Origin of the sequence: Arthrobacter sp. UYEF36, assembly GCF_040547025.1 — a bacterium.
Taxonomy (GTDB): domain Bacteria; phylum Actinomycetota; class Actinomycetes; order Actinomycetales; family Micrococcaceae; genus Arthrobacter.
On sequence record NZ_JBEPOX010000006.1, the window covers coordinates 113,977 to 226,018 of the forward strand.

Here is a 112,042-nt window from a genome sequence, read left to right on the forward strand (position 1 = left end):
CGCACGTTCCGACAAGGGTTGCTCCCGAGGTTCCGCCGGCCGCTGTGCCGGCCGCCCCGGCCCCTGGCGAACAGACGAGCACTGCCCCGGAGGCCGCCGGATCCTACGCCTACCCCGACGATGATTGGGGCCCGCCTCGCGACGAAGACGCCCCGCCGCTGGACGAGGAACCACCCATGGACTGGGACCCGTCGGCCCCGGTTGCGGCCCCACCGGTAACGCGTGCCGCCCAGCCGTCCGCCCCAGCCGCGCGCAAGAGGACCGCCCCGCCGGCACGTACCGGCGCTGCTGGCACAACGCCCCAAGCCGGCACTCCGGCTCCTCAGGCGCCGGACACCGCCGACGACCCGTGGGCCCGCGCCGTCGAACGGACCCCCGGCATCTGGACAATCGGCACGGACTCCAACGTCGGAAGTTACGCGCCGGAGAAGTCCGTGGCTCCCGAGCCCGCGCCGGAGCCGGAGCCGCCGCACTACGAACCAGCGGCAGCCCAGGTCCCGCACTACGCCGCAGCCGTGTCGGCCTCCGCTGCGTACGAGCCTGTCGCCTCCTCGCCGAACGGATGGGGAGACTCCGCGGAGTTGGTGCCGGCCGGCGCCGCCTCTGCCCCAGCCGCGGCACGCGCCATGACAATGGCGCCGCCCGCAGCACCCGCAGCCTCGCCGACGTCGGCCGCGGCCCCCGCTTCCCTGGATGCGCTGTCCTCGACGGGCCGGCAAAGCCTCTATCAGCGGCTGTCCAACAGCCCGGAAGCCGAAGCCGGACGCGCCAAAGCCCCGGCCCGGGCCGCGGCCGCCACGACCACCTATGTCCAGGACGTCCCCAGCGCGGATGACGAAACAATCGAGGAATCGGGCGTCTTCGGACGCGCCGCCGTCGAACGCATCCTGGGCGGCAAACTTGTGGAAGAGCGGTCCCTGGACGGAAGCCCGCTGCCGCCGCGCTTCTAGCCGCTCCGACGGGCCCGCAGCCCGTCGCCACCCCAAACGAACGAGGACATTGTGTACGAAGGTGCAGTTCAAGAGCTGATCGACGAGCTCGGACGCCTTCCCGGCGTCGGGCCCAAGTCCGCCCAGCGGTTGGCCTTCCACATCCTTGAAGCCGACCCGCAGGACATGAAACGGCTCGTGGATGCCATCACCACCGTCAAGGAACGGGTGAAATTCTGCACGGTGTGCGGCAACGTCACCGAGCAGGAGCTGTGCAACATCTGCCGCGACCCGCGACGGGACCCTTCGATCATCTGCGTCGTCGAGGAATCCAAAGACGTGCTCGCGGTGGAGCGCACCCGCTCCTTCCGGGGCCGCTATCACGTGCTGGGCGGGGCGATTAATCCCATTGCGGGCATCGGCCCCGAGCAGCTCAGGATCCGGGAACTCCTCACCCGGCTCAACGACGGCGCCATCCAGGAAATCATCATCGCCACCGACCCCAACCTGGAAGGCGAGGCCACCGCCACCTACCTGGCCCGCATGCTCAAGTCGATTGGCATCGCCGTCACCCGGCTGGCATCAGGCCTGCCCGTGGGCGGCGACCTCGAATATGCCGACGAGGTCACGCTCGGCCGGGCCTTCGAGGGCCGGCGGAACGCCCTGAGCTAACAGCTGCGTCGGAGCGCCTCCGGCGGCTGGACTGCCGCCGTCGCGCTGCACTCCCACGTGGACATGCCCAGCTTCCGCGCCCACGGATGGACATATGGCCAATGTGCCCATCCCCCAGCCCCGGCGGAGGGCATGTCCCCAAGGGCGGGGGCACATGCACACTCCTGGCCCGCAGCGGGGGCATGTCCAGTGGAACGGGAGCCCGGCTGTCTGGCATCCGGTCACAATTCAGCAACCCAGGCCTCCCGGCGATAAACTGGGTAAAGAAGTTACGCCGTCGCGCCGTTTGGTTGCTTGGCCCAGACCCCGATAATCCAGTGAGGGTGCGCGCATGAGTTTGCCCACTACCGAAGTCCACCCCGGACCGCAGCCGCAGGAGCTGCCCGCCTCTGCCGCCACGACGAAACACCTTGTGGTGAAGAAGTTCGGCGGTTCCTCCGTGGCGGATGCCGAGGGCATTAAGCGCGTGGCCCGGCGCATCGTGGATGCCCAGAACGCCGGCGACGAAGTGGTCGTGGTTGTCTCCGCCATGGGCGACACAACCGATGAGCTCCTCGACCTCGCCGCACAGGTCACCGATTCCGCGCCGGCCCGGGAAATGGACATGCTCCTCTCCGCCGGGGAACGCATCTCGATGGCCCTGCTGGCCATGGCCATCAACAAGTTCGGCGCCTCGGCCCAGTCCTTTACCGGCTCCCAGGCCGGTATGATCACCGACGGGATCCACGGCAAGGCCCGGATCATCGACGTCGACCCGCACCGCATCCGGACCGCCCTGGACAAGGGCCACATCGCGATCGTCGCGGGCTTCCAGGGCATGAGCCGCACCACCAACGAAATCACCACGCTCGGCCGCGGCGGTTCCGACACGACGGCAGTGGCGCTGGCCGCCGCCCTCGACGCGGACGTGTGCGAGATCTTCACGGACGTCGACGGGATCTACACAGCCGATCCGCGCGTCGTACCGTCCGCCCGCAAGATCGACCGAATCTCCAGCGAGGAAATGCTTGAGCTGGCGGCGTCCGGCGCCAAGATCCTGCACCTGCGCTGCGTCGAGTACGCTCGCCGTTTCGGCGTGCCGCTGCATGTCCGTTCGTCATTTAGCCAGAACGAAGGCACCTGGGTCATGCCCGGCGCCGACGATAAAATCACAACCCAAGAGGGAGTTGCCTTGGAGCAGCCAATCATCTCCGGTGTTGCACACGACCGTTCCGAGGCCAAGGTCACGGTTGTCGGGGTTCCCGACATCCCCGGCAAAGCTGCGGCGATCTTCCAGGTCATCGCCGATTCGCACTCGAACATCGACATGATCGTCCAGAACGTTTCCACCCACGGCACAGGCCGGACCGACATCTCGTTCACGCTGCCGATCGTCGAGGGCGCCGACGCCCTGGCCGCCCTGCACGCCGCACAGGACCGGATCGGCTTCGAAACCATCGAGTACAACGAAAAGATCGGCAAGCTGTCGCTGATCGGCGCCGGCATGCGCTCCCACCCGGGCGTCTCGGCACGGTTCTTCGCCGCGCTCTCCGAGGCCGGGATCAACATCAACATGATCTCCACCTCAGAAATCCGGATTTCGGTCGTCACACACGCGGATCTGCTGGACGACGCCGTGCGCGCCATCCACAAAGCCTTCGACCTGGACAGCGAAGATGAGGCCACGGTGTACGGCGGTACCGGCCGCTGAGCCACCCCGGCCGAGCATTGGCCCGCGGGCATTAACTAACGAAGGGAGCGGCATCGGCCGCTCCCTTCGTTATGCCCTCGCAGGGCGCTGCTCAGACTTCCTCTTTCGGGAGGTCTTCCTTTCGGACAGCGTAGTGATGTCCCTGCGCGTCGGTCTCCACTTCGAAACCGGCGAGCTCCATCTCAGAGGCTGACTCGTAGTCGTCGTGCTTGTGCATGACCGGCGCGGAAGTATCCCCCCGCGAGGCAGGCCCGAAAAGGAAGCGTGCCCATAACGACGGGTGCAGGTGCTGCCTGAGGGCGACCTTCTTCAGTGGAAGTGCCACAGTTCCCACCCCCTCTCCAGCGTCCGGGCCGCGGGGAGCGGCCATGGCTAAGTGCTGGTGCCAGTGACCTTATTTTACGCCCGGCGCCCGGGAAAGGCATGCGTTCAGCGCCCGGAAAATCCTCGGAGTAATGCGGCCCGACGTGACGGCCGGTAGCGGAGCCAGGCGGCGGCTTTTACCGCAGCGACTTGTCATCGGGGTTGCGGGGGACGACATAGGTGCTGCCGTCGGGGCGGTGGAGGGTCTCCCACTGCTGGGTTTCGGCTTCGCGCTGGGCCAGCAGTTCCCGGTTCCGCTCCGTCATCTCGTGTCCAATGTCGCTGCGGTTGGCCGGCCCGAAAATCATCCGGAGCCTGCCCGTTGCGCGCATGAACCTCTGCGAGGCGTTTTCGGCATTTTCCTTTGCCATCACTATCCACTCCTAAGAACGAGACGTTCCACCAGTGTACGCTAATGATTAGCACACTAACTATCTATGGAGGGCACCCGTGACAGATGTGACCGCAGGAACCCAGGACGACCTTCTGCTGGAGCACCAGCTCTGCTTCGCGCTCACGGTGGCCTCCCGCAGTGTCGTCGGCGCGTACAAGCCGGTGCTGGACAAGCTCGGACTGACCCACCCCCAGTACCTTGTGATGCTGTGCCTTTGGGAATCCAGTCCCCGCTCCGTTCGCGACATCAGCGGGGCCCTCGCCCAGGAGCCGGCAACGATTTCTCCGCTACTGCGCCGCCTGGAAGCGGCCGGGTTCATCACGCGCCAGCGCGTGCCAGGCGACGAGCGCACCCTTGCCGTGGGCCTGACCCCGCAGGGCGCCGCGCTGCGGCAGCAGGCCACCGCCGTGCCCGGCACCATGATGGACCGGCTGGGCCTGACCCGTGAGCAGGTCACCCAGCTGCACACCTCCATGATGGACCTGATTGCGGCCACAAAGACCGACTCCTTCGGCCCGCCCCGGCGGTAGACTGGGCAAAACACAGGAGGTCTGCTGATGCGCAAGCAACTGAGCCACGCGGCGCTCGTTCTGATGGCGGTGGCCGGATTGGCCGCCTGCACGCCGGGCGGCGGAACCCCCTCGCCGTCGGCCACGGCCCCCGGGACGACGGGCGGGACCAGCCCCTCCGCGACGGTCACCCCCTCGCCGGACGCCGAAACAAAGACCCCTGCCCCTTCGCCGTCAGCCGCGCCCGTGACCTCTGGCCCCGGGCAGGGCAACGCCGAACTCGCGATTATGGTCAAGCCATCCGAGACTGGCACACCCGCGAACTTCACACTCGTCTGCCTGGACGGCGTCCCGGCCGCCGAGAGCCAGCATCCCGATGCTGCCGCGGCCTGCCTCGCCGTGAAGAACAATGCCGCGCTGCTCAGCCCCGCGCCCCGGCCAACGGACCAGGCCTGCACCATGCAGTACGGCGGCCCGCAGGAGGCCACGGTCACCGGGGTCGTGGACGGCCTGCCGGTTGAAACGACTTTCACCCTGCGCGACGGCTGCGAGATCGCCGCCTGGAACGCCGCCAGGGACGTCCTTGGCTCCACCGGCGGGGCTGTCTAAGCTGCACGCTCTCCCCCAGGAAGCCTGGCTGCCGCTCCAGGCCGTGCACCAGTCGCGCGTGCGGCGCTACGCGGATCCCTACCTCGCCCGCCGGTCCGCCGGCAGGAAGCACCCGGTTGAGGACTTCCTCTTCACCTACTACACCCAAAAGCCGGGCCAGCTGCTGCGCTGGCACCCGGGCGCCGGCGTCGTACTCTCCGGTTCGGCCGCGGCAGAGCGCGCCGGCTGGAAGTACTACCGCACGCCCGACGACGGCGAACTCGAAGCCGCCGGGCTGCCGGCGGGCAGCACAGCCATCACGGTCGACGTCGAGGCGTTTGTCCGGGACCGGCGGGACGCGCTGCACTTCGCCGGGACCATCCTGGCCGGGACGGCGGCACGGCCGGCGCAGTTCGGCTGCTTCGGGCTGCACGAGTGGGCCATGGTCTACCGGCAGGACAAATTCGAGCTCCGGCACGAGTACCTCCAGCTGCGGCTCGGCTCCGAACGGACCGACGAGGTGGTGGAGGAGAACCGGATCCGCTGCTCGCACTTTGATGCCTTCCGCTTCTACACTCCGGACGCCGTGCCGCTGAACAGCCTGGCGCCGAGCCGGGAGAACCAGCGGAGCATGGAACAGCCCGGGTGCCTGCACGCCAACATGGACCTGTACAAGTGGGCCTACAAACTCTCCCCGCTGCTGCCCAGCGAGCTGGTGATGGACTGCTTCGAACTCTCCTGGCGGATCCGGGCCATGGATATGCAGGCGTCACCCTATGACTTGCTGGAGTGGGGCTATCCCGCGATCCTGATCGAAACCGCCGAAGGCAAAGCCGAGTACGTCGAATACCAGCGGGCTTTTTCCGCCGAATCGCAGGAACTGCGGCACCGGCTGCTGCAGGAGCTCACGCCCCTGCTCGAGTCGGTGGCCAACCCTGCCCCCGAAAGCTTGGAAGGACAGCAATGACTGCCACCCGCCACGAGATCGACCTCACCATCCGCCTGACCGAGGCCCCCGGCGCACCCGAACACGTATTCCGCCTCGAGGCAAGCGGCGATACCCTCACGGAGGGGTGCACGCTGCCGGATTCCGCCGCCGCCCTCGCGGCGGTCACGCAGCACGGGGAGGACATTTTCTTCCCCAAGCCCGGCCCGCCGAAGATGTGCACCCAGCAGTACGGCGGACCCCAGGTGGCCGTGGTGACGGGCTGGTTCCTGGGCCTCGAGGTCAACAGCGAGTTCAGCCGCACCGACGGCTGCGAAATCGCCCGCTGGCGCGCGATGGCGCCGCTGCTGGGCGGGGTTGCGGGCTCGACCGGCGCGATCTGAGTTGCCGCCGCTGACCGTCGGTCCGGCGGCGGCCCACCGGCGGCCTGAACGGCAACGGCAGCTTAAAGGCCAGTGGCCGGCGGTGGAAACCGCCGGCCACTGGCCTTTGCTGTCAGGGTGGGACGCCGCCTAGATGGCGTTGTTCGGGCGGTCCAGCTCCTGGTTCAGGAACTTGGACTGCTCGGCTGAGCCCTCCGACGTCGGCGCCACCGCAGTCTCGCCGGCACCGGTCACGACGACGCTGACAAACGTCGGCTCGCTGGTTCCGGCGAAGGTGACCCGCCCGATGTAGGAGCCGGGCTCAAGGCCGGTCCAGTTCAGCGTGACCTTGCCGGCCTCCCCGTTGGGAAGCACCAGCGGGTTGGGCGTGAGCGTTGCATTGTTCTCATTGGCGCCGAGGACAGCCGCGTCCACCAATGCCTTGCGTGCCAGGCCATCCGGGCTGGAGTACAGGTTCGCGTAGATCGTGTACGAGCCGGCAGCCGGGTTCGGAATCGACAGCGTCTCACTGGCCGACGCCGTGGCAACCTGCTCGACACCCCTGGGGGTAACGACCCACATGTCGAAGTCCGAGGCCGGGTCGGAGGAGATGACCGAGAACTTGGCCAGCGGGACACCGGCAGGGACCTGCACGGTCTTGACGAAGGTCGAGGCGTCGGCGCGGCCTGTAAACGGCCCCGGGATCAGCTCCACTGCGGAGGAATCCGCCTTTGACAGCCCATCCAGCGTCATGGAGGTCGGCTTGTCCGTGCCGGAGACAACGTTGATGTCACCGGATCCGGTGCCGGACTCCGAGGTGAAGGAGATGTCCTTGGCAGCCACGACAGACTGCGGACGGACCGAGATGGGCGAGGTGACGGTCTTGCCTGCACCCTCCCAGCTCAGGGAGCCCATGGCGAACTGGCCCAGGGCGGCGCCCTTGTTCTCGAAGCTCACCGTGAACGTCTTCTTTTCGCCGGCGGCCTTGAAGTTCAGGGCGGCCGGAGCCACGCTGACCTTGATTCCGGGCACATTGGCTTTGACCTTGTAGACGCCCGGGGTCAGGGCGGTCAGCGTGCGGGTCACGGTGATTTTTCCGGTGAGGTTGCCCAACGAGAAGGACGGCACGTTCATGTCCCGCGGCAGCGTGCTGGACGGCAGTCCCAGGTTGACGCCCGTGCCCTGGATGAACTTCAGGTAGTCATCAAGGTTCGCGTCGTAGGCCAGACCCGGATCGACCATGCGTGCCGGGTCCACCTGGCCTGCGCCGGTGGCGTGGACATCGGTGTTCTTGGAGCCGTCGGCCTTGACTACATCGCCCGCTGTGGTCATCATGGCGGACTTGACCGTGGCCGGGGACCAGTTCGGGTTCTTGCCCAGGAGCAGGGCGCCGAAACCGGCAACGTGCGGCGCGGCCATGGAGGTGCCGGACATGAATCCGAATTCGTCGCCACCCGTGCCGATGGGTGAGACACCGGCCAGGACTGCGACGCCGGGAGCGGCGACATCAGGCTTCAGCAGATCGGAGGCGGTCGCCAGCAGCGGCCCGCGGGAGGAGAACCCGGCAATCTGCGGCTGGGCTTCCAGCGGCAGCCCGGTGGTGTCCTTGCTCACCAGAGAAACGGTGCTGGTCGGGTCGGCGGTGACCTTGGCCTTGATCGCCTCGGTGGCCGGCGGGTTCACGTGGACGGTCGGGACGGCATGCTTGTCCGTGTCCAGCGAGGAACTGCTGAGGTTCACGAGGATCATGCCGACGCCGCCGCCGCGGGCGACTTCAGCGCTCTTGGCGACGCGGTCGAAGACGCCGCGGTCACAAACGACGACCTTGCCGGAAACCTTGGCGGGCTCCAGCGTGTCCGGGCCACAGAGTGCCGCGTTCGGGGTGCCCGCCGTGATGGCCGCGTTGGCAGCGAGCACGACGCCGGCGTCCTTGACCTCTTTGTTCATGATGCTGGCGCCGCGGAACTTGGTGCCGTCGGCGAATTCAATCGTGCCCTGAAGCTCCTGGGAGAAGCTGCTGGCCGCAACCGTGGTGACCCAGGGGCCGCCGTGGTTGACGGTGCTGGCCGTCGGACCGGAGTTTCCGGCCGACGCGGCCACGAAGATTCCTGCGGCGGAAGCGTTCAGGAAGGCCACCGAAACGGGGTCGATCACGGAGGTCGCGGAGCCGGAGATGGAGTAGTTCAGCACATCCACCCCGTCCTCCATGGCCTGCTCGACGGCGGCAACGGACGAGGAGCTGTAGCAGCCGCCGGTGTTCGGGTCGGTATCTTCCCAGCAGACCTTGTACACGGAAAGCTTGGCAGCCGGCGCGATGCCGCTGGTCAGGCCGAAGCTGCGTCCGTCGACGAACGTCTCGACGTTGGCGTTGCCCACCGCGGTGCTGCCCGTGTGGGTGCCGTGGCTGTCGACGTCAACCGGGGACAGCAGCTCCTGCGGAGCACGGTCGGCCGGGGAAACGTACTTGAGGAAATCCTCGGCGAAGTAGTGCGCGCTGAGGACCTTGGAGTTGCAGGCCGAACCGTCGAAGTCCTGGCCCGTCTGGCACTCGCCAACGAAGGTGTCGCCGTCGGACTTGAGCATCGCAATCTTGCCGTCCGCCGTCTTGTACGGCACGCCGACGACGGGATCGCCGACGAGGGGCTTGACCTCTTCGCCCTTGAAGAAGGCGCTGTCCGGGGTGTAGCCGGTGTCGATGACACCGACGACGACGCCCTTGCCGGCGCCGTCCTGGCCGCCGAATTTGGTGTTCCACGTGCCGTTTTCGCCGCTGAGCTTCAGGAAATCGGTGCTGGAGTAATCCGGGGCGTTTTCCGTGTCAGGGGAAACCACCAGGACGCTGGGATCCTTGGCGAGCTTGACGGCCTGGTCGGTGGTGAGCGCGGCGCTGAAGCCATTGACCGCGGCGGAGAACTGGCGCTGGATCTGGATGCCCTGCTGCCCGGCGACCTCGGCCTGCTTCTTCTCCAGGTGGGCCCGGTACTTCTTGACCTCGGCTTTCCCTGCCTCGAGTTTCTTGCCTGCAGCCGGCTTGGTGGCCGCAAAACCTGGCGTGCTGCCTTCGTAGCTCGCTGCGGGTTTTTCAGCCAACTGGACGATGTAGCGCCCGTCCGGGTAGCTGCTGGGATCCAGGTTCTTCTGTGCAACTTGCGCAACGGTGGATCCCGGTGCCGCGGTAGCGGGCGCGATCGCGACTGTTGACAAGAGAACCGGCAAGCCCAGGGTCAGTGCCACGGCCCTCCGGAGTCCCCCGCTTCGAAGGAAGCTCTTTCCTGGTGATTTCACGTGTGGTTGAACCTTTCATAAGGAACGGTCCCGACGTTGCTGCCGGGTCAAAGGACTGGCAGGACAGAAAGAGCTGAGACTCTCACGGCCCCGACGGATACCAGCCGATTCATACAGTACAGACTGAGAGCCAGATATGACATAGGCCACAAAGAGGAAATCAAAATTTGTCAAACAAATCGACAATACCCAGCGGGACGGCGGCGCCGGACGGGCGCGGACGGCCCGGTCGGGCGGGCGGATCTGGCGCGAATCAGGGCGCCCCGGCCTGCTACTCGCGGGGAGTTCTGACCACTTCACTGATCCAGGCGCGGGTTTTTTCATCCAGGGGCCCGGCCACATTGCTTTCCCGGGCCTTGCGGTCCGCCTTGATCTTCTGCAGGACCATCCGGCCCAGGCCGGCGAAAACAGCAGCAGCAACCACGGGTAGGACCAGGGACTTCGATTTCTCAGACATGCGCACATCCTACTGACGGCGCACCGGGGTGACCATAGACCGGCGCAGGCCACGCCGGGCCACCGGGCCCCACCGGGCAGGTCCACAGCCGGCGTCCCCGGCCGCCGGGCGGGCCTCGTTCACACTCCCCGCCCCGAATGCGGCCGCACGCCCCGCGGCCGGTAGAATGGGGATGCAAGCTCGCGGAGCGCCCTTTCATGTTGTCCTCACCACACAGCGGATCGGCGTGAGACGGCACCACTCCGCTGCGCCCTTACCCAATGCTCACGCACAGGAGTTGCCGGATGCCCCGGATCGTTGTCGACGTCATGCCCAAGCCCGAGATTCTCGACCCGCAGGGGAAGGCCATCGTGGGTGCACTCCCCCGCCTGGGCTTCACCGCTTTTAGTTCTGTCCGTCAGGGCAAGCGCTTTGAACTCACGGTCGATGGCGAGGTGACGGAGGAGATCCTGGCCCAGGCCCGGAACGCCGCCGAGACCCTGCTGTCCAACCCGGTCATCGAGGACGTCGTCAACGTCGAGGTCGTCGAGGCCTGAGATGACTGAACTTCCCCTGATCGGCGAGGCCGTCGCCGTCGCTGCTGAACCCGGGCTCGCGGGTGCAAAGATCGGCGTCGTCACTTTCCCCGGCACCCTGGACGACCGCGACGCCGTCCGCGCGGTCCGCCTGGCCGGCGCTACCCCGGTGCCCCTCTGGCACGCAGACACCACCCTCGGTGACGTCGACGCCGTCGTGATTCCCGGCGGGTTCTCCTACGGCGATTACCTGCGGGCCGGCGCCATTTCACGGTTCGCGCCGCTGATGGCCAAGATCATCGACGCCGCCAACTCGGACGCCAGGCTGCCCGTTCTGGGCATCTGCAACGGCTTCCAGATCCTCACCGAATCGCACCTGCTGCCCGGCTCGATGATCAAGAACGACGGCCTGCTGTTCATGTGCCGCGACCAGATCCTGCGCGTGGAGAACAACACCACCGCCTGGACCCGGGACTACGCCGCCGGCCAGGAAATCACGGTGCCGCTGAAGAACCAGGACGGCCAGTACATCGCGGACGAGAAGACCCTCGATGCCCTGGAGGCCGAGGGCCGGGTCGTGTTCCGCTACGTCGGCTTCAACCCGAACGGCTCCCGCCGCGACATCGCCGGCATCTCCAACGCCGCAGGCAACGTGGTGGGCCTCATGCCGCACCCGGAGCACGCCGTGGAGACCGGTTTCGGCCCCGAAAACGGCTCCGGCACCGAGGGCCTCGGCTTCTTCACCTCTGTACTGAACAAGATCGTGGGAGACAACAAATGACGGAGACGTCGACTGGCCGGACGGCCGGCACCGCCACCGGGACCAAGAAGTTCAACATCGACACCGTCGAGAACGCGGCCAAGACCCCGGACACCGAACTCCCCTGGGCCGAGCTGGGCCTGAAGCAGAACGAGTTCGACGAGGTCGTCAAGGTCCTGGGCCGCCGCCCGACCGGCGCCGAGCTGGCCATGTACTCCGTAATGTGGAGCGAGCACTGCTCCTACAAATCCTCGAAGAACCACCTGCGCCAGTTCGGCGACAAGGTCACCGACGAGATGAAGAAGGACATGCTGGTGGGCATCGGCGAAAACGCCGGTGTCACGAACCTGGGCGACGGCTGGGCCGTGACGTTCAAGATTGAGTCCCACAACTCGCCGTCGTTCGTGGAGCCGTACCAGGGTGCCGCGACCGGCATCGGCGGCATTGTCCGCGACATCATCTCCATGGGCGCCCGCCCGGTGGCTGTGATGGATCCGCTGCGTTTCGGCGCCATTGACCACCCGGACACGGCCCGCGTTATGCACGGCGCCGTGGCCGGCATCGGCGGCTACGGGAACTCCCTGGGCCTGCCGAACATCGGCGGCGAAATGGTCTTCGACTCGGTGTACCAGGGCAACCCGCTGGTCAACGCCCTCGCCGTCGGCGTCATGCGGCACGAGGACATCCGTCTCGCCAACGCGTCCGGCAAGGGCAACAAGGTGGTGCTCTTCGGCGCCCGCACCGGCGGCGACGGCATCGGCGGCGCCTCCGTGCTGGCCTCGGAGTCCTTCGATGACACCAAGCCGTCCAAGCGCCCCGCGGTCCAGGTCGGCGACCCCTTCGCCGAGAAGGTTCTGATCGAATGCTGCCTCGAGCTGTTCAAGGGTTCCCTGGTTGAGGGCATCCAGGACCTCGGCGCTGCCGGCATTTCCTGCGCGACGTCCGAGCTTGCCTCCAACGGCGACGGCGGAATGGAAGTGGAACTGACCTCGGTCCTGCTCCGCGACCCGACCCTGACCCCGGGCGAAATCCTGATGTCCGAGTCGCAGGAACGCATGATGGCCGTGGTCACCCCGGAGAACGTCGCTGCGTTCGAAGCGGTCATGGACAAGTGGGCCGTGGAGTACTCCTGGCTGGGCGAGGTGACGGATACCGGCCGCCTTATCATCACGTGGGAAGGCGTGGTCATCGTCGACGTCGACCCGCGCACCGTGGCCCACGACGGTCCGGTCTACGACCGCCCCTATGCCCGCCCCGAGTGGCAGGACGCCGTGCAGGCCGATGCCTTCACTGGGTCCGTGCAGGATGCCGGCCGCCCGTCCGCCCCCGCGGAACTGGCCGCCGCCATCACCGAACTCGTCGCCTCACCGAATATGTGCGACAAGTCCTGGATCACCAACCAGTACGACCGCTACGTCGGCGGCAACACCGCCATGGCGTTCCCGGACGACGCCGGCGTGGTCCGGGTGGACGAGGAAACCGGCCTGGGCGTTGCCCTGGCCACCGACGCCAACGGCCGCTACACCTACCTCGATCCGTACCACGGCGCGCAGTTGGCGCTGGCCGAGGCGTACCGCAACGTGGCCACCTCCGGTGCCGTGCCGATGGCGGTCAGCGACTGCCTGAACTTCGGCTCCCCCGAGGACCCCGACGTGATGTGGCAGCTGGCCGAAGCCATCCGCGGCCTGTCGGACGCCTGCATGGTGCTGGGCATCCCGGTCACGGGCGGCAACGTCTCGCTGTACAACCAGACCGGTTCTGTCCCGATCCACCCGTCCCCCGTGGTGGCGGTGCTCGGCAAGTTCGACGACGTCGCCCGCCGCACACCGTCGGGCTGGAAGGAAGACGGCCAGGCCATCTACCTGCTCGGCACGACGGCAGCGGAACTGGACGGCTCGGAATGGTCCAACATGCGCGGACACCTCGGCGGGCTTCCGCCCAAGGTTGACCTCGCCGCGGAACGCGCCCTGGGCGAAATCCTGATCAACGCCTCCCGCGACGGCATGGTGGACTCGGCGCACGATCTCTCCGAAGGCGGCCTCGCTGCGGCCCTGGTGGAGTCCTCGCTGCGCTACGGCGTGGGTGCCCGGATCGCACTCCAGGACGTCCTGGACCGCGACGGCGTGGACCTGTTCACGGCGCTGTTCTCCGAGACGCAGGGCCGCGCGGTCGTAGCCGTGCCCCGCTCCGAGGAGATCCGGTTCAAGGACATGTGCACCGCCCGCAGCTTCCCGCACCTCCGGATCGGCGTCGTGGACGCTGAGGGCGGCACGCTGGAGATCACCGGCGTCGAGACCATGAACCTCAAGTCGCTCCGCGAAGCCCACGAGGCGACCCTGCCGAAGTACTTCGGCTGACCTCACCCCCAAAGCAACGCGGGGTCACTTACCGCCCATAAATCCCCTCGGGATGGGCGCTAGGTGACCCCGCGTTGGTTGTTGGTGGGTTAGTCGTCGCTGCGGAGTTCTCGCTGGCGGGCGCTGAGTAGTTCCAGTTCCGGGCGGGCCGCGACGAAGCGTTCGACGGCGGCAAGCACCTCGACGAGGTGCGCCCGGTCCGCCGCGACCAGCCCGACGCCGATAACGGTGCGGCGGTGCTGCTCTTGCAGTCCGGCTTCGGTCACGGAGACCTCGAAGCGGCGCTTGAGCTCGGCGAGCACCGGGCGCACGACGGAGCGCTTCTCCTTCAGGCTGTGGACGTCGCCGAGGAGGACGTCGAATTCAATCCAGCCAATCCACATGCATTAATCCTAGCGAGTGCAGGTTAGATGGTGAGTTCGCCCATCCGGTCCCAGCCCTCGCCGTCGAACTGGCGGCTGATGATCTGCGGCGTCTCCCGCAGGGCCTGGGGCATGTCCGCCATGGCCTGCTTGAAGTGTGCGCTGTTGACGTGGTCTCCGGCGGCGTCGTCCTTGAAGGCCTCGACCAGGACGAATTCGTTGGGGTCCTCCACGCTGCGGGACCAGTCGAACCAGAGGTTGCCCGGTTCCCGGCGGGTGGCCTGGGTGAAATCCTCCACGAGTCCTAGCCAGCGGTCGGACCAGTCAGGCTTGACCTTGAATTTAACGACAATGAAGATCACGGGGATTTCCTTTCGGTGGGGCGGGACGGTGTTCCATTCTTGCAACAGGACAACGCGGGGTCACATCCGGCCCATCGCGGGGGCTTTGACGGACCGTAAGTGACCCCGCGTTGCAGTTGAGGGAGGGGGTCTGCAGGCGCTGATCGCCTCGCGGGCCAGTTCCTGCTGCCGCGGGGTGCCGACGCGTTCCGCCCACTGCCCGGCGAGCCGGAACTCCACCATCGCCTCGGCGCAGCGCCCGGCCTCGTGCAGCGTCCAGCCCAGGTTGCTGTGCAGGGTCACGATCCACTGTTTGGTCCGCTCGTCGCGCACGGTGGACGCGTATTCCAGGGCGCTGCGGGTCCAGGTCCCGGCGTGGGCTGAATCCGCGATGGCGAGCATGTGCAGTGCGTCCACAGCCAGGAATTCCTCGCCCAGATGGTCCGCGAGTTCCGCGGCCTGTTCCAAGAGCGGCACGGCCATCTCCGCGTGGCCGCCGGAGGTCAGCACCCGGCCGCGTTCCAGCAGCACGCGGACGGCCACGGTGGGCTCATCGCCGTCGACCGCGTCCAGCAGCGCGTCGGCTTCCTCGAACCGGCCCTGCAGGCCGATGGCACGGCCCAGCTGGGTGGCGAGCTCCGCGCGCTCGCCGGCGTCAAAGGACGGGTCGGCCGCTGCTGTCCGGAAGCGGGCTTCGGAGGCCTGCGGATCCTCAAAATTCCATAGTTCATCAAGGGTGGTTTGGTGCAGCATTGCCTGCTCCTGATCAGCTCTCACCTGCGGCCAGTTGACGTGCACTGTCAATGTATCGGGAAGTGATGAGTCTTTGGGCGGCCCTGGCCACGAACCCGCCGGCTGCGTAGAACCAGTTGGAGTGCCTGCTGAAGGCGGTGATGGTGAAGGTCACGGCGCCGGCGGCATCGATGCCGACTTCAAACGCCTCCTCGCCGCGTTCCGGATGACCCGGGAGTGTGCCGTAGCCGAACCCTGCCGACTGCGGCGTGTTTCCGGGGGCCGGGCGGCGGACCCACACGACCTCGCACGGCGCCTTGATCCTGAAGGGTCCGATGCCGAATCCGCTGACAATCCGGGCGCCGGACTCGACCGACCAGGTTTCGGTCCGGACCCGCAGCCCGGACCGGCGCTGGATCTGCCAGTCGAGGATCCCGTCGGCAACACGGCGGTAGGTGTCGTACCCCTCGCCCAGGTGGACGCGGGTCTGGGACCGGTCGAAGCCCTCCGGCGAACGGCCTTCGCTGGTGAAGCCGATGCCGGGATAGTTCAATTCGCCCGGGGCGATCCGGGCGTTCATGCCCGGCCGCCGGACAGCCGCGCCCAGCCCAGCTGCCCCTGCTGGCGGCGGCTCAGTGAGGCCACCACAAGGTCGTAGGAATCCTCCACCATGTCCCGCACCGTCGCATCGGGCAGGGCCCCGTCCAGGCGCACACCGTTCCAGTGCGTCTTGTTCATGTGCCACGCTCCGGTGATCTCCGGGTGCGCGGCGCGCAGCTGTTCGGCCAGGGCGGGCTCGCACTTCAGGCTGACGGATAAGTCGGCCGCCGCCAGGGCGGAGAGGGCGAACATCTTTGCGCCGCCGCGGGCACCGCCTGACACCGCGGCCCGGACCTTGAAGACCGACGTCTCCGGGCCAAACGGGAAGTCCTCGAAGGCGCCGGGAAAGCCCAGGCAGATTCCCCGGAGTGCAGCTGCATCCATGCCCTGAGCCTACTGGCCGGCCCGGACATTGTGCAGGCACTGGTGCAGCGACCCGGCGCAGGGGCCCTCCTGCTCCAGGCGACCGGTCAGAGGCCGAAGCGCCTTGCGTCCTGCGCCGGGCAGGCGTTCATGATGACGTCGAGCCCGGCGGCTTTCGCCCGCGCCGCGGCTGCTTCGTCGATGACGCCCAGCTGCAGCCAGACGGCCTTGGCGCCGACGGCGATCGCCTGATCCACCACGGCCCCCACCTTGTGGGAATTCACAAAGCAGTCGACGACGTCGACCGGCTGCTTCTCGGCGGGGATGTCGGCGAGGGCGGCGTAGCCGGTTTCCCCGTGCACGGGATCGGCGGGCAGGTTCACCGGGATGATCTCCATCCCGAGCCGGTCCCGGATGAACAGGGACGTGTCATAGGCGGCACGCCACTGATTCTTGGACAGCCCGACAATGGCCCACCGCCCCTTGGTGCGCATGAGCTTCTCGAGGACTGCCGGATCGTTGACGTGGGCCATAAGCACAGCCTATCCGCCACGGTGCCGGCGGGGCGGCAAGGACCCCGCACGCCCGCTGCGAACAATCGACCGGCGCACCGGCCGCGGGCAGGGCCGCGCCGAATATTACGCAGGAAAACCAGCCCCATTTGGGAAAAAGCGCCGATTCCGTTTTAGTTGGAAACGACCATCCCGAGCGGCCGAGAGACCTGGATCGATGAAGCCGCAGCAACCCTGGTCGCCGTTATCCGTCCCTGGATGCCGGCGATAGCAAGGTATGGAGCCAAGGGAACCACCGGACTGACCACCCGGTACGAAGGCTCATTCCGTAGGGTGCTACTGCCAGGACCGATGGAGTATCCCTATGACTGCTGTCCTGTCCTCCTCCGCGCTTGAGACGTCCCTGGACGCCCCCGCCGGAGCCGCCACCCGCACCCCGGCCCTGCCGGTTGCCTTCCGTTCGCTGCGGCGGACCTTCGGAACCGGCCACGAGGCCCACACCGTCCTGCGCGACGTTGATTTCGAGATCCGCGCCGGGGAGGTCCTGGCCATCCTCGGCACCTCCGGCTGCGGCAAGTCCACGCTGCTCCGGGCAGCCGCCGGACTCGACTCCCCCACCGCCGGCAGCGTCGATATCGACGGCACACCCGTCCAGGGCATTGATTCCCGCTGCGCCTTTGCCTTCCAGGAACCGCGCCTTCTGCCGTGGCACACCCTGCAGGCCAATATCGCGATCGGTCTGCCCACCGGCATCAGCGCCCGGGACGGCAAGGCGAAGGTGGCACGGCTGCTCGAACTCGTGGGTCTCACGGATTTCGCCAAGCACCGCCCCCGGGAAGTTTCCGGCGGCATGGCCCAGCGCGCTTCACTGGCCCGGGCCCTCGCCCGCAACCCCGGCGTCCTGCTCCTCGATGAACCGTTCGGCGCGCTCGACGCGCTCACCCGGATCAAGATGCAGGACCTGCTGCTGGACATCCACCGTGCCGAGCCCACCACGGTGCTGCTGGTGACCCACGACGTCGACGAAGCCCTTCAGCTTGCCGACCGCATCATCGTGCTGGGCAAGGTAACCACCGCCGCTGAAACCTCCGCGGCGCCGGGCGCGACGATCGTCCGCACCGTGGCTGTCCCCGGCGAGCGCCCCCGGGACCGCGGTTCCGTGGAACTCGCACGGCTGCGGGCCTCGCTCCTGGAGACTCTCGGCGTCGACGGCCACTAGCCGCCGCGCCGCCCGGGTCGCCCTCGAAGTTCCCCGCCGGGAACGCCGCAGCCGCCGCTTGCGTGCGCCCGCCTGCACCACCCCCGTCACGCCTGTTCGCCTTTCGCTTCATTTCCCTTCATCCCTCAGAGGAGCCCCATGTCATTCGCCCGCAAAGCCACCCGCCGGTCCGTCATCGGTGCCGCCGCCGTCTCCGCCGCACTTGTCCTCACGGGCTGCGTCGCAGGAGAAGGTTCCGGCGGGGCCCCCGCGGCGAACGCCGCCGCCGAGAGCGGGACGCTCAACATCGACTTCGCCACCTACAACCCGCTGAGCCTGGTCATCAAGGAGAAGGGCTGGCTTGAGGCCTCCCTCAAGGACCAGGGCGTCACCGTCAACTGGGTCCAGTCCGCCGGGTCCAACAAGGCCAACGAGGCCCTGCGTTCGGGCGCGATCGACGTCGGATCCACCGCCGGATCCGCCGCGCTGCTGGCCCGCGCCAACGGTTCCCCGATCAAGACGATCGACATCTACTCCCAGCCGGAATGGGCGGCCCTGGTGGCGAAGGAGTCCTCGGGCATCACCACCGTGGCTGACCTCAAGGGCAAGTCCGTGGCCGCGACCAAGGGCACGGACCCGTACTTCTTCCTGCTGCAGTCACTCTCCGAAGCCGGGATCTCCGCCAAGGACGTCACGGTGCAGAACCTGCAGCACGCGGACGGCCGTGCCGCGCTGGAAAACGGCTCGGTGGATGCCTGGTCCGGGCTGGACCCGATCATGGCCGGCGCGGAGCAGAAGGGCGCCAAACTCTTCTACCGGAACCTCTCGTTCAACACCTACGGCTTCCTGAACGCCACGGAATCGTTCCTGGAGGCCAGGCCGCAGCAGGCGCAGGCCGTCGTCAACGCCTACGAGAAGGCACGCGCCTGGGCCGCCGCCAACCCGGACGAGACGGCCCGGATCCTCGCCGAGGTCGCCGGCCTGGACCTCGCCGTCGCGAAGACCGTGGTGCTGGAGCGCAGCAACCTGGACGTGGACCCGGCACCGGGCGAGGCCCAGCGCACTGTGCTGGCGAAGATCGGCCCCACGTTCGTGGAGACCGGCGATGTCGCCAGCCAGCAGCAGATCGACGACGCCGTCGCCTCCCTTCTTGATGACTCGCTGGTGAAGAAGGCGGACGCGTCCGCCATCAAGGATTCCTGATGACACAGCTCAGTGATCCGGCCGTCACCGGCACCAATGTTGCGGACGGGCGCGCTGCAGCCGTCCCCGCAACTCCAGCAGACGCCGCCCAGCCGGGCCCGCCCCTCGCGGGTGCGGGCGGCTCCCCGGCGAACGGATGGTCCCCCGCCGGGATCCTGGCCAACGGCTGGGCGCGTCTGCTCCTTGGATTGATCATTCCCGCTGCGGTGCTGGCCGCCTGGCAGCTGTCCACGGCGGCCGGGGTGTTCAGCGTGGTCCAACTCCCGCCGCCGGCCATGGTGCTGGAGGCCGGACTCGACCTCCTGCAGCGCGGGCAGCTCGGCCAGCACATCGCGATCTCCACCCAGCGTGTGCTGATTGGCTTCGCCGCCGGCGCGGCCCTGGGCCTCGTGTTCGGATCCCTGGTGGGCCTGTCCAGGTTCGCGGACGCCCTGCTCGCACCGACCATCGGCGCGCTCCGCGCCGTCCCGTCGCTGGCGTGGGTGCCGCTGCTGATTTTGTGGATGAGGATCGGCGAGGACTCCAAGATCACCCTGATCCTTATCGGTGCCTTCTTCCCCGTCTTCACCACCGTGTCCCTGGCGCTGCGCCACGTGGACCGGAACCTCGTGGAAGCGGCCCGCGCCTTTGGACTCAAGGGTGTGAAACTGCTGACCACCGTCCAGCTTCCGGCCGTGGTTCCGGCCGTGTTCTCCGGCCTCCGGCTGGCCCTGGCCCAGGCCTGGCTGTTCCTCGTCGCCGCCGAACTGATCGCCTCCTCGATGGGGCTCGGGTTCCTGCTCACGGATTCGCAGAACAACGGCCGCACGGACCGGCTGCTGCTGGCAATCGTGCTGCTCGCCGTCATCGGAAAAATCACCGACGCCCTGCTGGGCCTTGCAGAGAAATGGGCGGTGAAACGATGGGCGTAAGCACACAAACAGCCCCGGCCAGTCACCCTGTGACGGAGGAAGAGCGCCTCTCCTTCTGGGAGCAAGCGGCCCTCCGGCTCGACTGGGAGGACGTGCCCGGGCAGGACCAGCCGTGGCACACCACCCACCGCCGGGTACCGGCCGACGTCGGCGCCGGCACCGGGCCGGATATCACCTGGTTCGAGGGCGGCAGGCTCAACGTCGCCTACAACTGCGTCGACCGCCATGTAGCGGCGGGACGCGGGGACAAGGTGGCCCTGCACTTCGAGGGCGAGCCCGGCGACCGCCGCACCATCACCTACGCCGAGCTGCAACGCGAGGTTTCGCGGGCCGCCAACGCCCTGCTGGACCTCGGCATCAGCAAGGGCGACCGGGTGGTCATCTACCTCCCGGTCATCCCGGAAACCGTGATCATCACACTGGCCGTGGCCCGCATCGGCGCCATCCACTCGCTCGTCTTCGGCGGTTTCTCCGCGGAGGCGCTCAAGTTCCGGGTGGAGGACACGGGCGCCAAGCTGCTCGTCACAACCGACGGGCAATTCCGCCGCGGCGTCGCCGTGCCGGTCAAGGACAACGCGGACGCGGCCGTCGCCGGGGACAACGCCATAGAGCACGTCCTGGTGGTCAACCGCACCACCGCACCGGACCTCCTGGACACCGTCCCGATGACCGGAGGCCGCGACGTGTGGTGGCACGACGCCGTCGGGCAGGCCTCCGCGGACCACACGCCGGAAGCGTTCGACGCCGAAACGCCGCTGTTCATCATGTACACCTCCGGCACCACCGGAAAGCCCAAGGGCCTGGTCCACACCTCGGGCGGCTACCTCACGCAGGCGTCCTGGAGCTTCGAGCACCTCTTCAGCAACCCGGATCCGGCCCTCCGCGACGACGATGTCCACTGGTGCACGGCCGACCTCGCCTGGGTCACGGCCCACACCTACGAGCTGTACGGCCCGCTCTCCAACGGCGCCACGCAGGTCATCTTCGAGGGCACCCCCAACACCCCGCACCCGGGCCGGCACTTCGAAATCATCGAACGCTACGGCGTCACGCAGTACTACACCGCGCCCACCCTGGTCCGCTCGCTGATGGGCTGGTTCCCGGACGGCGTTCCAGCCAGCTACGACCTCTCCTCCATCCGGCTGCTCGGCACGGTCGGCGAAGCCGTCAACCCCGAGGCGTGGCGCTGGTTCCGGGAGAACGTCGGGGCCGGCACAGCCCCCGTGGTGGACACCTGGTGGCAGTCCGAAACCGGCGCCACCATCCTCTCCCCCGCCCCGACCGACACCGCGTTCAAACCCGGCTGCGCGGCCCGGCCGCTGCCCGGCGTCAGCACCCGGATCGTGGACGGCGCCGGCAACACCGTACCGCCGGGCGCCCAGGGCTTCATCGTGGTGGACGCCCCCGGCCCCGCCATCGCCCGGACCGTATGGGGCAACCCGCAGCGCTACTTCGACTCGTACTGGCGCCAGTATGCCGCGCAGGGCTGGTTCCTCGCCGGTGACGGCGCCAAGTACGACGACGACGGCGACATCTGGATCCTCGGGCGGGTGGATGACACCCTCAACGTCTCCGGACACCTGCTCTCCACGATCGAGATCGAATCGGCCCTCGTCTCGCACCCGGACGTGGTGGAGGCCGGCGTCTGCCCGGTCGCGGACCCGAAGACCGGCCACGCCATCGTCGCGTTCGTCGTCCTTCGGGAATCGGCGGTAATCCCCTCCCGCCGCTTAGCGTTCACGGACTCCCCCGAGCTCGCAAGCTCGCCCGGGGACCCCGGTCCGATCACTTCACTCGCGCGTTCCTCGCTCGCGCGATGCGCGGCTACGGGGGAGATTTCCGCCGATTTGAAGGCCTGGGTCGGAGACAAGATCGGGCCGATCGCCAAGCCGCGCGACGTCGTCGTCGTTCCCGATGTGCCGAAGACCCGCAGCGGCAAGATCATGCGCCGGCTGCTGACCCAGCTGTTCGAAGGAACCACGCTGGGCGACACGACCTCGCTGCAGAACGAACCGTCGATCGCCGGCATCCAGACCGTCCTGCGTGAACGCAATGACAAAACCGAAATACCCCAGAAGTAAGGAACTCCCATGACTGACATCAGCAACGTCGCCCGTCTTTCCGATCCACTCAAGTTCGCCTACTGGGTTCCGAATGTCTCCGGCGGCCTCGTGGTTTCCACGATCGAACAGCGCACCGGCTGGGACTTCGACTACAACAAGAAGCTGGCCCGGATCGCGGAGAACTCCGGCTTCGAGTACGCCCTGACCCAGACCCGCTACGCCGCCTCCTACGGCGCGGACAAGCAGCACGAGGCCACCTCGTTCAGCCTCGCGCTGCTGGCCGCCACCGAGCGGCTCAAGGTGATCTCCGCCGTCCATCCGGGCATGTGGCACCCCGGTGTGCTGGCGAAATTCATCATCACCGCGGACCACATCTCCAACGGCCGCGCCGCTGTCAACGTCGTCTCAGGCTGGCTTAAGGCGGAGTTCGAGAACTTCGGCCTCGAATGGCTCGAGCATGACGAACGCTACGTCCGCACCGAGGAATTCATCAAGGTCCTCCGCGGGCTGTGGACCGAGCAGGACTACAGCCAGTCCGGCAAGTACTACAACATCACCGACTTCACCCTCAACCCGGCACCGGTGGACGTGCCGGGCCGGGCGCACCCGGAGATCTTCTTCGGCGGCAACTCCACCGCCGCGCAGGCCACCGCCGGCCGGGTGGCGGACTGGTACTTCTCCAACGGCAAGGACCTGGAAGGCTTCAAGGAGAACATCGCCGGCGTCGTCGCTTCCGCAGGGGAAAGCGGGCGCGGCACCGAGGGATCCCTCGCCGCCCCGAAGTTTGGCCTGAACGGCTTCGTGATCTCCCGGGATTCCGAGAAGGAAGCCCGCGACACCCTCCGCGAGATCGTCGCGAAGGCGCACAAGCCCGCCGTCGAGGGTTTCCGCGCCGCGGTCCAGGAAGCCGGGGCGTCCACGCAGGACGGCAAGGGCATGTGGGCCGACTCGAGCTTCGAGGACCTGGTCCAGTACAACGACGGTTTCAAGACCCAGCTGATCGGCACCCCGGAGCAGATCGCCGAGCGGATCGTGGAGTACAAGAAGATCGGCGTGAACCTGTTCCTCACCGGCTACCTGCACTTCCAGGAGGAGGTCGCGGCCTTCGGTGCGGACATCCTGCCGATCGTCCGTGAACTCGAGGCCGACCTCGCCCGGAAGCACGGCACGGAACTGGACCTGTCCGCCACCCCGGCTGCTCCGGCCGGCACTGCCAGCGAGCTGGTGAGCGCGTAATGGCCGACCGCAAGTTCGGTTTCCGCACCCGCGCCCTGCACGCCGGAGGAACGCCCGACGCCGAGCACGGCGCCCGGGCCGTGCCGATCTACCAGACCACGTCCTTCGTGTTCAAGGACACCCAGGACGCCGCCAACCTTTTCGCGCTGCAGAAGTACGGCAACATCTACTCCCGGATCGGCAACCCCACGGTCGCCGCGTTCGAGGAGCGCATCGCGTCCCTGGAGGGCGGCATCGGCGCGGTGGCCACGTCCTCGGGCATGGCCGCGGAGTTCATCACCTTCGCCGCGCTCACCCAGTCCGGCGACCATATCGTTGCGGCATCCCAGCTCTACGGCGGCACGGTGACCCAGCTGGACGTCACGCTGCGCCGCTTCGGGGTGGACACCACGTTCGTCCCCGGCACCGACCCGGCGGACTACGCCGCCGCGGTCCGCGAGAACACCAAGGCGATTTTCGTCGAGGTGGTGGCCAACCCGTCGTCGGAAGTCCAGGACCTCGAGGGGCTGGCAAAGGTCGCGCGCGACGCCGGCATCCCGCTCGTCGTCGACGCCACCTTGAGCACGCCGTACCTCGTGCGGCCGATCGAACACGGGGCGGACATCGTCATCCATTCCGCCACCAAGTTCCTGGGCGGGCACGGCACCACCCTTGGCGGTGTGATTGTCGAGAGCGGCCGCTTCAACTGGGGCAACGGGAAGTTCCCGACCATGACCGAACCGGTGGCTTCCTATGGCAACGTCTCCTGGTGGGGGAACTTCGGCGAGTACGGCTTCCTGACCAAGCTCCGCTGCGAGCAGCTGCGCGACATCGGACCCGCACTGTCCCCGATGTCTGCGTTCCAGCTCCTGCAGGGCGTGGAGACCCTCCCGCAGCGCCTCGACGAACACCTCAAGAACGCCCAGGCCGTGGCGGAATGGCTCGAAGCGGACGAGCGTGTGGCCTACGTGAACTTCTCCGGCCTGCCCTCGCACCCGCACTTCGAGCGGGCCAAAAAGTACCTGCCGCTGGGACCGGGTTCGGTGTTCTCCTTCGGGGTGAAGGGCGGCCGGACCGCCGGCCAGAAGTTCATCGAGTCCCTGCAACTGGCCTCGCACCTGGCCAACGTCGGCGACGCACGGACCCTCGTGATCCACCCGGGCTCCACCACCCACCAGCAGCTCAGCCCGGAGCAGCTCGAGTCCGCCGGCATCCCCGAGGATCTGGTCCGGATTTCAATCGGGCTGGAAGACATCGAGGACATCCTCTGGGACCTGGACCAGGCCCTGGACCTGGCGTCGAAGGACGCCGCCTCTGATGCCTGCGCGATCGGAGCAAACTGATGACTGTTGAAGAGCGTACCTGGGCCGGACCGTCCGCGCCGGAGCGGCTGAACCTGCTGCGGCAGGCCACATCGATCGCAATCGTGGGCGCCTCGGACAAGCCGTCCCGGGCCAGCTACTTCGTGGCGACCTACCTGCAGTCCTCCACGCGCTACAAGGTGTACTTCGTGAACCCGGTGGTCAAGGAGATCCTGGGCGAGCCGACGTACGCCTCGCTCGCGGACCTGCCGGAGAGCCCGGACATTGTGGATGTGTTCCGCAAGCACGATGACCTGCCCGGCGTCCTGGACGAGGCCATCGCCGCTGGCGCCAAGACGCTCTGGCTGCAGCTTGGCTCGTGGCATGAGGATGTGGCGAAGGAAGCGGAAGCTGCCGGCCTCGACGTCGTAATGGACCGCTGCGTGAAGATTGAGCATGCCCGGTTCCACGGCGGCCTCCACCTGGCCGGCTTCGACACCGGGGTCATTTCCTCCAAGCGGCAGGTCCTGGCCTAGCCGGTCCAGCGCGTTCGGCTACCGAACTCGGGGCAAACATGCGGGCTCGCCGTAACGAAACGGCGGGCCCGCACGTTACCCGCGACCCCGGCGGGCCGCCACAAGACTAGGGCTGGCCGGGAAGCGACGGGGTGGGCAGCGGGGCCGCGGAAAGGCCCCGCTTCTCGCTTGGGTCCGGGAGCCGTGGGGTCCCGGGCGTGACCGGACGCTGGGGCGGCGTCGGAAGGACTCCGCCACGACCTACAGCAGGCGGAGTGGCGGCCGCGCCGGGCTTCGCTGGAACCGCAGCAGCGGAGGTGGGCGGCTCCGGAGCCTCAGGCCGTGGCGGAGTGGTGGCGCCCGTTGCGTTCGACGGCACGGGCGCTGCCGGAAGGTCCGCCGGCGACGGGCCGGCAGGCTTCGGGGCCGTATCGGGCGTCTGGCCGGAAGGCTGGAAAATGGTGCCCACGGTATGGCTGATGTTCTCGCGGAAGACCTCGCTGGAGGCAGCCACGGCGCCGGCACCAAGAGTCATCGCACCCAGGACAGCGCCGCCGACGATTGCGAGCCTGCGCTTCCGGCCGCGGCGCCCGGCCAGGCTCGCAACGCCCGCCGGAAGGGAGTCGTCGCTGCCGGCGGCCAAGAGCGCCGCGAGGTCGGCGCGGGGTGCTGGGGCGCGGTCCGGGACAAGGGCGCCGAGCTGTTCCAGCGAGCGGCGGAGTTCGGTGGAAGACTCGAGGCCGGCATCACGGAGCATTGCCTGGATGGGGCCCTCCTGCTGGGGTTCGCGTGTGCCGGTCATGATGCTGCGTGGTCCTTTTCGGTGACGAGTTCGCGCAGGGCGCTGAGCCCGCGTCGTTGAAGCTGTTTGATGGCGCCCGGCGTCTTGTTCATGATGCGGGCCACTTGTTCGATGGACAGGTCCGCGACGATCCGCAGGACCAGTACCTCCCGTTGCTCCTCGTTGAGCTGGGAGAGCGAGCCTGCAATGCCGCCCAGCGAGCTGAGCACCTCGTCCTCGGCGGAAGGGACGTACCGCGCGTCGTCCCGGGGGTCGTACTCGGCCAGGTACGGGGTGCGTTCGGCCCGCCGGTGGTGGTCCACCAGCCGGGCGTGGGCAACCGAGAAAATGAAGGTCCGCAGGCCGGCGTGGCCGCCGGTGACCGTGGCCAGTTTCGGCAGGACATCGACGAAGACGTCGTGGGTGAGCGCCTCCGCGTCGTTCACCCCGCGGGCCCGGAAGTAGCCGAGCACCGCGGGTGAAATGACCGTGTAGACCGCGCTAAAACCTGATGGGTCGCCAGCCTGTGCTGCTGACAATTCATCATCGCTTAGCTGCTCTGCCAAGAGGTTGTCCTTCCGGTTGCTGCTGGGGTGCGGCGCTGGCAATTCTAGCGGCCGCACCCCGGGGCGCCTCCAGGAAGGCGTTTGCTGCTTACTTGTTGAGCTTAGGCAGCTCATCCGACGGGAGGGTCGGAATGGCCGGAACGGCGGGGATTGCCGGAACAGCCGGCACACCCTTGGAACCCGGGACAGCCGGAACAGCGACGGTCACGTCGGCGTGGGCCTTGGCCTCTGCAGCGCCCTTGGCGTTGGCGGCAGCCTCGGCGGTGGCACCGTCCTTGCCAGCTGACGCGGATCCGTCAGTGTCCGCAACGCTGACGTCCGCTTCGGCGGAGCCGTCGACGGACGGGGACGCCGGGACGGCGGGCGCGGCGGGGACGGCCGGCTCGGCGGGAAGTTCAGGTGCCGCCGGAACCGCGGGGACTGCCGGGACGGCGGGCGCAGCGGGGGTCACTTCAGCCTGCCGGGTGTTCGAAACCTGGGCCGCGTTGGCCAGGCCGATGCCGGAGAATCCTCCGACGGCGAGAATCGCGGCGCCGACAGCAATCTTGGTGGTCTTGCTAACACTCTTCATAAGAAACGTACATCCTTTGTTTTTGTGTGCGGGCCGGCTGCGGCCAGGTGGGGCAGTCAACAGCCCCGCCTTCAGTGGAAGGCCGGCCAGCGCCCGATGGGGGCGGACGCCGGCCTGCACTTGCAGTGGAAGGCCGGCCGGAGTCCTGGTGGGGGGTCCATGCTCCGGCGGCGCTTACAAAGGGGTAATCGCCGGGATGCCCCAAAAGGTTACGCACCGGGCGGTAGTTTCTGTTTTTCTTTTCGGACCGGCACTGCGGTGGACCCAAACGGCTTTAACGACGGCGGCGGGCCACCTTTTCAGGTGACCCGCCGCCGTCGTGCGTCAGCTTCTGGAACGTCAGTCGTTGATCAGGTCGTTGATCACGATGGTCTGGTCGCGGTCCGGTCCGACGCCGATCGCCGAGAAGCGCGTGCCGGAGAGCTTCTCCAGGGCCAGCACGTAGTTCTTGGCGTTCTCCGGGAGGTCCTCCAGGGTGCGGGCGCCGGTGATGTCCTCGGTCCAGCCTTCGAAGAACTCGAAGATCGGCTTGGCGTGGTGGAACTCGGTCTGCGTCATCGGCATTTCATCGTGCCGGACGCCGTCGACGTCGTAGGCCACACAGACCGGGATCTGCTCGATGCCGGTGAGCACGTCCAGCTTGGTGACGAAGTAGTCCGTGAAACCGTTGACGCGGGAGGCATGGCGCGCCAGTACGGCGTCGTACCAGCCGCAGCGGCGCGGCCGGCCGGTGTTGACGCCGAACTCGCCGCCCGTCTTCTGCAGGTACACGCCCATGTCGTCGAACAGTTCGGTGGGGAACGGACCTGCGCCCACCCGGGTGGTGTACGCCTTGATGATGCCGATGGAGCGCGAGATGCGGGTGGGGCCGATGCCCGAGCCCACGGAGGCGCCGCCGGCCGTCGGGTTCGAGGAGGTCACGAAGGGGTACGTGCCGTGGTCGACGTCCAGGAAGGTGGCCTGGCCGCCCTCCATGAGGACCACCTTGCCCTCGTCCAGGGCGGTGTTCAGGACGTAGGTGCTGTCGATGACCAGCGGGCGGAGGCGCTCGGCGAAGGACAGGAAGTAGTCCACGATCTCGTCAACCTCGATGTCGCGGCGGTTGTAGACCTTGACCAGGAGTTCGTTCTTCTGGCGCAGCGACCCTTCGACCTTCTGCCGCAGAATCGAGGCGTCGAAGACGTCCTGCACGCGGATGCCGAGGCGGGCCACCTTGTCCATGTAGGCCGGGCCGATGCCGCGGCCGGTGGTGCCGATGGCGCGGGAGCCAAGGAACCGCTCGGTGACTTTGTCCAGGACCTGGTGGTAAGGCGCCACGAGGTGGGCGTTGGCGGAGACGCGCAGCTTGGAGGTGTCGGCGCCGCGGGCTTCGAGGCCATCGATTTCCTGGAACAGCGCCTCAAGGTTCACCACGCAGCCGTTGCCGATGATCGGAACCGCGTTCGGGCTCAGGATGCCGGCCGGAAGGAGCTTGAGCTCATACTTCTCACCGCCTACGACGACGGTGTGCCCGGCGTTGTTGCCGCCGTTGGGCTTGACGACGTAGTCGACTCGGCCACCAAGCAGGTCAGTGGCCTTACCTTTGCCTTCGTCGCCCCATTGGGCTCCGACGATCACGATTGCTGGCATGGGATCCTCCCCCATTCGTTCGGGCCAAAGTCCGTATGACTCACCGGGGTGGTCACCGGAGCTCAGCGCCGTTCATGAGAATGCCCCGAATCTACCGCTGTGCTTTGTCCATCAACGCCAGAGTCCGGGGCTCTTACCACCCAAGTTTAGCCGATGACGGTCGCGGCAGCTCATTTGACCATCCAATGGACTTCCCGCCGGGCGCGGCTTGCGGGCCGGCGTCCAGCCAGCGGAACTTCGGCGCACGGGCTTGCGCAAGCCCGCCCGGTGGAATTAAGTGAGAGTTGACCATCCCGAGCGGCCGAGGGACCTGGACAGTTGACGCCGCAGCAACCCTGCCCGGACACAGCAATGTGACGGCAACGGTGCTACCGCCAGGACCGATGGAAAGGAAGCGCCCCATGCGCCAGAACACCGACCATATCCGGGCCACCCATGCCGGCTCGCTGCCCCGCACCCCCGAGCTCATCGCCGCGAACGAGGCCAAGGAAGCAGACGGCATCACCCCCGAGTTCCTGGATCTGCTGGAAACCTCCGTGGGGGACATCGTCCAGCGCCAGAAGGACCTCGGCATCGATATCCCCAACGACGGCGAATACGGGCACACGATGTCCAGCTCGGTGGACTACGGCGCGTGGTGGAACTATTCCTTCAGCCGGCTCGGCGGCCTCGAGCCGACGGAGGTGGACCGCTGGGCTGACGCCGCGGTGCACCGCTCCACACCGGGAAACATCGTGCTGACCTCCTTCCCGGACCGGCGCGACCGGCAGAAGTTCGACGAGGCCTACAACGATCCGTCCTCCGGAATCCTGGCGCACCGCAAGAGTGTCACGCAGCCGAAGATTGCCGGCCCGCTGCACTACACCGGGCAGGCCCTCGTGGGCTCGGACATCGCCAACCTCAACACCGGCCTGACCGCCGCCGGGCTGACCGAAGGCTTCGTTGCCTCCCTCTCCCCCGGTTCCTGCGCCCGCGTCGCCAACGAGTACTACAAGACCGACGAGGAACTCCTCTACGCCTGCGCGGACGCCATGCGGGAGGAGTACAAAGCCATCATCGACGCCGGGCTCACGGTCCAGCTCGACGATCCGTCGCTGGCCGAAAGCTGGGACCAGATCAACCTTGAACCGAGCCTGTCGGACTATCTCAAATTCATCCAGCTCAGGGTTGAAGCCACAAACTGGGCCCTGCGGGACCTTCCCCAGGAGCAGATCCGGCTGCACGTCTGCTGGGGTTCCTGGCACGGCCCGCACACCACGGATATCCCTTTCGCGGACATCATCGGCTCCGTGCTGCAGATCAATGCGGGCGGCTACTCCTTCGAGGCCGCCAACGTCCGCCACGAGCACGAATGGCGCGTCTGGGAGGACACCAAGCTCCCCGACGGAAAAGTCATCATCCCCGGCGTCGTCTCCCATGCCACCAACGTCGTGGAGCACCCCGATCTGGTGGCGGACCGGATCGTACGCTTCGCCACATTGGTGGGCCGGGAAAATGTGATCGCCTCCACAGACTGCGGCCTTGGCGGCCGCGTGCACCCGCAAATCGCCTTCGCCAAGCTGGAATCCCTGGGGGAAGGCGCCCGCCGCGCCACCACCCGGCTCTGGTAACCAGGCGTCCGGAAGAAACGTCATTTCGCAGGGCTTGATAGACTAATAAAGATCGACCAGGAATCGGTCAACACCACATTTTCAAACCACACCGTACTTGGCGTGCCCGGTGCTCGGCGTGCCCGCGTACGGTCTGGCAGCTTCACCAATCCCGCAGGAGACTCAGCAATATATGACAGCCTTGGCCACTGAAAATTCCCGCGAACAGCTTCTGAGCCGCCGCTACGAACCTAGCGTCGCGGCTGTCAACGAGCTGTGCGACACGCTGCAGGCAACCAAAGCTGGCACCAATGTCCCCTATGTGGACCCCATGCACGACGTGGACGAGTGCCGCATCATCAGCCTCTTCTCCAACATCGGGACCGAGGATGAGTCTGGCTTCATCACCGCCGGGGACGAGGAGGCGGCCACCCGCCTGCTCGGCGTCCAGTGGAAGCTCGGCCTGCGCCCTGAGTACGTCATGCCCTGGAACGTCCACCCCTGGTACGTCCCGGGCGAGCCTAACGGCAAGTTCACGCCGGACCAGATTTCCGCAGGTTTGAAGCCGCTGCTGAAGTTCCTCGCCGTCGTGCCCCGCGCCTCAGTGATTGTGGCTCACGGCACGGAGGCCAACCGCCTCGCGAACCTGCTCCTCAAAACCGAAGTGCCCATGATCTGGCGCCGCGGCCTCAAGACGTACAAGGTCCGCTCGCTCAGCGGCCGCGCCTTCGCCGGCACCCCGGCGCGCCAGGAGCAGTACCTCGAAGAGATGGGCACCGTCTACGCGGACGCCATGGCCCGCACCGGTCTGGCCAAGACCAGCTAACTTCTGAAACGAACGACGGCGGGCGGCACCTACTGGTGGACGCCCGCCGTCGTACTTTAACTACCAACGCGGGGTCACCTAAGGCCCATCCCAGGGTGTGGAATGGGCCGTAGGTGACCCCGCGTTGTGGTTAGCGCTTCTCGGCTTCGATGGCTGCCTTGGCGGCGGCGTCCGAGTCCTTGAGGAACTTCTCGATCCGCTCCGGTTCCTCGGCCTCGCCGATCGCCGCGGACGCCCGGCCCAGCGAATACAGGGCCCGCAGGAAGCCGCGGTTCGGTTCGTGTTCCCACGGGATGGGCCCGACGCCGCGCCAGCCGTTGCGGCGCAGCGAATCCAGGCCGCGGTGGTAGCCGACACGGGAGTAGGCATAGGAATCGATGGTCCGGCCCTCTTTCCAGGCTTCCTCGGCCAGCACGGCCCAGAGCAGCGAGGAGGTCGGGTGCTTTTCCACCAGGTCCAGGGCTTCCTGGCCCCCATCCAGCGCTGCATAGACATCGGTCTCGGCAGGCAGGAGTGTGGGCTCGGGACCCATCAGGTTCTTGCGGAACTCGTCCGACATGCCTAGAACGTCTTGCCGGTGGAGCCGAGCTGCTGGGCAGCCTCGACCACGCGGGCCGCGAGGCCGGCCTCGGCGGAGGCGCCCCAGACGCGCGGGTCGTACAGCTTCTTGTTGCCGACCTCGCCGTCGATCTTCAGCACGCCGTCGTAGTTGCGGAACATGTGGTCCACCACGGGGCGCGTGTAGGCGTACTGGGTGTCGGTGTCGATGTTCATCTTGATGACACCGTAGGAGACGGCGTCGGCGATCTCCTTCTCGGAGGAGCCGGAGCCGCCGTGGAACACCAGGTCGAACGGGTTGGCCTTGCCGATCTTGGCGCCGACCTGCTCCTGGATGTCCTTGAGGATCTCCGGGCGGAGCTTGACGCCGCCGGGCTTGTAGACGCCGTGCACGTTGCCGAAGGTCAGCGCCGTGATGTAGCGGCCGTTTTCGCCGGAGCCGAGGGCGTCGATGGTGGCGAGGGCGTCCTCGACCGTGGTGTACAGCTTGTCGTTGATGGCGTTCTCGACGCCGTCCTCCTCGCCGCCGACAGTGCCGATCTCGACCTCGAGGATCATCTTGGCGGCGGCGGTGCGCTCCAGCAGCTCACGGGCGATGCGCAGGTTTTCCTGCAGGGTCTCGGCGGAGCCGTCCCACATGTGGGAGTTGAAGAGCGGGTTGCGGCCGGCCTTCACCTCGGCTTCGGAGGCTGCCAGCAGCGGCAGGACAAAGCCGTCCAGCTTGTCCTTGGGGCAGTGGTCCGTGTGCAGGGCGATGTTGACGCCGTAGTTCTTGGCGACTTCGCGGGCAAACGCGGCGAAGCCGAGCGAGCCGGCCACCATGTCCTTGGTGGAGGCGCCGGACCAGTAGGCGGCGCCTCCGGTGGAGACCTGGACGATACCGTCGGACTCGGCCTCGGCGAAGCCGCGGAGGGCCGCGTTCAGGGTCTGGGAGGACGTGACGTTAACGGCGGGGAACGCGAAGCCACCCGTCTTAGCGCGGTCGATCATCTCGGAGTAGATCTCTGGGGTTGCAATGGGCATGCTGACTCCTAAAGTGAATTTCGTCGGCGGGCTGGGTTCACTCTGGAGTGAACCTCGTCGGCTAGGAACCATCCTAGCCATTCCTGCGCCCGGGCAGTGTCTCCGGTCACTCGCGCCTGTAATACTCGCCCGCGGGTGATCCCGTTCGCGGGGATAACAGCTCGCGCGGCCGCTCCCTCCCCTACCCCGGGAGCTGGTTGAACACGTGCCGGCGGATCCAGGCGTGCATCGCGATGGCTGCGGCCGAGGCGGCGTTGATCGAGCGTGTGGAACCGAACTGCTCGATCGACAAAGTGTCCACGGCCGCTTCGTGGACCTCGGGGGAAAGTCCCGGGCCCTCCTGGCCGAACACCAGCACGCAGTCCCTGGGCAGTTCGTAGGTTTCCAGCGGGACGGAGTCCGGGAAGATGTCGATGCCGATGATCGCCAGGCCCTCCCCCTGCGCCCACTCCACGAACTCGGCGACGGTCGGGTGATGGCGGATGTGCTGGTACCGGTCGGTGACCATGGCCCCGCGGCGGTTCCACCGGCGTCGACCGATGATGTGGACTTCCTTGGCCAGGAACGCGTTGGCGCTGCGCACGACCGTGCCGATGTTCATGTCGTGCTGCCAGTTTTCGATCGCGATATGGAAGTTGTGCCGCTTGGAGTCCAGGTCCGCGATGATCGCCTCGTGCTTCCAGTAGCGGTACTTGTCCACCACGTTGCGGCGGTCCCCGTCCGCCAGCAGGTCCGGGTCCCAGTGATCACCCTCCGGCAGTTCCCCTACCCAGGGGCCGACGCCGACCTCCGCTTTGGCCTCCGCCTCGGCCACAGTGCCGGACAGGGTTTCGCTGGGTATCTCTGGTTCAGTCACGACTCAACATTAGACTGGGACTGGCATCGGCACATTATCGGCGGAGGACAGCATGGCGGAGCAGCAGGCAGACCACAGGGAAGACTCGGACCACGTGCTTTCATCGAAATCCGTGTACCGCAGCGGCCAGGAGATCGAGTGCTGGCTGACCGACATGGACGGTGTCCTGGTCCACGAAAACCAGCCCATCCCGGGCGCCGCTGAACTCATCCAGCGCTGGGTGGACACGTCCAAGCGCTTCCTCGTCCTGACCAACAACTCGATCTTCACGCCCCGGGACCTCGCCGCCAGGCTGAAGAGCTCGGGCCTGGAAATCCCGGAAGAGAACATCTGGACCTCCGCCCTGGCCACCGCCCAGTTCCTCAAGGACCAGGTGCGCGGCTCGGATTCCGGCAACCGCGCCTACACGATCGGCGAAGCGGGCCTGACGACGGCGCTGCACGAGGCCGGCTTTATCCTCACCGACCAGGATCCCGACTTCGTGGTGCTCGGCGAGACCCGCACCTACTCCTTTGAAGCCATCACCATGGCCATCCGGCTGATCCTGGGCGGGGCGAGGTTCATCGCCACCAACCCGGACGCGACCGGGCCCTCGAAGGACGGCCCCATGCCGGCCACCGGCGCGATCGCGGCGCTCATCACGAAGGCCACCGGCCGGGAACCCTACATTGTGGGCAAGCCGAACCCGATGATGTTCCGCTCAGCCATGAACCAGATCGACGCGCATTCAGAAACCACGGCCATGATCGGTGACCGGATGGACACCGACATCATCGCGGGGATGGAAGCGGGGCTGCACACGGTGCTGGTGCTCAGCGGTATCACCCACAAGGATGACATCGCCGCCTACCCCTTCCGGCCCAACCAGATCCTGAACTCGGTGGCCGACCTGAAGAACCAGATCTAGGACCCCGCACTAGACGACGGTTTTCTTGCCTCCGCCGGAGGGCAGCGGGATGAACTGGTCCTGCAGCTCCTCAATGAGGGGCCGGTAAACGAACGAATTCCAGCCCGGGCTGGCGTGCGCCGGCCGCGCGCCGTCGGTCCGCAGTGAATCTGCAACCATGTTGGCCTTGAAGGTCAACGACCACGTGTCACGGGCTGTCTCGTAGTCGACCGTCCTGTCCCGCGGGTTGCCGATAAAGGCCATCCGCGTCCCGCCGAGATTTCCCGCGAAGCGGGTGGCGTCGAAGTGGTAGATGTAGGCGGACTCGGACTGGATCAGCACGCTGGAGGGCGCAATCGGCGAGAGCTGTTCCAGGGTCTGGTCCACCACCTGTCCCCAACTGCGCTCGTCCTTGTGCAGCATTCGCTCACCCAGTTCGTAGCCGCCGCGCAACACCGAGGGGAACCGGAATCCGCTCTCGTAGAGGAACACGACCCCCTCAAACCAGCTTTGGTCCAGCACGTCGTACTTGCTGCACGGGCTGGAGTCCAGCAGGATGAACGCCACCTCAATCCCGTGCAGTTCCCGGAGCCGGGCGGCGACCTGGGTGGCCACCATGCCGCCGAAGCTGTGGCCGTAGAAGTAGAACGTGGTCAGCTGATGCGCCCGCGCGTGCTCGACCACGGCGATCACGATTTCGTCGATGTCGATGCCCACATTGGAGTATCCGACGGCGGCGAGCTGGCCTCGCTTGTTCAGCGCACCGCGCAGCGTATTCAGGATCCACAGGGCTTCCTCCCAGCTGGTCTTATAGCCTGGAAAGAGGAACCAGCTGGCGTTGGGAAAGTATCTCTCCGCCGTCTCGTCCGGCACCGTGAGGACTCTATGCACGCGGCGCTCGGCCTGCACACGCCGGGTGAACAGCATGTCCGCCGCCAGCACGGAGGCGGCGCCCGTACCGATCAGAAAGCCCCGCCGGGATAACCGCTTGAGCTCAGCGGCGTGCCGAAGCACACGGGCGTCGGCATGGCCGGCCCCGCCCACATCCTCAACTTCAGGCTCACGCGGCACATCTCTACCGTAGCCACCGAAGAACACGGATAAAAACGACGCCGAATAACAGCTCAGTTACAGCCTGGCCGGGTGGCGCCGCCTAGACCGGTTCCGGTTCCCGGCCCGCTTCGGGGCGGCTGATTTCCAGGCCGACGTCGCGCCCGACGGTTTCCAGGCCGACTTCGCGGCGGCTGATTTCAAGGCCGATTTCGTTATAGGTCGCGAGCAGCTGCGAGCGGGCCATGTCCGCCGGGTTGTCCAGCAGACCAAACACGGAGTCGCTCGCGGCGAGCAGCTCGGCGTCGGAGAAGACGTTCAGCGGGCGGGTCCCGGAGGTGTCAATGGACGCGGTAAAGTCCGCCGAGAGATCGAGCGACGGCAGCGCGGCGACGGCGGTTTCCAGATACGGGTTCAGCTCGAGGGACACGCCGGCTGAGCTCGGCAGGGCGCCGGCGGTGTCGACGAGCGCTGCGGCGCCGTCGATAGCGTTGAGGTCGTTGCGGAGGCCGGCCAGCGCCGAGGATTCCACGAACGCGGCATTGCCGAGATTCACCCGGATGTGGGACGTGATGCCCATCCGGCGGGCGCGCTGGATCAGCTGCATCAGAGTGGGGCGGGAGTGCTGCGTGAGGCTCCCCCGGACATCGATCCGGAGGACATCAGAGGCGATGTCCAGCTTGGCTTGGGCGTTCAACGAGGTGTCCATAGGTACTCCAAAAAAGGGTGTCTATGGCCGACGGCTCAACCTCGTTCAGCGTATAGGCCGCAGGGGGTGCGCACAAGTCATATGGCCCTACCGGTTAGCACGTGACACTGCCTGTTTAGCCGGCTTCTCGCTGGCCGGGTTCCTCGAAGTGGGTCCGGGACGCGGTGCCCCCCACGGACTGGACCAGGGAGGTGGCGATGTCACGCAGCTTGACGTTCCCGTTGCTGGACGCGTCGGTGAGGATCCTGACTGCTGCCTCCTGGCTGCAGCGGTTCTGCGCCATGACAATCCCGATCGCCATGTCGATCACGGTGCGGGACTCGAGGGTGGCCCGCAGGTTGGTGGCGCTGTCAGTGTGCAGGGAGAAGCGGACGGCGAGCCGGAGCGCCTGTGAGATCTGACGGGTGTAGCCGCGGGCCCGGGCGGCAACGTCGCCGTCGAACTTGTGCGGCGCGTCCGAATACAGGTTCAATGCCGCCTGGGCCTCGCCCTGCAGGTGGAACGGCACGGAAAGCACCGAGCGAAGGCCGTGCGACGCGACGGCGTTGGCATAGTCCGGCCCCCAGCGGTCCTCATCGAAGAGGTCCGGAACGTAGACTTCGCGTTCTTCCTGCGCCGCCGTCAGGCACGGGCCCTGCGAGAGCCGGTACTGGATTTCGTCCACTTCGCGGGCGGAATCGCTGCTCCAGCCGATGGTCGCGGCCTTGCGGTCGCGCAGCAGGGTGATGCCGCACAGGGCATCGTCGCCCGCGCCGGCTACCTGATGGGCGGAGAAACGAGCGAGTTCGTTGAGGAAGTCCTCAAAATCGGCGCTGTCCAGAATGAGGTTCTGGATCTGGTCAACGGTGCTGAGGGGTTCAGATTCGAGGATTTCTTCGGGCAGGAGCATGGCGCTTGGTCTCCGGAGGGGTGTGGTGGGTATTCCCAAATGATAATTCACGGCCTATGCACCGTCCACACGCGTCCGCTGAAGGAGGAACTCCTAGCTGAGGCCGAGTTCGTCCTTGCCGAAAGCGAAGAGGTAGGGAACACCGGCCTCTGCCTCGATCTTTTCCTTGGCACCGGTGTCGCGGTCCACGATCACGGCGACGGCGACCACGTTGCCGCCGGCCCTGCGGACACCCTCGACGGCGGTCAGCGCGGAGCCTCCGGTCGTGGAGGTGTCCTCCAGCACCAGCACCTTGCGGCCCTCGACGGCGGGGCCTTCCACCTGGCGGCCCATGCCGTAGGACTTCTGCGCCTTGCGGACCACGAACGCGTCCACGGGGCGTCCGGCGTCGACGGCGGCGTGCATAACAGCGGTGCCCACCGGGTCGGCACCCATGGTGAGTCCGCCGGCGCACTCAAAGTCGATGCCGGCGTCGTCCAGCAGTGAGAGCATGACCTGGCCGACGAGCTTGGCGGCCTCGTGATGCAGCGTGATCCGACGCAGGTCGATGTAGTAGTCGGCCTCGGCGCCGCTGGAGAGGATGACCTTGCCGCGCACGACGGCCAGCTCCTTGATCAGTTCAAGCAGGCGGGCACGGGCGGCAGCGGTGTCAGCTGCAGGGGCACTGTTGGCAGTCATGGGACCCAGTTTAGTGGCTGGCCGGCGCCGGATCCCCCTCCGGGCCGTTGATGCCGGGCAGCCTTCCGAAGGCCCCCGGTCCGGCGCCGGGTCTTTGTCCTCTAGGAACCCTTGCCGGGCAGGAGTGCGATGGAACCATGACGGCAGGAACGGAACCTTCGACCCGCTGGCCCGCGATTCCCAAAGACGTCGGCAACTTCCGGGTCCGGCCGAACCTCGTGGATTATGACGCAGCCTATGCCGCCTTCACCTGGGACGAAGCCCGGCATCAACTCTCCGGGCTGCCCGGTGGCCGCGGCGTCAATATCGCCTATGAGGCAGTGGACCGGCACGCCGCCGGGGGGCATGCCGGTCGCGAGGCGCTGCGGTTCGTGCGGGCCGACGGCAGCAGCCACTCCCTGACCTTTGCCGAACTCGCGGAACAAACCAGCCGCTTCGCCGGAGTGCTGCGCAGCCTGGGCGTCGGGCGCGGCGAGCGCGTCTTCTCGCTCACCGGGCGCGGACCGGCGCTGTACATTGCGGTGCTGGGCACGCTGAAGAATGCCAGCGTCTTCTGCCCGCTGTTCTCCGCCTTCGGCCCGGAACCGGTCCGCCAGCGGCTGCAGCTCGGATCCGGCCGGGCCCTGGTCACCACCCGGGCTCTCTACCGGAAGAAAATCGCCCACCTCCGCGACTCGCTCCCGGAACTCCAGCACGTCCTACTGACCGACGCCGACGGCCGCCCGGAGCCAGGCACGCTGGACCTCGCCGCGCTGATGCGCGCAGCCCCGGCCGACGGCGGGATCGCCGCGACGCAGGCCGAGGACATGGCCCTGCTGCACTTCACGTCCGGAACCACCGGGACCCCAAAGGGCGCCATCCACGTGCACGACGCCGTCACCGCGCACCACGCGACCGGCACCGCCGCCCTGGACCTGCACCCGGAGGACGTGTACTGGTGCACGGCCGACCCCGGCTGGGTCACCGGAACCTCGTACGGCGTGATCGCGCCGTTGACCCACGGCGTGACGACCATCGTGGACGAAGAGGAAATGGACGTGGACCGCTGGTACCGGATCCTCGCCGAACAGCACGTCACCGTCTGGTACACCGCCCCCACGGCGCTGCGGATGCTGATGAAGGCCGGGGCGGACCGCGCCCGGGGCCATGACCTGTCCGCGCTGCGCTTCGTCGCCAGCGTCGGGGAACCGCTCAACCCCGAGGTCGTCGTCTGGGGCCAGGAGGCCTTCGGCCAGCCCGTGCATGACAACTGGTGGCAGACCGAAACCGGGGGCATCATGATTTCCAACTTCGCCGCCACGGAGATCCGCCCCGGCTCGATGGGCCGGCCGCTGCCCGGCGTCGAGGCGGGCATCGTGGCCCGGGATGCCCAGGACAAGCCGGTCGTCCTCAACGGCGAGGCGGTCCTCGTGACGGCACCGGACGCCGTCGGTGAACTGGCACTGCGGCCGGGCTGGCCGTCGATGTTCCGCGGCTACCTGCATGAGGAGGAACGCTACCGCCGCTGCTTCGTAGGCGGCTGGTACCTCACCGGCGACCTCGCCAAGCGCGACGCCGACGGCTACTACTGGTTCGTCGGACGCGGCGACGACGTCATCAAGTCCTCCGGGCACCTGATCGGCCCGTTCGAGGTGGAGAGCTCGCTGATGGAACATGAGGCTGTGGCCGAAGCCGGGGTGATCGGGGTTCCCGACCCGGTCGCCGGCGAGGTGGTCAAGGCGTTCGTGGAACTGCGGCCCGGCTGGGAGCCCTCCGAGGAACTGCAGCTGGAGATCATCGGCTTCGCCCGCAAACGGCTCGGCCCGGCGGTGGCACCCCGGCTGCTGGACTTCACCACGGCCCTGCCCCGGACCCGCAGCGGCAAGATCCTCCGGCGCCTGCTCAAGGCCCGCGAACTGGGACTCCCGGAGGGCGACACCTCCACAATCGAGACCCCGGCCGGTGCGCCGGAACCGGACGGACACCAGCCGGACGGACACCAGCCGGAGCCACGGCCATGACCGGGCCCCTGGATCCGCCGCCCGGAAGCCGCCTGGACCCCGCGCACGGGCGGCACCTGCTGCTGCAGATGCTCCGCGTCCGCCGGCTTGAGGAGAAATGCGTCGAGCTGTACAGCGCCGCCAAGATCCGCGGCTTCCTGCACGTCTACATCGGCGAGGAATCCGTCGCGGTTGGGGTGCTGGAATCCCTGGCCCCGGAGGACGCCGTCGTCGCCACCTACCGGGAGCACGGCCACGCCCTCCTGCGCGGTGTCCCCGCGGGGGCGATCCTCGCCGAGATGTACGGCTACGTGGAGGGCTGCTGCCGCGGCCGCGGCGGGTCCATGCATTTGTTCGACGCCGCCACCCGTTTCTTCGGCGGGAACGCGATCGTCGCCGGGGGGCTGCCGCTGGCCGTCGGGCTGGCCCTCGCGGACAAGATGGCCGGGCGCTCCCGCGTGACCGTGTGCTTCTTCGGCGAAGGCGCTGTCGCGGAGGGGGAATTCCACGAAAGCCTCAATCTCGCCGCGCTGTGGCAGCTGCCCGTGCTGTTCTGCTGCGAGAACAACCTCTACGCCATGGGCACTGCGCTGGGCCGCTCGGAATCACAGACGGACATCGCGCTCAAGGCTGCCGCCTACGAGATCGCGGCGTGGGCGGTGGACGGCATGGACGTCCTGGCCGTCGAGGAAACGGCCCGGCGCGCCGTGGACGCCGTCCGTTCCGGCGGCGGACCGCACTTCCTGGAGCTGCGCACCTACCGTTTCCGGGCGCACTCGATGTTCGACCCGGAACGCTACCGCGACAAAGCCGAAGTCGCCCGCTGGCTCGAACGTGACCCCATCAGCCTGCTGCGCGCCACGATGGAGGCCGCAGGCCAGCTCTCCACGCAGGACTGGGAACAGCTCGAGGCGGACGCCGACGCGGAGGTCGCCGCCGCCGTCGAATTTGCCGAAGCCGGAACGCCCGAACCGGTGCAGGACCTCACCCGCTTCGTGTACAGCGAGCGTGGCGCCGGACCGACCACCGGCGAAGGGCTTGAGCCATGAAATCCAGCTACCGCGAGGCACTCCGGGCCGGCATCCGCGACGCCATGCTCCGCGACGAGCGGGTTTTCCTGATGGGTGAGGACGTCGGGGCGTACGGCGGATCCTTCGCGGTCAGCCTGGGCCTGCTGGAGGAATTCGGGCCCGGGCGGATCCGCGATACGCCGCTCTCGGAGTCCGGCTTTGTCGGAGCGGGAATCGGGGCGGCGCTCGGCGGAATGCGCCCGATCGTGGAAATCATGACCGTCAATTTCAGCCTGCTCGCGCTGGACCAGATCGTGAACAATGCCGCCTCACTGCTGCACATGTCCGGCGGACAGTTCAACGTCCCCATCGTGATCCGGATGACCACGGGCGCAGGCCGCCAGCTGGGGGCACAGCATTCGCACAGCCTGGAGGGCTGGTACGCGCACATCCCCGGGCTGCGCATCCTCGCCCCCGCCACGCTCGCCGACGCCCGCGGCATGCTGTGGACCGCGCTGGAGGATCCCGACCCGGTACTGATCTTCGAGCACGGCTCGCTCTACAACGTGACCGGGGAGCTCGACGACGACGCCGGCCCGGTGGACATCGATACCGCCGCGGTCCGGCGCGCCGGGGACGACTTGTCGCTGATCACCTATGGCGGAACCCTTCCGGCAGTGCTCGACGCCGCCGGACAGCTCGCGGACGAGGGCATCGACGCGGAGGTGCTGGACCTGCGCACGCTGCGGCCGCTCGACGAGGCCGCCATCCTCGCCTCGGTGCGCAGGACCCACCGGGCGGTGGTGGTGGATGAGGGGTGGCGCAGCGGAAGCATCTCCGCCGAGATCAGCGCCCGGATCACCGAGCACGCGTTCTACGACCTGGATGCCCCGGTGGGCCGGGTCTGCAGCGCCGAAGTGCCGATCCCCTACTCCAAGCACCTGGAGATGGCCGCACTGCCGTCCGTCGAGCGGATTGTGGCCGCAGCCAAGGAGGCGGTCGCGGCCAGTGGGTGACTTCCTGATGCCGTCCCTCGGGGCTGACATGGAGCACGGCAAGATCGTCGAGTGGCTGGTCAAGCCCGGTGACTACGTGCGCCGCGGGGACTTGGTGGCGGTGGTGGACACCGACAAGACGGTCATGGATGTGGAGTCCTTCCAGGAGGGGGTCGTCGCCGAACTGCTCGTGGACCTCGGCGAAACCGTACCGGTGGGCACCCCGCTGGCCAGGATCACACAGACCCCGGCCGAGGTGGGGGCTCCGCGTCAGGAGGCGCCGGCGCCTCCGGTCCGGGCCGCGGCCGCGACGGCCCCGGAAACTCCACCGATCGCGCCCCCGATCGCTCCTCCGGTGCGGCACCTGGCACACCGGCTGGGCGTCGACACGGCCGGGATCCACGGCACCGGCAAGGGCGGCGCCATCACCCGGGCCGATGTGGAGCACGCCGTGGCGGCCATGCCGTCCGGGGCACGGGTCCGTTCCGCGCCGCGGGCCAGGCGTCTCGCCGCCGAACTCGGCGTCGAGCTTTCCACCGTCACCGGCACCGGACCGGAGGGTGCCGTGACCGTGGCGGACGTTCAGCACGCCGCGGCCAGCCACCCGGCGGCCGCTCCTCGGGTGGCCGTGCGGGGGGTCGGGGCGCCGGAGGCCGTGCCGGCGGAAGTCGCGCCGGAAGCTCCCGCGAAGGACACCGCCGAAGAGCGGGTCCCCGGGCCCCCGGCCGCAGGGGCAGCGGTTTCCGGGAAGCCTGCTGAGGCCCGCGAGCGCGTGGCCAGCCTGCGCCGCGCCATCGGGGCCCTGATGTCGCGCTCGAAGAAGACCATCCCGCACTACTACCTGAGTACCACCCTGGACCTGCGCGCCGCCGTCGACTGGATGCAGTCCGTCAATGCCCAGCGGCCGGTCGCGTCCCGGCTGGTCCCCTCCGCGCTGCTGCTCAAGGCCGCGGCGCTCGCGGCCAGGGACGTCCCGGAGGTGAACGGGTTCTACGACGACGACGGCGGTTTCCGGCCCAGCGCGTCCGTGCACCTCGGTGTTGCCGTCGCCCTGCGCCAGGGCGGCCTGGTGGCCCCGGCCATCCACGATGCTGACACCCTGCCGGTCGATGTGCTGATGGAGCAGCTGAGGGACCTCGTCAGCCGCGCCCGGGCCGGACGGCTGCAGCGCGCCGAAATGGCGGACCCCACCATCACCGTGACGAACCTGGGGGACCTCGGGGTGGAGAGTGTCTTCGGCGTTATCTATCCCCCGCAGGTCGCGATGGTTGGCTTCGGCCGGGTCCTGGAACAACCGTGGGCCCAAAACGGGATGCTCGGCGTCCGGCCAGCTGTCATAGCCACTCTCTCCGCCGACCACCGGGTCAGCGACGGGCTGCGCGGGGGCCGCTACCTGGCGCGGATCGACGAGCTGCTGCAGACACCGGAGGAACTGTGAAACGGGAGGAATCATGAACGAACAGGACGCCCGGGCGGCGGTGCAGGCGGCTATCGGCAAGGTGGCGCCGGACGTGGATCTGGCCGAGGTGGACGAGGACGCCCGGCTCCGGCAGGACCTCGAGCTTGATTCGCTGGATTTCCTCCGGCTGGTCGAAACGATCGACACGGCCACCGGCGTCGACATCCCGGAGCGGGACTACCCGGCGGTGGCCACGGTGAAGGGACTGATCGGCTACCTCCAGGCCCACGGCTAGGCTGGCGTTCCACCCGCCGGAACGCCCCGCACCGGCCGCGTAGTCGAGCTCGCAGACCGTTCAGCGCCGGGGCAATGATTTCCCCGTCGGAGACCGGCGTAGGCCGCTACCGGCGCTGCGGGGCGCGCCGGGCGAACCCGGGGGCGTGTTCGGGCCGCGGCCCGAAAGCCACGAACCGCGGAACCACCTTGCCGACGGCCGGGAGGTGCCTCGCCACGAATAGCAGCACGGCCGGCGCCCCTGCCCGCGTTCCGGTCATGATCGGCTCGAACAGCAGACGGTGCATCACCCGCTGCACAGTCTGCACGACGACGGTGGGTGTCCGCCGCCGTCGTTCAACTTTCGCCAGGTCCCCGCGGGAGACCCGGCCCCGGAGCAGCGCCGGGGCCAGGCAGTCCGCGGCGGCCACGGCGTCCTGGATAGCCAGGTTGATCCCGACCCCGCCGGCCGGTGACATTGCATGGGCGGCGTCTCCAATGCAGAGCAGCCCGTTGATATGCCAGTGGCGCAGCCGGTCAAGGCGCACGTCCAGCCAGTGCAGATCCTCCAGCGAGGCAATCGCGTCCACGCGGTCGGAGAGATCCGGGCGGAGCCCCGCGATCCGGCGTCGGAAGCCCTCAACGCCCTCGGCGCGGATCCGGGCGTCGGTGCCCTTCGGCGCGAGGTATCCCATCTGGAAGTAGTCGGTGCGGTTGAGCGCCAGCAGTGCCTCGCCGCGGCCGAAGGCAGGGACGATTCCCGCGATCTCGCCGCGCTCGGAGACGAGCCGCGGCAGGCGGAACCACCAGGTGTCGAACGGCACGGGATACTCCTTCGGGGCCAGGCCTGCCGCGGCGCGCAGCGCGGAATGGCGCCCGTCCGTCGCCACCACCACGTCCGCCCCGAGATCGCCCGTGGCCCCGTCCGCGGTCCGATAGCGGACGCCCGTGACCCGGCCGCCGTTTCGGACCAGCGAGGTGGCCTTGTGGCCCATCCGCAGGCTGAAGGACGGTTCCTGCGCGGCGGCGTCGGCCAGGAAGTTCAGGAAGTCCCATTGCGGCATCATGGCCACGTAGTTGTAAGGCGGCGGCAGCGCATCGAAGTTGCCCATGGTCACGGGCGGACCTCCGGGCACCGGGAAGGCGACGTTGCTCAGCCGGCTTTGCGGGAGCCGGCGGAACTCCTCGCCCAGGCCCAGCTCATCGATGAGCCGGATGGTGGACGCATGGACGGTGTCGCCGCGGAAGTCCCGGAAGAAATCGTTGTGCTTCTCCAGCACCGTGACCTGCACCCCGGCCCGCGCCAGCAGCAGTCCCAGCATCATCCCCGCCGGCCCGCCGCCGACCACCACACATCCGGTCTTCTCCATGGCCATACGCTACGCCTGCGCGGGGTGCCGCGGGAGGGGTCTTCGGGGCGGTTGCAGGCGGTTCCCCGTGAGCGCGAGGGGTATTCGCGCAGCGCCAGGTATTTTGCGCAGCGCCACCGGAGCTTTACAGCGCCAGGCCGGAGGGGCACAGTTGAGCGCGGTTGACACTGCTGGCTAGGCTTTATGTCATGCGTGAACTCCAGGCGAAGATCATCGAAGAAATGGGCGTGCAGCCCCGGATTGACCCCGCCGGGGAGGTGCGCAAACGCGTCACGTTCCTCAAGGACTACCTCACGGCGACCCACACCAAGGGATTCGTCCTCGGCATCTCCGGCGGGCTGGACTCCTCCCTCGCCGGCCGGCTGGCCCAGCTTGCCGTCGAAGAGCTCACGGCCGAAGGCGTGGAGGCCAACTTCGTCGCCGTCCGCCTCCCCTATGGCGTGCAGCACGACGAGTACGACGCCCAGGCCGCTCTGGACTTCATCCAGGCCACGACTGAGTGGACGTTCAACATCTCGGCGGCCGTGGATGGCTTTGAGGACGAATTCGAGAAGACCGTGGGCAACGGGATCTCGGATTTCCACAAGGGCAACACCAAGGCCCGCACCCGCATGATCGCGCAGTACGCCCTCGCCGGCGAGCACAACTACCTGGTCATCGGAACGGACCACGGCGCGGAATCGGTCACCGGTTTCTTCACCAAGTACGGTGACGGCGGCGCGGACATCCTGCCGCTGTTCGGACTGAACAAGCGCCAGAACCGCGCCCTGCTCGCCGAGCTGGGCGCCCCGGCCCGGATCTGGGAGAAGGTGCCCACGGCCGACCTCCTCGACGGCCAGCCCGGCCGCACCGACGAGGACGAACTGGGCCTGGGCTACGACACGATCGACGACTACCTCGAGGGCCGCGACATCCCCGTGGCCGCAGCCGAGCTGATCGAACAGAAATATCTCCGGACCCGGCACAAACGCACCGTTCCGGTCACCATCTTCGACACCTGGTGGAAGTAACGCAGCGCCGAGGTGACAGTTAGCGCCCATGTGCCGCGGGAACATGGGCGTTAACTGTCACCTCGCGAGGCGGGCCATGCTGCTTTAGCGCCCCTGCAGCAGCGTGGAGATCCGGTGGGCCTCATCCATCAGGAGTCGGCCGAGCATCTCTTGCCGTTCGCCTTTGAAGCGCGGCTCGATACCCGTCAGCGACAGTGCCCAGGCCGGGCGCCCGCGCTGGTCGAAGACGGCCGCCCCCATCCCCCAGCTGCCTTCCAGCACGAGCCCCGGATTCACCGAGTAGCCGGCCTGCCGCGTCGCGGCCAGGTTGGCGCGGACCAGCGGCTCGGTGTGGGCTGCCGCGAAGCTGCCCGCGTGCGTGGGCCAGTCCGCCAGCAGTTCCTCCTGCTCGGCCTCGGGCAGGAACGCCATGATGGCGGTCCCGGCGGAAGCGACCCCGAGCGGGAAGCGGACGCCCTCGTGCAGCACGAAGGACCGCACCGGGAAGCTGCCCTCCTCCCGGAGCAGGCACACCGTTTCGGCGCCGCGCCGGATGGAGAAGAACGCGCTTTCACCGGTCGCCTCGGCGAGCCGGCGGAGGCTGGGCCGGGCGATGTCCTCCAGCGGAAACCGCGCCGAGGCCACCGAACCCATCAGCAGGATCTCCGGACCCAGCACCCAGTTCCCGCTGACCGGGTCCTGGTCCAGCAGACCCTCGGAGGCCAACGAGGAAAGCAGCCGGTGCACGGTGGGGCGGGTGAGCCCGGATTCCCTGACAAGTTCCACGAGCGGGGAGCCCTCCGGCTTCCGTCCGACAATGCGCAGCAGCGACGCGACACGGCTGACAACCTGCGCGCCCTGGACCGGTGGTGACGTCACATTTCCTCCAACCTCGACTTCGATCTAGCCAAACCATCCACATTGTGGATAGTCCCCAGCCTACCGTCCACACTGTAATAACGGCACCTTTGGCGCCAAGATATCCCATTGACAGGCCCCATTTTGGCCCCGTAGTCTCCATCAGCAGAGGAACAGTCCACAAAGTGGATTGCGTCAAGAGCTCAATGAGGAGATGCGATGTCAAAGCTGAAATCCGGAGCGGCCGCCGCGCTGCAGGACGTACTGCGGGACGGCATGACGCTCGCCGTCGGAGGCTTTGGCCTCAGCGGCATCCCGGCAGACCTGATCGAGGCGGTGCGCGATTCGGGCGTCAAGAACCTCACCGTGGTGTCCAACAACATGGGCGTGGACGGCAAGGGCCTCGGCGTGCTGATTGAAGCCGGCCAGGTCCGCAAGGTCATCGCCTCCTACGTGGGCGAGAACAAGCTCTTCGCCGAGCAGTACCTCGCCGGCAAGCTGGAGGTGGAGTTCACCCCGCAGGGCACCCTGGCCGAGCGCCTCCGCGCCGGCGGCGCCGGCATCCCGGCCTTCTACACCAAAACCGGCGTCGGCACCCTCGTCGCTGAAGGCAAACCGCTCGCGGAGTTCGACGGCGAGACATTCGTCCTGGAACGCGCCATCAAGGCCGACGTCGCCCTGGTGCACGCCCACACCGCCGACACCGACGGCAACCTGATCTACCGCTACACCGCGCAGAACTTCAACCCCGTCGTCGCCGCTGCCGGCGCCGTGACCGTCGCGGAGGCCGAGGTGATCGTGGAGCCCGGTCAGCTGGACCCCAACCACATCATCACCCCCGGCGTTTTCGTCCAGCGCCTGGTCCAGGCCAGCGACCGGGTCAAGGACATCGAACAGCGCACGGTCCGCCCCCGCCCCCGCGCCGAAGCCACCGTCGCCACCGAAACCGCCGACGCCGCATCCGTTCCGGCCTGAGCGCCGCCCCTACTTCCGTCAGGAGAATCATCATGGCTTGGACCCGGAATGAAATGGCTGCCATCGCGGCCGAAGAACTCAACGACGGCGATTACGTCAACCTCGGCATCGGCATCCCCACGCTGGTCGCCAACAACCTGCGCGAGGGCGTCCGCGTCGTGCTGCAGAGCGAGAACGGCCTGCTCGGCATGGGACCCTTCCCCTACGAGGGCGAGGAGGACGCGGACCTCATCAACGCAGGCAAGCAGACCGTCACGGTCCTGCCCGGCGGCAGCATCTTCGACTCCGCCGCCTCCTTCGGCATGATCCGCGGCGGGCATGTCAAGGTCGCCATCCTCGGCGCCATGCAGGTCTCCGGCGACGGCGACCTGGCCAACTGGACCATCCCCGGCAAGATGGTGAAGGGCATGGGCGGCGCCATGGACCTCGTCGCCGGCACCCCGCGCGTTGTGGTCCTCACCGAGCACAACGCCAAGGACGGCACCGCCAAGATCGTGAAGGAATGCACCCTGCCCCTCACCGGGCTGAGCTGCGTGGACCGCATCATCAGCGACCTCGCGGTGTTTGACCTCGTGAAGCATGAACAAGATACAGGCGGCGGCCGGCAGCTCACGCTGACCCGGCTCGCCCCGGGCGTCACCGTGGAGGAACTCCGCGGGAAAACCGAAGCCCACTTCGACATCGCCCCATCCCTCGACGCAACCCCCACCCTTGAAGGAGCCACAGCATGAGCCTGCGCGAACAGTTCGGCAAAGACGTCCTGCTGACCGGCTGGGGCCACAGCCGCTTCGGCAAACTCACGGACGAGACCCTGGAGTCCCTGATCGTCCAGGTCGCCACGGAGGCAATCGGCAACGCAGGGATCGAACCGGGCCAGATCGACGAAATCTACCTCGGCCAGTTCAACTCCGGCATGATGGCGCTGGCGTTCCCGTCCTCGCTGGCCCTGCAGGTCTCGGAGCAGCTGGCCAACGTCCCGTCCACCCGGGTCGAGAACGCCTGCGCCTCCGGGTCGGCTGCGTTCCAGCAGGGCACCAAGTCGCTGCTGGCCGGAACCGCCAGGACCGTCCTGGTGATCGGCGCCGAAAAGATGACGCACGCCGGGGCCGACGTGGTCGGGGCGGCACTGCTCGGCGCCGACTACGACATGGCCGGCAAGGCCTCCAGCACCGGCTTCACCGGGCTCTTTGCTGAGGTCGCCAAGCACTACGAGAAGCGGTACGGCCCGGTGTCGGACGTGCTGGGCACCATCGCCGCGAAGAACCACCGCAACGGCGTCGACAACCCCTACGCCCAGCTCCGCAAGGACCTCGGCGAGGAGTTCTGCCGGACTGTCTCGGACAAGAACCCGATGGTCGCCGACCCGCTGCGCCGCACCGACTGCTCGCCCGTGTCCGACGGCGCCGCCGCCGTCGTGCTGAGCGTCGCCCCCACCGGCGGGGCCACTGCCCCGGTCCGGCTCGCCGGCTTCGGCCACGCGAACGATTTCTTCCCCACTGAGCGCCGCGACCCTACGGCCTTCAACGCGACACGGGCCTCCTGGCAGCGCGCCCTGGGGATGGCCGGCGTCGGGCTCGAGGAGCTGGACTTCGCCGAGGTGCACGACTGCTTCACCATCGCCGAGCTGCTGATGTACGAGGCCATGGGACTGACCGAACCGGGGCAGGGAGCCCGTGCTGTCGAGGAAGGCTGGGTCTTCAAGGACGGCAAGCTGCCCATCAACGTCTCCGGCGGGCTCAAGGCCAAGGGCCACCCCGTGGGCGCCACCGGCGTCTCCCAGCACGTCATCGCCGCGATGCAGCTCACCGGCACCGCCGGCGGCATGCAGCTGCCCACGGCCCGCCGCGCTGCCGTGCAGAACATGGGCGGCGTTGGCATCGCCAACTACGTCAGCGTCCTCGAAGCCGTCTAGGAACACCAGCGCGGGGTCAGATGCGGTCCATCGACGCATCGGGGATGGACCGTACCTGACCCCGCGTTGGCTGTGGCGTGCGGGCCGTCGGGCGCGGTGGCCGCACAGAGGAACGGGCAGTGGTCACCGCTGTCTTTGATGCCGCGATTCCCATAGGATTTCAGCGGGCCACATGCATTTTCCGGCGACCGCCGGACCACAGGGAGGTGGCGATGCCGACAGGACCGCCCAGTGCATCGAGCAAATTCCGAGCGCCCGAGCCGGTTGGCCAGTGGGTTCACCGCACGCGGCTGACCGAGATGCTCCACTCGGACCGGAAACGGCGGCTTGCGTTGATTCACGCCCCGGCCGGTTTCGGCAAGTCGACCCTTGCCGCCCAATGGATGGAAAACCTCGCATCCCAGGGCCTCATCACCGTCTGGTTGTCCTTGGACCGGGACGACAACAACACCATCTGGTTCCTTTCCCACCTGCTCCAGGCAATCCGCAAAGCCAGGCCCGGGTTCGAGGAGGAACTGCAGCAGCTGCTGGAGGAGCGGCCCGCCGACGCCGAACAGTACGTGGTCCCCGCCCTGATCAATGCCATCGACGCGGGCGGCCAGGATATCGTCATCACCCTGGATGACTGGCACCTGGTCACGGAGCCCAGAACCAGGGCCGTCGTCGAACGGCTGCTGGATGCCGGCGGCTCACATCTGTCCTTCATCATCACCAGCCGCAACCGCTCGGGCCTGCCACTGGGCCGGCTGATGGTGCGGGACCAGCTACTCGAGGTGGACGCGGTCGCGCTGAGGTTCGATGAAACGGAATCCCAGGACTTCCTCGTCGGCATCAACCGGCTCGATCTGGACGCGGGAGACCTGGCCAGCCTCCACCGGACGACCGAGGGCTGGATCGCTGCTCTGCAACTGGTCTCCCTGTCCCTCCGGGACCACCGGGAGGCTTCAGAACTGATCGAACGGCTCTCGGGCCGGCACGCCTCCATTGGGGAATATCTGGCCGAAAACGTTCTCGACACCCTCGACCCCGAAACGCTGGATTTCCTCCTGATGACGTCGGTTCCGGAACGGCTGTGCGCGGGACTGGCGTCCGCCCTCTCGGGCGTGGAACTGGGCCAGGCCATGCTGGAGAAGATCCAGGCACAGGATCTTTTCCTGCAGCCCCTTGACGAGGACGGCACGTGGTACCGCTATCACCACCTCTTTGAGGATTACCTGCGCCGCCGCCTGGAGCGCGATTACCCGGGCCGGACCCAGGAACTGAACCTGACCGCTGCCCGCTGGTATTCGGAAAACGGATTCCCCAGCGACGCCGTGGACCATGCCCTCGCCGCCGGCGACGTTGAGCTTGCGGTGGAGATCGTGGAATTCCGCGCAATGTGGCTGGTGGAACACTCCAGCATGTCGACCCTGTTGGCTCTCGTCGGCAAGATCCCGGCTGGCCATGTGGCCGGGCAGGCCCGGCTCCAGACGGCGATAGCGTGGGCCCATACGCTGCTTCACCAGTCTTTAGCGGCGCAAAGTGCGCTGGACCGGGCCGAAGCCGTGATGCCCGCGGACGCGACCCTGACCGAACACGACCGCTTTGAACTCGGCGTTGAAGGGCTCGTTGTTCAGAGCTGCATCGACATGTACAGCGACAGAGTGAATCACGTGGATGAACTGGACGAAAAATGCTTCGCCCAGGCGGATCTGCTCCGGCCCTGGATCGTCTCAGTCGCAGCGAACGTCTCAACATTCAAGAAGATCCACGACGGCGAGTACCCTCTCGCTTTGGAACAACAGCGCTGGGCCGCGAAGTTTCATGGCCTCACTTCGGGCCCCTTCAGTGGCGTGTACGGGCAGTGCTTCGCGGGGCTTGCCGCCTACGCCCTGCTCGATCTGGACAGCGTGGACCAGCATTTCACGGCGGCGGTGGAACTCGGCCGGCGTAAAGCGGGGCGGTACTCGCATGCGGCGCGGCTGGCCGGAGCGATGATGGGCCAGCTCCTTTATGAACGCGGCGAACTCGATAAGGCCGAGAAGTTACTGGAAGAAACCCGCGAGCTGGGTTCCGAAGGCGGGGTGGTGGACTTCATGTTGTCCACGTACGCCACGCTGGCAAGAATCAAAGCACTCCGGGGGGACACTCCGCGGGCCCGGGAAATACTCGACGAAGGCGATCTGGTGGCCGACAGCCTCGGCCTGGACCGGCTCAAACTGGTCATGAATCTGGAACGCGTGCAGTTGGGAATCAGCCCCCGGCCCATCCACGCAGGACCCCACGGTGACGTACTGGGGGCGGCAGCTGCCCAGGAAGCGGCGGACGGCACGGGACCGCGGTTGGACGGGCTGGCCGAGACCAAGCACCAGATCCAGCTGGCCACGCTGCTGCGGACTGCCCTGGCTGACGCCGGGCAGGAGGGCCCGGACTCCCCCGGCAAACCGGACACGGTGGAAGGCGCCCGCCGCCTGCTCTCCCGTGCATCAGCCTATTTGGGGCCGAGGGCGGAACTTAATGCCCGTATCCTGCTGGCAGCCGCGCTGGAACAGGCGGGGAACCGCGCGGAAGCCGAAACGACGCTGTGGCCGGCCCTGGAGACGTGTTCCCGGCTGGGCCTGGTCCGGCCCGTGCTCGATGGCGGCGCGGGCTGCCTGGAGCTGGTGCGCGCGATTTCGGCCAGGCTCCGGCGCGGACCCGCCCCGGAGGGGGCCAGCCCCGAGTTACCGCGCTTCCTCAGTGTCCTCATCCGGCTGGATGCCCAGGCCAGGACCAACCGCGACGCCGCGTGGCCTGTGGAGGCGGCCGCTCCCACCACCGGCCCCGGCACCCTGTCCGTTCCGGAGCCGGGCTTGTCACAACGCGAACAAGCGATCCTGCGCCTGGTCGAGAAGGATCGGTCCAACCGCGAGATCGCCCAGGAGCTGCATCTGGGCATCGATACAGTCAAGTGGTATCTCAAGAGCCTGTTCAACACTCTCGGCGTCAGTGACCGAAGGGCCTGTGTGAGAGAGGCGCGACGCCGGCACCTGCTGCCGTCGAAGTGACCACGGGCAGTTACCCCAGGGTTTCCAGCCGGGCAAGGACGCCCTCCGGCGAAGCGGCGCTGGGGATCTCGCCCAGGTAGAAGTCCCCGGCGGGGAGTTCCACGTCCGGCTCCAGCCAGAACGCTGCAGGAATATAGGCGCCCACCGCAGCGTCGCCTTGCAGGCGAGCCTGGTCGTCGTCGAGCTGGCCCAGCGTCCAACGGTAGTTGCCGGCCAGATTGGCAATCGGGGTGTAGGCCGCCAGCGGCACGTGCACGCCGCGGGAGGCGCCAGCCGGCGTTCGGTTGTCCAGTAAGAGTCCCGCGATGGGCAGCCCCGCGAACGCCCGCAGCCAGTCGCTGACGTACATGGAGGCGTTCTCGGCATTGTCGGCGTCGAGGTCGCTGGCGTCGTCCGCGCCCGAGAAATGGTGCGTTTCCGTGAGCCAGGCCATCGGCGACGGGAAGCGCAGCACCACAGGCTGGCGGGCTGTCTTGGCGAACACGGTAACGAAGTCCAGCACCGCCTTGTTGAGGTCATCCTCAGCCAGCAACGTCTTCAGCGCGAAACCTGTCCGGGCCCGGGCCGCCATGGCGGTCTCGAGCCCGCTGTTGCCGGCGGATAAGTGGCCGTAGAGCCGGTCCAGGTCCAGGAGCGCCACGTCCGGGCGGAGCAGCCCCTGGGCCTGGGCGAAGAAAGCCGCGTAGGCGGTGGCGTTGTCCCAGGGGACGGGCCGGCCCCGAAGGATCACGGAAGCTGCGTACTCGTGGTGATCAAGCACCACGGCTTTCGGCCGCCCCGACGGAGGCGAGGCAACAACGTTGGCGAGGGTGGTGGCAGTGCTAGTGGTCATGACGACTTTCTCCAAACTTTGGCTGATAGAGGCCTTCAGCGCCGCACCGTCCGGGAGTGGGAGGATGCGGCGCTGAAGGATTCTTGAGTTGCTGCGTCCCGGACCGGGACGAGCCGCAACGGGCTAGGACTTGCGGTGGACAACTTCCCCGTGCTTAAGTTCGAGCTCGCGGATTCGGTCCTCCAGCGCGCTGATCTTGACTTCCCTGCGGTCCGGAAGCATGATCAGCGGCAGCTTGTCGATGGTCGCCTTGACCCGTTCCGGCCCGTTATTGGTGAAGTGGGTGGCAGTGAGCTCCTCCGTATCGTCGCCCCATGACCCGTAGTAGAGCAGGTCCTTCGGGGGCTCGGTTTTCACGTAGCCCTCAAGGAACTCCTTGTACGGCTTGCCGCGGGCGATCCGGGCCTGCCGTGAGTCGTGGCGCAACTGGGTGGTTGCCTCCTGGTCCACCACGAACGTCTCGGGATCCCAGACGACGCCATAGATGCTGGTAGCGACCTTCGGTGAAATACGGCCGAGTTCCAGGTCCTTGGCCACCGCTTCCGGATCCCGTTCCAGAACATCGCCGTACCCGCCGCCGGAGCCCTGGGCGATCATGTACATCTCGCCGTCCTTGGCCACGTCGAACTGCAGCCCCATATGGGAGGTGGTGTATTTACCGCCCTCGTAGGGCTGCTCGTTCATGATCCGTTCCATGGACAAATCGAATTTGCTGGAATCCTTGCGGATGACGTCGTAGATGTTGATGCCCTTGACCATGGCCAGCGGCGTCGTGCTGCAGCCGTAGCCGCCGAACATTCCGGTGACGGACGAGAACTTGGATCCCGAGGTCACGGTCATGAACCCCCACATCGGCGTTCCCTCGGCGGCAACGATCATCTCGTAGCCCATGCCGCCGCTGTTCTTGCCGAAGCCCTGGTTGTCACGGACGATCCGTTTGCTGACCAGCTGCATAAAAGGAACTTCCTCTTCCATGACTTCCTGTTCAGCAGTGTCGGCCATGGCACAGAACAACGGTGAGACGGCGTCTTCGCCGTCGCGGAATGCCTTGGCACCGCCGCCCATGCCGTTGAGGTCGGCACACAGGTTTCCGACCTGGTCGCCGTGCTGGGTCAGCCCTCCCCACAGGAAGGTGTTGATCTGGTTGAACCACGGAGCCAGGACATTGGAGAACTTCTCCGGGTTGGAGAACTGCATCTTGGCGAAGGCGGTCTGCAGGGCTGAGAATCCGCGGAACGACGCCTGCAGCGACTGCCCCATCGGCGCATCGTAACCAGCGTCGGCCCACGTGTGTTCATCCGAGATGATGTCGATGGGCGACATCGCCGACGTACAGCGGGGCAGGTCAGGCCACCAGAACGCCAGGATCGCCTGCATCATCATCGATTTGACCGAGCACAGCGGGGAGTTGATGGCCCGGTTGAGGATTTCGGGACCCGTCCCCCTCAGGTCCACCGTCATTTTGTCACCCTTGACCGTCACCTTGCAGGCGAACTTGATCAGGATGTTCTCCTTGAGCGTGGAGTCCATGAACTGGTTGAAGGACACGGTCCCGTCCGGCAGTTCACTGATGCGGCGCTTTACTTCCTGCTCCACGTCTTCAACGGTGACCCGCAGGGCCGCGACAAAGGTCTCCACGCCCACTTCGTCGATGATGCTGTCGACGCGTTCCTGGATGCGCTGGACGGCACCGATCTTGACCTTGAGGTCAGCCAGTTGCAGCTTGGGGTCGCGAACCGAGTGCTGCAGGAACGTCAGCAGGTCCCGGCGCAGATCGCCCTTCTCAACGATCTTGAACGGGGACATCCGGAGTCCGTCGTCGAACGGGGTCTCGGAGCCTGAGGGCATGCCGCCGGGCTCGCAGGCCCCGTTCTCGCCTTCGTGAATGGTCGCGGCCACCCAGGCGATGATCTTTCCCTCGCGGAAGATCGGCATGATCATGGACTGGTCCGTGTTGTGGACGTTTCCGTACCGGGCATCGTTGTGGATGAATCCATCGCCGGGGTTGATCCCCACCGTCGGCTCGTCCTTCCAGTACTTCATGATGTAGCGGATCGGGTGATGCAGGATCGCCGAGAATGCGATCACGCCGTGGCAGGACAGGTAGGTGACGTCCCCTTCGGCGGTGTAGATCGCCGTCGTCAGGTCCCCCCATTTGGCACCGGGAGCGGCACCCATGGCCTCGCACATTTCGTAGCCCTCATCCAGTGCGCCGGCAAGGCGCTTGCGGATGCGGTCCACTTTGATGGGGTCCACGCCCTTGGAGATGCACTCGTCCTCGTAGGCGGAACGCGAAGTGATCTGGTGGCTCCGCATGATGGCCGGGTCCGGGCCGAGGAAGAGGGTCGTTTCGTCCATGAATTGGTCCACCCACTGCTGCTCCTGGGCAGTCAGCGGCTGGGCTGCGTCTCCGGCTGACTCTCCGGCTGCGCCTGACGTGCTGTTTTCATTTGCTGTAAGCGTCATTGCTGTCGAGCTCCTTCAATGGGATGAGCTGGAAGGTCTGTTTGGGATCCGTGCGGCACGGGGTCAGTCTTTGAGGAACCACACGGCTCCCTGGGACGTCGGTTCCAGGCGCCATCCGGGTTCAACCAGGTACGTGGTGTTTTCCGTGGTGACGATGGCCGGGCCGTGGATGACGTGCTGGTGGTGGAGGGCCTCGGCGTCGTACACCGGGGTATCCACAGCTCCGTCGATCTTCACGAAGTGGACCTGCCGGGTCCCGACCGGGCTGGGCATGGTCCGGTCATGTCCGGAGTCGATCGAATCGAACTTGACCACGTCCCCGTCCACGTAGGAGGACACCCGCACGGTCTGTGCCCGGATGCCGGCCTCGGGAGCCTGGCTGCCGGAGCCGTAGCGCTTGCCATAGATATCCGAGAACGTCCGGATCAGGTGCAGCACATCGGCGACGCCGTTCACCCGGTTGATGTCGAAAACGACGGCCGTGGTCACCAGCTGATTGCCGTAGCGCATGTCCATTTCGAGGCTGTAACGGATGTCGGCGGCGTCGTAGCCCTGACGGATCAGGTCCTCCTTGCCCTTGGCTTCCAGCTCCTGGATGACACTGTTCAGCTCGTCATAGCTTCGATAGAGGCTGCGGTCCGTGGGGTTGTAGAGCACCACGTGGGAGCCGCGCTCGTGGATGTGGAGGGGTTTCATGTTGCCGGCGCCGCAGGCCGAAAATACCGAGGAAAACGGCGGCGCGAGGATCCTGCGGATGCCGGCGTGGTCGGCAATGCCGCAGGCGTGCAGGGGACCGTTGCCGCCATAGGCCAGCATGGTGAAGTCTTCCGGAAGGTATCCCCGGACCCGCAGTTCCTTTGCCATTCCGATCGCCATCTGCTCGTCGACCGCATTCTTGATGATCTTGGCAACCTGGATGGTATCCATGTTCAGGTCATCAGCGAGGACCTCGTCGATGGCGTAGACGGAACGCTTCTTGTTCAGCTTGATGAAGCCGTTCGCGTAGTTGTCCGGATCCAGGTATCCCAGGACCAGGTCAGCGTCCGTGACGGTAGGCCGGAGGCCGCCGCGGTCATAGCATGCGGGGCCCGGATCGGAGCCGGCGGATTCCGGCCCGATCTGGACCGCGTGGTGGATGCGGTCATAACTGGCAATCGAACCGCCACCCGCGCCCAACGTCAGCAGGTGGATCATGGGAACCGAGACCAGCCAGCGGCCGATGGTCGGCTGGAAGTCGTAGTGCTTGACGCCGCCTTCCGGGACCAGGCCGATGTCGAAGGACGTGCCGCCCATGTCCGTCGAAATCACGTTTCCCAGGCCGGTGCTGTGCGCCAGGTGCTGGGCAGCGCCCACGCCGGCGATAGGTCCGGAGTGGATGGTCTGCAGGGCGTCCGTCGAGTTGGACTGTGCCATACCGCCCGAGTTGTGGATGACAAGCATGGGCTTGTCGTAACCGGACGACCGCAGGTTGTTGGACAGCTGCCCCAGCGCGTGGAACATGATCTCGTGCAGGAACGCGTCCACGATCGTCGACGTCGCCCGGACGTACTCGCCTTTGCGGCCCGACACCTGGCTTCCCAGGAGGACGGGGATGGCCCCGAGTTCGTGGGCCGGGTACTCGTCCAGGATGATCTCCAGGATCTGCTGCTCATGGACCGGGTTCTCGGTGGAGTTGACCAGGGAGACCACGATCGCTTCCGCCCCGGCGTCCACGAGTTCGCGCACCTGGGCTCGGACATCGTCCTCCATCAGCGAAACGACCACCTTGCCGGCCGAGCTGATCCGCTCCTTGACCGACCGGATCAGGGCGCGCGGCACCAGCGGATCAGGGCGGGTGGCATCAGGCATGTTCTGCTGTTTGGAAGGGTCCAGTCCTTCGCCGTAGCCACGGCCGCGGGACAGCGGGATGGTGTCCTCGAAGCCGTGGGTGACCAGCGCCCCCACACGTGGGCCTTTGCCTTCGATCAGGGCGTTGGTGCCGAGTGTGGTGGCGTAGCGGACGGAATCGACTTCCTTCAGGACGAGGTCCCGGTCCAGTCCGGCGCGGGAGCAGGCGAGGTCGAGTGCTTCATTGAAGCCTTGGGCCAGGTTGTGGTGCGTTGTGAGCGCCTTTGCTTCAACGTACTGGTCTTCCCAGGCAAAAAAGCAGTCGGTAAATGTGCCGCCGATGTCGACGGAGATTCGTTTCATGACCAGTGGTCTCCTTTATTCCAAGTACTAGCTGAACGAATGGGGGGAATGGTTGTGGGTGTTGTATGAGCCGAGGGCCGGGGTGAAATCGGCAACCGCCTCTTCGCCGGGTCCGTAGTTGATGGCGACCTCAGGCTTGGTGCCCCGCTTGATCCATGTTTCGCGGAGCGAGTCGATGTCCCACAGCATGTCCACCGTCGGCGGGTGTCCCGGCGGGACGTACTCCGTTTCCAGCTGTGTTCCGCAACCCGGGCAGTAGAACTCGAGAATCCGGCAGAAAGTGGGGTCCGGAGCGAACGTGAATTCGTACTTCTCCGGGTCCAGGATCGACTGGTGGATTTCTGTGGGGTCCCGGTCGTAGACCAGCGTCCCCTCCTTGTAGTTGCCTCTGGCCTCGCCGAGGTCCTGGTTGCATACCTTGCAGTTCCACCGCTCGGTTTCGAGGTCGATGATCAGATATTCCGTCATTGGAATTCGCATTGCGTGTCTCACCTGTTTTCTGGCTGGTTGTGTGGGGTCACTTCTGGATGGTGTCTGTGAGCATGAGGTCACCGGAGACCGTCACGTCGAAGACCCAGCCATGCGGCACACGGGCCGTGAAGTAGGGGCCTTCGACGATTGCGGGGCCCGACGCCGATGCCCCGGCCGTTTGGCGGTCCAGTTCGAAGACGTGCACCTCATCCACCTTGTCCACGGCGGAGCGGACCTTTCGGGTGGAGGCGGCGACGGCGGGCGTCTTCGCCACGGATTCGGCCCGCCGGATCGATGCGTGCGGCAGTTCGTACCGGGCGGTCAGTGTCAGCATGGTGTTGTGTTCGCCGGTGCCCGGCTGCGGGTCCGAAGCCAGGTATGGCAACTCGGACACCAGCTGGCCGTCCGCGTCTTCCAGCACCACGTTCCATTCGAGCCGGCAGTCGTCAATTTCGTGGCCCTCCTGGAACATGTCCCGCGTTGCCCGGGCCAGCAGCGTCGCCTTGGTTGCGGCGAAGTTATCAGCGTCCATTCCCGCGACGTTCGCCTCGTAGGTCTGCGCAATGTCGGAAAAGCCGATTCCGAAGGCCGAGAAGACCGCGGCCATCTTGGGCACCAGGACCCGGCGAACACCTGCGATCCGCGCCGCGCCACAGGCGCTCATCGGTCCGGCACCTCCGAACGCAGCAACCGTGGTGGCGTCCACAGCCTCGACGTCGGCGGCAAAGGACTGCGACATGCGTTCGAAGTATGCGGCCTCCATCCGGATCAGTGCGTCGTTTAGGGTGACCCCCAAAGGTTCTGCGATGACTTCGGTGATCACTGCGCGGGAGCGTTCCGCGTCAAGACTGAAACCTCCATCGAGGTAGGTGTCCGGATCGAGCACGCCGAGAAGCAGATTGACGTCCGTGATGGTGGCCTGCTTGCCCCCAAAACCAAAACAAGCAGGACCCGGTGCGGCTCCGACGCTCTCGGGGCCGACCGTAATGACGCCGTCGCGAACGGCGATGACGGAACTGCCCCCCACGCCGCTGGAGTGGACGTTACTCATCTCGAATGAGACCGGAACTCCCTGAATGGAGCCTCTGCGATCCGTCGAGATGGTCGAATTCTTGACCGAGCCGACGTCCGTGGTGGTGCCGCCGACGTCGATCATCAGAACGTGCGCGAGTCCATACGCCTCCGAGAGCGCTTTGGTTCCTTCCAGCCCGCCGCGGGGGCCGGAAGAGTAGGTCTTCAACGCGACGGACTTGGCCACCCGTGACGAAGCTCCGTCGTTGCGGTAGATGAGGAGCGGGTTCTTGACCTTGTGGTCCCGCAGCCGGTGCTCGGTGTTGTAGAGGAACCGCTCCATGGTGGGATGCAGGAAGGAGTTGATGATTCCGGACCACACCCGGCGGGCCTGGACGGCGTCGGGCGTAAATTCCCAGGAGAACAACATGGGAACCGAGCCCAGCAGGTGGCGGGGGAACTTCCGGAGCAGAACGCCCTTGACGGCCTTCTCTTTAGTGCGGTCCGCCATGGCGATGACGAGCCGTGCGGCGCCGTCTGTCGTCAGCCGGTTGACATGCTTGACAATGTCCTGGGAGAGCTCCTCCAGGTCCTGTTCAGCGTTGATAACTGCCACCCGGGTGCCGACGAGATCTTCGAACAGCTCAGCTGCCGCCCCGCCGTTGCGGAGCTCGCCGGCCAGCGTGGTGCTGTCTGTGAGGATGCCGATCCGGGGACCCTTGCGCTCCACGAGGGCGTTAGTTCCCTGGGTGGTGGAGTACCGGATGTGACGGGTTGAGTGCAGCAGCCCGGGGAGATCCTCTTCGCCGAAGATTTCCTTGGAGGCTTTGGCCATGCCGTCGAAGAGACACTGGGAGAGGTCAAAGGGCGTCGTGAGGGTCTTCGTGAACGAAAAATTCTCACCGTCCCAGACACAAATATCGGTCAGCGTCCCACCGTTGTCGATGTTAATGAGCCGTTCCATTGATACTCCTTTGTATGTTGAGGCGCGGTGACACCAGCGGCGTATTCCTCAACTTGCGACTGTGATCCAAGCCACATTGAGGACTGGTCTCAGTGTGGCTCAGCGGCCGGAGTGGCCCGCAACCACCTGACCGGGTGGACTATTCGGGGCGTGGGCGACTACCCGGGTGGGTGGCGGAGTGGCTGATCCTGGATGAAGGCGGCCGCGCACGGCACCTGGCCTTCGGCCGGATCGACGTCCTCGACAACAATGTCGGCATCGCCAAAGTGGGCGGCGTCATGGCGCTGGCGCGTGGACGGCGGAATTTCGTTGGGGATCTGAGGCCGGCGGCAGGAGCAACGCGGGGTCAGATACGGCCGATGCCCGGGGGCATTATGGGCCGTATCTGACCCCGCGCTGTTCTCAGGCGTAGTTGTAAAAGCCGCGGCCGCTCTTGACCCCCAGCCAGCCCTTCTTGATGTATTCCTCCAGCATGGGGGCCGATTTGTTCTCAATCCCGGCCAGCGCGCAGTAGTGGTTCTCGATGTCCAGGACCGTGTCCAGGCCCACCTCGTCCATAAAGCGGAAAGGAGTGATCTCGGATTTGAAGAGGTCAGCGAACATGGCGTCCACGTCCCGCGGCTCCGCCACGCCCTCAGCCACGACCAGAAGCGATTCGCGCTTGATGGCTGCCCAGATCCTGTTGAAGATGAAGCCGGCACTCTGCTTGCGCACCCGGTGCGGGACCAGCGCGTACTTGGGCAGCTCGGCCAGGAGCAGGTCGATGATCCGCGGGTCGGTGTGGCCGCTGGACATCAGCTCCACCGAACGCACTTCCGGCGGCATGTAAAAGTGCATGTTCAGGACACGCTCCGGGCTGTTCACGCCGCCGATGAATTCGGAGGACGCGAACGAGGAAGAGTTACTGGCCAGCACGGCGTCCGGGGCTGCCAGCTGGTCAAGCTCAGCGAAGATTGCCTGCTTGAGGCCCAGCCTGTCAGGCACAGACTCGACCACGAGCCACGAATCCCGCAGGGCGTCCGCGAGATTGTCGCTCGCCGCGAGCCGGACCGCCGGACTGCCCCCGAGCTCTTCCACGGCGCGGTGGCGCTGGGTGGCGACGTACTCGAGCGCGGCTTTGGCTACCGCGAGGCTTGTGTCGTAGACACGCACTTCGGCGCCTTGGAGCGAAAGCATCAAGGCGATGCGCCGGCCCAATGTTCCGCCGCCGACGACGGTAAGGGGCCGGTCCGCGATGTTGGCGGGGAGCGTGTAACTCATGTCGATTCCTTTCAGGAGGCTGCCAGCGCCATGGCGGCCAGGTGGGTGCGGTTCGTGCTGGTGCCCTTGGCGATCAATACAAGGGCAGGGACAGCGGAAGCACAAGGACCGAATGCCGGGCGGCGCCGCCGGGAGACCCCCCGGCACTGATTCGCCCGTTGACACCCTCCTGAACAGGCGCCTCCACTGCCTCTTGAACAGGCTCTTGTTCTGCCACGGCGCGGGGGCTAGCGTGAAACGCATCAGCATCCGCCGCCGTCGAGGAGCCGTCATGGCCAGGTTCGTGCAGATCATCGAATTCCAGACCTCCCGCATCGAGGAAATCGAAGCGCTGGGCCGGCCGTCCAGGACCGAGGGAAGCACCCCACCCACCTTCCGGCGGATCCTTGCCAGCGCGGACCGCGACCGTCCCGGGACGTATCTCACCCTCGTCGAGTTCGATTCCTACGACTCGGCCATGCAGAACTCCGCGCGGCCTGAGACCTCCGAGTTCGCCGCTCGGATGGCGGCCCTCTGCGATGGGCCACCGGTGTTCCGCAACCTGGACGTGATGTGGGAGGACACCGGCAGCCCAACGGACCTTCCGTAGGGGCCCGCCATGGATTCTGCGCGTCCTGACCCGTCGGCCGGCAGTTCACCCGGAGGCCCCCTCGTGCTGGACCTCAGCGGGACGGGCACGGCCCCCCTGCGCCTGGTGGGCGGCAAGGCCCTGAACCTCGGCAGACTCCTGGCGGCCGGCTTGCCGGTGCCACGCGGGTTCTGCCTGACCACCGTCGCCTACGAACTGGCGGAACCACCCGGACTCGCTGCCCTCGCAGCCGAACTCGATGTGCCGGCATCCGGGGCAGGTACAGCGGCGCCCGGGGCAGCGGCATCCGGGGCAGCGCCGGGCACCTTAACGCCCGGCGTGGTGCCCGGGCGGGCCCGTGCACTGATCGCGGAAGCGCCGATCCCGCCCGAGGTGGATGCCGCCGTCCGCTCCGCGTACGCGGAGATGGGCGGAACCCTGCCGGTGGCCGTCCGCTCCTCCGCCACGGCGGAGGACCTGCCATTCGCCAGTTTCGCCGGCCAACAGGACTCCTACCTCGATGTCATCGGCGCCGACGCCGTGGTCGAGGCGGTCCGGCGCTGCTGGGCGTCGCTCTGGAGCGACCGGGCGGTGGCGTACCGGTCCTCCTACGGGATCAGCAACCGCGACGTGGGGCTCGCCGTCGTCGTCCAGGCCATGGTCGACGCCGCCACGGCCGGGGTGCTGTTCACCGCAAACCCCGTCACCGGGACCCGGACCGAGACGGTCATCAATGCCAGCACCGGCTCGGGGCAGGCCGTGGTCTCGGGGTCGGTCAACCCGGACCAGTTCGTGCTGGACACGGCTTCCGGCCGCCTCAGGCTTCGAACGCCGGGAGGAACGGACCCCGGACGCGGCCCGGTCCTGAGTGAGCCCCAGCTCCGGGACCTCACGGCGCTCGGAGACCGCGTCCAGCGCCTCCTCGGGGCGCCGCAGGACATCGAATGGGCGATCGACACCGCCGGCCGCATCTGGCTCACCCAGTCACGGCCGATCACCACGCTGTATCCGCTGCCCGAGCCCGCGCCCGAAGACGCCGGCTCCGGCGCCCCGGCCCCCACCCGGGTGTACCTGTGCGGCACCCTGTTCCAGGGGCTGACCCGGCCGATCACGCCGCTGGGGCTGGCTGTCCTCGAGCTGATGCGCAACAGCAAGGGACCCTGGCGGTATGTCAACCCCGGGATGCGGATGTACGTGGACCTGACGGCAGTGGTCCGCAACAAGTCCGGCCGCGCCTACCTGCTGCGGTTGCTTCCCCTGGCGGACGGCAGATCCGGTGCCGTCCTCCCGGCACTGCTCGAAGATCCGAGGTTTGGCATTGTCGACCACCCGTTCCTGGAGACCCTGCGCAGGCCCAAGGCCGGCCGCAGCATCCCGCCACCGCCCCGACGCACCGGCAGCACCGAAAAAACAGCCACCCTCAGCCTCTTCGCGGGGCTGTTTCCTGCCATGATCCGGGCCGCTATCCGGCCCGCCGCTGAGCTGCGGCGGGCGAAAAACTACGGCCGGGAGCTCGAATCCGAGCTCCGGCTGGCCGAGCCCGCCAGCTCCGCCCAGCGGCTCGAATACACCGAACAGATCCTGGGCCGCTCGGTTGATGGACTGATACGGGCCACCCTCCCGGGCCCGTCCGTTGGCTACATCATGCTGGCCGTGGCCCGACGGCTGCTGCGCGGCATCGCCCCACCCAGGGAGCTGGAAGCTGTGCTTCGCGGCCTTCCCCACAACATCACCACGGAGATGGACCTGGAACTCTGGCAGCTCGCCGTTTCCATCGGCGAGGACCCGGTGTCGCGCGGGGAATTCCTGGCGAAACAACCCGAGGTGTTGTCCGCCGAATATCTCGCCGGCACGCTGCCGCCACAGGCCCAGGCCGGGGTGCGTGGCTTCCTCGCCCGCTACGGCCACCGCGCCGTAGCGGAAATAGACCTCGGCATGCCCCGCTGGTCCGGGCAGCCCGACCACATCCTCGGCATGATCTCCAACTACCTCCGCGTCCAGGACCCGGAGCAGGCTCCCGACCGGCAGTTCGCCCGGGCAACCGAGCATGCGGAGGACAGGATCCGCAGCCTGGTGGAGCAGGCGCGGGCGCGGAGCCCCTGGCGCGCACGGGCGCTGGCCCTCAGCCTGCGCCGCGTGCGGCAACTGGCAGGACTGCGCGAACTGCCGAAGTTCTATATCGTGGCTGTGCTCGGCGAGATGCATCGGCAGCTGCTGCAGGTCGGCGCGGACATGGCCTCGGCCGGCACAATCGCCGCCTCCGATGACGTCTTCTTCCTCCACTTCGACGAAATCCGCGTGGGCCTGCGCGGCGCGGACCTGCACGGCATCGTCGCGGGCCGCCGTCAGCTGTACGACGTTGAACTGCGACGCCGGCGCATCCCGCGACTGCTGCTGTCCGACGGCACCGACGTCGAGGCCGCAATGATGGCGACGTCTCCGGCGTCCGGGGCCATGACCGGGACACCGGCGTCGGCAGGCACCGCCACCGGACGGGTCAGGGTGATCGTGGACCCGGTGGGCGCCCACCTGGAACCCGGCGAAATCCTGGTGGCCCCCTCGACGGACCCCGGCTGGACGCCGCTGTTCCTGACGGCCGGTGCGCTGGTCATGGAAATGGGCGGAGTGATATCCCACGGAGCCGTGGTGGCCCGTGAGTACGGCATCCCGGCCGTTGTGGGCGTCCCGGACGCCACCACCCGGCTGCGGACGGGCCAGACGGTCACCGTCGACGGCGCGGCGGGCACCATCCGCGAGGAGCCTTAATCCGGTCGTGCAGCGCCGTGATCCGGGGATGCCGCGCCGCCGCCCGCGCGCTCCGGGACAGGGCAGGCTGGCCTCACAGCTGTAGCACAGCTGTGCCAGATAGAATTGGCTCATGACCACACCGGCCCACCAGCCAACGCTGCACGAGTCGTCCTTGCAGCTGGCCCGGCACCGGCCGCAACAATCCGTCGGCACCTTCGCGCTGGCCCGTAAAGCGCGGAACGTCCTGCGGCGCGTTCCGGTGTGGACCTGGCGGGTGCTGATGCATTCGGTGAAGGCCAGCGAGAACTCCCGCTTCAACGTCGACCCGATTACCGGCGTCGAATACTTCCACGACATCGATTTCGTGGGCGATGGCATCCGGGCACACCGCCTCGACGTCATCACCCCTCAACCGTCCGGCGGCACCTCAGCAGCCGGCGCCGCATCTGCCGGCGCCGGCTCGACGGGGGCGCTGCCCGTCTACGTGTACTTCCACGGCGGCGGCTGGACTTCCGGGGACAAGGCCTCGCTGACCAAGTACTGCGCCAGCCAAGCCGAGGGCGGCATGGTGGTGGTCAACGTGAACTACCGGAAGGCTCCGCGTTTCCAGATGGCCCACGTCCTGGCGGACGCCAACGCCGCGCTGGCCTGGGTCCGGCAGAACATTGCGGGCTATGGCGGCGACGGATCGCGCATCGTGCTGGGCGGCGACTCCGCCGGCGGCCAGATCGCGGCGCTCCTGACCGCAGCCAGCTTCCGGCCGGAACTGGCGCGGCACCACGGCCTGACCCCGGCCGTACCGGCGTCGGACTTCAAGGGACTGGTCCAGCATTGCAGCGTGGTGGACTTCTCCGTTTTCTTCGACAAAGGCTTCGTGCTGAGCTTGAGCTTCATCCGGATGCTGCTGCCCGGGCTCCGTTCCGGTGGCAGGAACCGCGGCATCGGCGGGGGTATGCGCGGCGGCTTCGGGAGCAGGTTCACCGGCTCCGGTCCCAGCCGGCTTGAGGCCCTCCGCGAGGGCGCAGGATTCCTCTCGCCGATCGAATGGCTGGATTCCCGCTTCCCGCCGGTCTTCGTGACCACTTCGGAACGGGACTTCTTCTATGCCGCCAACATGAACTTCATTGCCCGGCTGCACGAACACTCCGTCCCCGTGGACAGCCTCATCTACGACTGGGACAACTCCAACACCGAGCACACCTGGCAGCAGAACTTCCGCTACCCGGAATCGCAGGAGGTCTACCGCCGGCTGCATGCCTTCGTGCGCACGGTGGCCTGAGGACCGCACGGGGCTATGTTTAGTCCATGGTGTCTGCCGACAGCAACGCACAAAGCGACCAGGAACCTGAGGGATTCGGGTCGGCGCTGGTTGACGAAGCCGCCCGCCGGGATGCCGCCCTGGGCGACGTGGACTGGGCTGCCCTGCCTGACGGTGCCGTGCGGGGCACCTTCGATGCCCCCAGTGGACCGCTCGCTACCCTGTCCATGGGTACGCCAGGGAATCCTCGGGTGCTTTTGATCCCCGGTGCCACCGGATCCAAGGAAGACTTCGTGCTGATGCTGCCCGGGCTCGCCGCGGCCGGGTATTTCGTCCTGAGTTGCGACATTGCCGGCCAGTACGAATCCGCCGCGGCGGGTCCGGAAAACCTCGCGCCTCCCCGCGCGCACTACGATTACGAGCTGTTCACGAACGATCTGCTCGCCATGCTCGACGCCGACGACGGGCCTGCGCACGTCGTCGGGTATTCCTTCGCTGCGATAGTCGCCCAGGTGGCCCTCTCCCGGCGGCCGGAGAAATTCCGCAGCCTCACCTTGCTCAGCTGCCCGCCCGAGCCCGGCCAGAGCTTCCGCGGCGTCCAGCGCATCGGACGGTTCAGCGGCTGGGTCAACCCGCGGGTCGGCGCCGCGCTGATGATCTGGGGCATCCGCGTCAACGTCGTGCGTGTCCTGCCAAACCGGATTCGGTTTGTGAACTACCGGTTCCGTTTTACCCGCCGGAGTTCCGTTCGCGACATCGTCGGGCTGATGCAGCACGCGCCGGATCTGAGAGCGGTACTGTCCGAGGCGGCGCTGCCGAAGTTCGTCGCCGTCGGCGAACACGACCTCTGGCCCCTTGCGCTGCACCGGCGCTTCGCGCAGCTCATCGGCGCGCGCATCGCGGTGTACCGGGGCGGCCACAGCCCGAGTGAGACCTCGCCGCACCAGATGAGCCGCGACCTGATCGAGCTCTACAGGTCAACCTAGCGCGGGTTGTCGCGTTCCCATTGACGGCGGCGGCGCCGCCGCCGGAACGGCCACTCCTGCTTGAACTCGACACTGAAAGTGGTCCACGCCATCGACAGGCGGCGGCCGACGGAGTGCCTGTCCGCCAGCGGCCGCGCGGAGACCTGCACGCGCAGTGTGGGGTCGCCGATCACTTTCACTTCGGGCGGGATCTGGTAGGAAATGTCCAGATCATCGTGGACCAGCGGATTGCCCCGATGCACGGAGCCCTTGATCCGGTCCCAGACGTCCGACCGCAGGGCGAAATTCGAGCCAAACAGCGGAGGATGTCCCAGCAGCTTTTCCATGGCCCAGAAATATCCGGGAATGTAGACACTCGTGCCCACCCACCGGGCGAACCGGGTTTCGCCGTAGAAGTCGGCAGGACCGGATACGGCGGACAGCGGGCCCGCGTGGTTCAGAATGGCTTCAACCCGTTCGAGCCAGTCCACGGGCGGGATCGAGTCCGTGTCCAGCCTGGCAATCAGCTCGGAGCGGGCCGCGTCGAATCCGTGCGCCGTAGAGGCGGCGATACCCGGGAGTTCGACGGTGATCCGCCGGGCCCCGGCGGCGGCGCAGACCTCCGCGGTGTTGTCCGTGCTGGCGTTGTCTATGACGACGATTTCATCAGCCGGACGGGTCTGCCGGGCGAGGGCGGCGAGGCAGACGGCGAGCATGTCAGCGTCGTTCCGGGTCGGGATAACCACCGAGATTGTTGTCATATTGCCCCGACTATAGTCCGGGGACGGGACGAAATGTCCCCGTTGGACTCTTGCACCAAGGCCCCCGGCCCCGTAGGTTGGGCAACAGCGGACGAATGTCTCCGCAGCCGTTGGCCTCCGGGCCGCCGGAGATCAGCAGCATTTCAGAAGGATATGGCATGGCTACAGGCACAGTTAAATGGTTCAACGCCGAAAAGGGTTTTGGCTTCATTGCCCCGGATGACGGGTCAGCCGACGTTTTCGCCCACTACTCGGCAATCGCCAGCAGCGGCTACCGCTCGCTGGACGAGAACCAGAAGGTAGAGTTCGACGTCACCCAGGGTCCGAAGGGCCCGCAGGCCGAGAACATCCGCCCGCTCTAAATACTCCGGATAGCAGCACCGGCCAGCCGGCCGCCATGCTTTCCCCAAGACCACAAACGCCCCCCTCGAGGATTCCTCGGGAGGGGCGTTTGTCGTGGGGTGCGCTTGTCGGGTGGGAGCGCAGGGTGGTAGGACGGCGGGGTGGAGGCCGGTGGGTTCGCGGCGGCCGTGCTTGCATAAACGCGAGCCGGTGTCTGCCTGGACGTTGCCTGCATGAACAAGTCAGGGCCGGCATGCAGAGGCTTTTTTAGTTGCGTGCATGTAGGTGATCTGACCTCCACTCCTCATCTCGAAAAAGCCATGCGCGTCAGAACAGGATCCTTAATAGCCAGGAAGTTTCTTACGCCGTCGTCAGCCATAGCTGAAGCTGGAACGCGACAAGGAGCGTTGGCCAAACCCGTATGACCACGGAATCTTCGTTTCAGGTCCCGGTCCTAACTCTGATCAGCGGAAGCCGGCCAATCCCGTCAGCTGGTCGAGCATGGTCCTCACAGGCAGTCCGCGCCCGGATTCAGGGGCATCGGGAACGTGCCAGTCCCCGATAGAAGGCGCCGGCAATACCCTTTTCGATTCTATTGAGAAGCAGGTATCAATCGGGCACCAATTAGGTATTGGAACTTTCCTAATATCCGTGGAAATGTGACGAAGGATACAAAAACCCACCTGCTGGAGGAGCCCGCGCATGTCCCACCTGTCCCCACTCAGAGCTGCGACCGGGGCGCCCCGGATTCGTACCGAACGCTCCGGGGCGGTTGCCGTGGTTACTCTCGATGACCCCGCCCGGCGCAACGTTCTTGATGGTGCACTCCGGGAAGGGCTCCGCACTACCTTGGCAGAACTGGCCGGGGATCCCGGGGTCGGCGCAATCGTACTTACCGGCGAAGGGGACTGCTTCAGCGCCGGGGGTGACCTCGCCTCGATGCCGCCGGAAACCCGCAGTGATGCCCTGGATCGGATGTCCGGCGTCGCCGCCCTGCTGCGTGAGATGACGCAGCTCGACAAGCCGGTGGTCGCCGCTGTGCGGGGTCCCGCCGCGGGCGTGGCAGTGGGGTTGGTATGCGCGTGCGACGTTGTGGTCGCCGGCGAAGGTGCCCGCATCCTGCTGCCGTTCACCCGGCTGGGCCTAATGCCCGACGGTGGTCTGGTGCATCTGCTTGCCGGGCGGGTCGGGACGGCACGTGCCCGGCGGCTCCTGCTTGAGGCAGCCGCCGTCGGCGCCCATGACGCCCTGGACTTCGGCCTGGTCGACGAGGTGGTGGCCGACGAGGACGTGCTAGCGGCGGCAGTCGGGCGCGCCGACGAGCTCGCACGGCGCGCTTCCCTCGCCGTCGCGGCCGTCAAGCAGGGCTTCCGGAGCGCGTCCAGTGGCCTGGAGGACGTCCTCACCTTCGAGGGGAGTCGACAGCCGCGATTATTCGAGACGGCCGACTTCCTCGAGGGCAGGAATGCGTTTTACGAGAAGCGCGAACCGCGGTTCACCGGCCGCTGACCGCGGCCGACCACCTATTCGAAAGGGCGCCATGAAAAAGGTGCACAGCATGATCCTCGCACTCGCTGCGATCCCGGTTATGACCTTGACGGGCTGCGCTGGCGCAGCGCCCGGGCAGGCACCGGGTCCAAACGCTCTGCCGCAACAAATGGTGTGGTCCACCTACAACGTGGGAACCGGAACCTACAACGACCTCGCCGCCATCGCCAACACCCTCACCAGCGAGGAGGGCGTGCAGGTCCGGCTAATGACGGCCGATACCGGCATTGGACGGCTCGCGCCACTGGTGAACGGAACCGTGGACTACGCACGTACCGGCGACGAGTACTTCTACGCCTTCGAAGGGAACTACGAGTACGCCAATCCCGAGTGGGGACCCCAGGATATCCGCATGGTCTGGGCCCCGCTGGGCAACTACGGGTTGTTGGTGCGCGAGGACAGCGGGATCGATTCGTACGAAGACCTGAAAGGCAAACGCTTCCCGAAACTGACCGCGAACACGTCGATCAATAACAAGATGGAGGGCTTCCTCAACTACGGGGCACTGACGTGGAACGACGTTCAACAGGTCCCCATTTCCTACGGTGAGCAGATAGCCGGCCTTGAAGCCGGCCAGATCGACGCCCTCTACCAGAATGTCGTCGGATCCAACATCGAGGAGCTGTCCAGCAAGACCGGCGTCAAATGGTTGAGCTTCGATGATCCGGACCCGGCCCGCTACGAAACCTGGAAAGAACTGGCCCCCATGGTCCAGATAGCTGAAGTCACCGATGGTGCCGGGATGGACAAGGGTGAGGGGGCGCGGGTGTTGGAGTACACGATTCCTCTCACCACCTTGGGCTCACGCGACGCGGACGAGGTTTACAGAGTGGTCAAGGCTATTGACGAGAACTTCGACGACTACAAGGGGAGGACCCCGGACGCGAAGCGGTTCAGCTTCGACGACGTCCTGAAGGAGCCGCTGGTGGTCCCGTTCCACGAGGGAACGGTTCGGTACTTCAAGGAGCGCGGCGCTTGGAGCGAGGAGCTCGAAAGGAAGAACAACGAGCTCATCGAGCGCGGCGAGAACATGCGCAAGGCCTGGCCCGGGGTCGTCGACTCGTCCTCCAAGCGGGACCTTGCTGAGAACTGGAAGAACTGGAAGAAGACCGGGCTGGACGGGGAGTCCACCACCGAGCCCAATGAGGGGACCAAACCATGAGAACTGAGACACGGATCACGCCTTTCTGGCGGGTGGCCGTAATCGCGCTGACCGTCGTGGGCGTGCTGCTGGCCATGAACCAAGTGTTCTTCTGGAATTTGTTCGGGCTCTCCCTGCTGACGAACTCCTACCTGTATCTGGTGCTGGCGTGCTTTCTGCCGGTCGTATTCATCGTCAATCCGCTGCGCAAGACTCCCCTGACGGAGGAAATCGAAGCCACCCAGGAGGACGATGCGCAGCCGGCAGCCCCGGCGCGCGGCTCCTCCGTGCGCTGGTACGACATCATACTGATGCTCATATCGGCTGGGGTGTGCCTGTACTTCGCATTCAACGGCACACAGATCAAGAACTTCGGCTGGGAGTACATGGCTCCCGCCCCTGCCACTGTCGCAGCCTTCGTGTTGTGGGCGGTCGTTCTCGAGGTGCTGCGCCGCACCGGCGGACTCGCGGTGACGGTGATAGCGCTCGTCTTCTCCATCTACCCGCTCTTCGCCGAGTACCTGCCGGTCGGTGTGCTGCAGGGCGTAACTTATGACCTGCCAACGCTGGCGCAGGTGCACGCGATGGGCGCAGAAAGCATCCTGGGCCTGCCCATCCAGACGGCCGCGACAATCCTCGTGGGCTTCCTGATCTTCGGCGTAGCCCTGCAGCACACCGGTGGCGCGGACTTCTTCCACAATTTCGCGATGTCGATCTTCGGACGGTACCGGGGCGGGGCCGCCAAGGTGGCAGTCGCAAGCAGTGCCGCCATGGGCATGATGAGCGGCAGTGCCGTGTCCAACGTGCTCACTACCGGCCCCATGACCATCCCCGCCATGAAGCGTTCAGGGTTCAGCTCCACGTACGCCGGAGGGATCGAGGCCACGGCCTCCTCCGGAGGGTCCATCACACCGCCAATCATGGGCACTGCGGCGTTCCTCATGGTTTCCTTCGTCGGCGTGCCCTACACCGAGATCCTGATCGCCGCGATTATCCCGGCGTTCCTGTACTTCCTGGGCATCTTCCTGCAGATCGACGGGTACGCCGCCCGCAAGGGGCTCCGGGGCGTGCCGGTCGCTCAGCTGCCGCGGGCCAGGGCCGCCCTTCTGACCGGCTGGCCCTACATCGTTGCCCTCGTGCTGCTGACCAGCCTGCTGTTCGTCATGAACTCCGAAACCCAGGTGCCCTACTTCGTGATCGCTGTTTTGCTCATCGTGGCCGTGCTGAGGCGCAACCAACGATTTGGTCTCCGCGAGTTCACCGACTTCCTCGTGGACTCCGGCAAGACCCTCAGCAACATCATCGGCATCATCGCCGGTGTCGGGCTGATCGTCGGGGGCCTGACGGCCACAGGTGTCAGCTTGTCCCTGGCCCGGGAGCTCGTCGCCCTGGTTGGTGACAATGTGGTTCTCATCCTCATTGCCGGCGCAGTGACCTGCTTCATCTTAGGGATGGGCATGACCATCTCGGCGGCTTACGTCTTCCTGGCCATCGTCATGGTCCCGGCAGTGGTTGACCTGGGTGTGAACCCCCTCGCAGCACATCTGTTCGTCATCTACTGGGCTTCTGTCTCCTACATCACCCCGCCGGTGGGCTTGGCCGCATTCGCCGCTGCCGGGCTGGCTAAGGCGCCGCCGATGGCCACGAGCTTCGCGGCCATGCGCCTGGGCGCTGTGAAGTACATCGTCCCCTTCGGTTTTGCGCTAAATCCGGCCCTGGTGGCCCAGGACGCACCCGGGAAGATCCTGCTCGCCTTTGTGCTCAGCATCGTCGGGGTATATGCCCTGGCTTCCGCCCTCGAGGGCTGGGTGGTCGGCTTCGACCGGCCGATGCGCCCATGGTTCCGGGTCACCGCGGGCATCGGCGGCTTCCTTTTATTCCTGCCGATGACGCTGTCCGCTGTCGCCGGTCTGGCGCTCGTGGCCGTGAGCGTCGCGCTCACCTTCGTGACCACCAAGCGCCCCATCCCGGGCAGCGGCGCCAAAGGCCCCGTCCCTGCCGGTGGTGCCACAGCGGACAGCAAACAGAGTGTTGGCGCAACCCGCTGACAGTAAACAGGGCAGGGCAGACGGGGGACCCCGAAGACCTGCCCCACCCATCAATCGAGAAGCTCTATGCGCAAGGCCGCTACGGGCCCAAGACCGGGCGCGGCTGGTACGAGTTACGCCAGTGAGCGCGCCCGGTCGAACCCGATTGAACTACGAGAGGAAAAAAATGAACCAGTCCCTGGGTGCAGCGGAACTGCGGGAGATTTTCGGGCGACCCGGGACAGGCCCCCTGGCCGGCGTCGTGGTGGCCGATCTCAGCCGGGTGCTCGCAGGCCCCTATTGCACTATGCTGCTGGCCGATATGGGGGCCACGGTAATCAAGGTGGAAAGCGCCTCCGGCGACGACGCCCGCGCGTGGGTGCCGCCGCAACGGGACGGGGAAAGCACTTTCTTCCTCTCAGTAAACCGTAACAAGTACTCCATCTCACTGGACTTTGCGGACCCGGAGCAACTCGATGTGGTGGAGCAGATTATCGCCCGGGCAGACATCCTGGTGGAAAACTTCAAGCCAGGCGGGCTCGCAAGATACGGCCTCGACTACGAAAGTATCAGCGTGTCGAGGCCGGACCTTGTATACGCCTCCATTACCGGCTTCGGCACGGCCGGTGGGGCAGAGCTCCCTGGCTACGACCTGCTGGCCCAGGCTCTCTCCGGCATGATGAGCCTCACCGGCAGCCAGCACGGTGAGCCCTACCGGGCAGGCGTAGCCCTGTTCGACGTCATCACCGGGCTGCACGCGGCGGTCGGCATTCTGGGCGCCTTCCACGAGCGGCAAGAGTCCGGGACGGGACAGCACGTCGAGCTGAACCTGCTCTCGTCGGCCCTGTCCGGACTTGTCAACCAGTCCGCGGCCTACGTGACCGGGGGCAGCGTTCCCACCCGTATGGGCAACGAACACCCGAGTCTCTACCCCTACGAACCGTTCCCCGCACGGGACAAAGAGATCGTCATCGCTGTTGGCAACAATGGCCAGTTCGGACGTCTGTGTGCATGTCTGGGTGTCCCGGCGCTCGCGCAAGACGAACGCTTCAGCACACCTGCCGCGCGCAACGCGCATCGAGCAGGGTTGCGTCAGATCATGATAGAACGACTTGGCACCGAAGATGCAGAGGTCTGGTTCGAACGACTCAAGGCGGTCCAGGTGCCGTGCGCCCCGATCTTGACCGTCGAGGAAGGGGTCGGACTCGCCCAGAGACTCGGCCTGGAGCCGGTGGCTGTGGCTGGATGCGGAGACCGCAGCATCCCCACCGTTCGTCACCCCGTGGCTTTCAGCAGAACACCCGTCGACTATACCCAGGCTCCGCCCTTGCTCGACGGCGACCGGGACAAGGTACTGGCCTGGCTGCGCAACTCACAGCGGGCGGTCCGGAAGGCATCATGAGCTCCGTGTCCACCGCACTGCTGCCCGTCCGCTGGCCGGACCAGGAGCCCTGCACTGGCGACGAACGGGCATGAACGCAGCGGCACAGGGCAACACCGGTAACGGTGCAAGCCGTATCGCCTACATTGCCCTGCTCGGCACAACCGCGCTGGGCACCCTGTCGGCGAACGTCATGAACGCACCGTTGTACGTCATTCAGACCGATCTGGGCATGACCACCCAGCAGTCGGTCCTGGCCGTGAGCGCCTTCACCATGGCGATGGCCATGTTCGTGCCGCTTGCCGGATGGATCGGCGACCGTTTGGGAACCAAAACCCTACTAATCTGGGCCCTCGGTGTCCTGATCCTCGCCGGGGCCGCGGCATCGCAGGCCTCCGGGACCGAGGCGCTGATCGCCGCCCGGGCTGTACAGGGCGCAGCGTGCAGCGCCATCCCACCTTGCGTCCAGGCCGCTCTGGTGAAACTTTGGCCGGACCGGACGGCGCAGGCGATGGGCGCCTGGGCTTCGGCCATCGGTCTGGGCCAGGCGATCGGACCACTCTTCGGTGGTATCGTCACGGAGGCCCTCGGCTGGCGGTATGTCTTCCTCAGCCACGCGGCGCTGGTCCTCGTCATGATTCTCCTGCTCTCGATGTCCATGCCGCCCACCGGCCGACAGCGCCCGCCCATGCACAGGTTCGCGATGTTCTGGCTCGTCGTCGGGGCCGGGTCCACGGCCGCCGGGACAGTACTGATCGGCCAGACCACGTCCTGGTGGTGGATTCTGTTGTCCGTGGGCTGCGGCGTTTTCAGCTGGTGGTTGTTTGCCCGCCTTTCAGTGCGGCGGGCCAGATTCGCCGCCGAACATGAAGGGGCTCCGGGGCCACTTCTGGACCCGTCTCTAATGCACGACCGGGGATACTTGAGGGCCGCCGCCGCGGCCGGACTGGCCATGGGGTCGATGGCGGTCTTCATCGTAGCCGTACCGTTGTTCCTTGCCTCAGACCTGAATCTTGGCCCCGCGAGCATCGGGGCCATCGTGTTTACGATGGCTCTGTCCATGGTCATAACGGGACCCGTCGCCGCGAGGCTGGGCCGCCGCCGTGGTGTCCACGTGCAACTGAGTTATGGAATCGCCATTCTCGGGGCATCCGGACCTGTCGTCGCCCTGGCCATGTGTTGCTCCCGGCTCGGCGTGGTCCGCTGGGCAGTCCTGTCCCTGGTGGTGACGGGGCTCGTGCTCGCCGGAATCGGGATCGCCTTCACCCAGAGCGCGGCTGCTATGGAGATCGTCCTCTCCAGGGCAGGGAAGTCAGGCACCGCGGTAGGTATCCACAATATGATCCGCTTCCTCTCGATGGCCGCCGGGTACTCCGTCGTCGCCCTGGCCTACGCAGCCAATGCAACCCTGCTTCTTTTCCCCGCTGTCTCCCTGACGGCATTCGCCCTGCTCGTCACACTCCGGTCCGCTCAGCGGGGCCGGCCAGGCGGGCCCGGTGTTTCTGGCCCGTCTCCACGCCACGGGATTCCTCACCCCTCCATTGAAGACCAGCCATGACCACTGAGGCTGCAGCCCAACGAGGCATCGCAGCCGCCACGGGCACCAGTACCGACGCAGGCTCCTCCCGGCCCGACGACGACCTCAGCCCCGAGGAGATCACCGGGCGGGTCACGGTGCGCGTTTTTTCGCGCAGGAACGCGGCTGCCAGTGATCAACGGCTACTGGGAGCGTGCTAATTTCCCTGGGGGCTGCTGCCCGCCCTCGCGCTGAACGTCGCGGACACAACCATCCAGGGCCATGAGTGCCCGGGCCTGAACCCGAAGGCGGCAGGCATGGTCGCCCACGCCAACGGCAGCATCGACTCGCTCTTCGGTGTTCACTCAAACGCTGCATGGGTGCGATCAGTATGCCCGGCAGCGAGAAGCAAGGAACGCTGGCGCTTAGGGGGGAGCCGGCAGTCCGGGTCCAGCCGCAACGACATTGTTCGGATGGTGTCGGTGCATTGAGTGCCGTGGTGGAGGGCGGACCCGGCTGCCGTCCCTTACATCCTCAGGAGGGACACGGTTTCGGCGATGCAGGCCGGCTTCTCGGAGCCTTCCAGCTCGATCCTGTGCAGGACCTTCAGCTGCCGGCCGTTGGCCGTCTCGGTCACCGAGGTCAGCGTCAGCCGGTCCCGGATGCGGGAACCGACCTTGGCCGGGGCCGGGAACCTGACCTTGTCCAGCCCATAGTTGATGATCGATTCCGCGCCCTGGACCCGGTATACCTGTCCGGCCAGGTGCGGCAGCATCGACAGGCTCAGGTAGCCGTGGGCCACGGTGGTGCCGAAGGGCCCGTTGGCGGCACGCTCCGGATCGGTGTGGATCCACTGCTGGTCCAGGGTGGCGTCAGCAAACGCCTGGATCTGGGATTGCTCCAGCCGGTGCCAGCCGCTCACCCCAATTTCCTGTCCCGTCAGGCTCTCCAGCTCGGCAATATTTTCGAACAACCTCATTAGACCCTCTCCAGCAGCATCGCGACGCCCTGGCCCAGGCCGACGCACATCGTGGCCAGGCCGCGGGCCGCGTTTTCGCGTTCCATCCGGCCCAGCAGTGTAACGACGATCCGGGAACCCGAGGATCCCAGCGGATGCCCCATGGCGATCGCGCCGCCGTCATTGTTCACTATTTCCTGATCCAGCCCCAGCCGCCGCATGCAGGCCAGGGACTGCGCGGCGAACGCTTCGTTGAGTTCGACGGCGCCCAGGCCGTCCATGCTCCAGCCGGCCTTCGCCAGAGCCTTCCGCGTGGCCGGCACCGGGCCGATGCCCATGACCTCCGGGGCCACCCCGGCGGCCTGGCTGGTGACGATCCGGGCCCGCGGCGTCAGACCCCAGCGGGCAACGGCCTCGCCGCTGGCCACCACCACGGCAGAGGCACCATCGTTGAGGGAACTGGAGTTGCCCGCAGTGACGATGCCGTCCGGCCGGACGATCGGCCGCAGGGCCGCGAGCGCTTCCGGGGTGGAGCCGCGGCGCGGTCCTTCATCGGTGTCGACAAACAAAACGTCGCCGCGGCGGCCGGCCACGGGAACGGGAACGATCTCGTCCCGGAACCGGCCGGCGTCGATCGCCGCCAGCGCCCGGTCATGCGAGCGCAGGGCGAAGCTGTCCGCATCGGCACGGGAGATACCCTCACGCCTGGCCACCTCCTCAGCCGTTTCCGGCATAGAGAACCGGGCGCCGGCCTGCATCCGCGAATTGACGAACCGCGCACCGATGGAGGTGTCCGCCAGTTCCCCCGGTTTGGCAAACGGCTTTTCCGGTTTGGCCATCACCCAGGGTGCACGCGTCATGGATTCGACGCCGCCGGCGACCACAAGGTCGGCGTCGCCGTTGCGGACGGACTGCGCCGCCATGCTGATGGCGGTCAGGCCGGAGGCACAGAGCCGGTTGACCGTCACCGCGGGGACGGCGTCGGGCAATCCGGCCAGGAGCACCGCCATCCGCGCAACGTTGCGGTTGTCCTCCCCGGCCTGGTTCACACAGCCGAGGATGACCTCGTCGATGCTGTCAGGGTCGATGCCCGCCCGGGCCACGGCGGCCTGCAGCACCAGGGCGGCCAGGTCGTCGGGCCGGACCGTGGCGAGCGCCCCGCCGTAGCGGCCCACAGGCGTGCGGACACCGCCGACGAGGAACGCCTCCGGCATCAGCGTGCCCCGCCGTTGATGTACAGCGTCTGGCCCGAAATGTAGGAGGCGTCGTCGCTGGCGAAGAACGCCACGGCGGCGGCCACTTCTTCGGGCTGGCCAACCCGGCCCAGCGGTGTACGGGCGGCGACCGCCGCCTGGTGGTCGGCCGGGCTGCTGCCGACCCGCTCGGCTGTCGCGGCAGTCATGGACGTGGCGATGTAGCCTGGGGCCACGGCGTTGACGGTGATGTTGAACGGGCCAAGCTCGAGAGCGAGAGTGGCTGTCAGGCCCTGGATGCCGGCCTTCGCGGCCGCGTAGTTCGCCTGGCCGCGGTTGCCGAGGGCGCTGCGGCTGCTGAGCGAGACAATTCTTCCGGACCGGGCCGGGACCATGTACCGCTGCGCCGCCCGGGAACAAAGGTAGGCGCTGGTCAGGTTCGTGGTGAGCACCGATTCCCAGTCGGGGCGCTCCATCTTGAAGAACAGGTTGTCGCGGGTGATGCCCGCGTTGTTGACGAGGATGTCGAGCCGGCCGAACTCCCGGTGGAGCTCCGCGAAGACCCGCTCAACGGTGGCTTCGTCCGTGACATCGCAGACGGCCGCGACGGCCCGGCCGCCGGCCGAGAGCACCTGCGGATGGGCGGAGATCTGCTTTGCCGTGTCCTTGGCGCCGTCCTCGTTGAGGTCCAGGACAGCGACGACGGCACCGCCGGCCGCCAGCGTCAGTGCGGTGGCGGCGCCGATCCCCTGCGCCCCGCCGGTGACGACTGCCACCTTGTTCGTGAAATTGCTCATGGTGTTTCCTTTGGTTGTGTCGGGTAAGGGATCTAGCCGAAGGCTGAGATGCCGGTGATTTCTCGGCCGATGAGCAGGGACTGGATGGAGTCGGTGCCCTCGTAGGTGGACACCACTTCCATGTCCGTCATGTGCCTGGCCACGTGATTTTCAAGCAGCACCCCGTTGCCGCCAAGCATGTCTCGGGCTTCGGAGCAGATCCACCGGGCCTTCTGGGCCGTGTGCATCTTGGCCAGGGAGGCCATGGGCCCGGTCATGCGCCCGTCCTCGGCCAGGACCGCCAGCCGGAAGCAGATCAGCTGCATGGCTGTCAGTTCGGCGAGCATGTTGGCGAGTTTGTTCTGCACCAGCTGGAAGCTGCCGATCGCTTTGCCGAACTGCTGGCGGGTCTTCGCGTAGTCCACTGCCGCCTCGTACGCGGCCATGGCGTGGCCCAGGGACTCCCACGAGGCTCCACTGCGGGTGGCGGTCAGGACGCGGGTGACGTCCTTGAAGGAGTGGCAGCCGGTGAGCCTGTTGTCCGCCGGCACCCGGACGTTTTCCAGGGTGATGTCCGGCTGCAGGATCGCACGTTTGCCGATTTTGCCCGTGATCACCTCGGTGTGGTACCCGGCCGGGTAGCTTCCGTCGTCGTTGCGCTCCATGACGAAGGCCTTGACCTTGCCGTCCTCCTCGTCGCGGGCGAAGATGATGACGACGTCGGCCATGCTGGCATTGCCGATCCACCGCTTACGGCCGTTAATGATGTAGCTGTCGCCCTCCCGCCGGGCGCTGGTCTCCAGCGCCACCGAGTCGGAGCCGTGGTCCGGCTCGGTCAGGGCGAACGCACCGATTTTGTCCAAGGTGGCCATTGAGGGAAGCCAGCGTTCCTTCTGCTCATCACTGCCCAGCATGTTGATGGTGCCCATGGCCAGGCCGGACTGGACGCCGAGGAAGGTGTTGACGGAGCCGTCGCCGCGGGAGACTTCAGCCGCGACAATCCCGGCAGCGAGCCGGCTCAGCCCCGGGCAGCCATAGCCTTGGATGGTGGTGCCCACGATGCCGAGGGCCGCGAGCTTGGGGATCAGCTCAAACGGGAACTCCGCCCGTTCCCAATAGCCGTTGATGACCGGAAGCAGGTCCTTGTCCACGAAGCTTCGGACCTTCAGCCGCAGGGCGCGGTCCTCAGCTGTGAGGAAATCGTCCATCAGGTAGAAGTCGGTGCCGTGTCCGGCCGGTTCGATTGTCATAGCGTCAACTCCATGGGGGTGGGATCGGAAATCTGCGGTGCGGGTGCTTCGGTGCGGCATTGCCTGGGCTGGAACTCTGCGAGCCAGCGCCGCTCCTGCTCGGTCAGGGGCCTCGCCGTGCCGGTCTCCGGCCAGACCGAAACCAGCACGGTCCGGCCGTCCACGGCGACGTCGGCGCCCTGGGTGGCCGCGCACTCGAGGGTGAAGGAACTGGTGCCGATCCTGCTGACCGTCAGTTCGACCGTGAGGTCCTGGCCGTGGACCACAGGGCGGCGGTAGTTCAGCTCGAGGGCGGCCACCACGGTCGGGGTCGCGCCGCCAGTCCCGAGGCCCGGCATGGTCGAGCGCCATTGGATCCGGGACTCCTCCAGCAGCGTCACGACTGCGGCATGATTGACGTGGCCGTTGAGGTCCTGGTCCGACCAGCGCGGGGAGATCCTCGCCCGGTACGGCTCAGGCATGGGCCAGGGTTTTCTGCCGGAGCAGCCAGTCGCGGACCAGCTCGGAGCTTTCGTTGAGCTCCGGAGGCGCGAGCGGGTAGTCGACCGGGGTGCGGGAGTACTCCACGGGGTGCCGGACCGTGGGGATTTTCCGCGTCCCGCTGCCGGCCAGGACCACCGGCTGCAGTCCCAGCCGTTCAGCGAAGTCGACACCGCCGCGCACGTCCTGGATCGGGGCGCACGCCAGGCCGGCGTCGGAGAGCTGCGTGAACCACTGCGCGGCGGACTGCGCGGCCAGCTTGGCGTGGAGGATCTCCCGGAGTTCATCCCGGTGCGCGTTGCGTTGCAGTGTCGTGGCGAATTTCGGGTCCGCGGCGACTTCAGGAATCGCCAAGGCAGCGCAGAGCCGGGCAAACTGGGCGTCATTGCCTGTCGCGATGATGATCATGCCATCACCCGTCTGCATCGGCGCATAGGGGTACATGCTGGGATGTTCGTTGCCCATCCGGGTGGGCACCACGCCGCCGGTCACGTACGCCGCTGACTGGTTGACCATGCCGGAAAGGGCCGAGGTCAGCAGATTGAGTTCCACCAGTTGGCCCTCCCCGGTTCGGGACCTGTGGTGCAGCGCCCCCAGGATGCCGATGGCGGCGTGCAGGCCGGTAATGACGTCGAACAAGGCGATGCCGGCCCGGTAGGGCTGCGTCTCCGGGCTCCCGGTCAGGCTCATCATTCCGGAGGCGGCCTGGACGAGCAGGTCATAGCCTGGGATGTGCGCGCCGGCGCCGGTGCCGAACCCGGTGATGGAGGCATAGATGATGTCTGGCTTTAACTCCGAGGCGGCGGTGTAGTCCAATCCCAGGCGTTCCATGTTGCCCGGCTTGAAGTTTTCGATCATGACGTCCGCGGCGCGCACGAGGGACCGGGCCACTTCAAGGTCCTCAGGGTCCTTGAGGTCCAGTGCGATCGAGTGTTTGTTCCGGTTCACCGCCAGGAAGAACGTGGCCTCCCCGTCGCGGACCGGTGGCATGTAGCTGCGGGTGTCGTCACCTCCGGGCCCCTCAACCTTGATCACCGTCGCACCCATATCGGCCAGCAGCATGGTGGCATAGGGGCCAGCGAGCACCCGGCTGAAATCTGCGATCACGACGCCGGCCAACGGGCCAGTCCCCGGGCGGCCCAGCACCTCGGCGGCCGGACCGACAGCGTCGGGGGTAGGACTATGGCCCGCTCCGGCGGCTGTTTCAGCGTTCGGTTGTTTCATGTGATTCCTCCGGTGTGTGGTCTGCATCACCTACCTTGGCAAGCGGATTGATCCACGTCCAATACATATTTGGTGCCGGATTGATACCGCAGGCTCATCAACGCCGGCGGCCGTTTATTGGGTATCGTGGGCAGATGAACAACGACGTTTACCCGGACCGGGCCTGATCCGGCATGGAAATTCAACAGATCAGGGCCTTTCTAGCGGTCGCCGATGAGCTGCATTTCGGCCGGGCGGCACAAAAGCTCCACATGGCGCAGCCACCCCTGAGCCGGGCCATTCAACGGCTGGAGCACGAGCTCAAGGCACCCCTCTTCGTCCGGAACACTCGCACGGTCCGGCTGACGGCCGAGGGCGAGGCACTGCTGGTGCCGGCGCGGGACATCCTGGAGGCCTGCCGCCGATCGGCCGTCGCGGTGGCGTCAGTGGGCAAGGGCGAGACCGGGAGGGTGCGGGTGGCGTTCGCCGGGGTTTCCTCCCACGTTATGGTCGGAAAGCTTGCCAAACGGGTCCGGGAAACCCATCCAGGCATCGAGTTCCAGCTCTCCAGCTCAAACTTTGCGTTGCCAGCCATGGACCGGGTCATGAGGGGCGCCATGGAAGTGGGGCTGGGCCGGTGGAACTTCATTCCGGCGGCCCTGGAATCCCGGACTGTGGCGAATGAGCGGCTTGTGGTGGTGCTGAACGAGGCCCATCGCCTGAGCGGGCGGGCCTCGCTCCTTATGGCCGATCTCGCAGGCGAGCCCTTTGTCACACTTCCCGAGCATCCGGGAGCCATTCTGCACGACTACCTTCGCCGGCTTTCCAGCGCCGCCGGCTTTGCCCCGGACATCGTGCAGGTGGCGCCGGATTCCCAGACGCTTATGGCACTGGTCGCCGCCGACATCGGGGTCGCGTTGACGGTGTCTTCGGTGCCGGAGAACTTCAGCCACCCCGGTGTCGTTTTCCTGCCGCTGGCTGATCCTGCCGACATCATCCAGCTGCGGCTGGTCTGGCGCAAGGACAACGTGAGTCCGGCCCTGCGCGAGGTCCTGCGGCTCTCCGAGTCTGTTCTCCCGTCGCCGGGCCCCCTACCGGATTGATGCGTTGCAGGTATCAGCGCGGACATCATTTGGTATTGGATCAGGTGCAATCCGACTGGCACAGTGGTTAGCACCCCCGGCCCATGCCGGAACCAATTGGGACCGCCGCCCACTTACCTGCCTGGAGTTGAACCTGTGACCATAGCCGAAGCCACCCTCGTGGACGATGACGTCCTCAACCTCGATAGCCTGCTGACGGCGGAGGAGCTCGAGCTGCGCGCGACTGTCCGCGCCTTCGTGACGGAACGCATCCGGCCCAACATCAGCGCCTGGTACGAGCAGGCACATTTTCCGCTCGAGCTGGTGCCCGAGCTGGGCAAGCTCGGGGTGCTCGGAATGCACCTGGAAGGCTACGGCTGTCCCGGCCGGAGCGCCGTCGATTATGGCCTCGCCGCCATGGAACTGGAGGCCGGGGACTCCGGGCTCCGGACGTTCGTGAGCGTGCAGGGCTCACTGGCCATGACTGCGATCCACAGGTGGGGATCCGAGGAGCAGAAGAACGAGCACCTGCCGGCGATGGCACGGGGCGAAAAAATCGGCTGCTTCGGGCTGACCGAGCCCTCTGCCGGTTCGGACCCTTCCAGCATGGCGACCTTTGCGGCACCGGACGGCAGGGGCGGCTGGATCCTCAACGGCGCAAAGCGCTGGATCGGCCTTGCTTCCGTCGCCCAGATTGCGGTGATCTGGGCCAACACGAGCGACGGCATCCGCGGGTTCATCGTGCCGACGGACACTCCGGGATTCAGCGCAACGCCGATCGGGTCCAAACTGTCCATGCGGGCGTCGATCCAGTGCGACATCGACCTTGAGGACGTCCGCCTTCCGGGCACAGCGCTGCTCCCCGGCGCGCGGGGACTCAGCGGCCCGTTTTCCTGCCTCAACGAGGCCCGCTACGGGATCATCTGGGGTGCGATGGGCGCCGCCCGGGACTCCTACGAGGCCGCCCTGGCGTACTCCCAAGACCGCCTGCAGTTCGGCAAGCCTTTGGCTGGCTACCAGCTCACTCAGGAGAAGCTGGTCAATATGCTCCTGGAGATCCAGAAGGGAACGCTGCTGGCCGTCCATACCGGCCGGCTGAAGGATGCCGGGTCCCTGGAGCCGGTCCAGATCTCCGTGGGAAAGCTGAACAACGTCCGCGAGGCCATCGCCATCTGCCGCGAAGCCCGCACTGTCCTGGGCGGAAACGGCATCACGTTGGACTACTCGCCGCTGCGGCACGCCAACAACCTCGAATCCGTGCGGACTTATGAGGGCACAGATGAAGTCCACACCCTCATCCTCGGCCAGCGCATCACGGGCATCTCCGCGTTCCGTTAGGCGGCGCCGGCGCCGCCTCGGCTTTCAGCGCTCGCTGCGCGGCACCCGCGGGGCAACCGGGGTGCCGGCCAGGAACATTCTGGCCGGCACCCCAGTGCGTTAAACGAACGCGGACTTCCCGGTCACGGCCCTGGCCACGATCAGTGAGTTGATCTCGTAGCTGCCCTCGTACGTGTACAGGATCTCAGCATCGCCAAAGAGCTTGCCCATCTCGTAGTCGCTGCTGATGCCGTTGCCACCCATCAGCGAGCGCCCCATCGCGACCGATGCCCGTGCCAGCCGGGTGGTCGTTGACTTGGCCATCGCGGCCTGGACCATCTCGAGCTTTCCGTCCGCCTGGATCCTGGCCAGCTGGGCCATCAGCGACAGCGACGCGGAAGCGTTGCCCAGAATCTCGGCCAGCTGCTGCTGGATCAGCTGGAAGCGCGCCAGTTCCTTGCCGAACTGCTTCCGCTCCAGCGAATAGGCACGCGCGACGTCGAACGCGGCCAGCTGGATGCCGGCCGCCTGCCAGCCCACCCAGGCGCGCGAATCGCGCAGCAGTTCGTTGGCTTTGGAGAAGTCGGTGGCCCCGGGGAGCAGGTTGGACTCCGGGATGCGGACCTCGTCGAGCACGATATCCGCGTTCTGCATGATCCGCAGCCCGATCTTGTTCGCGATCTTGGTGGCCGTGTAGCCGGGCCGGTCCGTCTCGACGATGAAGCCCTTGATCTGCTGGTCCGCGACATCCCGCGCCCACACCAGGGCGAAGTCCGCAATGGTGCCGGCGCCGATCCAGCGCTTCGCACCGTTGATGACCCACTCCCCGTCCTCCAGCCGTGCCGTGGTGGCCAGCCCGCCCGCGATGTCCGAGCCGTGCTCCGGCTCGGTCAGGGCGAAGGCGCCGATCTGTGTCAGGGCGGTGAGCCCCGGCAGCCAGCGTGCCTTCTGTTCTTCGGAGCCGAGCTGGTCGATCATGCCGACGATCAGCTCATTGTGGATCCCCACGAGGGCCGAGAGGGACACATCGGCGCGGGCCACCTCGACGTACATCAGGCCCTTGAACAGCTTGGACGTCCCGTCCGTCTGCAGGCCGCCCAGACCGTACTTGCCGAGCTCGGCAAGCAGCCCGAAAGGGAACTCCTCGCGGTTCCAGTAATCGATCGAGGCCGCCCGGATCCGGGACTGGAGGAAGTCGCGGATTTCCAGGTAGCGGGACTGCTCCTCCGGGGGAAGCAGGTCGACGATGTACATCAAATCGGCGTCCGGGAAGGGCGGAGCCGCCACGCCCTCAAGCGCCGCTTCATGCTCGGTGACCTTCTGTCCGCTGGCACGTCCTTGTGGCTGCACGGGCATGTATCCCTTCGTAGTGATCCGGTCATGAACCGGGTCGGCTCTTCCAAACCCTTGGATGTCCTAGTATATTGCACAGTGATGGGGATCACTAGACAACGGGTGGTCTCCGGGCAACGGCGCCGGGCTTGAAACGGCTGCGCCACCAGACTTCGAAAGGTGCACCATGACAGTCACTGAGGAATTCCGCGCAGCACGCGACCGCATGCTTGACCTCCGCATGGACTACGAGGCGGCGCGCAGCGAATTCCAGTGGCCGCGCTTTGAGCACTTCAACTTCGCCCTGGACTGGTTCGACCAGATCGCGGCGGACCCGGCCAAGGCGGACAAGCCGGCCCTCGTCATCGTGGAGCAGGACGGCTCTGCCACGCGGCGCAGTTATGCAGACCTGTCCCGCCGCTCGGCCCAGGTGGCCAACTGGCTGCGCAGCCGGGGTGTCCGGCGCGGCGACCGCATGATCATCATGCTCGGCAACCAGGTGGAACTCTGGGAACTGATGCTCGCCGGCATCAAGCTGGGCATTGTCATGATCCCCACCACCACGCTGATGGGGCCGGCGGACCTCAAGGACCGGGTGGAACGCGGCGGCGCGAACTGGGCCGCCGTCGGAAGTGCCAATATCCAGAAATTCGATGAGGTCCCGGGTGACTACACCCTGATCGAAATCGGCGCCGAAGCCGGCACCGCCGAGATAAACAACGCCGCCCTGCAGTACACCGAATCCGCCGGCGCGGAGGAGGCCTTCACCCCGGACGCGCCGACCCGTGCCGACGAGACCCTGCTGCTCTACTTCACTTCGGGTACCACCTCCAAAGCCAAGCTGGTGGAGCACACGCACACCTCCTACCCGGTGGGCCACCTGTCCACCATGTTCTGGATCGGGATGGAACCCGGCGATGTGCACCTGAACGTGGCCTCGCCGGGCTGGGCCAAGCACGCGTGGTCCAATGTGTTCACACCCTGGATCGCCGAGGCCTGCGTTTTTATCTACAACTACGAACGCTTCGATGCCAAGGCACTCATGGAGCAGATGGACCGCGAGTCGGTGACGAGCTTCTGCGCCCCTCCCACCGTGTGGCGCATGCTCATCCAGGCCGACCTGACCCTGCTCAAGAACCCGCCCACCAAGGTGGTGTCCGCCGGCGAGCCACTCAACGCCGAGGTGATCGACCAGGTCCATCGAGCCTGGGGACAAACCATCCGCGACGGCTTCGGCCAGACCGAATCCACGGTGCAGATCGCAAACACCCCCGGCCAGCCGATCAAGATCGGCGCCATGGGCAAGCCGCTGCCCGGTTACGACGTCGTGCTCGTGGACCCGGCAACGGGTGACGAGGGCGACGACGGCGAGCTCTGCCTGCGCCTGGACCCCCGCCCCGTCGGGCTGATGAAGGCGTACTACGGGGATACCGAAAAGACGGCGGATGCGTTCCGCGATGGGTATTACCACACCGGTGACATGGCGAGCCGGGACGAGCGCGGCATCATCACCTACGTGGGCCGCGGCGATGACGTCTTCAAGTCCTCGGACTACCGGCTGTCCCCGTTCGAGCTGGAAAGCGTGCTGATCGAGCACCCGGCGGTGGCCGAGGCCGCCGTCGTCCCCTCCCCGGACCCGCTCAAGCTCTCGGTCCCCAAGGCGTTTGTGGTCCTGGCGGCCGGGCACGAGGCCGGCCCGGAACTTGCCGAGGACATTCTGCGGTACTGCCGCGACCACCTGGCACCGTTCAAGCGGATCCGCCGGCTGGAATTCGCCGAGCTGCCCAAGACCATCTCGGGCAAGATCCGGCGCGTGGAGCTGCGGCACAGCGAAGAAGTACGCCATGGCGGCGGGACGGTCCCGGCCGGCCTCGGCACGGAGTACTCCGAAGCCGATTTCCCCGGCCTTAAAAGCCCCGCCGAAAAGCTAGGCTGAATCCCATGAGATTCAGGTCGAGAAGCTGGGGGTGCCGTGGCAACGCCGCTGCCGCGTGATCCGATCGCCGATGCCCGGCTGAACTGGGAACGGCACGGCTGGACCGACGTCGCCGCGCCGATGGCCGCCATCACCGCCATCATGCGGACCCAGCAGATCCTGCTGGCCCGGATCGAGGGCGTCCTGAAGCCGTTCGGATTAACGTTTGCCCGCTACGAACTGCTCGCCCTGCTGAGCTTCGCCCGCAGCGGCGCGCTGCCCATGAACAAGGCGAGCGCGCTGCTGCAGGTCCATCCCACCTCGGTGACGAACGCCGTCGACCGGCTGCAGCAGGCGGGGCTGGTGCTCCGCTCGCCGCATCCCACGGACGGGCGCACCACCCTGATTGAACTCACCCAGGAGGGGCGGACGCTGGCGAAACGGGCGACGGCGGCACTCAACTCCGAGGTGTTCGCCCAGTCCGGCTTCGCGGAGCAGGATGTCGACCAGCTGATCCGGATCCTGGGCACTTTCCGCCGCAACGCTGGCGATTTCAGCGAATAGCCCCGGCCGGAAGGCCCCCAGAACTGACTTCCCGTCACAATGCAGTGATGGGTTCCGCGGCACCAGGAGACGACTCATGAAGCCGAACGCCTATTCCCGCCCCGATGACCGGGAGCTGCTCCGCGCCTCCCTGCGCCTGCTCTCCGGCAGGTTCCGGCCCGCCGTGCTGTTCGCCGGGCTGGCCAGCGGCGAGCGGCTGCAGCTGACGGATTTCCTTGGCACCGCCACGTCCAGCCTGCACCAGGTCGTCGTTGTCCCCGGCGCGGGCCTCGGCGGCCGGGTCTTCACGCAGCGGCGGCCGTTCCTGGTCGAGGACTACATCGCCTCCGAGGGAATCACCCATGAATACGATCTCGCCGTCCGGCGGGAACGCCTGACGTCAATGGCAGCCGTCCCCGTGGTGGTCCAGGGCCGGTCGCGGGCGGTGCTGTACATCGCCAGCAGGGACAGCGCCCCGCTGGGCGAAAACGCGGTGTGCGAGGCGATGCAGGCGGCCGCCGAGATCGCCGAGGAACTGCGGATCCGGGACGAGGTGGACCGGCGGGTCTCGATCATCGATACCACCAGGGCCGAGCCTGCCCTGGCCCTGGACCGGAGCTGGCTGGAGCACGTCCGGGAGGCCCACGCCGAGCTGCGGTCCCTGGCCGGCACCGTGTCCGATCCGAACCTGGCACGGCAGCTGGACATCATCGGGAGCCATCTGGCGCCGCCGCCCGCCGACGGGGTCCATCCGACGGCCCGGCTCGCCCGCCGGGAACTCGATGTCCTGGCGCAGGTGGCGCTCGGCTGTTCGTACCAGGAAACCGCGGAGCGCCTGGGCCTGAAAGCCGTGACGGTCAAGAGCTACCTGCAGAACGCGATGGCCAAACTGTCCGCGCACAACCGGCTCGAGGCCGTGTCCGCGGCCCGCCGGCTGGGACTTATCCCGTAGAGCGGGGCTGCCGGTTTTCGCCGGCATCCCCGCTCCTCCACCCGCGGATCCCCCAAAGCCAGAATCCGCAGCCTGGATCGCCCCGGCTCAGATTCCTAGGGACCGGCGACGGGCTCGATAACTGCTGTGCCTTCCGCATGCTCCGCAGGGGCGTGCGGCTTGCCGTCTTCCAGCCCGCGGTTTTCGCGGTTGGGCAGGGCCAGAGTGCAGAGCACGCTGAACACGCCGATCCCGGCGAGCAGGAACCCGATGGACCACGCACCGGACGTGACGGCGAGCTGGGCCGCCACGAGCGGGACAATGCCTCCGCCGACGACGCCGGCGAGGTTGTAGCCCATGCCGGCGCCGGTGTAGCGGTACCGGGTCTCGAACAGTTCCGGGAGCAGCGCCCCGGCGGGACCGTAGGCGATGGCGAAGATCACCAGGGTCACAGTGAGGCCGAGACCGAAGGCAAAAACGGTGTTCGCGCTGAGGATCGGGAACAGCATGAGGGACCACGGCACGGCGAGGATGCAGGAGGTGGCGATAACCTTCTTCCGGCCGAAGCGGTCCGACAGGACGCCGGAGGCCAGGGTGGCCGCGGCAACGAACAGCGAGGCGACGATGCCGGTGCTCAGCACCTCCACCCGGCTCAGCTGCATCCCGGTGGGGCTCGTGGCGTAGCTGGTGAGGTAGGCGGTGCCGATGTAGAAGAATGCGAACAGGAGCGTCAGGGAGCCGCCGGCGAGGAGGATTTCGCGCGGCTGGCGCTTGATGGATTCGAGGATGGGCAGCTTGGTGCTGGTATCGGTGACCTTGGCCGCGTTCTTGAAGACCGGGGTTTCCTCGATGCTCAGCCGCACCCAGAGGCCCACGAGGACCAGCACGGCACTGAGGATGAACGGGACGCGCCAGCCAATGGTGATGAAGGCGTCGGATTTGTCCCCCAGCGTCAGGTTGGTAATGAGGAACGTGCCGCTGGCCAGGGCGAAGGCAACGGACGGTCCCATCTGCGGGAAGGAACCGAACAGCCCGCGCTTGCCCTTGGGGGCGTATTCGGCCACGAGCAGCGTGGCGCCGGCCCATTCGCCGCCAACGGCGAGGCCCTGCACGAAGCGGAGCACCACCAGCAGGATGGGCGCGGCCACGCCGATGGTGTTGGCGTCCGGAATCAGGCCGATCATCACGGTGGCGATGCCCATCATGAGCAGCGTGGTGATGAGGGTTTTCTTCCGGCCGATCCGGTCGCCGAAGTGGCCGAAAATAATCGCGCCGACGGGACGGGCGAAGAAGGCGACGGCGAACGTGCCGAAGGAGGCGATGGTGCCGGCGGCGGCGCCCAGAGCCGGGAAGAACACGACCGGGAAGACCAGGGCGGCAGCGGTGCCGTAGATGAAGAAGTCGTAGAACTCGATAGTGGTTCCGGCGGCGCTGGCGAAGGCAACCTTGCGCAGGGTCTTGCGGCTGGGCGGCGCCTGCAGCCCGGCCGGCGAAGTCGGTGAAACTGAAGTCATGGCAATCTCCTTTGATGTCAGCCTCGATGCACGGCTATGTGACTCAGATCACCGTAGCGAAAAGCATGGACATCCAACTACCTCCTAAAAGAGGTAGTTCCGAAAAGCCCAGAACCCCCGGGCGGTCACCTAGACTTCGTGGGGAAACCAAGCCTGAACCTGAGGAGCGCGATGATCCCGGAGATCAACATCTGGGCGGTACTGCTGGCCACCTTGTCCAGCATGGTGGTCGGGTCCGTCTGGTACACGCCCAAGGTGTTCGGCAACTACTGGATGCGCGTCGCCAAGGTCACCCCGAGCGGGGATGCCAAGGACGCCGTCATACCGATCGTGATCACGCTGGTCGTCAGCTTCGTCAGCGCCCTCGTGCTGGCCGGGGCCGCCGCCATCTCGCAGCACTTCTACGGCGGGAATTTCCTGGTCAACACCTTGGTCACGGCCCTAATCCTGTGGGCCGGGTTCACGGCCGCGCGCTTCATCACCCACGACGCCTTTGAGGGCCGCCCGGTCGGCCTGACCGTGCTGAACTGCGCCCACGAACTCCTGACCCTCATGGTGATGGCCCTCGTCATCGGCCTGTTCGGTATCAGCGCGGCCTGATGTCCTGACGGCGCCGGGCAGGCCTCACGCGGCGGGTCCGGCCCGGCGACGCGCAAAAGCCCTGACGCTACCGGAATACGGTAGCGTCAGGGCTTTTGCGCATCATGGAGCGGTTGCCGCGTCGCAGGAAGGTCCGGAGGGTCCTGGTCAGCGGTGCGTGAAGTCCGGCTGGCGCTTCTCGGCGAAGGCTGCCATGCCTTCCTTCTGGTCCTCGGTGGCGAACAGCGAGTGGAACACCCGCCGTTCAAACAGCACGCCCTGCGCCAGCCCGGTCTCGAACGCGGTGTTGACGGCTTCCTTGGCCACCATCGCCACCGGCTTGGACTTGGAGGCAATCACGGCGGCGGCCTTCAAGGCCTCGTCCACCACGTCCGCGGCGGGCACCACACGGGACACGAGGCCGGCGCGTTCGGCTTCCTCGGCGTCCATGAAGCGCCCGGTCAGGATCATGTCCATCGCCTTGGATTTGCCCACCGCGCGGGTGAGGCGCTGCGAACCGCCCATACCGGGGAGCACACCCAGGTTGATCTCCGGCTGGCCGAACTTGGCGTTGTCCCCGGCAATGATGAAATCGCACATCATCGCGAGCTCACAGCCGCCGCCCAGGGCGAACCCGGACACGGCCGCGACCACCGGGATGCGCAGCCGGGTGAAGTCCTCCCAGCCGCGGAACCAGTCCGCCGCATACATGTCCATGTAGCCCTTGGACTGCATCTCCTTGATGTCCGCCCCGGCTGCGAACGCCTTGGCGGAGCCGGTTAGCACGACTGCCCCTACCCCGGGGTCTGCGTCCATGGCCGATACGGCGGCCACGAGTTCGTCCATGGTGGCCTTGTTGAGGGCGTTCAGCGCCTCGGGCCGGTTGAGCGTCACGAGCCCCACCCGGCCACGGCGCTCCACCAGAATGTTTGAGTACTGCTCCGTCATGCCTGTCCCCTCAGTGCTGTTCGGAAATGTTGGGTGTTCGGCCAGCCAGTGTTCAGAACCGGCTAGTGTTCGGATTTTTCCCGGATATCGGTGATGATGCCGGAGAAGTCCCGGCCCGCCCCGCCTTCCGCGGCAAAGCTATCGTAGATCTCGGAAGCGAGCGGACCCAGCCGCGCGGCGACACCGGTGCTTTCGAGCGCGTTAAGTGCCAGCTTCAGGTCCTTCGCCATGAGGGCTCCGGCGAACCCGGGCTGGTAGTCGCGGTTGGCGGGGCTCGTGGGCACCGGCCCCGGTACCGGGCAGTTGGTGGTCAGCGCCCAGCACTGGCCCGAGGCCGCGGAGGCGACGTCAAACAGCGCCTGGTGCGTCAGCCCCAACTTCTCGCCCAGCACAAAGGCTTCGCTGACCGCGATCATCGAGACGCCAAGGATCATGTTGTTGCAGATCTTCGCGGCCTGCCCTGCACCATGCTCCCCGCAGTGGACCACACGCTTGCCCATCACCTCGAGCATCGGCTTGACCGCTTCGAAGTCCTCCGGAAGTGCCCCCACCATGAAGGTCAGGGTGCCCGCCTCGGCCCCGACGACGCCGCCGGAAACCGGGGCGTCAACGGCCCGGTGCCCGGCCGCCACGGCGAGTTCGGCCGCCTCCCGGGCCTCATCCACGTTGATCGTGGAACAGTCCAGGAAGAGGGTGCCGGGGGCCGCCGTGGCGAGGAGGCCCGGCTGGCCGGGCTGTCCCGGCTGGCCGGGGGTGCCGCGGTAGGCGTCCAGCAGGTGCTTACCACTGGGCAGCATGGTCAGGACGACGGCGGCACCGGCCACTGCCTCGACGGCGGTGTCCGCGGTGGTGATGCCGTGCGTCCGGGCGGTTTCCAAGGCGGCCGGCACCACGTCGAAGCCGGTCACGGTGTAGCCGGCTTTGACCAGATTGATGGCCATCGGCCCGCCCATGTGGCCCAGGCCGAGGAAGGCGACCGCTCCGGCCTGCGCGCCGGGCCGGCCCGGTTCAGACGACGAAAGATCGGTCGGCGATGGTTCAGACATTGTCGCGCTCCTTCGAAAGCATCAGTTCCCGGTCACCCAGCGGCGCAAAATAGGATTCGACGTCGTCGCGGCTGACCTCCGCCAGCGTGGCGGGCTGCCAGTGCGGGTTGCGGTCCTTATCAACCACCTGCGCGCGGATGCCTTCGCGGAAGTCGGGCCCGGCGAGGAACCGCAGTCCCACCCGGTACTCCTGTTCCAGGGCTTCCTCAAGGCTCAGTCCCCTGACCCGGCGCAGGGATTCCAGCGCCACCTTCACGGCGGTCGGCGACTTGGCGTCGATGATGTCGGCGACTTCGGAGGCTTCACCGCCCACGGCCCGCAGCCGGCGCACGATCTCCCCGGCATCGTCACTCGAGTAGCAGGCGTCAATCCACTCCTGCTGCGCGGCGAGGACGGAGGGCGGAGCCTCCCCGGCGAAGCGTGCGACGGCGGCGGCCGCCGGCTCGTTCTCCAGCGCCCCGGCAAGTTCCGCGAGCTTCGCGGACGGAACGAAGTGGTCCGCGAACCCCAGGAACAGGGCGTCGGCGGCGCTCAGGTGCGCGCCGGTGAGGGCCGCATGGGTGCCGGACTCCCCTGGTGAGCGGGAGAGCAGCAGGGTTCCGCCGACGTCGGGCACGAACCCGATGGTGGTTTCCGGCATGCCCATCCGGGTGCGCTCGGTGACGATCCGGACCGAGCCGTGCGCGGAAATCCCCACGCCGCCGCCGAGGACCAGTCCGTCCATAAACGCGACATACGGCTTCGGGTAGCCCGAGATCAGGGAGTTCAACCGGTATTCCCCGGCCCAGAACTCGGCCGTCGCGTCGCCGCCGCCGAGCATGTCCCGGTAGATGGCCACAATGTCGCCGCCGGCGCACAGGCCCCGGTCACCGGCGCCGCGGACCAGCACCGCGGCCACGGCGTCGTCGTCCGCCCAGAGGGAGAGCTGGTCCAGCATGGCTGCTGCCATGCCGGCGGTGAGCGCGTTGACGGCCTGCGGCCGGTTAAGCGTGACGATGCCCAGGGTGCCGCGCCGTTCGAACAGCACCTCCGACGGCGTGGCGTCCGAGGAGTGCTTCCCCGCCATCAGCTGCCTTCCGGCATTACGAAGCTGGCACCGGTGCGGATGCCGGAGGGCCAGCGGGTGGTGACCGTCTTGGTCTTGGTGTAGAAGCGGAAGGCGTCCGCGCCGTGCTGGTTGAGGTCGCCGAAACCGGAGGCCTTCCAGCCGCCGAAGGTGAAGTAGGCAATCGGCACCGGGATGGGGACATTGATGCCCACCATGCCCACCTGCACCCGGCTGGCGAAGTCGCGGGCGGAGTCGCCGTCGCGGGTGAAGATGGCCACGCCGTTGCCGAACTCGTGCTCGCTGCACAGTCGCAGGGCCTCGTCGTAGTCCTCCGCGCGGAGCACACTCAGTACCGGGCCGAAGATCTCTTCCTTGTAGATCGTCATGTCCTTTGTGACGTTGTCGAAGAGGGTGGGGCCAACCCAGAAGCCGCCCTCGTAGCCCTCGACCTTGAGGCCTCGCCCGTCGGCCAGCAGTGTGGCGCCCTCGTCGACGCCGGCCTGGATGTAGCCCTCGATCCGTTCCTTGGCGGACGCCGCCACCACCGGGCCGAAGTCCGAGTCCTTCGCGAGGCTGTGGCCGACCTTGAGGCCAGCGATCCGTTCCTCCAGCTTGGCGACGAGCGCGTCGCCGGTAGCCTTGCCGACCGGCACGGCCACCGAAATCGCCATGCAGCGTTCGCCGGCGGAGCCGAAACCTGCGCCCATCAGGGCGTCCGCGGCCATGTCCAGGTCCGCGTCGGGCATGATCACCATGTGGTTCTTGGCGCCGCCGAAGCACTGGGCGCGCTTGCCGTTCGCGGCGGCGGTGGCGTAGATGTACTGCGCGATCGGCGTGGAGCCGACGAAGCCGATGGCCTGGACCCGGGGGTCCTCCAGCAACGCGTCCACCGCTTCTTTGTCACCGTTCACAACGTTAAAGACACCGGCGGGCAGGCCGGCCTCGGTGAAGAGCTCCGCGAGGCGCAGCGGCACGGAGGGGTCCCGTTCGGACGGCTTGAGAATGAAGGAGTTGCCCGCGGCGAGCGCCGGGCCGGACTTCCAGAGCGGGATCATGGCCGGGAAGTTGAAGGGAGTGATTCCGGCGACGACGCCGAGCGGCTGGCGCAGCGAGTGGACGTCGATGCCGGTTCCGGCGTTGTCCGAGAATTCGCCCTTGAGCAGGTGCGGGGCGCCTGCGGCGAATTCCACGACCTCAATGCCGCGCTGGATGTCACCCTTCGCGTCGAGAAAGGTCTTGCCATGTTCCGAGGACAGCAGGGTTGCGAGTTCGTCCAGGTTCTGGTTGACCAGATCGACGAACTTGAGCAGGATCCGCCCGCGGCGCTGCGGGTTCATGGCCGCCCATTCGAGCTGGCCCTTTTCCGCGTTGGAGACCACGTTGCGGACTTCCTCGGTGCTGGCCAGCGGCACCTTGGCCTGGACCTCGCCGGTGCACGGATCGTAGACATCGCTGAAGCGCCCCGAGGTGCCTTCAACATGCTGTCCGTCAATGTAATGGGATAGCTCGCGAACCATGATGGAATGCTCCTTTGCACCGTGTGATTGCCGAAGTGACGGCCGGGCCGCGTGTGACCCACGCCATCTTCTGCTCCCGAATATACTCGGACTTCCTACTAAATTCCAGAGGGGTGGGGCCGGCCCGCCGCTTCGTCGGGCAGACAAGTTCGGTAAGTTAGGGATTGTGAAGATAGCTACCTGGAATGTGAACTCGCTCCGCGCCCGCGCCGACCGCGTTGAAGCCTGGCTTCAGCGCACCGACTGTGATGTCCTGGCCATCCAGGAAACCAAGTGCAAGGACGACAACTTCCCCTGGGAGCTGTTCGAGAATATGGGCTACGAGGTGGCGCACTTCGGATTGAGCCAGTGGAACGGCGTCGCGATCGCTTCCCGGGTGGGGCTCGACGACGTCGAACGCACCTTCCTGGACCAGCCCGTGTTCGGCAAGAACGGCAAGGACGCCGTGCAGGAGGCCCGCGCCATCGGCGCCACCTGCGGCGGTGTCAGGGTCTGGAGCCTTTACGTCCCCAACGGCCGGGCCCTCGACGACGAACATATGCCCTACAAGCTCGGCTGGCTGGACACCCTGCGGACCCATGCCGAGGGCCTGCTCCGGGAGGATCCCGCGGCGCAGATTGCGCTGATGGGCGACTGGAACATTGCTCCGCAGGACGACGACGTCTGGGACATCGACTATTTCCGCGCCGAGGGCCTTACGCACGTGAGCGAACCGGAACGGGCAGCCTTCCATGCCTTTGAGAACGCCGGCTTCCAGGACGTTGTCCGGCCGCACACCCCCGGCCCCGGCGTTTACACGTACTGGGACTACACCCAGTTGCGCTTCCCGAAAAAGGAAGGCATGCGGATCGACTTCGTGCTGGCCTCCCCCGCACTGGCCGCCCGGGTCACCGGCGCCGCGATCGACCGCGAGGAACGCAAGGGCAAGGGTGCCTCGGACCACGCTCCCGTGATCGTGGAGCTGAGCGACTGATGGGCGCAGCCCCGGGAAGCGACGTGATCCAATGACGGGAAACCTCTACCGAGGCCAGGCCGGGCTGCCGTTCTCCTCCGCACTGCGGGTCTACGAACCCCTGGAGGCGTTCCCGGAGGACCAGCAGGTGGCCCTGCGCGCGGCGGGCGCCCGGAGCGTTTCCCGGGCGGCCATCGAAAACGCCGAGCTGCAGGCCTCCCTCGGCCGGATCACCCGCCCGGGCGGGGACCCGTTCCCCACCGGGGCGACGGATCTGGTCAGGGTTGTTGCGGTGCCGCGGACCGGCGGGCCGGCCCCGGCAGCAGGTCCGGACGACGCCGGGGTTCCCGACGCCGGCGCTCCGGAGCGCCTGCTGTACTGCCCCAGCCAGCTGGTGCTCCGGGCCGGGCTGGCGGCCAACGCCCTGATGGAGGGCATCCACGGGCCGCTGGCCCGGCTCCTCATCCCGGATGAGCAGCGCGACAAGCATCAGGAGCGCATCGATGAAGTGCGGGCGCATTCCGGGCTGGGCCGTGTGCACACCCGGGCGTCCACCTGGGGCATCCCCTTCAGCTGGTTTTGCCTGTACAAGGAATCGGACCCCACGGACGTGGTGGAATCCGAAGGGCGAATCGTCACCGTGCGCATCCGGGCGACGATCGGCGAGGCCCTGGAGCGGGTCCGCTACGCCGTGGCCCATCTGGCCCTGGCCGCCCCCGATCTGGACATGCTCGAGGACCTGACCCAGCTCACCGAATGGCTGGAGCTCTTCCATCCGGAGTCCGTGGTCGAACTGGACTACGGCGCCGTGGCGGACAAGGTCTACCCGGATGACTCCCCCATGGATGTCCGGCTGGGCATTGAGTGCCTGGCCGAAGGGGACATGACCGGGGCCGCCGCCGCCTACCGCCGGCTGGCATCCCGCTGGATCCCGATCCGGCAGCTCGCCCGCGCTTCGTGACAGGTTCGCCGGGCACGGCCTGTGGTTCACAGGCGGCGGCCGGTGCTATGGACGGCCGGCCTGATCGGTGAGAATGCCCGGCGCGGCGCCCTTCCGGGCTGCCGCTTCCGCGCTCTTGGGCGGCGCCGTCGTGCTTCGGACGACCAGCTGGTGCGGGGCCACCGTGGAGCGCACTGAACCGGCGATCCCGTCGAGCTCATCCAGCAGCATTTTCGTGCCCAGTTCGGCCTGCTGGTCCGGGCGCTGCCTGACCGTGGTGAGACCCATGGCCTCGGAAAAGTCGTGGTCGTCGATCCCGATGACCGAGAGGTCCTCAGGGACCCGCACCCCGGCCCGGGCGGCCTCAAAGATGATCCCCATGGCCATCTCGTCCGAGGCGCAAAAAATTGCCGTGGGCTTCGGTCCGGACCTGTCCCACAGCCGGTGGAAGGCGTCCTGGCCGCTGCGGACCGTAAAGTCCCCCCACTCGTCCCATTCCTCCCGGACGGTCAGGCCGGCTCCCGCCATGATGTCCTGGAAAGCCTTGATCCTGACCCTGGGGACGTCGAAGTTGAGGTCGGTTTCGTCGTCGCCGTGCAGCAGGGCGATCTCCGTGTGGCCGAGGTCGATCAGGTGCCGCACGGCAGTGGCGGCGGCGGCATAGTCGTCGATACCGATGTAGGGGCACTCTTCGACGTGGCCGCCGACGACGACCAACGGGATGTCGATCTTCTGGAGGTGCTCGATTTCCTCATGGGTCAAAGCCATACACAGGACCAGCAGCGCGTCGATCTGTTTGTAGACCATGGTCTTGCTGAAGAGCCGCTCACGGTGACTGCCATGCCCGCCCAGGTTGAAGAGCGAGAGGTTGTACTGGCGGGCATGGAGTTCCCGGTCGGCGCCCTCGATGGCCTTGGAGAAGAACCAGCGGCTGACGAAGGGGGCCAGCACGCCGATGGTTTTGGTGCGCCCGGTGGCCAGCCCGGATGCCGAGGAGGAGGCGACGTAGCCCAGGGCTTCGGCGATGCCCAGGATCTTCTCCCGGGTGGCCGGCGATACCCTGGGCAGGCCACGGACAGCGCGGGACACGGTGGCGGTTGACACTCCGGCGGCAGCGGCCACATCTTCGATGCTGACACCGGAGTGCCCTCCGCGCTGCGCCCTGTCTGTTGTCTTTGCCACCGTGTCCCCTTGTTGACTGACTCCTGAGGCAACTCGCAGCCTCCGAAGCACTCCATTAGCCTGTCTCCCCCACGGCAACAAACGCCCCCAAGCAATGCGGGGTCACTTGCCGCCCATAAACCCCCTCGGGATGGGCGCCAGGTGACCCCGCGTTCACTTGCGCCGGGCTGCCGTCCTTTCCGGCAGGCGACGGCGCAGCCGGATTAGTCCGTACAGGGCCAGCACCATGGCCAGCAGGCCCAGGGCCCAGCCAAGCGCCGGCTGGCCGGTCACCTCCATCCAGACGGTGACCACCAGCAGCACAAGTCCCCAGAACCCGAGGAGACCGATGATGATATCGAAATCCTCCGCGGAGCGGACACGGCGGTGTTCGTTGCGCACCAGGCCGTGGCTCGACTTGCTGTTCATGGCCAGGCCGTCACTTCACAGCGCCGGCGGTGAGGCCAGCGACGATCTTACGCTGGAAGACCAGCACCAGAATGACCAGTGGAATTGTGACGATCGTTCCGGCGGCCATGATGGCCGTGTAGGGAATCTGCTGCGGCTGGGCCCCGGCGAAGTTGGCAATGGCCACCGTCACCGGCTGGGTCGCATCGTTGGAGAGCTGGCTGGCAATCAGGAACTCGTTCCAGGAGGAGATGAACGCCAGGATCGCGGTTGTGAAGATGGCCGGTGCCGCCAGCGGCATGATCACCCGCCGGAACGCCTGTCCCTGCGTGCAGCCGTCGACCCGGGCCGCTTCCTCAAGCTCCCACGGCATTTCCCGGAAGAACGACGTCATGGTGTAGACCGTCAGCGGGAGGACGAAGGAGATGTTCGGAATGATCAGTGCCTGGTAGGTGCCGATCCATTGAATATTGGTGAACAGCTGGAACAGCGGGGTGATGAGTGCGACGCCCGGGAACATGGACGCCCCCAGGATGAAGCCGAGCACCAGGTACTTGAACCGGAAGTTCAATCGGGCCAGTGCATAGGCTGCGAAGACGCCGATCACCAGCGAGATGACGGTCACCGTTACGCCGATGAACACACTGTTCAGGAGCGCCTGGCCGAACCTGTTGCCGAACGAGGTGTCGAAGGCTGTGGCGAAGTTGTCGAGCGTCACGTGGGTGGGCAGGAGCGAGGTGTCGTAGGTGAAGCCCACGTCGCGGAACGCCGTTACCACCATCCAGTAGGCCGGCGCGAGGCACCAGATCAGGATGACGGCCGCACTGACATACGTGCGGACACTCGCCCACTTCTCGCGGTTCTGGGCTACCTTGCGGCCCCGGTCCTGCCGGGCGCGGAGTTCGGTCGCGGCGGTCATTTCTTCCCCTTACCTGCGCCGGATTGCTGCTCCACAACGTTTGCTCCGAGGAAGCGGACGAAGATGAAGGCCACCATAAAGATGATGATGAACGTAATAGTGGACAAGGCGGCGGCGGAGTTGAACCCTTGCCTGATTTGGTTGACCACCAGAATGGAGAGCGTCGTGGTGTTGTTGGAGCCCTCCGTCAAAATGTATGGAAGGTCGAACATCCGCAGGGCATCCAGGGTCCGGAAGAGAATCGCGACCATCAGGGCCGGTTTCACCAGCGGCAGGGTGATCATCCGGAACCGCTGCCAGGCAGAGGCCCCGTCGACCTTGGCCGCTTCGTAAACGTCGGCCGGAATCATCTGCAGCCCCGCCAGGATCAGCAGCGCCATAAACGGCGTCGTCTTCCAGGTGTCGGCGATGATGACGGCCCACCGGGCCGGGACTTCGCTGCCCGTCCACAGGATCGTGGTGTTGAACAGTTTGTTGCCGATGCCCTCGAAGGCGAAGATGAACAGCCACAGCTGGGCCGTGACGGCGGTGGGGATGGCCCACGGCACCAGGACGGCGGCGCGGACCAGGCTGCGGCCCCGGAAGGTACGCGCCATGATGATTGCCATCCAGAAGCCGAGGATCGTCTCCAGCGTCACCGTGATGATGGTGAAGTAGAAAGTCGTACCGGTCGCGGACCAGAACTGCGCACCGAGGGTCCCGGGCGGGCACGCCACGGTTCCGCCGCCCGGGGCGGCGCACTGCTGGAAAAGCCAGCTGACGTAGTTCGAGAATCCAGCCGGGCCGCCGGCGGTAAAAAGGCCCGAGTCGGGGTCAAGGCCGGCGTCCTTCTGGAATGACATCACGATGGCGCTGATGATCGGGTAGACGATCACAATTGCCAGCGCGACGATGGTTGGCGCCAGGAGCCACGAAGCCCACTTGCCCTGGCTCGCGATCGCGTTGTCCTCCCCGACGCCCTTGGGCCCGTGGTGGATGGGGGTACCGCCCGACGCCGGTTCCTTGACCGGCGTCGGGCCCAATTCGGTTGCCATGGCTGGCTACTGTCCCGCGCTAGCGGACTCGATGGACTTCTGCATATCGGACAAGGCCGCGTCCACAGTCTTCTCGCCCTTGATGGCCGAGTAGGCATTTTCCTGGATGGCCTTGGTGACGGCCGGGTAGAACGGGGTGACGGGGCGCGGCACGGCGTTCTCGATCGAGGTCTTCAGCACCGGCAGGTACGGCAGCTTGGCTACGAGTTCCTGGTCCTCGTACAGGGACTCGAGGACCGGGGCCAGTGAGCCCTGGGTGGCGAAGAACTTCTGGTTCTCTTCGTTGACGAGGAACTTGACGAAGTCCAGGGCCGTGGCCTTGTTCTTGGAGTAGACGCTGACGGCCGCGCTGTGTCCGCCCAGTGTTGATGCGCCGGGGCCATCCTTGCCGGGGAGCGCCGTCATGCCGAGGACGTCCTTGACCTTGGAGGATCCTTCCGTAGCGGCCAGGTTGTACACGTAGGGCCAGTTGCGGTGGAACAGGAGCTTGCCGTCCTGGAAGGCCTGGCGGCCCTGTTCCTCCTGGAAGGTGATGGCTTCCTTGGGGATGCTGCCGTCGGCGTAGGCCGCGGCGAGGTTTTCGAGGCCTGCCTTGGCCTCGGGGGTGTTCAGGTTCGGCTTGCCGTCCTCGTTGAGCACGGAACCGCCGGCGGAGTTGATCGCTTCGGAGGCGTTCACCGTGAGGCCCTCGTACTTGGCGTACTGCCCGGCGAAGCAGCCGATCCCGTTTTCCTCGGCGATGGAGCACATGCCCATCATCTCGTCCCAGGTCTTGGGAGCCGTGGGGACGAGGTCCGTGCGGTAGTAAAGGATGCCGCCGTCGGACGACACCGGAGCCGCGTAGAGGGTGCCCTTGTAAGAGCCGGCGTCAATGGTGGGTTTCAGCATGCCTGCCGTGTCCACTGCCATCTTGTCCTTCAACGGCTGCAGCCAGCCCTTGGCGGCGAATTCTGCAGTCCACACGACGTCGACACTGGCGACGTCGTAGTTGGGGTTCTTGGCCTGGTAGTTCTGGACGAGGTCATCGTGCTGCTGGTCGGCCTGGTCGGTCTGTTCCTTGAACGTGACCTTCTCGTCCGGGTGGGCCGCATTCCACTTCTCGATCAGCGGGCGGACCACGTTGCTGTTGTCCTTGCCCTGGACGTAGGTGATGGGACCGCGGCTGTCGAGGCCCTGCTCGGCGTCGGCGCCACCGGCGGTCGTGCCGCCTCCTCCTCCGCCGCCACAGGCGGAGAGGGTCAGGGCTAGCACGCCTGCTGCGGCGACGGGAAGTAAGAACTTCGGTGTTTTCATACTGGGGGCTCCTCGCTGAGTACCGGACAAAAAACGGCGGTGCGTTCGTGTGGTGTCCATCACGATAATCAACACCCGGTGAGGAATGCAAGCGTTTACATAGAACCTTTACAGAAAGGAGACTCTTGTGCCGGAGCCCGTCCTGTGCACCGGACCGCGCCAATTCAACGAAATCCGACGGCTGGGCGCCGCCAGCGCCACCGCCGAAACATGTTGCCGAAAGCTCACCCCGGTCAGCGAACCCGCTCGGCCCGCCCAAACCTCGACCGGGCACCGGAGGCGATATGGATGAGCACCAGGGTGCGTTTTCCGAGCGCGACGTCGAGCGCCTCCACGAGGGCGGACACCTCGGCTGCGAGCCGGTGCGGTGCCACGCCGTGGCGGGGCTGGATCCGGATTCTCAGGGCCGGTTCGCCACGGAATTCGTAGGTGGCAACGCTCGCGCCGGCCAGGTCCGGACGGTCCGCCAGGGCGGCCCGAAGTGCCTGCTCGGCCACACCGCTGCCGACCCTGACGTTTCCGGGCACCTCACCCGGATCCTCTTCGGACACGAGGAAGTTGGCCCGGCCCTTGCCCTGCTGGGCGACCCAGGCCACCATGGCGCCAATCACGAGGAGCAGCATCAGGACGACCACGATCCAGAGCCAGCTCTCCGGGCGCCCGGGGAAGCGCGTGCCCTCGAAAAGGTCTCGCCAGATGCTCCAGACGCCGGCGGCCCAGCCCTGCCACCAGGCGGCGACGGCCGGCACAGTCACCAGCAGGATGAGCAGTATTCCGATGGCCAGGAGCTTGAAGCCGAGGACGCCGATCAGGATCCGGTTGAGGGTTCTGGGGGTGCCGTTCATGCGCCGATCACCCCGGTCGAAGCCACATTGATGCGAGCCTCCGGTGTAGGTGACAATCCCATGTCCCGGAGCTCATCCTGGACGGCCGCGAGGACGGCATCCCGTCTCAGCGAGACGCCGGAGGTGGGACGGACGTTGACTTCGACCCGCTGCCGGGACACGGTCACCATCACCTGTTCCTGGCTCACGTTGGCCGCCAGCCGTGCCCGCCGCGCGAGCGCGGAGGCTATCACTTCATCGTCCACGACGACGGCGGCGCGGTTGTTCCGCAATCGGTGGCGGGCACGTCGTCCCGGCAGCACCGCGTTCAGGAGGAAGAACAGCCCCGCCATAACCAGCACCGCACCAACGACGCCGAGCAGGAGCGGCTGCACCCCGTTCGGGAGCGCCACCGCCCGCTCCGCGGCCGTCTGCGGATCCACGAGCCACGGCGGCTGGCCGACGGCCCGGACAGCGGTTTCCAGCAGGGCGTAGACGCACAGCGCGATCACGAGCACGGCGGCGATGATCGAGGCCACTGCCCTGGAGGAGTGAGTCTCGCGTTTGAGGATCTCTTCCACACCCTCGAGGTCCGGCTCCGCAGCTGCCGGGTTGCCGGCCGACGGTGCGGCGCTGGGAGCGGGCGGGACGTGGCTCCCGTGGCGGGAATTGTGAGAAGTGGAGTGACTCAATGGACCCGCCGTCCTTCGCTCACGCTGGCGCCGCTGATCCGGATGTCGACCCGGCTCAGCCGGGCACCGCTCAGCTCGGTCACGCGGCGCAGGATGTCAGCTTTGGCGGCCACGGCCCGGTCCCAGACAGAGCCGCCGAAGCCTGCGGCGCGTCCGGGGTCCCGCAGGACCGCTGTCAGCGGCGGAAAGGTGATGGGTGAGACAAGGGACAGTGCCAACAGCCCGTCGTCGTCGGACCACTCAGCCCGCACCTCATGCGGCGTGACGCCAAGGGCCTCCGCCGCGGCGGCCCGGGCCACGCTGGTGAGCGCCTGGGTGCTGATCCTGGTGTGTCCAGCCATCGCGGCGGCGCGGACCGCACCAGCTGTCCCGCTCATGACGAGGAACGCCGGCCTGTGAGTGCGTCAAGCACGCTGCGCAGGTCCAATTTCCCTTCCGCGGCGCGGCCCAACAGGGCTCCGATTCCCATGAACAGCAGGGCGCCCAGGAAACCCCATACGCCGAACTGGAAGGACATGAACGCGGCGAAGGCGCCCATTGCGATTCCCACAACCGTCAGATTCACTGGATTGCCTCCCTTGAATGCGGCGCTTCGGCCGGGGTTCCGGGCTTGGCCGGGCCGGGCACGTAGACGTCGTTGATTTCGATGTTCACTTCGATGACCTGGAGCCCGACGAGTTCCTCGACGGCCCCGTACACGGCGGCGCGGATCTGGTCTGCCAGGGCGTGAAGGGGTGTGCCGTAAAGCGCCACCAGGTCTATGTCGACGGCCACCTGGGTTTCACCGACCTCGGCGCGGACTCCGGCGGCATGGTCCGAGCTGCCGACGGCGTCCCGGAAAGCTCCGAGCGCGCGGGACGGGCCGGATCCCAGGGAATACACGCCGGGCACTGAGCGGGCGGCGATGCCCGCGACCTTCGCGACGGCGGTTTCGGAAATGACGGTGCGGCCGGCACCGGGCAGCGGCAGGTTGGTGGCCAACCCGGGCACCGGGGCCGCTGCACGCTGAGAATCCTGGTATTCCATGAGGCACTCCCCCTTCTCTTTGAGACCACCCTAGTACCTGCCAGCGACAAGGTGGCCGCTTGAAAGAGGGATTGGACGCCGTCGCCGCCGTCGACCTGGCATCGGTTGCTCCATTACTGCCCTTTTGCCCCGCCAGAAGGGCGGCTACAGAGCAATCGATGGGGTTAAAGAAGAAAAGCACCAGTTCCGAAGAACTGATGCTTCCCAGTGGTGGCTCCGACCGGCGTCGATCCGGTGACCTTTCGATTTTCAGTCGAACGCTCTACCAACTGAGCTACAGAGCCTAGGTGACATGTCACCATGAGAGCCGGAATTTCTTCTGGCAATCAGAGCGACCCTGACGGGACTTGAACCCGCGACCTCCGCCGTGACAGGGCGGCGCGCTAACCAACTGCGCTACAGGGCCTTGCTATTTTCTTGCTTCTCTGCAGTATCGCTACTGCAATTTTTCAAGGCCTTTAGCCTACCAGACTTTCATACCCGGCTTGACCAGTTCCTTGCGTACCCCCAACGGGATTCGAACCCGTGCCGCCGCCGTGAAAGGGCGGTGTCCTAGGCCGCTAGACGATGGGGGCCAGAACGCCATTCGGCTAAACCCACTGAAACAAAGACAAAAATTAAGGGCCGAAGCCTGTCGTTTTTGTCCTTTCGGGTTCCTCCGAACTGGACTATAAAACTATAAGGGCAGACCCCCGGATTATCCAAAATCGGCGGTCGCCGCCTGCCGGGACGCTCAACTCCGCCGGCCCAGGCCCTGCTGCGCCCGCTCCACGTCGCGAGCCGAATCCAGCTCGCCCTTGGCCCGCAGGCCGGCGATGACGCCGTCCACATCGGCAGCCGAACGGTTCTGGCTCAGCTTCCGTTTCGCTTCCACCCTCGTAATGACAAGTTCGACGCCGACAATCGCCCAGAGCTGGCCGGCGACGAAGCTCGCCGGCGCATCGTCGACGGTCCAGGGCTCTGCCGACGCCGCTTCATGCAGCGCGGTCAGCCGCCGGACGAGGTCGTCCACCCAGGCGGGGTTGTCATGGATGACCAGCCGGCCATAGACGTGCGCCGTGGTGTAGTTCCACGTTGGAACCACCCGGCCATGTTCGGCCTTGGCCGGGTACCAAGACGGGGAGATGTACGCATCGGGGCGCTGGATGATGACCAGGGATTCGCCCAGCGCCGGCAGCTGCCACTGGCCGTTGTTGCGGGCAAGATGGCCCAGCAGCGCCCCGTGGTCGCCGGCCTCCGGGTCATAGACGAAAGGCAGCAGCGTCGCGAGCAGTCCGCGCTCTGTCGAGGTCACCAGGTTGGCCGCACCCGGGTTCGAGAGCAACTCGTTAATGGCGCCCTGGTCGGCGGCGAAATGCGAGGGGACGTACATGGGAACTTCCTTTATCGTTTGCGTGCTGCGGTGTGCTGCGGAACGGCTGACAAGCTCAGACTACGAGCATCACAGCCAAGGTGACCATGACCGCGGCAATGCCGCCGTCGAGCACCCGCCAGCTGCCCGGCCGGGCGAACACCGGCGCAAGGAACCTGGCACCGGCGCCGAGGGCTGCGAACCACGCGATGCTGCCAAGACCTGCTCCGCCGGCAAACCACCACCGTCCGTCGGGGCCGTGGGCGCCGGCGAGGGACCCCAGCAGCAGGACGGTGTCCAGGTAGACATGGGGGTTGAGCCAGGTCAGCGCGAGGCAGGTCCCCAGCGCGGCCGCCCAGGTCCCCGCCTGCCCGGACACGGGCTGGGACGCCTGCGTTCCACGGATGGCCCGCCGTGCAGCCATCAGTCCGTAAACCAGGAGGAAGGCGGCACCGGCCCAGCGCACGGCCTCGATAACGCCGGGTGCCTGCTCGATGAGGACGCCGACCCCGGCCACGCCCAGCATGATCAGCACGAGGTCGGACAGGGCACACACGGCAACGACCAGCAGGACGTGCGAGCGCTGGACGCCCTGGCGGAGTACGAAGGCGTTCTGCGCACCGATGGCGACGATGAGGGACAGCCCGCTGGCGAGGCCCGAAAGGAGGGAGAGGATCACAGGTTCCACGCTAGAGGGCACCGGAACATGAAACCAGTTAATTATCCTTGCCGAACATAAGATGAACTAATGATTGATATCCATCCGGACCAGGCCCGGACTCTGGCCGCCATTGTGGCGCACGGGAGCTTCGAGGCTGCCGCCAGCCACCTCCGGGTCACGGCGTCGGCTGTGAGCCAGCGCGTCCGCGCCCTCGAAGTGGCCGTCGGCCGGCCGGTGTTGAAACGGACCCGCCCCGTCGAACTCACCTCCTCCGGCCACGCGGTGGTGCGCTTCGCCCGGCAGCTGGACATGCTCTCCGCCGATCTGGCCGAAGAGTTGCAGCCCGGCGCGCAGCCCGCCAGCGTCCGGCTGACCCTGATCATCAACAGCGACTCCCTGCACACCTGGGCGCTGCCCGGGCTGGCGTCGGTGGCGGACAAGGTCCAGCTGGAGATTCTGCGCGAGGATCAGGACTACTCGCTGGAGCTCCTCCGCAGCGGCGCCGCAGCCGCTGCCATCACCACCACGGCGAAGGCGGCGCCGGGCTGTTCCTCCCGGCGCCTGGGTGTGATGCGCTACCTGCCGGTCTGCACCCCGGATTTCGCCGCCCGCTGGTTTCCCGGAGGGGCAACGGCGGAAAGGCTTGCCGCCGCCCCGGTCATCATTTTCGACCGCAAGGACGACCTGCAGGACCGCTACCTGCGGTCAATGAGCCGCACAGCACTCCAGCCGCCCCGGCATTATGTACCGGCGGCCCACGAGTTCGGCGAAGCCATCCGCTGGTCAATGGGCTGGGGGCTGCTTCCCGAAATCGAAGTTTCAGAGGAACTGAAGCGCCGCACGCTGGTTTCCCCGGACCCCGCTGCGCACGTCGATGTGCCGCTCCACTGGCAGCAGTGGCGGTACGGATCGGCTGCCCTCGACGAGGTCGCAGCCGCCATCCAGGCCGCCGCCCGCCCCCTCCGGTGAGCCGCCGGGCGCGGCTGCACCCCGGGTGGCAGGAACTCGACTAGACATGGCCGATTTCCGCCAGTCCCGGGGCCGTTGTGCGGGCTAGATTGGCAGTATGGCCACAACCGCCCAGACGGGCTCCCCGCAGCCGGACAGCTCGCACCCGGGCGGCACCCACGAAGTGCCGCCGCCCGCTCCCGCCCCCACTCCCCCGTCCACGACCCCGCAGCCGGGCCAGATCAGCAGGCTCGGCATCGCCGCCGTCGTCGTCACCGTGGTGTTGTGGGCGTCCGCCTTTGTGGGCATCCGGGCCGTGGGACCGAGCTTCTCCCCCGGCTCCCTGACCCTGGGCCGGCTGGCGATTGCCGCCGTCGTACTGGGACTGGTGGTGCTGCCGCAACTTCTGAAGAACAGCAACCTCCCCCGGGGCCGCGAGTGGTGGCCCATCCTGGCCTACGGCGTCATGTGGTTCGGCGGCTACAACGTGGCGCTGAACGCCGCCGAGCACCTCCTCGACGCCGGCACGGCCGCCCTGCTGATCAACGTCAACCCGATCCTGGTCGCCATCATGGCCGGGGTGATCCTCAAAGAGGGCTTCCCGCGCTGGCTGATCATCGGCAGCCTCGTCGCGTTCGGCGGGGTCGCAGTGATCGCCCTGGGTTCCGGCCAGCGGTCGACGGCGGACGTCGCCGGGGTACTCCTGTGCCTGCTGGCCGCAGCCCTCGCCGCGGTGAGCGTCATCGTGCAGAAGCCGGTGCTGCGGAAATTCCCCGCCGCCCAGGCCACCTGGTTCGGGATCATGGTCGGTGCAATCTGCTGCCTGCCCTTCAGCGGCCAGCTGATCGCCGAACTGCAGGCGGCCCCCCTGCCTGCCACCCTGGGCCTCGTCTACCTCGGCGTTTTCCCCACCGCGATCGCCTTCACCACCTGGGCCTATGCGCTGTCGCTGATCGACGCCGGCCGGCTTGCCGCCACCACCTATCTGGTGCCCGGCACCACCATCCTGATCTCCTGGCTGGTGCTCGGCGAGATCCCCACCGTCTGGGGCCTGGTCGGCGGCGCCATCTGCCTCGTCGGGGTGGGGCTGACCCGGCGCCGGTCCCGCTGATTCGGGGCTAGAGTTTCAGCTATGCCCGCCTCCCTGCCGCCAGGCCTCCCGATCATTCCGACCGGCCCGGACAGCCCGGACGACGGCGGGAACGGCGCCGGCCATGACCACCCCCCGTTCCCGATGTCCGAGACCGACTTCGAAGCTGCGGTGCACGACGCCCTGGACCGGATCCCGCCGGACCTTGCCAAGACCATGAACAACGTGGCCATTTTCATCGAGGACGACTACACACCCCAGCCCGGCGACGATCCGGACACCGTGCTGCTGGGACTCTACGAGGGCGTGCCGCTGACCGAACGGGACTCCTGGTGGGACGCCGGCTCGCTGCCGGACCGCATCACCATCTACCGCCAGCCGATCCTGGAGATCTGCGAAACGCGCGAGGACGTGATCGAGGAAGTGACGGTCACCGTGGTCCATGAAATCGCGCACCACTTCGGCATCAGCGACGATCGCCTGCACGAGCTCGGCTGGGGCTAGCCTTGTAGGCATGGGACACGACCACAGCCACTCACACGGCCTCTCGGCCACTGGCACAGCCAAGCACCGGAAGCGCCTGGTCGCCGTCCTGGCCATCACCCTCGGGGTCGTCCTGATCCAGATCGCCGGCGCACTGGTTTCCGGGTCCCTGGCCCTGCTGGCCGACGCCGGCCACATGCTCTCCGACGCGGCCGGGGTGTTCATCGCCCTGCTGGCCGCCTGGATCGCCACCCGTCCGGCGAGCGACCAGCGCACCTACGGCTACCAGCGCGCCGAGGTGCTGGCCGCCCTGGCCAACGCGCTGGTGCTGATCGTCATTTCGGTGGTCATCTTCACGGAGGCGATCCGCCGGCTGGGCTCTGCCCCCGAGGTGCAGACCGACGTCATGCTGTACGCCGCCGTCCTCGGCGCTGTCGCCAACCTCGTGTCCCTGCTGATCCTCCGAGGCGCGCAGAAGGAGAGCCTCAACATCCGCGGCGCCTACCTTGAGGTCCTGGGCGACCTGCTCGGCTCCTTCGCCGTCATCGCCGCCGCCCTGGTCATCATGGTCACGGGCTTCCAGACGGCGGATACCATCGCCTCGATCGTCATCGCGCTGATGATCCTGCCGCGGGCCTGGCACCTGCTCCGCGATGTGGTGGACGTGCTCCTCGAGGCAACCCCCAAGGGGGTGGAAGTGCAGATGATCCGCGAGCACATCCTTGCCGTGGAGGGCGTGGTGTCCGTGCACGACATCCACATCTGGACCATCACCTCCGGCGTGCCCGTGTTTTCCGCCCACGTCGTGGTGGAGGATGCGGCGCTGGGTGCCCGCGGCGCCGACCAGATCCTGGACAAGCTCGTCAGCTGCCTGGGCTCGCACTTCGACACCGAGCACTGCACCTTCCAGCTCGAACCGCTCTCCCACGCGGAGCACGAATCACACCAGCACGCCTGAGCCCCGGGCACTGGGCCTGGCCCGCTGAATTGGCGGAAGGTCCGCGGCCGACACGCCCCCCGGGAATGTGACTAAATGACACGCTTGTTGTTTATCGTCGATCATCCCTTGCACGGCGTCGGCTGCAGCGACCATGGAACGCGCGCCATAGCTGGCCTCGAGGGCGACAATGGTTTCACGGCCCGGATCGAACCAGCACCCGGCGATCATGGTCGGCAGCGAGACGACCACCTCGGAGAATTCGCGATCTTCTCGCGGCGGCAGCCCGGACGACTGCCACGACATGGTCCTGCTAGCGTGCGCGGGCCAAGCGGTCATGGAACCTCCGGATGTCTTAATAGTTCCGGGTACCCAAACGCTACAGGTTTGCCTCTGGTGCTGCTATCCCACTGCTCTACGGGCGGCGCCATCTTTGCCACCGAGGTCACCCCTTTGTTCACCACTGCTACCATCCCCAAAACATGCCGATGGTCCGCCTCAACGGAGGCGAACCATCGGGTCGCATTCTGCGGGGCTGCGTCCTCTGAACCCGCTGTGCACCACTAAGCCAAGGTCCGAGCCCTATGTGGCGGCTTAGCGCTCTTCCAGGACGCCGCAGACAGCCGGGTCGGTCGCTTCTGCCGGGAGATCAGGGGTCAGCTCACTCGCGCCTTCGGGGTTGCTGAAGTTGTAGGTGCCGTTTTCGTCGTAATCCAGTCCGTGAATGACCAGGACGCCCTCGCCGTCGCGGATGGCCTCAGCGATCTGCTTGGCGGTGCCGGTGCCGTCGGCTCCGGGGTAGCCTGTGCCTGCCACATCGGTGAACTTAATGTTGTGACGGCTGTAGTTGTAGCTGCCATCCTTCGAGACCGGGAATCGCGTGACGTCCAGGAAGCTGGCCGGTGTGGTGTCCCCGCTCGTGTTTAGGGACACGACGACGGGACCATATGCGGGAACGCCCTCGACAGTGTTCACGCGCCCGTCGTCGTTGGCGTCCAGCTTGAGCGTGGGGCACTCGTTCATAGCCTGCTCACCGTAGTGGATGTGCTGGGCATGCGGGGCGTCAGGAGTCAGGCCCCTGGCATGCACCTCAATGTGCTTGATGGTTTCACCTCGCACGACGGCGGTTGCCGTGCCTGAGGCTCCGGAGGCGTTGAGCTGCTTCAGCTTGGCGGTCAGGGTGACGGTTTTCTCCTCTGATTTCGAATTATGGGCCTGGGCGGGCCCCACGGCCAGTGTGGTTGCAGCGATTAACGCCACGGCTGAGGCCCCAAGGGCCACTACAGATTTCCGATTCACAATTCACTCCTCAGTCGACGGCCAGTGAGGAGATCCCCCTGGTCGATTGTGATTCGGAGCACACACAACCGCGGATTGGCGTGAACGCGAGTGGAGGCCGCTAAGGGACGAGTAGCCTCCGCTGTGCTGTGGAGGCTACGCTCCAACGTCGCGACCGCCCTCGAGACACTATTTTTGCCCTTTGGAAGACTGGGATCAGGGCACGTGAAGATCAGGACAACGAATGAAAGCCGCGCTGTGTCTAAGAGATAGCTCTTGCGGCAGAGCCGCGGCACCGGACGGGCCACTCAGACGCAGGCGCCTGGCCGCATACCTTTCAACGTTTGCTCACGCAAGCGGCGTTGTCCGCTGAGGGCAAATTTCGTTTTCGTTGCCCTCCACGGAGAAGCTGGGCGCTGGCTTG

Annotated in this window: 110 protein-coding genes and 3 tRNA genes (1 of these 113 cut by a window edge); 54 read left to right on the top strand and 59 right to left on the bottom strand. The window is 66.8% G+C overall.

The features are described 5' to 3' along the window. The 3 genes from ABIB29_RS10835 to ABIB29_RS10845 form a co-directional block, all read left to right on the top strand. Positions 1–950, top strand: the final stretch of a protein-coding gene (locus tag ABIB29_RS10835; RefSeq protein ID WP_354172632.1) for a DNA polymerase III subunit gamma and tau. The gene continues 2,191 nt to the left of window position 1, outside the view; the window shows 950 of its 3,141 coding nt (coding positions 2,192–3,141); the start codon falls outside the window, past its left edge; it ends in the stop codon at positions 948–950. A 51-nt stretch (positions 951–1,001) separates the two neighbouring features. Beyond that, entirely contained in the window at positions 1,002–1,601 is a 600-nt protein-coding gene (gene recR / locus ABIB29_RS10840) for a recombination mediator RecR (protein ID WP_069950546.1), read from the top strand. Between the two features lie 331 nt (positions 1,602–1,932). Continuing rightward, entirely contained in the window at positions 1,933–3,291 is a 1,359-nt protein-coding gene (locus ABIB29_RS10845) for an aspartate kinase (protein WP_354172634.1), read from the top strand. Positions 3,292–3,382: 91 nt separating this feature from the next. Here the strand turns inward: ABIB29_RS10845 and ABIB29_RS10850 are convergent, their stop codons facing one another. Next, entirely contained in the window at positions 3,383–3,577 is a 195-nt protein-coding gene (locus ABIB29_RS10850) for a hypothetical protein (RefSeq protein ID WP_502915596.1), read from the bottom strand. Positions 3,578–3,791: 214 nt separating this feature from the next. Further along, complete coding sequence (locus tag ABIB29_RS10855; protein WP_354172638.1) at positions 3,792–4,025, bottom strand: hypothetical protein; 234 nt, start codon at positions 4,023–4,025, stop codon at positions 3,792–3,794. Between the two features lie 79 nt (positions 4,026–4,104). Here ABIB29_RS10855 and ABIB29_RS10860 point away from each other — a divergent pair, with 79 nt between their 5' ends. Genes ABIB29_RS10860 through ABIB29_RS10875 form a run of 4 tightly spaced genes read left to right on the top strand, consistent with a single transcriptional unit; the run spans position 4,105 to position 6,474 of the window. Further along, positions 4,105–4,578: a MarR family winged helix-turn-helix transcriptional regulator gene (locus ABIB29_RS10860; protein WP_502915592.1), complete on the top strand. Its 474-nt coding sequence runs from the start codon at positions 4,105–4,107 to the stop codon at positions 4,576–4,578. Between the two features lie 27 nt (positions 4,579–4,605). Beyond that, positions 4,606–5,166, top strand: coding sequence for an SSI family serine proteinase inhibitor (locus tag ABIB29_RS10865; RefSeq protein ID WP_354172640.1), 561 nt, complete (start codon positions 4,606–4,608; stop codon positions 5,164–5,166). Further along, entirely contained in the window at positions 5,159–6,112 is a 954-nt protein-coding gene (locus ABIB29_RS10870; protein WP_502915597.1) for a 3-methyladenine DNA glycosylase, read from the top strand. Before ABIB29_RS10865 ends, ABIB29_RS10870 begins: the two co-directional genes overlap by 8 nt. After that, positions 6,109–6,474: a serine protease inhibitor gene (locus ABIB29_RS10875; RefSeq protein WP_354172642.1), complete on the top strand. Its 366-nt coding sequence runs from the start codon at positions 6,109–6,111 to the stop codon at positions 6,472–6,474. Before ABIB29_RS10870 ends, ABIB29_RS10875 begins: the two co-directional genes overlap by 4 nt. Positions 6,475–6,603: 129 nt before the next feature. On the opposite strand, the gene ABIB29_RS10880 is transcribed toward ABIB29_RS10875, so the two are convergent. Continuing rightward, positions 6,604–9,687 carry a S8 family serine peptidase gene (locus ABIB29_RS10880; protein ID WP_502915593.1) on the bottom strand — a complete coding sequence of 1,028 codons (3,084 nt, stop codon included), beginning with the start codon at positions 9,685–9,687 and terminating at the stop codon, positions 6,604–6,606. 322 nt (positions 9,688–10,009) lie between these two features. Beyond that, positions 10,010–10,195, bottom strand: coding sequence for a hypothetical protein (locus ABIB29_RS10885; RefSeq protein ID WP_354172644.1), 186 nt, complete (start codon positions 10,193–10,195; stop codon positions 10,010–10,012). 284 nt (positions 10,196–10,479) lie between these two features. Between ABIB29_RS10885 and purS the strand changes: the two genes are divergently transcribed. The 3 genes from purS to purL are packed head-to-tail and all read left to right on the top strand — an operon-like array spanning position 10,480 to position 13,827. Further along, positions 10,480–10,731, top strand: a complete 252-nt coding sequence (gene purS, locus ABIB29_RS10890) for a phosphoribosylformylglycinamidine synthase subunit PurS (protein WP_011690410.1) — start codon at positions 10,480–10,482, stop codon at positions 10,729–10,731. A gap of 1 nt (position 10,732) precedes the next feature. After that, positions 10,733–11,491 (top strand): phosphoribosylformylglycinamidine synthase subunit PurQ, encoded by a 759-nt coding sequence (purQ, locus tag ABIB29_RS10895; protein ID WP_354172647.1) that lies wholly within the window; start codon positions 10,733–10,735, stop codon positions 11,489–11,491. Then, positions 11,488–13,827: a phosphoribosylformylglycinamidine synthase subunit PurL gene (gene purL / locus ABIB29_RS10900; protein WP_354172649.1), complete on the top strand. Its 2,340-nt coding sequence runs from the start codon at positions 11,488–11,490 to the stop codon at positions 13,825–13,827. Before purQ ends, purL begins: the two co-directional genes overlap by 4 nt. An 89-nt stretch (positions 13,828–13,916) precedes the next feature. On the opposite strand, the gene ABIB29_RS10905 is transcribed toward purL, so the two are convergent. The 6 genes from ABIB29_RS10905 to ABIB29_RS10930 all read right to left on the bottom strand — a co-directional run bounded on the left by ABIB29_RS10905 (position 13,917) and on the right by ABIB29_RS10930 (position 16,758). Then, complete coding sequence (locus ABIB29_RS10905; protein WP_354172651.1) at positions 13,917–14,210, bottom strand: DUF503 domain-containing protein; 294 nt, start codon at positions 14,208–14,210, stop codon at positions 13,917–13,919. A 23-nt stretch (positions 14,211–14,233) separates the two neighbouring features. Then, complete coding sequence (locus ABIB29_RS10910) at positions 14,234–14,551, bottom strand: putative quinol monooxygenase (protein WP_354172653.1); 318 nt, start codon at positions 14,549–14,551, stop codon at positions 14,234–14,236. Positions 14,552–14,611: 60 nt separating this feature from the next. Then, positions 14,612–15,283 (bottom strand): hypothetical protein, encoded by a 672-nt coding sequence (locus tag ABIB29_RS10915; RefSeq protein WP_354172655.1) that lies wholly within the window; start codon positions 15,281–15,283, stop codon positions 14,612–14,614. Positions 15,284–15,296: 13 nt separating this feature from the next. Next, on the bottom strand, positions 15,297–15,842 hold the full coding sequence (locus tag ABIB29_RS10920; protein ID WP_354172657.1) for a DUF1990 domain-containing protein: 546 nt from the start codon (positions 15,840–15,842) through the stop codon (positions 15,297–15,299). Next, on the bottom strand, positions 15,839–16,246 hold the full coding sequence (locus ABIB29_RS10925; protein WP_354172659.1) for an MmcQ/YjbR family DNA-binding protein: 408 nt from the start codon (positions 16,244–16,246) through the stop codon (positions 15,839–15,841). Before ABIB29_RS10925 ends, ABIB29_RS10920 begins: the two co-directional genes overlap by 4 nt. An 86-nt stretch (positions 16,247–16,332) precedes the next feature. Beyond that, positions 16,333–16,758, bottom strand: a complete 426-nt coding sequence (locus ABIB29_RS10930; RefSeq protein WP_354172661.1) for a CoA-binding protein — start codon at positions 16,756–16,758, stop codon at positions 16,333–16,335. Positions 16,759–17,101: 343 nt separating this feature from the next. On the opposite strand from ABIB29_RS10930, the gene ABIB29_RS10935 reads away from it, so the two are divergent. The 7 genes from ABIB29_RS10935 to ABIB29_RS10965 all read left to right on the top strand — a co-directional run bounded on the left by ABIB29_RS10935 (position 17,102) and on the right by ABIB29_RS10965 (position 25,164). After that, positions 17,102–17,956: an ABC transporter ATP-binding protein gene (locus ABIB29_RS10935; protein ID WP_354172662.1), complete on the top strand. Its 855-nt coding sequence runs from the start codon at positions 17,102–17,104 to the stop codon at positions 17,954–17,956. 138 nt (positions 17,957–18,094) lie between these two features. Continuing rightward, entirely contained in the window at positions 18,095–19,138 is a 1,044-nt protein-coding gene (locus tag ABIB29_RS10940) for an aliphatic sulfonate ABC transporter substrate-binding protein (RefSeq protein WP_354172664.1), read from the top strand. Continuing rightward, entirely contained in the window at positions 19,138–20,049 is a 912-nt protein-coding gene (locus ABIB29_RS10945) for an ABC transporter permease (RefSeq protein ID WP_354172666.1), read from the top strand. The genes ABIB29_RS10940 and ABIB29_RS10945 overlap by 1 nt, the downstream gene beginning before the upstream one ends. Beyond that, entirely contained in the window at positions 20,040–22,130 is a 2,091-nt protein-coding gene (locus tag ABIB29_RS10950) for an acetate--CoA ligase (protein WP_354172668.1), read from the top strand. The genes ABIB29_RS10945 and ABIB29_RS10950 overlap by 10 nt, the downstream gene beginning before the upstream one ends. A 9-nt stretch (positions 22,131–22,139) precedes the next feature. Continuing rightward, positions 22,140–23,348: a dimethylsulfone monooxygenase SfnG gene (gene sfnG / locus ABIB29_RS10955; RefSeq protein WP_354172670.1), complete on the top strand. Its 1,209-nt coding sequence runs from the start codon at positions 22,140–22,142 to the stop codon at positions 23,346–23,348. Beyond that, positions 23,348–24,670, top strand: a complete 1,323-nt coding sequence (locus ABIB29_RS10960) for an O-acetylhomoserine aminocarboxypropyltransferase/cysteine synthase family protein (protein WP_354172672.1) — start codon at positions 23,348–23,350, stop codon at positions 24,668–24,670. The genes sfnG and ABIB29_RS10960 overlap by 1 nt, the downstream gene beginning before the upstream one ends. Further along, entirely contained in the window at positions 24,670–25,164 is a 495-nt protein-coding gene (locus ABIB29_RS10965) for a CoA-binding protein (protein ID WP_354172674.1), read from the top strand. Before ABIB29_RS10960 ends, ABIB29_RS10965 begins: the two co-directional genes overlap by 1 nt. A 106-nt stretch (positions 25,165–25,270) precedes the next feature. On the opposite strand, the gene ABIB29_RS10970 is transcribed toward ABIB29_RS10965, so the two are convergent. The 4 genes from ABIB29_RS10970 to ABIB29_RS10985 all read right to left on the bottom strand — a co-directional run bounded on the left by ABIB29_RS10970 (position 25,271) and on the right by ABIB29_RS10985 (position 28,690). Next, positions 25,271–25,945 (bottom strand): hypothetical protein, encoded by a 675-nt coding sequence (locus ABIB29_RS10970; RefSeq protein WP_354172676.1) that lies wholly within the window; start codon positions 25,943–25,945, stop codon positions 25,271–25,273. Continuing rightward, on the bottom strand, positions 25,942–26,490 hold the full coding sequence (locus tag ABIB29_RS10975; RefSeq protein ID WP_354172678.1) for an RNA polymerase sigma factor: 549 nt from the start codon (positions 26,488–26,490) through the stop codon (positions 25,942–25,944). The genes ABIB29_RS10970 and ABIB29_RS10975 overlap by 4 nt, the downstream gene beginning before the upstream one ends. A gap of 88 nt (positions 26,491–26,578) precedes the next feature. Next, positions 26,579–27,061 carry a hypothetical protein gene (locus ABIB29_RS10980; protein ID WP_354172680.1) on the bottom strand — a complete coding sequence of 161 codons (483 nt, stop codon included), beginning with the start codon at positions 27,059–27,061 and terminating at the stop codon, positions 26,579–26,581. Positions 27,062–27,400: 339 nt separating this feature from the next. After that, on the bottom strand, positions 27,401–28,690 hold the full coding sequence (locus ABIB29_RS10985; RefSeq protein ID WP_354172682.1) for an adenylosuccinate synthase: 1,290 nt from the start codon (positions 28,688–28,690) through the stop codon (positions 27,401–27,403). A gap of 401 nt (positions 28,691–29,091) precedes the next feature. Between ABIB29_RS10985 and ABIB29_RS10990 the strand changes: the two genes are divergently transcribed. Beyond that, positions 29,092–30,300: a cobalamin-independent methionine synthase II family protein gene (locus tag ABIB29_RS10990; RefSeq protein WP_354172684.1), complete on the top strand. Its 1,209-nt coding sequence runs from the start codon at positions 29,092–29,094 to the stop codon at positions 30,298–30,300. Positions 30,301–30,472: 172 nt separating this feature from the next. Then, complete coding sequence (locus ABIB29_RS10995) at positions 30,473–31,105, top strand: uracil-DNA glycosylase family protein (RefSeq protein WP_354172686.1); 633 nt, start codon at positions 30,473–30,475, stop codon at positions 31,103–31,105. A 130-nt stretch (positions 31,106–31,235) separates the two neighbouring features. On the opposite strand, the gene ABIB29_RS11000 is transcribed toward ABIB29_RS10995, so the two are convergent. The 3 genes from ABIB29_RS11000 to ABIB29_RS11010 form a co-directional block, all read right to left on the bottom strand. Then, on the bottom strand, positions 31,236–31,664 hold the full coding sequence (locus ABIB29_RS11000) for a DUF3151 domain-containing protein (protein ID WP_354172688.1): 429 nt from the start codon (positions 31,662–31,664) through the stop codon (positions 31,236–31,238). 2 nt (positions 31,665–31,666) lie between these two features. After that, the gene (gene fbaA, locus ABIB29_RS11005; protein WP_354172690.1) at positions 31,667–32,686 is read right to left on the bottom strand and encodes a class II fructose-bisphosphate aldolase; all 1,020 of its coding nucleotides are present in this window, start codon (positions 32,684–32,686) and stop codon (positions 31,667–31,669) included. Between the two features lie 181 nt (positions 32,687–32,867). After that, positions 32,868–33,542, bottom strand: a complete 675-nt coding sequence (locus ABIB29_RS11010; protein ID WP_354172692.1) for a TrmH family RNA methyltransferase — start codon at positions 33,540–33,542, stop codon at positions 32,868–32,870. Between the two features lie 52 nt (positions 33,543–33,594). On the opposite strand from ABIB29_RS11010, the gene ABIB29_RS11015 reads away from it, so the two are divergent. Next, positions 33,595–34,449, top strand: a complete 855-nt coding sequence (locus ABIB29_RS11015) for an HAD-IIA family hydrolase (RefSeq protein ID WP_024367380.1) — start codon at positions 33,595–33,597, stop codon at positions 34,447–34,449. A 9-nt stretch (positions 34,450–34,458) separates the two neighbouring features. Here ABIB29_RS11015 and ABIB29_RS11020 read toward each other — a convergent pair whose 3' ends face one another. The 4 genes from ABIB29_RS11020 to pyrE form a co-directional block, all read right to left on the bottom strand. Further along, a complete protein-coding gene (locus tag ABIB29_RS11020; RefSeq protein WP_354172694.1) occupies positions 34,459–35,499 on the bottom strand; it encodes a thioesterase domain-containing protein in 1,041 nt (346 codons plus the stop codon). 82 nt (positions 35,500–35,581) lie between these two features. Then, complete coding sequence (locus ABIB29_RS11025) at positions 35,582–36,187, bottom strand: hypothetical protein (RefSeq protein WP_354172696.1); 606 nt, start codon at positions 36,185–36,187, stop codon at positions 35,582–35,584. Positions 36,188–36,302: 115 nt separating this feature from the next. After that, complete coding sequence (locus ABIB29_RS11030; RefSeq protein WP_354172698.1) at positions 36,303–37,076, bottom strand: GAF and ANTAR domain-containing protein; 774 nt, start codon at positions 37,074–37,076, stop codon at positions 36,303–36,305. 93 nt (positions 37,077–37,169) lie between these two features. Next, a complete protein-coding gene (gene pyrE / locus ABIB29_RS11035; RefSeq protein WP_354172700.1) occupies positions 37,170–37,754 on the bottom strand; it encodes an orotate phosphoribosyltransferase in 585 nt (194 codons plus the stop codon). 137 nt (positions 37,755–37,891) lie between these two features. On the opposite strand from pyrE, the gene acsA reads away from it, so the two are divergent. Genes acsA through ABIB29_RS11060 form a run of 5 tightly spaced genes read left to right on the top strand, consistent with a single transcriptional unit; the run spans position 37,892 to position 43,432 of the window. After that, a complete protein-coding gene (acsA, locus tag ABIB29_RS11040; protein ID WP_354172702.1) occupies positions 37,892–39,754 on the top strand; it encodes an acetate--CoA ligase in 1,863 nt (620 codons plus the stop codon). Next, the gene (gene pdhA / locus ABIB29_RS11045) at positions 39,751–40,782 is read left to right on the top strand and encodes a pyruvate dehydrogenase (acetyl-transferring) E1 component subunit alpha (protein WP_354172704.1); all 1,032 of its coding nucleotides are present in this window, start codon (positions 39,751–39,753) and stop codon (positions 40,780–40,782) included. The genes acsA and pdhA overlap by 4 nt, the downstream gene beginning before the upstream one ends. Continuing rightward, entirely contained in the window at positions 40,779–41,759 is a 981-nt protein-coding gene (locus ABIB29_RS11050) for an alpha-ketoacid dehydrogenase subunit beta (RefSeq protein WP_354172706.1), read from the top strand. The genes pdhA and ABIB29_RS11050 overlap by 4 nt, the downstream gene beginning before the upstream one ends. Continuing rightward, positions 41,752–43,176: a dihydrolipoamide acetyltransferase family protein gene (locus tag ABIB29_RS11055; RefSeq protein ID WP_354172708.1), complete on the top strand. Its 1,425-nt coding sequence runs from the start codon at positions 41,752–41,754 to the stop codon at positions 43,174–43,176. The genes ABIB29_RS11050 and ABIB29_RS11055 overlap by 8 nt, the downstream gene beginning before the upstream one ends. A 13-nt stretch (positions 43,177–43,189) precedes the next feature. Beyond that, entirely contained in the window at positions 43,190–43,432 is a 243-nt protein-coding gene (locus ABIB29_RS11060; protein WP_354172710.1) for an acyl carrier protein, read from the top strand. 106 nt (positions 43,433–43,538) lie between these two features. Here the strand turns inward: ABIB29_RS11060 and ABIB29_RS11065 are convergent, their stop codons facing one another. Further along, positions 43,539–44,780, bottom strand: a complete 1,242-nt coding sequence (locus ABIB29_RS11065) for an FAD-dependent oxidoreductase (RefSeq protein WP_354172712.1) — start codon at positions 44,778–44,780, stop codon at positions 43,539–43,541. 188 nt (positions 44,781–44,968) lie between these two features. Between ABIB29_RS11065 and nadE the strand changes: the two genes are divergently transcribed. After that, entirely contained in the window at positions 44,969–45,790 is an 822-nt protein-coding gene (gene nadE / locus ABIB29_RS11070) for an NAD(+) synthase (RefSeq protein ID WP_354172713.1), read from the top strand. Positions 45,791–45,874: 84 nt separating this feature from the next. On the opposite strand, the gene ABIB29_RS11075 is transcribed toward nadE, so the two are convergent. Next, complete coding sequence (locus ABIB29_RS11075; RefSeq protein WP_354172715.1) at positions 45,875–46,648, bottom strand: IclR family transcriptional regulator; 774 nt, start codon at positions 46,646–46,648, stop codon at positions 45,875–45,877. A 198-nt stretch (positions 46,649–46,846) separates the two neighbouring features. Between ABIB29_RS11075 and ABIB29_RS11080 the strand changes: the two genes are divergently transcribed. The 4 genes from ABIB29_RS11080 (at position 46,847) to ABIB29_RS11095 (ending at position 52,540) form a co-directional block, all read left to right on the top strand. Continuing rightward, a complete protein-coding gene (locus tag ABIB29_RS11080) occupies positions 46,847–47,602 on the top strand; it encodes a CoA transferase subunit A (protein WP_354172717.1) in 756 nt (251 codons plus the stop codon). Positions 47,603–47,634: 32 nt separating this feature from the next. Then, a complete protein-coding gene (locus ABIB29_RS11085) occupies positions 47,635–48,333 on the top strand; it encodes a CoA transferase subunit B (RefSeq protein ID WP_354172719.1) in 699 nt (232 codons plus the stop codon). Next, positions 48,330–49,514 carry an acetyl-CoA acetyltransferase gene (locus tag ABIB29_RS11090; RefSeq protein ID WP_354172722.1) on the top strand — a complete coding sequence of 395 codons (1,185 nt, stop codon included), beginning with the start codon at positions 48,330–48,332 and terminating at the stop codon, positions 49,512–49,514. The genes ABIB29_RS11085 and ABIB29_RS11090 overlap by 4 nt, the downstream gene beginning before the upstream one ends. A 383-nt stretch (positions 49,515–49,897) precedes the next feature. After that, positions 49,898–52,540, top strand: coding sequence for a helix-turn-helix transcriptional regulator (locus ABIB29_RS11095; RefSeq protein WP_354172724.1), 2,643 nt, complete (start codon positions 49,898–49,900; stop codon positions 52,538–52,540). Positions 52,541–52,550: 10 nt separating this feature from the next. Here ABIB29_RS11095 and ABIB29_RS11100 read toward each other — a convergent pair whose 3' ends face one another. The 5 genes from ABIB29_RS11100 to ABIB29_RS11120 form a co-directional block, all read right to left on the bottom strand. Continuing rightward, on the bottom strand, positions 52,551–53,372 hold the full coding sequence (locus ABIB29_RS11100; RefSeq protein WP_354172726.1) for a hypothetical protein: 822 nt from the start codon (positions 53,370–53,372) through the stop codon (positions 52,551–52,553). A gap of 123 nt (positions 53,373–53,495) precedes the next feature. Continuing rightward, the gene (locus ABIB29_RS11105) at positions 53,496–55,838 is read right to left on the bottom strand and encodes a hydantoinase B/oxoprolinase family protein (RefSeq protein ID WP_354172728.1); all 2,343 of its coding nucleotides are present in this window, start codon (positions 55,836–55,838) and stop codon (positions 53,496–53,498) included. 63 nt (positions 55,839–55,901) lie between these two features. Further along, positions 55,902–58,028, bottom strand: a complete 2,127-nt coding sequence (locus ABIB29_RS11110) for a hydantoinase/oxoprolinase family protein (protein ID WP_354172730.1) — start codon at positions 58,026–58,028, stop codon at positions 55,902–55,904. Between the two features lie 27 nt (positions 58,029–58,055). Then, positions 58,056–58,508, bottom strand: a complete 453-nt coding sequence (locus ABIB29_RS11115) for an acetone carboxylase subunit gamma (RefSeq protein WP_354172732.1) — start codon at positions 58,506–58,508, stop codon at positions 58,056–58,058. A 37-nt stretch (positions 58,509–58,545) separates the two neighbouring features. Then, positions 58,546–60,474 carry a hydantoinase/oxoprolinase family protein gene (locus tag ABIB29_RS11120; RefSeq protein ID WP_354172733.1) on the bottom strand — a complete coding sequence of 643 codons (1,929 nt, stop codon included), beginning with the start codon at positions 60,472–60,474 and terminating at the stop codon, positions 58,546–58,548. Between the two features lie 170 nt (positions 60,475–60,644). Between ABIB29_RS11120 and ABIB29_RS11125 the strand changes: the two genes are divergently transcribed. Beyond that, complete coding sequence (locus tag ABIB29_RS11125; protein ID WP_354172735.1) at positions 60,645–60,863, top strand: hypothetical protein; 219 nt, start codon at positions 60,645–60,647, stop codon at positions 60,861–60,863. A gap of 13 nt (positions 60,864–60,876) precedes the next feature. Here ABIB29_RS11125 and ABIB29_RS11130 read toward each other — a convergent pair whose 3' ends face one another. Continuing rightward, a complete protein-coding gene (locus tag ABIB29_RS11130; RefSeq protein ID WP_354172737.1) occupies positions 60,877–61,734 on the bottom strand; it encodes a 3-hydroxyacyl-CoA dehydrogenase family protein in 858 nt (285 codons plus the stop codon). Positions 61,735–62,005: 271 nt separating this feature from the next. Between ABIB29_RS11130 and ABIB29_RS11135 the strand changes: the two genes are divergently transcribed. The 4 genes from ABIB29_RS11135 (at position 62,006) to ABIB29_RS11150 (ending at position 67,294) form a co-directional block, all read left to right on the top strand. Next, complete coding sequence (locus ABIB29_RS11135; RefSeq protein WP_354172739.1) at positions 62,006–62,323, top strand: NIPSNAP family protein; 318 nt, start codon at positions 62,006–62,008, stop codon at positions 62,321–62,323. A 9-nt stretch (positions 62,324–62,332) separates the two neighbouring features. Continuing rightward, positions 62,333–65,068 (top strand): PEP/pyruvate-binding domain-containing protein, encoded by a 2,736-nt coding sequence (locus ABIB29_RS11140; protein WP_354172741.1) that lies wholly within the window; start codon positions 62,333–62,335, stop codon positions 65,066–65,068. Between the two features lie 112 nt (positions 65,069–65,180). Beyond that, a complete protein-coding gene (locus ABIB29_RS11145) occupies positions 65,181–66,329 on the top strand; it encodes an alpha/beta hydrolase (RefSeq protein WP_354172743.1) in 1,149 nt (382 codons plus the stop codon). Between the two features lie 26 nt (positions 66,330–66,355). Then, entirely contained in the window at positions 66,356–67,294 is a 939-nt protein-coding gene (locus ABIB29_RS11150) for an alpha/beta fold hydrolase (RefSeq protein ID WP_354172744.1), read from the top strand. Here ABIB29_RS11150 and ABIB29_RS11155 read toward each other — a convergent pair. Then, positions 67,291–68,034, bottom strand: coding sequence for a glycosyltransferase family 2 protein (locus tag ABIB29_RS11155; protein ID WP_354172746.1), 744 nt, complete (start codon positions 68,032–68,034; stop codon positions 67,291–67,293). The genes ABIB29_RS11150 and ABIB29_RS11155 overlap by 4 nt on opposite strands. Before the next feature lie 158 nt (positions 68,035–68,192). On the opposite strand from ABIB29_RS11155, the gene ABIB29_RS11160 reads away from it, so the two are divergent. The 7 genes from ABIB29_RS11160 (at position 68,193) to ABIB29_RS11190 (ending at position 76,210) form a co-directional block, all read left to right on the top strand. Beyond that, a complete protein-coding gene (locus ABIB29_RS11160) occupies positions 68,193–68,396 on the top strand; it encodes a cold-shock protein (RefSeq protein WP_013599688.1) in 204 nt (67 codons plus the stop codon). Positions 68,397–69,078: 682 nt separating this feature from the next. Further along, positions 69,079–69,885 (top strand): enoyl-CoA hydratase/isomerase family protein, encoded by an 807-nt coding sequence (locus ABIB29_RS11165; RefSeq protein WP_354172748.1) that lies wholly within the window; start codon positions 69,079–69,081, stop codon positions 69,883–69,885. Positions 69,886–69,916: 31 nt separating this feature from the next. After that, positions 69,917–71,086: a TAXI family TRAP transporter solute-binding subunit gene (locus ABIB29_RS11170; protein WP_354172749.1), complete on the top strand. Its 1,170-nt coding sequence runs from the start codon at positions 69,917–69,919 to the stop codon at positions 71,084–71,086. Then, positions 71,083–73,113 carry a TRAP transporter permease gene (locus ABIB29_RS11175; RefSeq protein ID WP_354172751.1) on the top strand — a complete coding sequence of 677 codons (2,031 nt, stop codon included), beginning with the start codon at positions 71,083–71,085 and terminating at the stop codon, positions 73,111–73,113. Before ABIB29_RS11170 ends, ABIB29_RS11175 begins: the two co-directional genes overlap by 4 nt. A 166-nt stretch (positions 73,114–73,279) precedes the next feature. After that, positions 73,280–74,494 carry a CaiB/BaiF CoA transferase family protein gene (locus ABIB29_RS11180; RefSeq protein WP_354172753.1) on the top strand — a complete coding sequence of 405 codons (1,215 nt, stop codon included), beginning with the start codon at positions 73,280–73,282 and terminating at the stop codon, positions 74,492–74,494. A 70-nt stretch (positions 74,495–74,564) separates the two neighbouring features. Further along, positions 74,565–76,031 carry an MFS transporter gene (locus ABIB29_RS11185; RefSeq protein WP_354172755.1) on the top strand — a complete coding sequence of 489 codons (1,467 nt, stop codon included), beginning with the start codon at positions 74,565–74,567 and terminating at the stop codon, positions 76,029–76,031. Further along, positions 76,028–76,210 carry a hypothetical protein gene (locus ABIB29_RS11190; RefSeq protein ID WP_354172757.1) on the top strand — a complete coding sequence of 61 codons (183 nt, stop codon included), beginning with the start codon at positions 76,028–76,030 and terminating at the stop codon, positions 76,208–76,210. Before ABIB29_RS11185 ends, ABIB29_RS11190 begins: the two co-directional genes overlap by 4 nt. Positions 76,211–76,515: 305 nt before the next feature. On the opposite strand, the gene ABIB29_RS11195 is transcribed toward ABIB29_RS11190, so the two are convergent. Genes ABIB29_RS11195 through ABIB29_RS11220 form a run of 6 tightly spaced genes read right to left on the bottom strand, consistent with a single transcriptional unit; the run spans position 76,516 to position 81,870 of the window. Then, complete coding sequence (locus ABIB29_RS11195; protein WP_354172759.1) at positions 76,516–76,968, bottom strand: MaoC family dehydratase; 453 nt, start codon at positions 76,966–76,968, stop codon at positions 76,516–76,518. Continuing rightward, positions 76,968–78,161, bottom strand: a complete 1,194-nt coding sequence (locus ABIB29_RS11200; protein ID WP_354172761.1) for a thiolase family protein — start codon at positions 78,159–78,161, stop codon at positions 76,968–76,970. Before ABIB29_RS11200 ends, ABIB29_RS11195 begins: the two co-directional genes overlap by 1 nt. Further along, positions 78,161–78,937 carry a 3-oxoacyl-ACP reductase FabG gene (gene fabG, locus ABIB29_RS11205; protein WP_354172763.1) on the bottom strand — a complete coding sequence of 259 codons (777 nt, stop codon included), beginning with the start codon at positions 78,935–78,937 and terminating at the stop codon, positions 78,161–78,163. Before fabG ends, ABIB29_RS11200 begins: the two co-directional genes overlap by 1 nt. 32 nt (positions 78,938–78,969) lie before the next feature. After that, on the bottom strand, positions 78,970–80,166 hold the full coding sequence (locus tag ABIB29_RS11210; protein WP_354172765.1) for an acyl-CoA dehydrogenase family protein: 1,197 nt from the start codon (positions 80,164–80,166) through the stop codon (positions 78,970–78,972). Continuing rightward, positions 80,163–80,627 (bottom strand): acyl-CoA thioesterase, encoded by a 465-nt coding sequence (locus tag ABIB29_RS11215; protein WP_354172767.1) that lies wholly within the window; start codon positions 80,625–80,627, stop codon positions 80,163–80,165. The genes ABIB29_RS11210 and ABIB29_RS11215 overlap by 4 nt, the downstream gene beginning before the upstream one ends. Continuing rightward, positions 80,620–81,870, bottom strand: coding sequence for a CaiB/BaiF CoA transferase family protein (locus tag ABIB29_RS11220; protein ID WP_354172769.1), 1,251 nt, complete (start codon positions 81,868–81,870; stop codon positions 80,620–80,622). The genes ABIB29_RS11215 and ABIB29_RS11220 overlap by 8 nt, the downstream gene beginning before the upstream one ends. Before the next feature lie 173 nt (positions 81,871–82,043). Here ABIB29_RS11220 and ABIB29_RS11225 point away from each other — a divergent pair, with 173 nt between their 5' ends. Beyond that, a complete protein-coding gene (locus tag ABIB29_RS11225; protein ID WP_354172771.1) occupies positions 82,044–82,952 on the top strand; it encodes a LysR substrate-binding domain-containing protein in 909 nt (302 codons plus the stop codon). 135 nt (positions 82,953–83,087) lie between these two features. Continuing rightward, entirely contained in the window at positions 83,088–84,269 is a 1,182-nt protein-coding gene (locus ABIB29_RS11230) for an acyl-CoA dehydrogenase family protein (RefSeq protein WP_354172772.1), read from the top strand. A 99-nt stretch (positions 84,270–84,368) separates the two neighbouring features. Here the strand turns inward: ABIB29_RS11230 and ABIB29_RS11235 are convergent, their stop codons facing one another. Further along, complete coding sequence (locus ABIB29_RS11235) at positions 84,369–85,502, bottom strand: acyl-CoA dehydrogenase family protein (RefSeq protein ID WP_354172901.1); 1,134 nt, start codon at positions 85,500–85,502, stop codon at positions 84,369–84,371. 265 nt (positions 85,503–85,767) lie between these two features. On the opposite strand from ABIB29_RS11235, the gene ABIB29_RS11240 reads away from it, so the two are divergent. The 3 genes from ABIB29_RS11240 to ABIB29_RS11250 all read left to right on the top strand — a co-directional run bounded on the left by ABIB29_RS11240 (position 85,768) and on the right by ABIB29_RS11250 (position 88,990). Beyond that, on the top strand, positions 85,768–87,516 hold the full coding sequence (locus tag ABIB29_RS11240; RefSeq protein WP_354172774.1) for an AMP-binding protein: 1,749 nt from the start codon (positions 85,768–85,770) through the stop codon (positions 87,514–87,516). Between the two features lie 36 nt (positions 87,517–87,552). Then, positions 87,553–88,059 (top strand): MarR family winged helix-turn-helix transcriptional regulator, encoded by a 507-nt coding sequence (locus tag ABIB29_RS11245; protein WP_354172776.1) that lies wholly within the window; start codon positions 87,553–87,555, stop codon positions 88,057–88,059. Between the two features lie 76 nt (positions 88,060–88,135). Continuing rightward, complete coding sequence (locus ABIB29_RS11250) at positions 88,136–88,990, top strand: LuxR C-terminal-related transcriptional regulator (RefSeq protein WP_354172778.1); 855 nt, start codon at positions 88,136–88,138, stop codon at positions 88,988–88,990. A 95-nt stretch (positions 88,991–89,085) separates the two neighbouring features. On the opposite strand, the gene ABIB29_RS11255 is transcribed toward ABIB29_RS11250, so the two are convergent. After that, positions 89,086–90,483 carry an MFS transporter gene (locus ABIB29_RS11255; protein WP_354172780.1) on the bottom strand — a complete coding sequence of 466 codons (1,398 nt, stop codon included), beginning with the start codon at positions 90,481–90,483 and terminating at the stop codon, positions 89,086–89,088. 171 nt (positions 90,484–90,654) lie between these two features. On the opposite strand from ABIB29_RS11255, the gene ABIB29_RS11260 reads away from it, so the two are divergent. Beyond that, on the top strand, positions 90,655–91,083 hold the full coding sequence (locus ABIB29_RS11260; RefSeq protein ID WP_354172782.1) for a DUF1761 domain-containing protein: 429 nt from the start codon (positions 90,655–90,657) through the stop codon (positions 91,081–91,083). 147 nt (positions 91,084–91,230) lie between these two features. Here the strand turns inward: ABIB29_RS11260 and ABIB29_RS11265 are convergent, their stop codons facing one another. The 4 genes from ABIB29_RS11265 to ABIB29_RS11280 form a co-directional block, all read right to left on the bottom strand. Next, the gene (locus ABIB29_RS11265) at positions 91,231–92,010 is read right to left on the bottom strand and encodes an enoyl-CoA hydratase (RefSeq protein ID WP_354172784.1); all 780 of its coding nucleotides are present in this window, start codon (positions 92,008–92,010) and stop codon (positions 91,231–91,233) included. A 62-nt stretch (positions 92,011–92,072) separates the two neighbouring features. Then, the gene (mmsB, locus tag ABIB29_RS11270) at positions 92,073–93,056 is read right to left on the bottom strand and encodes a 3-hydroxyisobutyrate dehydrogenase (RefSeq protein WP_354172786.1); all 984 of its coding nucleotides are present in this window, start codon (positions 93,054–93,056) and stop codon (positions 92,073–92,075) included. After that, complete coding sequence (locus tag ABIB29_RS11275; RefSeq protein ID WP_354172788.1) at positions 93,049–94,122, bottom strand: enoyl-CoA hydratase/isomerase family protein; 1,074 nt, start codon at positions 94,120–94,122, stop codon at positions 93,049–93,051. The genes mmsB and ABIB29_RS11275 overlap by 8 nt, the downstream gene beginning before the upstream one ends. Next, positions 94,122–95,621, bottom strand: a complete 1,500-nt coding sequence (locus ABIB29_RS11280) for a CoA-acylating methylmalonate-semialdehyde dehydrogenase (protein ID WP_354172790.1) — start codon at positions 95,619–95,621, stop codon at positions 94,122–94,124. Before ABIB29_RS11280 ends, ABIB29_RS11275 begins: the two co-directional genes overlap by 1 nt. Positions 95,622–95,787: 166 nt before the next feature. Between ABIB29_RS11280 and ABIB29_RS11285 the strand changes: the two genes are divergently transcribed. Then, on the top strand, positions 95,788–96,594 hold the full coding sequence (locus ABIB29_RS11285; protein ID WP_354172792.1) for an exodeoxyribonuclease III: 807 nt from the start codon (positions 95,788–95,790) through the stop codon (positions 96,592–96,594). A gap of 31 nt (positions 96,595–96,625) precedes the next feature. Then, complete coding sequence (locus tag ABIB29_RS11290; RefSeq protein WP_354172794.1) at positions 96,626–97,534, top strand: DUF8083 family protein; 909 nt, start codon at positions 96,626–96,628, stop codon at positions 97,532–97,534. A gap of 45 nt (positions 97,535–97,579) precedes the next feature. Here ABIB29_RS11290 and ABIB29_RS11295 read toward each other — a convergent pair whose 3' ends face one another. From ABIB29_RS11295 to ABIB29_RS11365, 15 genes are all read right to left on the bottom strand, one after another. Next, the gene (locus ABIB29_RS11295) at positions 97,580–98,695 is read right to left on the bottom strand and encodes a LacI family DNA-binding transcriptional regulator (protein ID WP_354172796.1); all 1,116 of its coding nucleotides are present in this window, start codon (positions 98,693–98,695) and stop codon (positions 97,580–97,582) included. Between the two features lie 153 nt (positions 98,696–98,848). Continuing rightward, positions 98,849–99,103 carry a hypothetical protein gene (locus ABIB29_RS11300; RefSeq protein WP_354172798.1) on the bottom strand — a complete coding sequence of 85 codons (255 nt, stop codon included), beginning with the start codon at positions 99,101–99,103 and terminating at the stop codon, positions 98,849–98,851. 10 nt (positions 99,104–99,113) lie between these two features. Beyond that, on the bottom strand, positions 99,114–100,001 hold the full coding sequence (locus tag ABIB29_RS11305; protein WP_354172800.1) for a carbohydrate ABC transporter permease: 888 nt from the start codon (positions 99,999–100,001) through the stop codon (positions 99,114–99,116). Further along, positions 99,998–101,035: a carbohydrate ABC transporter permease gene (locus tag ABIB29_RS11310; protein WP_354172801.1), complete on the bottom strand. Its 1,038-nt coding sequence runs from the start codon at positions 101,033–101,035 to the stop codon at positions 99,998–100,000. The genes ABIB29_RS11305 and ABIB29_RS11310 overlap by 4 nt, the downstream gene beginning before the upstream one ends. A 6-nt stretch (positions 101,036–101,041) precedes the next feature. Continuing rightward, positions 101,042–102,328 (bottom strand): ABC transporter substrate-binding protein, encoded by a 1,287-nt coding sequence (locus tag ABIB29_RS11315; protein WP_354172803.1) that lies wholly within the window; start codon positions 102,326–102,328, stop codon positions 101,042–101,044. A gap of 233 nt (positions 102,329–102,561) precedes the next feature. Beyond that, positions 102,562–103,173: a hypothetical protein gene (locus ABIB29_RS11320; protein ID WP_354172804.1), complete on the bottom strand. Its 612-nt coding sequence runs from the start codon at positions 103,171–103,173 to the stop codon at positions 102,562–102,564. Continuing rightward, the gene (locus tag ABIB29_RS11325) at positions 103,170–103,844 is read right to left on the bottom strand and encodes a DUF6286 domain-containing protein (protein ID WP_502915594.1); all 675 of its coding nucleotides are present in this window, start codon (positions 103,842–103,844) and stop codon (positions 103,170–103,172) included. The genes ABIB29_RS11320 and ABIB29_RS11325 overlap by 4 nt, the downstream gene beginning before the upstream one ends. Then, entirely contained in the window at positions 103,841–104,221 is a 381-nt protein-coding gene (locus tag ABIB29_RS11330; protein WP_354172806.1) for a hypothetical protein, read from the bottom strand. Before ABIB29_RS11330 ends, ABIB29_RS11325 begins: the two co-directional genes overlap by 4 nt. Beyond that, positions 104,218–104,409: a hypothetical protein gene (locus ABIB29_RS11335; RefSeq protein WP_354172807.1), complete on the bottom strand. Its 192-nt coding sequence runs from the start codon at positions 104,407–104,409 to the stop codon at positions 104,218–104,220. The genes ABIB29_RS11330 and ABIB29_RS11335 overlap by 4 nt, the downstream gene beginning before the upstream one ends. Beyond that, positions 104,406–104,870, bottom strand: coding sequence for an Asp23/Gls24 family envelope stress response protein (locus ABIB29_RS11340; RefSeq protein WP_354172809.1), 465 nt, complete (start codon positions 104,868–104,870; stop codon positions 104,406–104,408). Before ABIB29_RS11340 ends, ABIB29_RS11335 begins: the two co-directional genes overlap by 4 nt. Before the next feature lie 208 nt (positions 104,871–105,078). Beyond that, positions 105,079–105,154, bottom strand: a tRNA-Phe gene (locus tag ABIB29_RS11345). Between the two features lie 48 nt (positions 105,155–105,202). After that, positions 105,203–105,276: transfer RNA gene (locus ABIB29_RS11350), tRNA-Asp, on the bottom strand. Positions 105,277–105,372: 96 nt separating this feature from the next. Continuing rightward, positions 105,373–105,445, bottom strand: a tRNA-Glu gene (locus ABIB29_RS11355). A gap of 158 nt (positions 105,446–105,603) precedes the next feature. Beyond that, positions 105,604–106,242, bottom strand: a complete 639-nt coding sequence (locus ABIB29_RS11360) for an FMN-binding negative transcriptional regulator (protein WP_354172810.1) — start codon at positions 106,240–106,242, stop codon at positions 105,604–105,606. A gap of 55 nt (positions 106,243–106,297) precedes the next feature. Then, complete coding sequence (locus ABIB29_RS11365; protein ID WP_354172812.1) at positions 106,298–106,900, bottom strand: LysE/ArgO family amino acid transporter; 603 nt, start codon at positions 106,898–106,900, stop codon at positions 106,298–106,300. 69 nt (positions 106,901–106,969) lie between these two features. Between ABIB29_RS11365 and ABIB29_RS11370 the strand changes: the two genes are divergently transcribed. The 4 genes from ABIB29_RS11370 (at position 106,970) to ABIB29_RS11385 (ending at position 110,361) form a co-directional block, all read left to right on the top strand. Further along, complete coding sequence (locus tag ABIB29_RS11370) at positions 106,970–107,851, top strand: ArgP/LysG family DNA-binding transcriptional regulator (protein WP_354172814.1); 882 nt, start codon at positions 106,970–106,972, stop codon at positions 107,849–107,851. 97 nt (positions 107,852–107,948) lie between these two features. Next, on the top strand, positions 107,949–108,941 hold the full coding sequence (locus ABIB29_RS11375; RefSeq protein WP_354172816.1) for a DMT family transporter: 993 nt from the start codon (positions 107,949–107,951) through the stop codon (positions 108,939–108,941). 21 nt (positions 108,942–108,962) lie between these two features. Beyond that, a complete protein-coding gene (locus tag ABIB29_RS11380) occupies positions 108,963–109,424 on the top strand; it encodes a metallopeptidase family protein (protein ID WP_354172818.1) in 462 nt (153 codons plus the stop codon). A 10-nt stretch (positions 109,425–109,434) separates the two neighbouring features. Beyond that, positions 109,435–110,361: a cation diffusion facilitator family transporter gene (locus ABIB29_RS11385; RefSeq protein ID WP_354172820.1), complete on the top strand. Its 927-nt coding sequence runs from the start codon at positions 109,435–109,437 to the stop codon at positions 110,359–110,361. Here the strand turns inward: ABIB29_RS11385 and ABIB29_RS11390 are convergent. Further along, a complete protein-coding gene (locus ABIB29_RS11390; RefSeq protein ID WP_354172822.1) occupies positions 110,344–110,646 on the bottom strand; it encodes a hypothetical protein in 303 nt (100 codons plus the stop codon). The two genes, ABIB29_RS11385 and ABIB29_RS11390, sit on opposite strands and share 18 nt — an antisense overlap. 288 nt (positions 110,647–110,934) lie before the next feature. Continuing rightward, positions 110,935–111,639 carry a hypothetical protein gene (locus ABIB29_RS11395; protein WP_354172824.1) on the bottom strand — a complete coding sequence of 235 codons (705 nt, stop codon included), beginning with the start codon at positions 111,637–111,639 and terminating at the stop codon, positions 110,935–110,937. Between the last annotated feature and the right edge of the window lie 403 nt (positions 111,640–112,042).

Coding starts and splice junctions, on each gene's coding strand:
- ABIB29_RS10845 (WP_354172634.1), top strand. CDS start 1,933: ATGAGTTTGCCCACTACCGAAGTCCACCCCGGACCGCAGCCGCAGGAG.
- ABIB29_RS10855 (WP_354172638.1), bottom strand. CDS start 4,025: ATGGCAAAGGAAAATGCCGAAAACGCCTCGCAGAGGTTCATGCGCGCA.
- ABIB29_RS10865 (WP_354172640.1), top strand. CDS start 4,606: ATGCGCAAGCAACTGAGCCACGCGGCGCTCGTTCTGATGGCGGTGGCC.
- ABIB29_RS10875 (WP_354172642.1), top strand. CDS start 6,109: ATGACTGCCACCCGCCACGAGATCGACCTCACCATCCGCCTGACCGAG.
- ABIB29_RS10885 (WP_354172644.1), bottom strand. CDS start 10,195: ATGTCTGAGAAATCGAAGTCCCTGGTCCTACCCGTGGTTGCTGCTGCT.
- purS (WP_011690410.1), top strand. CDS start 10,480: ATGCCCCGGATCGTTGTCGACGTCATGCCCAAGCCCGAGATTCTCGAC.
- purQ (WP_354172647.1), top strand. CDS start 10,733: ATGACTGAACTTCCCCTGATCGGCGAGGCCGTCGCCGTCGCTGCTGAA.
- purL (WP_354172649.1), top strand. CDS start 11,488: ATGACGGAGACGTCGACTGGCCGGACGGCCGGCACCGCCACCGGGACC.
- ABIB29_RS10905 (WP_354172651.1), bottom strand. CDS start 14,210: ATGTGGATTGGCTGGATTGAATTCGACGTCCTCCTCGGCGACGTCCAC.
- ABIB29_RS10915 (WP_354172655.1), bottom strand. CDS start 15,283: ATGCTGCACCAAACCACCCTTGATGAACTATGGAATTTTGAGGATCCG.
- ABIB29_RS10920 (WP_354172657.1), bottom strand. CDS start 15,842: ATGAACGCCCGGATCGCCCCGGGCGAATTGAACTATCCCGGCATCGGC.
- ABIB29_RS10925 (WP_354172659.1), bottom strand. CDS start 16,246: ATGGATGCAGCTGCACTCCGGGGAATCTGCCTGGGCTTTCCCGGCGCC.
- ABIB29_RS10930 (WP_354172661.1), bottom strand. CDS start 16,758: ATGGCCCACGTCAACGATCCGGCAGTCCTCGAGAAGCTCATGCGCACC.
- ABIB29_RS10935 (WP_354172662.1), top strand. CDS start 17,102: ATGACTGCTGTCCTGTCCTCCTCCGCGCTTGAGACGTCCCTGGACGCC.
- ABIB29_RS10940 (WP_354172664.1), top strand. CDS start 18,095: ATGTCATTCGCCCGCAAAGCCACCCGCCGGTCCGTCATCGGTGCCGCC.
- ABIB29_RS10945 (WP_354172666.1), top strand. CDS start 19,138: ATGACACAGCTCAGTGATCCGGCCGTCACCGGCACCAATGTTGCGGAC.
- ABIB29_RS10950 (WP_354172668.1), top strand. CDS start 20,040: ATGGGCGTAAGCACACAAACAGCCCCGGCCAGTCACCCTGTGACGGAG.
- sfnG (WP_354172670.1), top strand. CDS start 22,140: ATGACTGACATCAGCAACGTCGCCCGTCTTTCCGATCCACTCAAGTTC.
- ABIB29_RS10960 (WP_354172672.1), top strand. CDS start 23,348: ATGGCCGACCGCAAGTTCGGTTTCCGCACCCGCGCCCTGCACGCCGGA.
- ABIB29_RS10965 (WP_354172674.1), top strand. CDS start 24,670: ATGACTGTTGAAGAGCGTACCTGGGCCGGACCGTCCGCGCCGGAGCGG.
- ABIB29_RS10970 (WP_354172676.1), bottom strand. CDS start 25,945: ATGACCGGCACACGCGAACCCCAGCAGGAGGGCCCCATCCAGGCAATG.
- ABIB29_RS10980 (WP_354172680.1), bottom strand. CDS start 27,061: ATGAAGAGTGTTAGCAAGACCACCAAGATTGCTGTCGGCGCCGCGATT.
- ABIB29_RS10985 (WP_354172682.1), bottom strand. CDS start 28,690: ATGCCAGCAATCGTGATCGTCGGAGCCCAATGGGGCGACGAAGGCAAA.
- ABIB29_RS10990 (WP_354172684.1), top strand. CDS start 29,092: ATGCGCCAGAACACCGACCATATCCGGGCCACCCATGCCGGCTCGCTG.
- ABIB29_RS10995 (WP_354172686.1), top strand. CDS start 30,473: ATGACAGCCTTGGCCACTGAAAATTCCCGCGAACAGCTTCTGAGCCGC.
- ABIB29_RS11000 (WP_354172688.1), bottom strand. CDS start 31,664: ATGTCGGACGAGTTCCGCAAGAACCTGATGGGTCCCGAGCCCACACTC.
- fbaA (WP_354172690.1), bottom strand. CDS start 32,686: ATGCCCATTGCAACCCCAGAGATCTACTCCGAGATGATCGACCGCGCT.
- ABIB29_RS11015 (WP_024367380.1), top strand. CDS start 33,595: ATGGCGGAGCAGCAGGCAGACCACAGGGAAGACTCGGACCACGTGCTT.
- ABIB29_RS11025 (WP_354172696.1), bottom strand. CDS start 36,187: ATGGACACCTCGTTGAACGCCCAAGCCAAGCTGGACATCGCCTCTGAT.
- ABIB29_RS11030 (WP_354172698.1), bottom strand. CDS start 37,076: ATGCTCCTGCCCGAAGAAATCCTCGAATCTGAACCCCTCAGCACCGTT.
- pyrE (WP_354172700.1), bottom strand. CDS start 37,754: ATGACTGCCAACAGTGCCCCTGCAGCTGACACCGCTGCCGCCCGTGCC.
- acsA (WP_354172702.1), top strand. CDS start 37,892: ATGACGGCAGGAACGGAACCTTCGACCCGCTGGCCCGCGATTCCCAAA.
- pdhA (WP_354172704.1), top strand. CDS start 39,751: ATGACCGGGCCCCTGGATCCGCCGCCCGGAAGCCGCCTGGACCCCGCG.
- ABIB29_RS11050 (WP_354172706.1), top strand. CDS start 40,779: ATGAAATCCAGCTACCGCGAGGCACTCCGGGCCGGCATCCGCGACGCC.
- ABIB29_RS11060 (WP_354172710.1), top strand. CDS start 43,190: ATGAACGAACAGGACGCCCGGGCGGCGGTGCAGGCGGCTATCGGCAAG.
- ABIB29_RS11065 (WP_354172712.1), bottom strand. CDS start 44,780: ATGGAGAAGACCGGATGTGTGGTGGTCGGCGGCGGGCCGGCGGGGATG.
- nadE (WP_354172713.1), top strand. CDS start 44,969: ATGCGTGAACTCCAGGCGAAGATCATCGAAGAAATGGGCGTGCAGCCC.
- ABIB29_RS11080 (WP_354172717.1), top strand. CDS start 46,847: ATGTCAAAGCTGAAATCCGGAGCGGCCGCCGCGCTGCAGGACGTACTG.
- ABIB29_RS11085 (WP_354172719.1), top strand. CDS start 47,635: ATGGCTTGGACCCGGAATGAAATGGCTGCCATCGCGGCCGAAGAACTC.
- ABIB29_RS11090 (WP_354172722.1), top strand. CDS start 48,330: ATGAGCCTGCGCGAACAGTTCGGCAAAGACGTCCTGCTGACCGGCTGG.
- ABIB29_RS11095 (WP_354172724.1), top strand. CDS start 49,898: ATGGAAAACCTCGCATCCCAGGGCCTCATCACCGTCTGGTTGTCCTTG.
- ABIB29_RS11100 (WP_354172726.1), bottom strand. CDS start 53,372: ATGACCACTAGCACTGCCACCACCCTCGCCAACGTTGTTGCCTCGCCT.
- ABIB29_RS11105 (WP_354172728.1), bottom strand. CDS start 55,838: ATGACGCTTACAGCAAATGAAAACAGCACGTCAGGCGCAGCCGGAGAG.
- ABIB29_RS11110 (WP_354172730.1), bottom strand. CDS start 58,028: ATGAAACGAATCTCCGTCGACATCGGCGGCACATTTACCGACTGCTTT.
- ABIB29_RS11115 (WP_354172732.1), bottom strand. CDS start 58,508: ATGCGAATTCCAATGACGGAATATCTGATCATCGACCTCGAAACCGAG.
- ABIB29_RS11120 (WP_354172733.1), bottom strand. CDS start 60,474: ATGGAACGGCTCATTAACATCGACAACGGTGGGACGCTGACCGATATT.
- ABIB29_RS11130 (WP_354172737.1), bottom strand. CDS start 61,734: ATGAGTTACACGCTCCCCGCCAACATCGCGGACCGGCCCCTTACCGTC.
- ABIB29_RS11135 (WP_354172739.1), top strand. CDS start 62,006: ATGGCCAGGTTCGTGCAGATCATCGAATTCCAGACCTCCCGCATCGAG.
- ABIB29_RS11140 (WP_354172741.1), top strand. CDS start 62,333: ATGGATTCTGCGCGTCCTGACCCGTCGGCCGGCAGTTCACCCGGAGGC.
- ABIB29_RS11145 (WP_354172743.1), top strand. CDS start 65,181: ATGACCACACCGGCCCACCAGCCAACGCTGCACGAGTCGTCCTTGCAG.
- ABIB29_RS11150 (WP_354172744.1), top strand. CDS start 66,356: ATGGTGTCTGCCGACAGCAACGCACAAAGCGACCAGGAACCTGAGGGA.
- ABIB29_RS11155 (WP_354172746.1), bottom strand. CDS start 68,034: ATGACAACAATCTCGGTGGTTATCCCGACCCGGAACGACGCTGACATG.
- ABIB29_RS11160 (WP_013599688.1), top strand. CDS start 68,193: ATGGCTACAGGCACAGTTAAATGGTTCAACGCCGAAAAGGGTTTTGGC.
- ABIB29_RS11165 (WP_354172748.1), top strand. CDS start 69,079: ATGTCCCACCTGTCCCCACTCAGAGCTGCGACCGGGGCGCCCCGGATT.
- ABIB29_RS11170 (WP_354172749.1), top strand. CDS start 69,917: ATGAAAAAGGTGCACAGCATGATCCTCGCACTCGCTGCGATCCCGGTT.
- ABIB29_RS11175 (WP_354172751.1), top strand. CDS start 71,083: ATGAGAACTGAGACACGGATCACGCCTTTCTGGCGGGTGGCCGTAATC.
- ABIB29_RS11180 (WP_354172753.1), top strand. CDS start 73,280: ATGAACCAGTCCCTGGGTGCAGCGGAACTGCGGGAGATTTTCGGGCGA.
- ABIB29_RS11185 (WP_354172755.1), top strand. CDS start 74,565: ATGAACGCAGCGGCACAGGGCAACACCGGTAACGGTGCAAGCCGTATC.
- ABIB29_RS11190 (WP_354172757.1), top strand. CDS start 76,028: ATGACCACTGAGGCTGCAGCCCAACGAGGCATCGCAGCCGCCACGGGC.
- ABIB29_RS11195 (WP_354172759.1), bottom strand. CDS start 76,968: ATGAGGTTGTTCGAAAATATTGCCGAGCTGGAGAGCCTGACGGGACAG.
- ABIB29_RS11200 (WP_354172761.1), bottom strand. CDS start 78,161: ATGCCGGAGGCGTTCCTCGTCGGCGGTGTCCGCACGCCTGTGGGCCGC.
- fabG (WP_354172763.1), bottom strand. CDS start 78,937: ATGAGCAATTTCACGAACAAGGTGGCAGTCGTCACCGGCGGGGCGCAG.
- ABIB29_RS11210 (WP_354172765.1), bottom strand. CDS start 80,166: ATGACAATCGAACCGGCCGGACACGGCACCGACTTCTACCTGATGGAC.
- ABIB29_RS11215 (WP_354172767.1), bottom strand. CDS start 80,627: ATGCCTGAGCCGTACCGGGCGAGGATCTCCCCGCGCTGGTCGGACCAG.
- ABIB29_RS11220 (WP_354172769.1), bottom strand. CDS start 81,870: ATGAAACAACCGAACGCTGAAACAGCCGCCGGAGCGGGCCATAGTCCT.
- ABIB29_RS11225 (WP_354172771.1), top strand. CDS start 82,044: ATGGAAATTCAACAGATCAGGGCCTTTCTAGCGGTCGCCGATGAGCTG.
- ABIB29_RS11235 (WP_354172901.1), bottom strand. CDS start 85,502: ATGTACATCGTCGACCTGCTTCCCCCGGAGGAGCAGTCCCGCTACCTG.
- ABIB29_RS11240 (WP_354172774.1), top strand. CDS start 85,768: ATGACAGTCACTGAGGAATTCCGCGCAGCACGCGACCGCATGCTTGAC.
- ABIB29_RS11250 (WP_354172778.1), top strand. CDS start 88,136: ATGAAGCCGAACGCCTATTCCCGCCCCGATGACCGGGAGCTGCTCCGC.
- ABIB29_RS11255 (WP_354172780.1), bottom strand. CDS start 90,483: ATGACTTCAGTTTCACCGACTTCGCCGGCCGGGCTGCAGGCGCCGCCC.
- ABIB29_RS11260 (WP_354172782.1), top strand. CDS start 90,655: ATGATCCCGGAGATCAACATCTGGGCGGTACTGCTGGCCACCTTGTCC.
- ABIB29_RS11265 (WP_354172784.1), bottom strand. CDS start 92,010: ATGACGGAGCAGTACTCAAACATTCTGGTGGAGCGCCGTGGCCGGGTG.
- mmsB (WP_354172786.1), bottom strand. CDS start 93,056: ATGTCTGAACCATCGCCGACCGATCTTTCGTCGTCTGAACCGGGCCGG.
- ABIB29_RS11275 (WP_354172788.1), bottom strand. CDS start 94,122: ATGGCGGGGAAGCACTCCTCGGACGCCACGCCGTCGGAGGTGCTGTTC.
- ABIB29_RS11280 (WP_354172790.1), bottom strand. CDS start 95,621: ATGGTTCGCGAGCTATCCCATTACATTGACGGACAGCATGTTGAAGGC.
- ABIB29_RS11290 (WP_354172794.1), top strand. CDS start 96,626: ATGACGGGAAACCTCTACCGAGGCCAGGCCGGGCTGCCGTTCTCCTCC.
- ABIB29_RS11300 (WP_354172798.1), bottom strand. CDS start 99,103: ATGAACAGCAAGTCGAGCCACGGCCTGGTGCGCAACGAACACCGCCGT.
- ABIB29_RS11305 (WP_354172800.1), bottom strand. CDS start 100,001: ATGACCGCCGCGACCGAACTCCGCGCCCGGCAGGACCGGGGCCGCAAG.
- ABIB29_RS11310 (WP_354172801.1), bottom strand. CDS start 101,035: ATGGCAACCGAATTGGGCCCGACGCCGGTCAAGGAACCGGCGTCGGGC.
- ABIB29_RS11315 (WP_354172803.1), bottom strand. CDS start 102,328: ATGAAAACACCGAAGTTCTTACTTCCCGTCGCCGCAGCAGGCGTGCTA.
- ABIB29_RS11320 (WP_354172804.1), bottom strand. CDS start 103,173: ATGAACGGCACCCCCAGAACCCTCAACCGGATCCTGATCGGCGTCCTC.
- ABIB29_RS11330 (WP_354172806.1), bottom strand. CDS start 104,221: ATGAGCGGGACAGCTGGTGCGGTCCGCGCCGCCGCGATGGCTGGACAC.
- ABIB29_RS11340 (WP_354172809.1), bottom strand. CDS start 104,870: ATGGAATACCAGGATTCTCAGCGTGCAGCGGCCCCGGTGCCCGGGTTG.
- ABIB29_RS11360 (WP_354172810.1), bottom strand. CDS start 106,242: ATGTACGTCCCCTCGCATTTCGCCGCCGACCAGGGCGCCATTAACGAG.
- ABIB29_RS11370 (WP_354172814.1), top strand. CDS start 106,970: ATGATTGATATCCATCCGGACCAGGCCCGGACTCTGGCCGCCATTGTG.
- ABIB29_RS11375 (WP_354172816.1), top strand. CDS start 107,949: ATGGCCACAACCGCCCAGACGGGCTCCCCGCAGCCGGACAGCTCGCAC.
- ABIB29_RS11380 (WP_354172818.1), top strand. CDS start 108,963: ATGCCCGCCTCCCTGCCGCCAGGCCTCCCGATCATTCCGACCGGCCCG.
- ABIB29_RS11385 (WP_354172820.1), top strand. CDS start 109,435: ATGGGACACGACCACAGCCACTCACACGGCCTCTCGGCCACTGGCACA.
- ABIB29_RS11390 (WP_354172822.1), bottom strand. CDS start 110,646: ATGTCGTGGCAGTCGTCCGGGCTGCCGCCGCGAGAAGATCGCGAATTC.